This is a genomic window from Streptomyces sp. NPDC051207, from assembly GCF_040682395.1.
Classification (GTDB): domain Bacteria; phylum Actinomycetota; class Actinomycetes; order Streptomycetales; family Streptomycetaceae; genus Streptomyces.
On sequence record NZ_JBFBAX010000008.1, the window covers coordinates 115,344 to 226,381 of the forward strand.

The following is a 111,038-nucleotide window of genomic DNA, read 5'->3' on the forward strand; positions in this document are numbered from 1 at the left end:
TCCTCACCCACATCCCGCCGTGGACCGACCCGGAGGTCAACCTCATGGACGCCCGCGCGGTGTTCGGCGGGCCGGTGGAACTGGCGGCGCCCGGGACGACGTACGAGATCTGAGCCCTGCCGCTGCCGCACCGGCGCGGCGAAGGCCCCCGGAGCCTGACGTCTCCGGGGGCCTCGGCGTGGACGGCAAGGGCTGCCGCGAGGGGCTACTTGCCCTCCGCCTTCTGCAGTTCCGCCAGCTCCTCGTCGGACTCGCGGCCCGGCGTGGGCAGGTTGAACTTCGTGATCGCGAACCGGAACACGGCGTAGTAGAGCGCCGCGAAGCCCAGGCCGACCAGGGCCAGGCCCCACGGGTTGGTGGCGATGCCCAGGTTCAGGAAGAAGTCGACCGCGCCCGCCGAGAAGCCGAAGCCGTCCTTCATGCCGAGCGCCCAGGTCAGCGCCATCGAGGCGCCGGTGAGGACGGCGTGGACGGCGTACAGGACCGGCGCGATGAACATGAACGTGAACTCGATCGGCTCGGTGACGCCCGTGACGAACGAGGTGAGCGCGAGCGACAACATCATGCCGCCGACCACCTTGCGGCGCTCCGGCCGCGCGCAGTGCACGATGGCGAGGCAGGCCGCGGGCAGCGCGAACATCATGATCGGGAAGAAGCCGGTCATGAACTGCCCGGCGCTCGGGTCGCCCGCCAGGAACCGGGCGATGTCACCGCTCTTGCCCTCGTACTCACCGGCCTGGAACCACGGGAACGAGTTCAGCAGGTGGTGCATGCCGACCGGGATCAGCGCGCGGTTGGCGACGCCGAAGATGCCCGCGCCGACGGCGCCCGAACCCACCAGCCACTCGCCGAGATTGTGCAGGCCCGTGCCGAGCACCGGCCAGATGTACCCGAAGACGATGCCGATGACCAGGCCCGCGAACGCCGACAGGATCGGCACCAGGCGCCGGCCGCCGAAGAAGCCCGCCCAGTCGGGCAGCTTGGTGCGGTGGAAGCGCTGGTAGAGCAGGGCGACGACGAGGCCCATCACCACACCGCCGAGGACCTTGGCGTCCACCGGGGCGTCGACCATGACGACCTTGCCGTCGACGGCCTTGGCCACCTGCGGCAGGTTCTCGTCGGTGAACGTGGCCAGCACGTTCTTGAAGACCAGGTAGCCGACCACGGCCGCCAGCGCCGTCGAGCCGTCCGACTTCTTGGCGAAGCCGATGGCGATGCCCACGGCGAACAGCAGCGCCATGTTGTCCAGGATCGCGTTGCCGCCGGCCGCCATGAAGCCCGCGATCTTCGTCAGGACGGCCGGGAACTCCGGGCGGCCCAGCATGTCGGTGTTGCCGAGGCGCACCAGCAGGGCGGCGGCGGGCAGCACGGCCACCGGCAGCATCAGACTGCGCCCGATGCGCTGGAGCACCGCCATCACGCCGGCGCCCTTCTTCTTCTCGGCCGCGGGAGCGGCGTCGGCCGTGGTCACAGGTTCCTCCAGCAGCGTCTGAGGTCTACACCACTTGGTGGTGTAGACCTGTTGTAGCACGATGAAGGCGACATAAGGAACCCGCGATTCCAGTTACCGGTCGGCCGCTCGCGAAGACGGGCCGACTGTGGGTTACTGCGACAAAGCGGTTCGGATCAGGGAGAAGGAACATGGCCAGCAAGGCTGAGAAGATCGTTGCCGGGCTCGGCGGCATCGACAACATCGAAGAGGTCGAGGGCTGCATCACCCGCCTGCGGACCGAGGTCGTGGACCCCGCCAAGGTCGACGAAACCGCCCTCAAGGCCGCCGGAGCCCACGGCGTCGTCAAGATGGGCAGCGCCGTCCAGGTCGTCATCGGCACCGACGCCGACCCGATCGCCGCGGAGATCGAAGACATGATGTGACGCCCGGGCGCCTCCCCGCCCGCCGCTTCACCCCCGAGGGGCCCTTTCCCGGTGCGGGAAGGGCCCCTTCCGCACGTGCGGATAGGCTCGTCCGCATGTCACGCATCGACGGCCGCACCCCCGAACAACTCCGCCCGATCACCATCGAACGCGGCTGGAGCAAGCACGCCGAGGGCTCCGTCCTCGTCTCCTTCGGCGACACCAAGGTCCTGTGCACCGCCTCCGTCACCGAAGGCGTCCCCCGCTGGCGCAAGGGCAGCGGCGAGGGCTGGGTCACCGCGGAGTACGCCATGCTGCCCCGCGCCACCAACACCCGCGGCGACCGCGAATCCGTCCGCGGCAAGATCGGCGGACGCACCCACGAGATCAGCCGCCTCATCGGCCGCTCGCTGCGCGCCGTCGTCGACTACAAGGCACTCGGCGAGAACACCGTCGTCCTCGACTGCGACGTCCTCCAGGCCGACGGCGGCACCCGCACCGCCGCCATCACCGGCGCGTACGTCGCCCTCGCCGACGCCGTCGCCTGGGCCCAGGCCAAGAAGCTGATCCGCGCCGGCCGCCGCCCCATCACCGGCACGGTCAGCGCCGTCTCCGTGGGCATCGTCGCCGGCGTCCCCCTCCTCGACCTCTGCTACGAGGAGGACGTCAAGGCGGACACCGACATGAACGTCGTCTGCACGGGCGACGGCCGCTTCGTCGAGGTCCAGGGCACCGCCGAGGCCGAGCCCTTCGCCCGGGACGAACTGAACGCCCTGCTGGACCTGGCCGTCTCCGGCTGCGCGGAGCTGGCGGCGCTGCAGAGCAAGGCACTTGATACGGTCGCCGGAAAGTAAAGGGCGCCCCAAGGCGCACCGCGGCGGCAGGCAACCGGCCCGCCCGCCGCGGCGTCCTTACCGACACGGGCGTGCGGCTCACCGCCGTACGCCCGGCCAGCGGGCCGCCCGGCCCGGACCCAAGGGGAGGGATCGCATCCATGGCCGCGAGCCGACGCCGCCGTAGCCGTATCACCGTCGCCGCCGCAGCGATGGCCGCCGCCGCGCTGACGGCCGGCCTGACCACCGGCTGCGACGCCGTCGACAAGGCGCTGGGCTGCGTGCAGACCGCCGACGCCATCGCCGACAGCGTCACGGAACTCCAGCAGGCCGTGGAGAACGCCTCCAACGACCCCACCCAGCTCGAGGAATCCCTCGCCTCCATCGAGAAGAACCTCGACAAGATCGGCGACACCACGGACAACGCCGACGTCAACAAGGCCGTCGACGACCTCGGCAAGGCCGTGGCGAACGTCCGCACGTCCGTGGAGAACGGCGACGAGACCCCCGACATCAGCCCCGTCACGGACGCGGCGGGCGAACTGACGAAGGTCTGCACGCCGTAACACCACCGGGCACCGCACGGGTGGCGGGGCAGGGAACAGGGCCGGGGACGGAGCCGGGATACTGAACCCCATGACCCGCTTGATCCTCGCCACCCGCAACGCCGGGAAGATCATCGAACTCCGGGCGATCCTCGCCGACGCCGGCCTCCCGCACGAACTCGTCGGCGCCGACGCCTACCCGGACATCCCGGACGTCAAGGAAACCGGCGTCACCTTCGCCGAGAACGCCCTCCTCAAGGCACACGCCCTGGCCCAGGCCACGGGACTGCCGGCCGTGGCCGACGACTCCGGCCTCTGCGTCGACGTCCTCGGCGGCGCCCCCGGCATCTTCTCCGCCCGCTGGTCGGGCCGCCACGGCGACGACAAGGCCAACCTGGACCTGCTCCTGGCCCAGCTCGCCGACATCGCCGACGAACACCGCGCGGCCCACTTCACCTGCGCGGCGGCCCTGGCCCTGCCCGACGGCACGGAACGCGTGGTCGAGGGCCGGCTGCGCGGCACCCTGCGCCGGGAACCGGAGGGCACGGGCGGCTTCGGCTACGACCCCGTCCTCCAGCCGGAGGGCCACACCCGGACCTGCGCCCAGCTGACCCCCGACGAGAAGAACGCGATCAGCCACCGGGGCAAGGCGTTCAGGGAACTGGTACCGGTGGTGCGGGAGCTGCTCGGATAGAGCATGGTGCGGCCGGAGGGACTCGAACCCTCACGGGAGTTACCCCACTGGGACCTAAACCCAGCGTGACTGCCAGTTCCACCACGGCCGCCTGCTGCTGCCCGGCCATGCTACTGGCCGGGCAGGGCACTCAGAGGCCCAAATCCTTGATGATCTTGGCCACGTGGCCCGTCGCGCGGACGTTGTAGAGGGCCCGTTCCACCTTGCCCTCCTCGTCGACGACGACCGTGGAGCGGATGACGCCCAGGTACGTCCTGCCGTAGTTCTTCTTCTCGCCGAACGCCGCGTACGCCTCGGTGACCTTCTTGTCGGGGTCGGCGAGGAGGGTGATCCTCAGGGACTCCTTGTCGCGGAACTTCGCCAGCTTCTCCGGCGGGTCGGGGGAGATCCCGATCACGTCGTAGCCCGCGCCCCCCAGGACGTCGAGGTTGTCCGTGAAGTCGCACGCCTGCTTCGTGCAGCCCGGCGTCAGCGCGGCCGGGTAGAAGTAGACGATGACCTTGCGGCCCTTGTAGTCGGCCAGCGACACCTCGTTGCCGTCGGCGTCGGGCAGGGTGAAGGCGGGGGCCACGTCCCCGGGCTCCAGGCGCTCGGTCATCGGTCTCGACTCCTCTTGCGTACGTGAAGGGGTGGTGCCGGTCCGAGCCTAACCGGGGCTGCCGACAGCGCGGCCGGGCCCGGAGCTGACAGACTGTCCACAACAGCGTCAGCAGACTTCGGAGGCCGTACGGTGGCGGACACGTCGGACACCAGAACCCCGGCGCAGATCGAGGCGGACATCAGGCGCCGCCGCGAGGTGCTGGCCGAGACCCTCGACGAGCTCGGGGTGCGCGTACACCCCAGGACGATCATGGGCGATGCCAAGGCGAAGGTCGCCGCGAGCGTCGACAACACCCTCGGGCGCGCGTACGTCGGCGTGAACCGCGCCGTCAGCGGCATCACGTCGCGGTTCACGGACGAGGAGGGCGCGCCCCGGCTGGAGCGGGTCGTGCCCGTCGCGCTGCTCGTCGTCGGTGTCGTCGGGCTCGTCGCCGTGGGCTCCCAGCGGCGCGGCCGGAGCGGCCGGCGCCGGCGGCGCTGAGCCGGGGCGCGGCCGACCCACCCGCGCGCGCTCGCGGCGGAGGCAGGTAGGTTCAGTGGCGTGAGCGCCAAGAGAAACGACACCCACGACAAGCTGCCCATCCGGATGCTGCACGACCGCGTGCTCGTGCGGCAGGACAACACCGAGGGCGAGCGGCGTTCCGGGGGCGGCATCCTGATCCCCGCGACCGCGGCGGTCGGCCGTCGGCTGGCCTGGGCCGAGGTCGTCGCGGTGGGGCAGAACGTGCGGACCGTGGAGCCGGGCGACCGGGTGCTGTACGACCCGGAGGACCGGGCCGAGGTCGAGGTGCGCGGCGTCCCGTACGTGCTGATGCGCGAGCGGGACCTGCACGCCGTGGCCGCGGACCGGTTCGAGGGGTCCGAGGATTCCACGGGTCTGTACCTCTGACCCGTACCCGGACCTCCGGTGCGGAGGGCCGGTGACCTCGTCACCGGCCCTTTTCGCATGCCCCGCCGTGTTTGTGGGGGTATCAGCCCGTATCGTTCCCGCCGCCGCCCCCTGAGCCCGGTCCCCCCGTGCCACCCGTTCCGCCCGTCCCCGGGTCTCCGGTCGTGCCGCCGTCGGCCGTACCCCCGGAGCCGGTCGTGGTGCCGCCGTCCGTCGTGCCGCCGTCGGCGGTGCCGCCCGAGCCCGTCGTACCGCCGTCCGTCGTCGTGCCGCCGTCGGTCGTGCCGCCCGAGCCGGTCGTGGTGCCGCCGTCCGTCGTGCCGCCGTCGACCCAGCCCGGGGAGCCCGTCGTGGCGCCGCCGTCGGTGGTGCCGCCGTCCGTCTGGCCCGCGCTCTCGTCCGGCGTCTGCCCGCCGGTGTCCTCGCCGCCCGTCGCCGCGCCGCCGTCGTCGCCCGTGCCCGGGTCGGGGGCCTCGCCGGTGGGGGGCCGGGTCACCCCGGTGCCCTCCTGGAGTTCGAGGTCGAAGTCCCTGACCGGCTCGCCCTCCAGCGCGTCGGCGGTGTACTGCGCCCAGATCTCCGTGGGCGCCCCGCCGCCGTTGATGCGGGGCAGGCCCATCGCGCCGTACAGCGACTTGTGCTTGGCGGTCTCGGGGTCCTGGCCCATCACGGCGACGACGGTGACCAGTTCGGGCGTGTAGCCCGCGAACCAGGCCGCCGTGTCCTCCTCGGCGGTGCCGGTCTTGCCGGCGGCGGGGCGGCCCGCGGCTTGGGCGGCGCTGGCGGTGCCGTTCTGCACGACGCTCCGCAGCACGGCCGTCGTGGTGTCGGCGGCCTCGCGGCTGACGGCCTGCCGGGTCTGCCGCTTCGGCAGGTCCAGGATGTCCCGGCCGTCCTTGGTGACCTTCTCGATCATCGTGTACGTGCCGTGCCTGCCGTGGTTGGCGAGCGTCGCGTAGGCCTGCGTCATGTCGAGGACGCTGGCGGTGGCGACGCCCAGTGCGATGGACGGGGACGGCGTGAGGTCGGGTGTGGTGCCGGGCAGGCCGAGGTCGACGGCGGTCTGGCGGACCTTCTCGGAGCCGACGTCGACGGCCATCTGCGCGTACACGGCGTTGACGGACTTCTCGGTGGCCTCGCGGACGGTGATGTCGCCGTAGTCGACGTGGTCCTCGTTCTCGGGGGCGTAGTGGCCGCCGGACCAGCCCTGCACGGGGCGCCGGTCGGTGCCGTCGTAGATCGTCTCGGGGGTGATGGGGCGGCCGTCCTGGGTGACGGAGCCGTTCTCGACGGCGGAGGTGAACACGAACGGCTTGAAGGTGGAGCCGACCTGGAAGTCCCGGCGGGTCGCGTTGGGCGTGTACTGCTTCACGTAGTCGATGCCGTTGTACATCGCGACGACCTTGCCGGTCTTGGGGTCGATGGAGGCGCCGCCCGCGCGGACGTAGGTGTCGACCTTGTTGTTCTTCTTGTCCAGCTTGGACATCAGCTTGTCGTTCACGGCCTTCACGAAGGCGTCCTGCTTGTCCTTGTGCAGGGTGGTGGTGATGCGGTAGCCGCCCGCGTCCAGCGCCGCCTCCTCGACGATCTTGTTCTGGACGAGGTGGTCGCGGACGATGCGGACGACGTAGCCGCGCTGCCCGGACAGGCCCGCGGAGACGGTGGTCTCCTTCGGCATCGGGAACGTCAGGCCGGCCCGCTCGGTGGCGCTGAGCCAGCCCTCCTTGACCATGCCGTCCAGGACGTAGTTCCAGCGGGCCTCGGCGGCGGCCCGGTTCTCCGGGCGGGCGACCACGTCGTACTCGCTGGGCGCGTTCAGCAGTGCGGCGAGGTAGGCGCCGCGGGCCGCGTCGAGACCGGTGGCGTCCACGCCGTAGTAGGCCTGTGCGGCGGCCTGGATGCCGTAGGCGTTGCGGCCGAAGTAGCTGGTGTTGAGGTAGCCCTCGAGGATCTGGTCCTTGGTCTCGGTGCGGTCCAGCTTGATCGCGATGAAGAACTCCTTCGCCTTGCGGGTCAGGGTCTGCTCCTGCGCGAGGTAGTAGTTCTTCACGTACTGCTGGGTGATCGTCGAGCCGGACTGCTTGCCCTTGCCGGTGGCGGTGTTCCAGGCGGCGCGCAGCATCGCCTTGGGGTCGACGGCGGACTGGGAGTAGAAGTCCCGGTCCTCGGCGGCCAGTACGGCGTGCTTGGCGTCCTTGGAGACCTGGGCGAGGGAGACGTTCTCACGGTTGACCTCGCCGTCGCGGGCGAGCTGGCTGCCGTCGGCGTACAGGTAGACGTTGCTCTGCTTGGTGGCGAGGGCGTTGGCCGGCGGGATCTTCACCAGGGAGTAGCCGAGGAAGAATCCGCCGATGAGCAGCAGCAGGACGACGAGGAAGGTGCCGAGGACCGTCCGCCAGGTCGGCATCAGCCGGCGCCAGCCGGTGCGCCGGGGCCGGACGGGCCCGTCCCCTTCGGGGGTGGCCGCCTGCGGGTCTGGCTCCGCCGGCCGGCCCGGGTTCGGCTGCTGTGGCTGTGGCTCGTCGCTCATCGCGTGCACGGACTCCTGTGCCTCGTTCGTCTTTGTGCGCTACTGGGCGCCCACTGGTGAAGACTCTCGCACCCGGCGTTCCGTTCCCGGCCACCGGTACAGCCGGAAAATTCGTGGCCGGCCCGGTCGGCGGTGACTAGGCTCATCCGCTTGTGTGCCGGTCGGCGAGGAGGGTGGCGGGTGTGGGCTCGGGACGGTTGTATACGGCCGTCGCAGCAGGCGGTTTCCGACGATACGCGACGTATCGGGCGGCCACGGCGGCCGGGGTGTTCACCAACACCGTCTTCGGGCTGATCCTGGTCCACACCTACCTGGCGCTGTGGGACGAGCGGCCGCACCTCGGCGGCTACGACCAGGCCCAGGCGGTCACCTACGTGTGGCTCGGGCAGGCGCTGTTCGCGGCGCTGGCCGTCCAGGGCGGCGGCTTCGAGACGGAGCTGACGGAACGCATCCGCACCGGCGACGTCGCGATCGACCTGTACCGGCCCGCCGATCTCCAGCTGTGGTGGCTGGCGGCCGACGTGGGCCGCTCCCTGTTCCAGCTGCTGGGCCGCGGGGTGGTCCCGTTCCTGGCCGGGACGCTGCTGTTCCCGACCGCGCTGCCGGACGAGCCGGTGACCTGGCTGGCGTTCGCCGTCGCGGTGCTGCTGGGCATGCTGGTCAGCTTCGGCATCCGCTACCTGGCGGCGCTGAGCGCGTTCTGGCTGCTGGACGGCACCGGCGTGATGCAGATGCTGATGGTGATCGGGCTGTTCGGTTCGGGGATGCTGCTGCCGCTGAACGTCTTCCCGGGCGCGCTCGGCGAGATCGTACGGGCGCTGCCCTGGTCGTCGCTGCTCCAGGCGCCCGCCGACGTGCTGCTCGGGGAGGCCGACCCGCTGGGCACGTTCGCCTTCCAGGCCGGGTGGGCCGCCGCGCTGCTGGCGGCGGGGCGGCTGGTGCAGGCCGCGGCGACCCGGCGGGTGGTGGTCCAGGGTGGCTGACGGGCGGGTGACGGCCGGGCTGCGCGCCTACCGGCTGATCGCGGGGATGTGGATCCGCTCCACGATGACCTACCGCGCCTCGTTCGCCATGACCGTGCTGGGCAGCCTGCTGGTGACCGGTCTCGACTTCGTCGGGATCATGCTGATGTTCTCGCAGGTCGACGCGCTCGGCGGTTACACGCTGCCCGAGGTGGCGTTCCTGTACGGCCTGTCGGCGACGTCGTTCGGGATCGCCGATCTGCTGCTGGGCTCGATGGACCGGCTGGGCCGCCGGGTGCGGGACGGCACGCTGGACACGCTGCTGGTGCGGCCGGTGCCGGTGCTCGCGCAGGTCGCCGCCGACCGGTTCGCGCTGCGCCGCGTCGGCCGGATCGCGCAGGGCGCGCTGGTCCTCGGCTACGCGCTGGCGCCCGCCGGCATCGACTGGACGGCGGGCAGGCTGCTGCTGATGCCGGTGACGCTGGCCAGCGGCGCGGGGATCTTCGCGGCGGTGTTCGTGGCGGGCGCGGCGTTCCAGTTCGTGGCGCAGGACGCCTCCGAGGTGCAGAACGCGTTCACGTACGGCGGGACGACGCTGCTGCAGTATCCGCCGACGGTGTTCGGGCAGGAACTGGTGCGTTCGGTGACGTTCGTGCTGCCGCTGGCGTTCGTGAACTGGCTGCCCGCCTCCTACCTGCTGGGGCGGCCGTATCCGCTGGATCTGCCGGACTGGGTGGCCTTCACGCCGCCGCTGGCCGCCGTCGCGTGCTGCGCGCTCGCGGGGCTGGCGTGGCGGGCGGGGCTGCGGTCGTACCGGAGCACGGGGAGCTGAGGGGCATGGACGGTGTCATGGGCGGCGGGGCGGACGGCTTCGTCGACGTCGACGGGGTCGAGAAGGTCTTCGCCGTACGGCGCAGGACGGGCTTTTTCGCCTGGGAGCGGCGGCGGGTGCGGGCGGTCGGCCCGCTGTCCTTCACGGTGGCGCGTGGCGAGATGGTCGGTTGCATCGGCCCGAACGGCGCCGGGAAGTCCACCACGATCAAGATGCTGACGGGCATCCTCACACCGAGCGCGGGCCGGCTGCGTGTCGCCGGTGTCGACCCGTCCCGGGAGCGGACGCGGCTCGCGCACCGGATCGGGGTGGTGTTCGGGCAGCGCACGACGCTGTGGTGGGACCTGCCGCTCATCGACTCCTACCGGCTGGCGCACCGCATGTACCGCATCCCTGACGGGCGTTACCGCGAGAACCTCGACCGGTGCGTCGAACTCCTCGGCCTGGCCGCGCTGCTGGACGTGCCGGTGCGGCAGCTGTCGCTCGGGCAGCGGATGCGCGGCGACATCGCGGCGGCGCTGCTGCACGATCCCGAGGTGCTGTACCTGGACGAGCCGACCATCGGCCTGGACGTCGTCTCCAAGGCGAAGGTCCGGGGCTTCCTTCGGGAGCTGAACGCCGAACGCGGCACGACCGTACTGCTGACCACCCACGACCTCCAGGACGTCGAGCAGTTGTGCTCCCGCGTGGTGGTCATCGACCACGGCCGCCTGATGTACGACGGCCCGCTCGCCGGCCTGCACGAGGCGGGCGGGAGCGAGCGCACCCTGGTCGTCGACCTGGAGCGGGAACTGCCGCCCGTCGAGGCGCCGGCACCGGCCCGCGTCGTCCGCGTGGAGGGCCCGCGGCAGTGGCTGGCGTTCCCGGCATCGCAGTCGGCGGCGCCGCTGGTCGCCGGCATCGCGGCGCGCTACCCGCTGGTCGACCTCTCCGTGCGGGAGCCGGACATCGAGACGGTGATCGCGAAGATGTACGCGGAGCACGCAGAGCACACAGAGCGCGCAGAGCAGGCGGGGCATGCCGACGACGCCGAGCAGGTCGAGCAGGCGGGGCGTGCGGACGGCGTAGTGCCGGGCGCGGGGACCTCGTAGGCTGCTGCCATGAGCGACGATGCCCCGGAGCTGCGCGCCTCCGACGCCGACCGTGAACGTGTCGCCGAGGTCCTGCGGGACGCCCTTGCGGAGGGCCGCCTCGACATGGCGGAGTTCGAGGAACGGCTGGAGGCCACCTACGGGGCGCGCACCTACGGGGAGCTGGCGCCCCTCACGCGCGACCTGCCCGCCCCGGGCGTCGCACCGCCCGCCGTCGCGCCGCACAAGGACGCGGCGGGCGGCGGGAGTTGGGCGGAGCGGATCGTCGGCGGCGACGGGTCGTCCGGTACGGCCGTGGGGGTGCTGTCCGGCTTCCAGCGCAAGGGCCGCTGGACCGTGCCGAAGCGGATGAACTGCTTCGCCTTCTGGGGCGGCGGCGAGCTCGACCTGCGCGAGGCGTACTTCGCGGACCGAGAGGTCGAGATCAACTGCGTCGCCGTGATGGGCGGCGTGCAGGTGACCGTGCCGCCCGGGGTGGAGGTCGCCGTGCGCGGCATCGGCATCATGGGCGGCTTCGACCAGCGTGAGGAGGGCGTGCCGGGCGACCCCGGGGCGCCGCGCGTGATCATCAAGGGCTTGGCCTTCTGGGGCGGCGTCGGCGTGGAGCGCAAGCACACGCGGGCGGAGCGGCAACGGCTGAAGGAGGAGCGGCGGCAGGACCGGCTGGAGCGCAGGCAGGCCCGGCGCGAGCTGCGGGAGCCGGTGCGTGAGGACGCGGCGGACGGCCACCGCCGGATGCTGGACGCGCACGAGGACCTGCTGGGCAGGCACGGTCACGGCCACCGGCGGCGCTCCGAGGAGCGCTAGACCACGGAAAGGGGGGCGCCGCCGAGCGGCACCCCCCTTTGCCCACAGGTGCGTCGGAGCGGCGCCGCCCGGATGCACCATTGCGCCGCAGCCGCGCGGCCCGACTCACAGCTCCGCCGGAGCCGCCCCCTTCAGGTCGTCCAGGTCGAAGTACTCGCCCATCCGCGCGTAGCCCTTGTCGCTCGGGTGGAGGTGGTCGCCCGAGTCGTAGTCGGCGCGCAGCCGCCGCGGGTCGTACGGGTCGCGCAGCGCCCTGTCGAAGTCCACAACCGCGTCGAACACGCGGCCCGCGCGGATCTCGGCGTTGATCTGCTGCCGCACCGCCTCCCGCTCGGGCGTGAAGCCGCGGTGCCCCTTGAACGGCATCAGCGTCGCCCCGACGACCTTGATGCCGCGCGCGTGGGCCTGCCCGACCAGCGTGCGCAGCCCGTCGAGGATCGCGTGCGGGTCGGCGAGCCGCGGGTTGCGCAGGATGTCGTTGACGCCGAGGACGATCACGACGGCCTTGACGTTGGTGCGGCCGAGGACGTCACGGGCGAAGCGGTTCAGCCCGCTGGGGTTGTCGGCGGGGCGGCCGAGCCCGTCCGTGAGGACGCGGTTGCCGCTGATGCCCTGGTTGACGACGCCGTAGCGGGGCACGTCCGCGCCGGACGCGGCGGCCTCGCGCAGCCGGTCGGCGAGGACGTCCGTCCAGCGCGCGTTGGCGTTCGGGGTGGACGTGATCCCGTCGGTGAGGGAGTCGCCGAGGACGACGACCGTCCCGTCGGCCTCGTTGCTCAGCACGTCCAGCGCCGTGAGGTACCGCCAGGACGGCGACTGCTCGGTGTACGCGGCGGCCGTCACGTCCTCGGTGCGGTCGCCCGGGGCGGCGTAGGAGGTCTGCCGCGCGTGCGGGTGGTAGGTGACCGGCCCGGCCGGGGTCGGCGAGTAGGTGGTGACGAGGATGTCGCCGTCGTGCGGAACGGTGAGGCGGACGGCGTCGCTCATCACCTGCCCGCCGGCCGGGACGACGACCGTGGGGGCGCCGCCCGCGAAGGTGAGCCGGCGCATGGTGCCGGCCGCCGCGGCCGGGGTGTTGGGCCCGGCGGCGACGGCGATGGAGGCGTGCGTGATGGTGAGGGGCGCCTGGCCGTAGAGGTTGGACAGGGTGATGCGGGCGCTGGTGCCGCCGACGGTCGTGTGGACGACGTTGCGCACCGAGCGGCCCGCGAGGCCCGTGGTCTCCGTGCCGGGTTCGGCGGCGGCCGGCGAGGCGGACCAGGTGCCGACCCAGGTGCCGGTCGAGGCGGGTTGCGCCGAGCCGCGCGGGGCGCCTCGGCCGACGACGGTGGTGGTGTGGTCGCCGCTCTCGTCGGACGCGACCCCGACGTACAGTGCGGCGGAAAGAGCCACGATCAAAGAGACGATCGCGGCGAGCAGGGCGTATCCGTGACGCCGGGTCATGCTGGTGCTGTTCTCCTCGGGCGATGGGAGCCCGGGGCTCCGATCTGATGTGCCCATGATGCGTCATGGGGCGTGCCGGGAGCTGACGGGCCCCGCCCGATTCCCCCTCCGAACAGACGCTGGGAACTCCTGTTCCGTTCCAGGAGTCGGTCAGGAAGGGACAATGTGTGCGGGATCACCGGATGGGTGGAGCGGATGGATCGGACAAAACGGGAAACAGCGGACGGGGCGGGCAGTCGTGGCGTCCCCGCTTCGGCCGCACGCGCGATGACCGCGTTCAGCCCGGCCGACGAGGAGAAACAGCGCGGCGTGCGCCGCATGAAACTCACCGCGACCGGCCTGCTGCTGCTGGTCGCCGTCGTCTACGTCCTCGCCGAATGGGCCTCGCACGCGGGCGCCGGCCCCTGGGCGGGCTATGCCGCGGCGGCGGCCGAGGCGGGCATGGTCGGCGCGCTCGCCGACTGGTTCGCCGTCACCGCGCTGTTCCGCAGGCCCCTCGGCCTGCCCATCCCGCACACCGCCATCATCCCCACCAAGAAGGACCAGCTCGGCGTCTCCCTCGGCGAGTTCGTCGGCGAGAACTTCCTCTCCCAGGACGTCGTACGGCAGCGGCTGCGCGCCGTCGGCATCGGCAGCCGCCTCGGCGCCTGGCTCGCCCGGCCCGAGCACGCCGACCGCGTCACCGCCGAGCTGTCCACCGCGCTGCGGGGCGCGCTGACCGTGCTGCGCGACGCCGACGTCCAGGCGGTGGTCGGCGAGGCCGTCACGCGCCGCGCGGGCGCCCAGGAGATCGCACCCGGCATCGGCAAGATGCTGGAGAAGATCGTCGCCGACGGCGGCCACAAACGCGCCGTCGACCTGATCGTCTCCCGCGCCCACGACTGGCTCGTCGTGCACAGCGACTCCGTGATGGACGCCGTGCAGGGAGGCGCGCCCGGCTGGACCCCGAGGTTCGTCGACAAGAAGGTCGGCGAGCGCGTCTACAAGGAACTCCTGCGCTTCGTCACCGAGATGCGCGACATGCCCACCCACCCGGCGCGCGGCGCCCTGGACCGCTTCCTCGCGGACTTCGCCGCCGACCTCCAGTCCGACACGGACACCCGCGCGCGTGTCGAACGGCTCAAGGGCGACGTGCTGGGCCGCGGCGAGGTCCAGGACCTCATCGCGTCCGCCTGGACCGCCGTACGCTCCATGATCGTCGCGGCGGCCGAGGACGAGCGCAGCGAACTGCGCCTGCGCGTCCGGGCCTCCCTGCTGTCCCTCGGCGCGCGCATGTCCTCCGACGCCGGGGTACAGGGCAAGGTCGACGGCTGGGTGGAGGGCGCCGCGGTGTACGTGGTGACCACCTACCGCCAGGAGATCACGTCCCTGATCACGGACACGGTGGCCGGCTGGGACGCGGAACACACGACGCGCAAGATCGAGGCCCACATCGGCCGCGACCTGCAGTTCATCAGGATCAACGGCACGGTGGTGGGGTCGCTGGCGGGGCTGGCGATCTACACGGTGGCGCGGATGCTGGGGGCGTAGGACAGCGGACCGCGGGCACGCCTGCCGCCCGGGGCGGCGCGGGCGGCACCCCCCAAGTGCCGGGCCGCGCACCCCCGTTCGGCCACCGCGGCGCCGGGCGACCGGACCGCGCCGGTGCCGGAACGTGCCGGGCGCCGGCAAGGGCATGACACGTCCACCTCAAGGGCACCCGTCCCCCACTTTCGCCCGCTGAGGAGGGAGCCCATGAGCAGTTCGGCCGCAGCCGCCCCCGCAGAACCAGGCCGCACGATCACCACCGCCATCCCCGCCCGCCTCGACCGCCTGCCCTGGTCCCGCTGGCACTGGTCGGTCGTCATCGGCCTGGGCACCGTATGGATCCTGGACGGCCTGGAGGTCACGGTCGTCGGCAACATCGCGGGCCGCCTGTCCGAGCCCGGCAGCGGACTGCCGATCACCTCGGGCCAGGTCACCGGCCTGGCCGCCGCGCTCTATGTGGGCGGCGCCTGCCTGGGCGCCCTGTTCTGGGGCCGGCTGACCGACAAGTTCGGCCGCAAGAACCTGTTCATGATCACGCTGGCGGTGTACCTCGCGGCCACCGCCCTGACCGCCCTGTCCTTCGACACCTGGTGGTTCTTTCTCTGCCGCTTCCTCACCGGCTTCGGCATCGGCGGCGAGTACGCGGCGATCAACTCCGCGATCGACGAGCTGATCCCGGCCGAGTACCGGGGTCGCGTCGACCTGATGATCAACGGCAGCTTCTGGCTGGGCGCGGTCGGCGGTTCGCTGCTGTCGATCGTCGCGCTGAACGAGTCCGTGCTGCCCAAGGACGTGGGCTGGCGGCTGACGTTTGCCCTGGGTGCCGTCCTCGCGCTGGTCATCCTGCTCGTACGGCGGCACGTCCCGGAGAGCCCGCGCTGGCTGCTGATCCACGGCCGCGACGACGAGGCGGAACGGATCGTGTCCACCATCGAACGGCAGGTCGAGGCGGAGCGGGGCGAGCCGCTGCCGCGCCCGCAGGGCGAGATCACGATCCACCAGCGCAAGAGCGTGACGTTCCTGGAGATCGGCCGCACGGTGTTCTCCAAGTACCGCAGGCGCGCGATCCTCGGCTTCGCCCTCTTCATCGGCCAGGCGTTCCTCTACAACGCCATCACCTTCGGCTTCGGCGCGATCCTGACCAAGTTCTTCGACGTGCCGACCGGCAGCACCGGCTACTACTTCGCCGTCATCGCCCTCGGCAACTTCTGCGGCCCGCTGCTGCTGGGCAAGCTGTTCGACACGGTGGGCCGCCGGGTGATGATCTCCTCGACGTACCTGCTGTCCGGGCTGCTGCTGTTCGGCACGGCCTGGCTGTTCGACCGCGGCTCGCTGAGCGCCGCGACCCTGACGGCGTGCTGGTGCGCGGTGCTGTTCTTCGCGTCGGCCGGCGCGTCCAGCGCGTACCTCACGGTCTCCGAGGTGTTCCCGATGGAGACGCGCGCCATGTCGATCGCCTTCTTCTACGCCCTCGGCACCGCGGCGGGCGGCATCAGCGGGCCCCTGCTGTTCGCCGACCTCACCGGTACGGGCAAGGTCGGCGACACGGTGCTCGCGTTCCAGATCGGCGCGGCGCTGATGTGCGCGGCCGGTCTGATGGCGGCGGCGCTGGCGGTGAAGGCGGAACGCCGGTCGCTGGAGGACATCGCCATGCCCCTGACCGCGACGGCGAAGCAGACGGCGTCCACGGGCTCGCGCCACGCGACGGCCTGATCCCCAGGCCGCCCTTCCGGGTGGGGCGGCCGGACCCCTCTCCGGCGGGGCGGCCGGGCCGTACGCCCGTATCGCGCGCGGGAGGCGGTACGCCGGGCGCGTCGGCCGGCGAGACGGAGGCGGTGCCTCGGCTTCACCGACCGGCGTCCCGGGGCGGTGCGCCGGGGACCTCGTCCGGCGAGACGGGGTGGTGCGCCGGGCACGCCGGTCGGCGGACCGGAGGTGCGCGTGTGGCCTGGCCGGCCGGTGGTCCGGAGGCGGGCCTGGGGTCTCGCTGGTCGGCGGTCGGAGGCGGGCGTAGGGCCTCGCTGGTCGGCGGCGGGAGGCGCGCCTGGGGTCCCGCCGGTCGGCGGCCCGGAGGCCGTGCGTCAGTCGCGCCGGTCGGCGCGGCGGGGCGGTGCTTCGGGCGTGACGGTCGGCGTCCCGTAGGGATGTCTCAGCCGTGTCGGCCGACAGGACGGAGGCCGTGCCTCAGCCGCGTGGGCCGGCGAGGCGGAGGCGGGCCTGGGACCTCACCGATTGGGCGGCCCCGAGGCCCCGAGGCCTCGCTTCAGTCGCGCCGGTCGGCGCGGCGGGGCGGTGCTTAGGGCACGCGAGGGCCGGCGTCCCGAAGGGATGCCTCAGCCGTGCCGGTCGGCGACCGCCCACGAGGCGAGTGCCACGGCGCCCGCGACCGAGAAGACGGCGGGCCAGGCGCCGACCTTCTTGGCGAGCGGGTGCGACCCGGCGAACGCGGCGACGTACGCCGCCGACAGCGCACCCGCGGCCGGGCCGCCCGCCCGCTGCCGCCACTGCCGCGCGGCTGCCGTCCCGGCGGCGGCGAGCACGACCCCGCCGAGCTGCCGCTTCCCGGTCCAGCGGGCCACGCCGTACCCGCCGACGAGACCGCCCGCGGCGACCACCGCGCTGGGAACCTTCGCCATGTCTGCCTCCTGGGACTGCTGTTGCGGTGAGGGGAGTCTGCACAAGTCTCTCGAAGTCCTGCCGACCGGGATTGACCGGCCCCCGACTTGAGTCGCCTCTTGTCAATTTTCCTCGCTCCGAGCTATATAAATAAGGCAGAAGCCGAGGGCATCGCACAGGACGCCTCAAGAAGGGAGTGAGACTGTGATGCTCATGCGCACCGACCCCTTCCGCGAACTCGACCGACTCGCGCAGCAGGTCTTCGACTCGGCACGTCCGGCCGCGATGGCCATGGACGCCTACCGTTCCGGGGACGACTTCGTCGTCCACTTCGACCTCCCGGGCGTCGACCCCGAGTCGATCGAGCTGGACGTCGAGCGCAACGTCCTGAACGTCCGTGCCGAGCGCACGTGGCCCGCCCCCGAGGGCGCGGAGACGATCGCCGCCGAGCGGCCCACGGGCACGTTCACCCGCCAGCTGTTCCTCGGCGACACCCTCGACACGGAACGCATCGACGCCTCGTACGACGCGGGCGTACTGACGCTGCGCATCCCCGTGGCCGAGCAGGCCAAGCCGCGCCGCATCCGGATCAGCGGCGGCAGCAGCCCCAAGCAGCTGAGCGGATGAGCAACCGCGGCGCCGAGCGTCCGACTCGCCGAACGCCGAAGTCGCCGAGCGCCGCCCGAGTCGCCGAGCGGTTGAGTGTCCGACTCGTGTGAGTGATGTTCCGCGGGCCAGGTACCCGGTGCCCGGCCCGCGGACGCGAGCCCCCTTCCGGCCCCAGGAGGAACCCGGTCATGAGTGCCACGACGGTGCCGAGCGTGACGGTGCCGACCAGCATGGTGAGCCACAGGACGACGACGGAGACGCTGACGAAACCGGTCACCTCGGCGGGAACGCCCACCACACGCCCCTCACCCCCGCGCACGCCGGCCGAGCACACCGCGACGGCGACCGCGACGGTGAGCCCGACCGCGACGGCCACTCCGATCGCCACGGCGACCGTCACGGCAATGAGAACGCCGGCCCCCCGCCCCGCCTCCGAGGCCAAGACCGAGGCCGAGGCCTTCAGATGGTCGGACCTGATCGCCGAGGTCCAGGAGGCCGGCCAGTACCCGACGGCGGCGGAGGCGGAACGCGTCACCCGTATCGTGCTGTCGGCCCTCGGCGGTCACGTCGTGGGAGACGAACGCGTCGACCTCGCCCGCGCCCTCCCGGAGGAGGCGGCGCGGGTGATCGCGTCCCAGATCCCGGCCACGCGCCGGCTGACGGCGGCGGAGTTCGTGGACTCGGTGGCCGCGCGCATCGAGGGAGCGACCCCGGCCACGGCCCGCTGGGACGTCAGCTCCGTCCTGAGCGTCCTGCCGCCCCTGGTGGGTGACTCCCTCACCACCCGGATCCTCGCCCAGCTCCCGCCGGGCTACGCGCTGCTGTTCGGCAGGGCGGACCTCAGCCCAACGGCGTAACGCGCCGGCACGGGCCGCCGGGCAGGAGACCGGCGAGCCCGCGCACCCACGCTCCCCAAGGACGCTGCGGCCCATCGCCCTGTCGCCCGTACCGCGGCCCCATGGCCCCGGTGCCACGGTGACACGGTGATGGGCCGCCGCCCCGTCGCGGACCGGCGATGAGGCGTACCGTATTTCCCGACAGATCCGGAATGCCGAACACGTCGGGGGTACGGATGCTCAAGGTCAGCGTTGTCGTGCCCGTCTACAACGCGGGCAGCTACCTGGACCGCTGCGCCCCGTCCCTCCTCGACCAGACCCTGGGCCGGGACGCGTACGAGGTGATCTACGTCGACGACGGCTCGACCGACGACTCACCCGAGCGCCTGGCCCGCCTGGCGTCCCGTCACCCGCACGTCCGCGTGATCCGCCAGGAGAACTCCGGCTGGCCGGGCAAGCCCCGCAACGTCGGCATCCGCGCGGCCCGCGGCGAGTACGTCCAGTTCGTGGACCAGGACGACGAGTTGACCCCCGAGGCCCTGCAACGCCTCTACGACCTGGCCGTCCGCAACGACTCGGACGTGGTCCTCGGCAAGGTGACCGGCACGATGCAGGGCCCGAGCAGCGTCTTCAAGCGCACGGTGGACCGCTGCACGGTGGCGGACGCCCCGCTCATGGAATCGCTGACCCCGCACAAGATGTTCCGCCGTGAGTTCCTCCTCTCCCACGGCATCGAGTTCCCCGAGGGCCGGGTGCGCCTGGAGGACCAGCTGTTCATGGCCAGGGCGTACGTACGGGCCAAGTGCGTGTCGATCCTCGGCGACCACCCCTGCTACGTGTGGAACCGCCGCGAGGACGGCGGCAACAGCAGCGCGGGCGCGACCCCGCCGGAGACGTACTACGGCCATCTGCGCGCCGTGGTGGACGCCATCAAGGAGGGCACGGACCCGGGGCCCCTCCAGGACCACCTGCTGCGCCGCTCGTACCGCGTCGAGCTCCTGCGCCCGGTCAGCGAGCCGCGCATCCTCCAGCGCACGGGCGCATCCCTGCTGCGCTACTTCGAGACGGTGCGCCGCATGGCCCTGGAGGCGTACCCGCCGGGCGTGCGGGAGGGCCTCCCGGCGATCACACGGCTGCGGGCCAAGCTCCTGGAGGAGGGCAACCTGGACTCCCTCCTCGAACTGGCCACCAGGGTGCGGCAGATCAAGCCCGAGGTGACGGTCGAGGACGCCCGCTGGCACGAGGGCAGACTCCTGATCACCACCAAGGTCGGCATGCTCCGCCCCGACGGCGGCCCGCTGACCCTCGTGGACCACTACGGCCGCCTGCTCCTCGACCCCGACCTGCTGGCCGGCATCAAGGGCGCCGAGGACTGGGAGGCCCCGCACCCCCTGGCCTACGCCCACGGAGAACTGGTCGCCCACGACACGGCCCGCGACGAGTGGTGGTTCCCGCCCGGCGACCTGACGCCGCGCGTGGAATCCCTGGGCGGGGGCCGCCACCGGGTGTTCGTCACCGGGCGGACGACGCTGGACCCGCAGGCGCTGCGGGGCGGCACCCCCATGCCCCCCGGCACCCACCTGCTGTGGTGCTACGCCCAGCTCCTCGGCGTGGGCCGCAGACCCCGCCTGATGGCCCCGGCCCGCCCGCACATCCCCGCGGCGACACCGGGCACCCCGCCGCGCCTCGTCGTCCCGGCCTGGACGACCCGCGAAGCCCAACTCCGCCTGGCGGTGTCCCCACCGGGCCGAACGACCTTCGCCAGACGAGCCCTCCTGCACGCCACGTCCTCCCCCCGGGTCCGCACGGCAGCACGCGACACCCTGAAGCGTCTCCCACCGGGGGTGCGCCGGCGAGCACGGACGGTGGTGCGGAGGGCGGACCCTTGGTCGGGGAACAGCCCCGACTGACGTGCGGCGATCGACTCAAACTTTGCTCCGGGAAGAATGACGCCCAAGAGGAAGCTGCTCATTGAGCGGGGCAGGGCAGGGGAGATCAGGCTTAGAGCGGTTGGGAGAACACGTCACCACCGCCACTGACAGGTATGCGGGACGTTCAAGATAGAAACCAACGGATACGTCGCCACCCGAATTCAGCCTGTCAAGGGCAGAATCCACGAGGGTCGTCAACTCAGTTGTGCCGCGCCCCCAACTCGAAGCAAACCGAGGTGCGTACTCGGCCAGCTGCGCCCGCAGCCAGGTCGCCGCTTCCCTGGTCTGGTCCCAGGTGTCGCGTACCAGAGACCGTGGCTTGACGAGCCAGTACGCCGTTTCCAGCGGCGGAAGGTCGGCGGTGACGAACGCCGCAGCGACCTCCCGGTAGCGCTGGATCAACTCAGGTTTGCTCCCGGCCGGGGGTGGCTCGGGATGCGGCGGTCGTCGTAGGGCTTCGTCGTCGAAGCGTTCCTTGGGACCGACCCACAGATAGCCGTGGTGGTGCACCGCTTTCGCCTTTGTGTCGCACCTGGAAGGACCAGTCGGCCCCGGCCCAGCACAGGTGGCCGGGACCGACTGAGGGCGGGGAATGTCAGACCGATAGCCCGAACCGCGCTGGTTCGATACCGGCCACCATCAGCTCCTCCGTGGTGAACCGCAGCGGCTCCGCTTCGGGCCGTTTGCTGTCACCGAGCGCCCAGGCGTCCTCGCCGATACGCGCAAGGGTCACGCAACCTTCGGTGCAGGGGCCTCCGCAGGCCTTCACGAATGAGGCCTCGGAGATGTCGAGTCCGTACAGGTTGGATCCATCCAGCATTGCTGCACCCTTCTGTTCAGCTAACGCGGCCATCACTGCGGAAGGATCTGCCCAGCCCGGCATTTATCCTTGCCGCCTTGCTTCCGCACCCATGATCTACCGCTTTGAAGGTGCCGCAGAAGATTATTCCTGTTGATTACTAAAGATCACGATAGAAGCTTGCCCATTCCTGAAGGAGAATCCTTCCCTCACCCTCGAACTGGGCCTTTAGCTCGTACTGCTCGAAAACATCTAGATGCTCAGCGATGTCGCGGGCATCGCTAAAGACTGTGCGCCCGGTGAACGTCTCCACAGTTACTAGCCTTTTATCGTAGACAGTGAAGGTGTTCATGGGGCCGCGGCTTATGGCCGTGCCGATCGGTACGACCCCTATTCGCACGTTGGACAGGTGTGAAAGGGAGACTAGACGGTCAATCTGCACGGCCATCGCTGGCGGAGGGACCACGGCCCATCTAGCGGCCTGTTCCGTGATCAGGAACGTGAATTTCTTCGTCGCGTCGTATAGCACCGCCTGCCGTTCCAGCTTCCGCGTCACTGCCTGCGTTACATCTCCAGGCGAGTATTCAAGGCTTGCGCGGATGTACTCAGGAGTGGCCAACAAGCCTGTGATCATCGCAGGCAGGAAGTACCGCAGCTCGTTGGCCTCGGCCTCTAGACCTGCCAGCTCTGCCTGGCGCTTCTCCAGGCCACGGCGCCATGACGCACGGATGGGCTGCCATTCGGTGTTGGCTGCCCTTGCCAGAGCCGTAACTTCGGCCACCAGTTGCTGAGGAGCATTGAGTGCCCGCAAGATGAGTTCGACATCGACCAGGCTTGGCGTGATCTCCGCAGTTTCGATTTTACTGATTTTCGATTGAGACACATTGCAACGTCCAGCGAGCCGGACTTGGGATAGTCCGGCTCGCTTGCGCAGTGTTCTCAACGTCTCAGCCAGGTCTGCTTTGGAGTGCCCTAGCTGCTGAGGGTCAAAGGTCAAGGCCCTTCACGTACTCCTCGAAGGGCACTGATTCAGCCAAGGCGATACGCTGGTATTTCCGGAACGGTTCGGGATCGCCGGTGTATACCTCCCGGCCGATCTGAGTCCCGTCCGGTTCATAGCGCATGAGCACGATGCGGGAGCGATCGAACATCCAGAAGTCCTCAACGCCCCGAAGGGGATTGGGCCGGTTGGTCACGTCAAGGATTCGGACGGATTCCCCAGCCTCGACGTTGTGGCGGTAGTGCTCGAACTCGAAGCGGAGATAATCCGACAGAGGCTGAGTAACGATGTGCACGCGGCCCACATGTCGCCCGCCAGCCACGTATGCCTTGACTCGGTCAAACCAAGGCTGCGTTGCCTCACGCGTGACCGCCTCCCCAGCCAGGAAACGGGCTATGGCCTCTGACTCCTGAGGCACGCGGTACACAGGCAAGGTCTCCAGACGCCACGCCTCCAGCTGCATAGCATCGAATGCCCTGCGCCAGGCGTCACCAGCCAAGAGCACGAACAGCCTCCCGCAGAGTCGCCTCCGGGATCTCCACGAGCGCTTCTCCGCCGGGCGGGGCGAATGCACTCGACGCGCTCCCTTGGATCACGAATGAACCGGACGGCGTCCGGTAGACGTTGGGGCAGTCATCGCCCCCGCATTCGCCGTTCCCGTTGCCGGTCAACCGGGTCAGCTCCTCACGCGGCATGGTTCCCCCTCCAGGTCGGGCAGACGCCCTGCCTGCCTCGGAGACGACGCTAGAGGGTTGGCCGCAGGGCATCTATGACATCTAAGAGATATTCCGGAAGTGGGGTAGTCGATCTTGCAGGCGCCTCCTGCAGCGGGACCGGACCTGCCACCAGCGCCAGGCCCAGTGCCGCACACGTCGGCAACATCGCCGAGAACGCGAACGGCGTCCCTCGCTGCACTGCCTGTCGGCGAGGGCAGCAGTTTCACGTGGCCACGTGTGCTAGGAGGGCAAGTGGCTAGTGCTTGGGGTGACCAGCCGCACTGCGCCCCAAGCCATCTATCAGCGCCGCCCAGGCCTTGCCTGTGACAGCCAGCGTCGCACCGTCTCTGCACTTTGAGTCGCGGACCCAGACGCCGGTGTCGTGGCGGGCGCACTCCACACACTCAGTCGCGTTGGCGCCGCTGTAAGAGGACTTGAACCAAGCAGGCTCGGACGCTGCCCTGGTCTCTTTGCTGGTCATCTAGAGCTCCTTGCATGCACGGTGGATCACGGCGGATGAAGCCTCCATGTCCAACGCTTGTGCGCGGAGGTACTCGAACGCAAGTCTGTACCGCTCCAGTTCCTCCTCCTTCTCAAGGAAGAGGGAGCCGGTGTGAAAGTCGACGTAGACCACATCCAGGGCCGGCTCCGTGCCGCCGATGATGACGAAGCTTCCGAGAGCGGCGGCGTGTGCTCCCTGGGAGAAGGGCAGAACCTGGAGCGTTACGTGAGGGGACTCGTTTGCTTCAAGGAGCCGGTTGAGCTGTTCCTTCATGATCCGCGGTGAGCCGACGACCCGGCGGATAACGGACTCATCGAGGATCGCCCACAGCCGCAAGGGCTTCGGGCGGTTCAGGATCTCCTGCCGTTTCATGCGGATGTCGACCAGCCGCTCGATCTCCTCCGCTTCCAGCGGCACCTCGTTGGCCTTCTGGAGGGCGGTGCTGTAGGCACGGGTCTGGAGCAGTCCTGGTACGTAGACGCAGGAGAAGTGGCTTTCCCGCACCGCATCGTCTTCGAGCGTGAGGAGCAGGTTCATGCTTTCGGGGATCGAGTCGGCGAAGGAACTCCACCAGCCCTGCTGCTTGGCGTCCTTGGCGAGCCGGACAACGGCCTGGCGTTCAGCCTCGGTTGCTCCGTACTCACGGCACAGGGCGTCCACGACGATCCACTTGACCGGCCCTGACTGTGTCTCGTACCTGCTGACGGTCGCCTTGGACACGCCGACCAGCCGGCCCGCCTCCTCAAGAGTCAACCCTTTGCGAGCGCGCAACTTGCGCATTGTCGCGCCCAGTTGACGGCGGCGGGTGGTGGTGCGCTCGGACATGGGACTCCTTCGCCGTACGCCGGGCGGCAGGTACCCGGCAGACCGTGATCAGGCTAGGCGCCCGCCCAGTCAGCCCTCTATCGGATTCACTCGATGGATTCGCGTGAGAAGTTACACAGTGAGATTTCTCTGTGTCATGCTGCTCTCACGGATGGCTACGCAGCGCAGTCGTATGGACACGGCGGCGCACAACAGAAGCGTGGCCTGGGAGGGAGGAACGGTCTTTGACCGGCTACGACGTCACCGAACCCCGGCTCCGCTGCGTGCTGCCTTTCGAGGCGGTGCCGGCAGAAGTCGGCCTGCTGCGGAGAGCCGCGGCGAAGCAGCTCCGTCGGTGGGGCATGCCCAGGGCAACGGACGAAGCGGAGCTCCTGGTAACCGAGTTGGCCACGAACGTCGTGAAGCACGTGGGCGAAGGAGCGGCAGCAACACTAATCCTCGAACGGCGAGGCCCGCGACTCCGGCTCGAAGTCCACGACAAGAGCCAGGAGACACCATCCATCAAAGTAGTCTGCTGCGACCACGAGTGCGGCCGTGGCCTTCACTTGATCGCCTCGCTGGCCGCGGACTGGGGAACCGTCCTGACTGCGGCAGGCAAGGCTGTGTGGTGCGAAATCGCGATCAGCGAGGGGCGGGCCTGCCGGCGAGTCGAACGGGCTGCCGATGCTCTTGAGGGCTACCAGGCAGCCAATGGCGGTATTGCTTTGCGCGGGCCCGCGGGGGACGCGGGGCTTCGGGAATCAGCCGTGGAACTGATCGCGGACCTGCTGCACTGGTCTGCCGCTCGCGGACACGACCCGGATGCCATGCTCGACCGCGCCCAGATGCACTACGAAGCGGAGGCGAACGCCGCCTAGCGAGAGTAATCGTCAAGACCTGTGGATGGGGCGGGATGTCGTCTCGCGTCGCGCCGTGGTCGCGTCGAGGGGAGCTTCGTCATCACTCGACAGACCCGTGCCGTGGCCGCCTCAGGCGAAGTTTGCTGCGGTGATGCCGTCGGGATGTCCGGAGGGTCGCTCCATCACTCGATCCGGTAACCATCCGGGTCCGTGAGCCATGACGTCTTCGGGCCGTGAGGGTCGCCCGGGTACTGGAGAAGTTCGGTCCCCAGGCCGGCTTCGGTCAGCGTTTCCAGGGTGGTGGCGAGCGTTTCCACCGTCCTGGCCTCCATCTCGCTCCGCGAAACCGGGATCCGGCGTTTCCTGATCCCCCGACGGGGCGGGAATGCCACAAGGAAGACTTCAGCAACCGGCAAACTCATGGGCCCGGCCCGCCGGCCCTGCTGCCGGGCCTCCGAGGGGGTAGGAGTCGTGGCCGCCGATCCGGAACACCGAGCACTTGACCGGGGCGCCGTCGACGACTGGTACGCGGCAGGGCGGCCCGATACCGATTCCGTGCGGGTGCGCGTCAGCGCAAGGGCGCAGACGTACTGGATCGAGAGCGTGCCGGTCCTGCGGTGGCGTCATTCCCCTGTTTGAGAGTGCGCCCCTCAGAAGTATCAGTTCCGAGCGACGCGTCCCTCGTCAGCCGCGAAGGAACGAATGGATCGCCGCGGCGATTGCCTTGCCGAGCGGGATCGGTACGGCATTGCCGATCTGTGTGGCAATTTCGGTCTTCGAACCGCACCAGCGGAAGTCGAGGGGGAATCCCTGGATTCGCGCCGCCTCGAAATGAGTGATAGGGCGGTCCTCGGAGGGGTGGAGGTATCGACCCTTCTCGGGCTTGTAGAACTCGGTCCGAATGGTGACCGACGGCTCACCCGTGCGAAGACGGCCCATGACGTCGCCGGTTCCGGTGTTGTGATTGTCCCAACTCCTGGTCGAAAGATAGACGACCGGCGTTCCCACACCCGCCGGCTTCTCCTCCGAAAAAAGATGAATCACACCGAAGTCGTCCACGGTGAACCACTTGCCGCGCAGGTCCTTCCGGTTTCCGCCCGGCGGGATGGCGCGGTACCGAGCGATCGACAGTGGCTCGGGGTTGCGGCCGAAGTGAAGGTCGTTCGTGGTGAATATGCCCGAGATCACTCTGTTCACCTCGGGGACGAACTCCTTGGTGTCCGGAAGGTCCGTACCGTTTATGGCCCGCTTCGAGGACTCGGCGAAGATGTCATCGACCGCGTTCCAGTACGAGACGTCCGCATCCATTCCTTCCAGTGGTTGGGCAGGCGGCGTATGAACGTTTCTGGGGCGTCGGACGTGGGTTCTCGCCGGATAAGTCATCGTGCGCCCGTTCTCGATGTCGCGCCGAACGCCGATGACGATGGCTCTACGGCGGGCCTGGTTGGCGCCGTAGTCGGCGGAGTTGAGAAGGTAGCGCTTGGCTCTCTCCTCCGGTGTGTCCGTCGGCTGATGACCCGGCGGGTCGACCAGACGGTAGTCCGCAAGCTTTCCCCCCGTTCGCACCTCCTTCAAAAGGTTCTTGAACTCGTCCGACTTGAGGAAGCGATCGACATTCTCGATGACGAAGACCTTGGGGCGAACTTCGGCGACGATCCGAACGTATTCCTCCCACAGGCGGTTTCGCTCGCTGCCCTTCCTGTCACGGTTCAGGGCGGAAAAACCCTGGCACGGTGGACCGCCGACCACCACGTCGGCGTGGAGGGCCTCCGGAGTCGGCCTCCATGCCTCGATGTCACCCACGTGGACACGGGCCGCCGGTACCCGATCGTCGCTGCGGAGATCCCCGAAGTTCACTGCGTACGTGGCAGCCGCCGCCTCGTTGTGTTCCACGGCGGCGATGCTGTGAAAGACAGGCCCGTCGGTGGCGGCGTCGGCGCCCGCCGGGCGGAACTCGTGAAAGCCCTGTGTGAAGCCCCCGCATCCGCTGAAAAGATCTACGACGGTGATGGGATCGGGGGCAACGGGACGGGGCGTACGCATGGAGAGATCTTAGCTGCGCAGAGCGGTTGCGAGTGCCTCCCCGACGGCAGTCGCGAGAGGCGGCGGCATGGCGTGGCCCACCTGGCGATACTTGGAGGTCTTGCCGCCCGCGAACTGCCAGTCGGACGGAAATGCCTGAATCGCAGCCGCCTGTTCCACGGTCAGCTTCGGGTGTTCGTCCACGGGGAAATCGGCGCCGGGGGGCTCGTCCCCCAGGCTGTTGCCGTTCACACAGAGGGAGGCCCAAGCCCGTTTGCTGCCGGTGGGCCCGAGGTCGGCGCCCCCACGCCGGTCCGAGCCGCCAACGAGCGCCGGAGCCACGCGATCGGCGTTGTTGATCCACTGCTCCGCACCCGGCCACCCTCGGGACGCCATCGAGGGACCGAGAACCTCGCCCACGGTCGGTGGTGGATCGCCGTTGGGGGTCGGCCATGTGAACGCCTGGAAATGCGGAGCCCGCAGAGATACCAGAAATCCACTGCTGCGGTTTTGTGGAACGCCGAAGTCGGCAGCGTTCAGAACCTTCCAACTGGTGTGGAATCCGGCTCGGCTCAATGCGGCCTCGATCCACGCCCTGTCCGCTTCGAAGGCCGGGCTCTCGACGAGGTCGGGAACGTTCTCGATGAGCAGTGCCTTCGGCACGACGTCGCAGGCCAGGCCGATCACCGCGCGCAGCACCATGCGCTCGGTGGCGTCCTCGGGTCGGGCGATGGTGGCGAGTGATTTCACGCGTGGCAACCCGGCACTGACGAGGTCGACGCCCACCACGTCCGGACGCATGCCCACCTCGAAATCCTGTACGTCGATGCAAATGACATCCCAGGCGGGGCGGTTCCGATCAATGGTGAAGCAGGCATCCGCCTTGCTGTCGATCAGCAGCACGGGATCGAACCCGGCTCGCTCCAACCCGAGGGCCTGTCCGCCGGCGCCGGCGCACACTTCGAGAGAGGTGAAGCGGCGGGGGGATCCCGACGACTTCGGGGCTGGTCCGGGGGCGGACATGTCGCCCGCGGAGGAGACGGGTCCTGTCGAGGGCGTCGGGACCCGAGCGCCGACAGCGGAGGGCGGCGGCTGCGCGGGGACCTCCCGCTGGGCGTCGACGGACTCCTTCGCCACGGAGCGCAGTTCGTCGTGCAGGGCCTGCTCGTCGATGCCGTCGAACAGGACGAAGGGAGCGAGCCGCAGGAGCCGCTTCAGGAAATCAGTGAGCGTGCGACGCTCGTTCAATCCCCTCAGATCCAGGTCGTTCCAGACGCGCAGAATGGCACGAACCAGGTGAGGGCTGCCGCCGAGCGCCGCCCGTCTTGCGTAGATCTGGTCGAAGGCGCCCTCGCCGAGAATTTCGAGCGCCTGGTACGGGTCCGGCTCACCGGGATCGCGCACGAGTTGCGCACGCCACCACAGCCTGCCGAAGACATGGCGGGTGAGGTCGGTGCCGAGGATTCGATCCTTGGGTGGCCGGGGGTAGCGCCAGAACGCGACGTCCGGCAAAAGGATCAGGGCGAGGAATGCCCACACGTCCCGCGAAGCTGCCTCGGCGGGCACGACGCCCATTTCCGCGTGCAGCATGGCGGCCAGCCGCAGGTCGAATTCGGCGTTGCGGGAACGATCGGAATCGTCCGGGAATCCCGACTGTTTGGCGAGGTCGACGACTGCTTCCCGAAGTTCGCTGAGGCGGGACCGGTCGATTCGGTCGCCGCCGGTGGCGACGTACACCGAGGAGTCATGAGCGAAAGCCACGCGTCGGGTGAGTTCATCGACGCTCAGCGTCCTGTACTCCTCGAAGAGCGGTCGTGCCTGGTCGGCGAGCAGCCGCGGGTAGAGGAAGCTCATGCTGACACCTCGAAGATCTTCACGGCCGCCTGGAGGTCGGATGCGAACAGCACGGGGGACTGGCTGTGCCGCAGACGGACGTCGGTGATCGACTGATCGGGGAAGAGCTGGTCGAACAGGGCGAGCAGCGTGGCGCCCAGGGACCCCTCGGGAAAGTCGGCGTCCTCGGCGAAGTCGTCGTGCGCCAAGGCGTGTTCGATCAGAATGCGGGCGGCGTCGGCGTAGACCGCGGACAGGACGACGCGGTCGGCGGGACGTGGGGCGGCGGCGTTCTGAAAGGCCGTGGCGGTGACGGTGTTGCGCTCGTTGACGAGGAGCAGCAGGGCGCCCATGGTCGCGCTTTCGAGACCCCCGCTGATCTGCAGGTGCCAGGCAGCCCCGTCGGGGAATGATGTCCGAGAGAAGTCGATCACTGCCATGGGGAACTGGGGAGCGTCTCCCTGCAGACGCAGGCTTTCGCGGTCGCTCCACAGCACCGAGCCCGCCCGCCAGGGCGCGGACGGGCGCGCGTCGCTCCTGCGCTCGGCGAGCAGCAGGGCGGTGTCGAGGAGCAGGAGTCCACCGAGATCGGCGCCGGGCAGACGGAAGTCGAACTGTACGGCTGCCTCACCGGCTTCGGTCAGCCTGACACGTTGGGCGGGGCCGCTCAGGTTGGAACCCGTGGCCGTCCACACGGCGGACAGCACGAGTGCCGCACCCGTCGGAAGGCCCGACTCCCGCCGAGCCCGGTCGAGATCGACTCGGACTGCTCTGCGCACGTGCACATCCATGTGGTAGTCCCAGTCCGGAAGCGCCTCGGGAAGAGCGAGTTCGCCGTCCTCGACGACCAAACGCCAGGGCTCCGCGGTGACGACGTCCTCACGCGGAACGCGGTACGGAAGAACGCGCCGAGTCACGAGGTGCTCACCGCCTCGACCTTGATTCCGAGTTCGGTCATGGTGTCGGGCGCCGGCCGGACCAGCGCCCGCCACAGGCTCTCGCCGCCCTCGATCACGTACGGATCACCGTCGTGCACGCGCCCCGCGTCGTCCTCCCAGCCGACCAGTTCGGGCACGGCCGCCCCGATGGGCGGATCCGTCTCCCGTCCGCCTGTGCCGGGCAGGGTGACGGCGAGGTCGATGCAGACCCGCTGGGGGCCGGGTACGGGGAGGCGGAATTCCTGGACGAGCACGGTGGTCTCACCGCGTTCGTCGTAGTACGGGTCCCCGACGTACTGCACCCGAGGGCGTCTGCGCGGGGATGCGGAACCGTCGCTGCCAGAGGAGAAGCCGGTGTCCCCGTCACTCCCGGACCGGTGGTCGTCACCGCGTCGGGCCTGCGTGCGCCCGCCCTTCGGGGTCCGACGGCTGTCCTCCTCGTCGTTCCTGCCGGGGCGCCTGGCGGTGCTGCCGGGCTTGGAGTAGTCGGTCGCCCCACCGATTCCCCAGGCGCCGCCGACGAGTCCGGAGAACATCGAACTGGCCGCTCCCAGAGCGATGTTGCCAGCACCGGTGCGTGCACCACCACCGAGGGACAGAAGACCGTTCAGTGCCTCGTCGATACGACGGAACGTGGTCTGTACGTAGGTGCTCTCGGGCCGGTCCAGCGAATGCGGGTTCCAGGCGTCGTGCGTGGGCGGCTCCGCCTTGGCGTAGACGTCGTCCATTGCCTCGTCGGCCCGGAACACACCGGCGTAACCTTGGTGGACCGTCGGAGGCTTCGGCCCGGGGCGGTAGGTGACGACGAGTTCCGCCGGGCGCATGAGGCACACGTGATGGATCAGGTCCTCGATGTTCAGCATGCGCTGGGCGCGGTTGCTCTCCAAGGGGGGCACGATGCGCTTCACGAGTCCCAGGCGCCCCAGGTGCTTTTTGGGGTTCCGGCACGCCAGGTCCCGTCCGTCGGCGCCCTTCATGGCCTCGTAGGCCGCGACGAACATGTTGAGGGGGTGGCTCGTGCGCGGGTCGGGGACGTCGTGTCGGACGCCGTCGCACGTGACGGTGAAGCGCATGGCGGGAGGAACGCCGTCCGCAGAGATCATCTTCGGCCACAGGTGCCAGGCCACGGTGTCGGCGAGGTAGTCGGCCGCGGCGTGCGGCTCCATCTCGTCGAGATTCGGGTCGACGACGACAACGGTGGTTCCCGTCTCGTCGGGGGCGAAGGGCCGCAGTCCGAGGCGCTGGGCCACCGCTTCGGCCTGCTGCCCGACGAGCGGTTCGACAACGCCATCGCAGAAGTCGCCCCACCAGTGGCGGCCCGTGTAACGGCGTTTCCCTCCCGGCTCGACTGCCATGTAACTGCCCCAGAGGGTGCATCCGATGAGGCGCGTCTCGTGGCCCCCGTCGGGGGTGCGGCAGCGGGAGTGCACCAACACGGTTCCGCACTGGGACAGCAGGTAGAAGATGCCTTTGCCGAATCCGTAGGTGCCACCGCCGAGTGCCGTGTCCCGGGGTTCGCCGATGTTCCGTATGAACGAGACGAAGTCCCGCTCCGGGCCCACGGCCTCGTTGGCGCGTGTCGGACCGCCGAGCCCTCTCGTCCCCCGGTCGGACACCGACAGGACGCGGATGTTCCCTCGCCTGAGCGTTTCGCGGAGTGGGAAGTCGTCAGTCCTGGCCGGGGCACCGCTCTGGAGCAGCGTGCGCCAGACGGCAGAATGCGCGGGGCCGACGGTCCACATGTCGATGCGGTAGTCGACCGGCTCGCAGGAGTCCGGGAGCCGGGCGTCCCAGCTGTTCTGGGCGGACTCCCGGACCAGGATGGTGAGCAGGTCCAGTTCCGGGCGTCCGAGCTGGTTGCGGATGCCCTCGGCCGCGCTCGCGCCTTCCGGGGGATAGGGCTGGGAGTACCAGCGAGGCTCGGTCACGGGGACTCCTGGAGCATGTGGTCGATCGTCCGCGCGATCTCGTCGGAGGTCAGCGCGGCGGGGCTGTCGCCGGACAGATCGACGGTGTACTCGACGTCGAATATCGAGACGGGGAGACCGGCGGACACAAGGGCTTCTCCGGTCAGTCCGGGGAAGCCGGGGCCAACCTCGTACCATCTCTCCTCCGCCACCGCGAAGCGCACGTCGCGGTAGTGTTCGGCTTCGAAACGGCGGTAGCCGCATTCGGCGAGAAGACCGAGCAGGGCGGTCTCGTCGTCGCACATCTCCAAGACCCGCTCGACCTGTTCGACGAAGCCGGTTCCGCCGCTGGTCGCGATGACGCGATGAAGACCGAGCCATACCAGGCAGAGGGTTCCGTCGACCGGGGCCTGGAGCTGGTCCAGGCCGTGTATTCGGGGCCTTCGACCGGTCCGGTCGGTGCCGGCTTTCACCTCGACGGCGGTGGTGCCGTTCGAGAAGTCGTGGCGATGCCCCTTCGGACCGCGCCACAGACGGTGGGCGCTCGGATCCCTGTCCAAAAGTTCGCCCAGGACGACCAGTTCCGCGAACAGGCCGGCGAGCTGCTCGGGTCCCAGTACAGGCCCTTGCGACTGGAACAGCGCCTTCCAACGGTCCAGGACGCGGTACAGGGCCTTGACCGGGTCGCCGGCCGGCTTCCCGACGGTGTCAAGGACGTCCACGCAGAGTGAGGCGAAGACGTCGTTGAGATCCCTGCGCCGACAGGTCAGGTCCGCGTACGTCTGATAGGTGTCCTCGTCCTCCAGGGGCCGCTTGCGCAACTGCAGAGCGGGCCCGTCGAGACCGGTACGAACCTTGCGCCGCGTCTCTATGGGCACCAGGAGATGACGGTGCCCCTCGTGGTCGACGGCGGCGGCCAAGGGGCCCTGCGCGGTCTCCACGGGAAGATGCGACACGCGCAGGCGATGCTCAGCCGTGGTCGGGCGGGCCTCCAACGCCGTCCAGGTCTCCTCGACGACTTTGCGGAACGCCTCGTCGCTCACGCGTCCTCACTTTCGAGAAGACCGCTGATGTCCTCGTCCTCGATGCGCACACCGGACAGATCGGCGGAGATGTACTTCTGCACCGTGCTGTCCCCGTGGCCGGGGTCCGGGAAGACGAGGTAGACGCCGATGACGTGCTCCTCGGCGTCCAAGGGCTTGCGTGCCTTGTGGCCGGGCTCCGGGGCGGAAGTCTTGTCGATCGGATACAGCACCAGCAGCCCTGTGTCGGGAAGTTGTGCACGACGAGCTTCCATGATGGCCTTCTCCCCCAGATTGGCCACGTCTGCGTCCAGATCGACTGCCGCGTCTCGCGTACTGATCAGCCTCTTGATGTCCACTGTGCCGGGGCCCGAGTTGGTGTCCAGCCGGGAACGGACCACGCGGCCGACCGCCACGTTGGGGGCGAAGTAGAAGGGCTCTGCGGCAGGCTTGCCGATGATTGCGACGTTCCACCGGCGCAGTGAGTTCGCCTCGGAGACACGCTTTCGGATGTACGCGGTGATCAGCTCGGGGTCGTTCTCAGGGGAATTCTCGTGGAATCGGTAGGAGCTCAGGAAGTCGGTCACGATGTTGTACGGAACGCCCCTGAAGACGTAACGGCCTTTCGCGGAGCGGTCGTCCACGCCGACGGCGTGGGTGAGGGACGCGGCGACCAGCTTCTTGGCGGCCGTGATGTTTCCGCGCAGCCACTCCGCGTCGGTGTGGAAGTAGTGGGTCTGCACGCTCCTGCCGCCGTACGACGAGGCCGCTGTCACCGCCGAACGCATCTTGGCGGCGGCCGTGACGCGAAGTGCGGGGTGAGTGCGCAGGCGAACGGCGAAGGTGAGCGGCGTCTCGTCCTCGGTCATGTAGACGTCGATGTCGCGGCGCATCTCGGTCTCGACGGTCGCGAGGTGGCGGAACCACTCGGCCAGTTCGTCGGTCATCCAGATCCTCGGCAGGTCCGCGTATCCCTTGCGGAAGCCGAACCAGCGCCCCATCTGCAGCAGCGTGTCGTACGCGGAGACCGCTCGCACGAAGTAGCTGACGGACAGGCCCTCGAGGGTGAGGCCTCGCGAGAGGGTGTTGCCACCCACGGCGATTGCAACCACCGGTCCGTTCTCGTAGTCGAGGCGGTCCTCGCTGCTGGAGTTGTCCATGATGATCCGGCAGTTGCGCAGCACCCCGGGCAGTTCGTCCAACAGTGATTCGAAGGGAACCTTGGTCTCGCCGAAGTCCTCTGCCGGGACGCGGGCAGTCTCCGTGTCCCACAGCGTGCGCAGCCGAGCGAGAACGGCCTGTTCGCCGAGGGACTTGGCGGTTCGCTCCCGCAGACGCTCCAGCGGGCGCCTGAAGCTGTTGTGCACGGACGTGTTCACGCTGGTGTGGATCAGCATGGTGCTGTGGGGGTTGCCTGTCCCGCGAATCCGGCGAGCCGCCGTGACCAGCCAGAAGTACTCGATCGCCTTGCGCAGGGTATCGGTGATGAACGGCTCGAAGCCTTCGACGTCGGCCTTCGTCTCGGGGCGTACGCACGGCACGTCATCAAGCGGAACCGTGCGAATCATGTCGTAGCCGTCATCCACGTCGTCCTCGTGCTCACCGTCCAACGCGTAGCGTCCGAAGAGCACCTCGGTACCGAAGTGTCCCTCCGGCTTGGGCAGGTTGACGATGAAATCCCGCGGATAGAGGTCTTCGGCACTGGGATCGATCAGCAGGTTGGCGAACGGAGACGCCGTGTATCCCACGTAGGCGGACCGAGGCAGGCTGCTCATGATGCTGAGGATCAACGGGTTGATCGACTTGGTGGCGACGGTGGCCTGGTCCGCCTCGTCGTCGATGATGAGCGCGGGACATTCCTTCAAGTAGTCGGAGGCCTGGTCGAGCCAGCGGGAAAGTTTCCTCAGAACGGTCGCGTTCTTCTTCACCACGCACAGGACGTGGGTCCTGTTGCTCTTGCCGAAGTAGGAGGCCGGGTTCTCCTGCGGCGTGAAGTCCTTCTCCAGCCCCGTCAGTTGGGACCACAGGGACGGGTTGGGCTCCACGAGCTGTTGGACCAGACGGGCCTGCGTCTGGCGGCGCAGACCGTTGTGGATGCCGGCCAGCACGATGAAGAGCTTGTAACCCCGATCCGCGGCCTTGGCCATGACCGAGGTGAAGTTGGTGGTCTTGCCGGACTGCACGTATCCGACGACGAGTCCTCGTGAGGAGAACGCCTTTTCCTTCGGGTGGTTCAACAGTGAGACGACTCGAGTGGAGGAGTCGTTCAGATCCCGGATGGCCGGCTCGTCCGGCCAACCGTCCTTGCGGAGCTGACTGACGATCGCGGGCCAACACTTGTCCTTGGGCTGCGGCCCGGTGTACCAAGTGTCGCGGTTGCCCATGATCACCGCGTGCGGCTCTTCCAGTTCCTTGATGCGTATGGTGTGTTGCTCGTGCCGCTCGCGGATCGCCTCGATGACATGCTGCTCGACGCGCAGCAATTCCAACCGCTTGACCGCTTCTGCCGGAGGAAACGTCTCCAGCAGCGCCTGGAAGGTCTCGTACAGTGCGTCGATGTCATCGGTCATGAGGCGACCGCCCCTACTTTCTTCTGTTCAGCCGACTGGTCCGTAGGTGCCCCCGGGGCCGGACGTGCGGACACGTGGGGGAAGGATGCCGGGGTGCGGACCAGCACCCCGGGTTCACAAGTCCTGCACACTATTGCGCGGACGTGTCATGGGCGAGTGAATCGTGATGCCGCGATGAGTTCCGGCCTCGGTGGTTCTTGCCGTGAGTCACCGGATAAAGCAGGTGGTTGTTCAGCAGAATCAGACATAAGGCACTCTGGATTTCCGTTCGCGCACGGTCAAGGCTTCTCGGGCGTCGCTTGCTTCGATGTGACCGTGGTGGAGATTCGGCGGGCGACGGTCTCCACTGATTCGTGTTCCCAGAATCGAAGCACCGTCCAGCCCGCCGAGCGCAAGTGCTCGGTCGTCTCGATGTCGCGGGCCATGTTCTTGTCCAACTTGGTTCGCCACCACTCAGCGTTGGCCTTGGGCCGGGTCGCGTGCTCGGGGCAGCCGTGCCAGAAGCAGCCATCGAGGAATATGGCGATCTTGGTCCTGGGGAAGACTATGTCGATCGTGCGGCGGGGCATGCCGGGCACCGGGACGTTCACGCGGTAGCGCAGGCCGGATGCGTGCAGCAACCGTCGAACCGCCAGTTCCTGAGCCGTGTCGCGTGAGTTCTGGCGGCTCATGCGGGCGGAGACTGCGGCGGAGGACGGGACGGCATCGGGCACGTGTGCATTGTGCCGGCGGGCTCGCGGCAGTGGGTACCGTTTCAGGCGCCCGGCGCCGGCCGGAGAGCACGCCCTTCGCGACAGGAGGCGTCGGCCTCCCGTGCCCGGCGCGCGGGGCCACGTCAGCGCATCGAGACACGCCAGGTCGGGTCAGCCGGCGGTGCGGTCACCCGCGCCGTCACCCCCCATGACACTCCCCATAAGCCCGCCCCGCCCCGCACCAACACCCCGCCCCCCGCTGCGGCGGCCAAGGAACCGCGCGCCCCCGTGCCGCCAGCGTCGTCGCGTACTGCGGGAGCAGGGTCGTGTCCGTCGGGGACGAGCCCTCCGACGCCGCGAAGGCCTCGTAGGACGGGACCGTGCCCGTGACGACGCCCAGGTTGGGGGTGCCGGACGCGGCGAGTTCGCGGAGGGACCGCTCTATCGCGGCGACGTGGTCCTCGTGGGACGGGTACTCCGCCCACAGGGCCGGGTACGCCTCCAGGAGTTCCCTCAGCTCGCTCGCCGGCCAGTGCAGGACCGCCACCGGGAACGGGCGGGACAGCGCCTCGCGGTAGGCGCCCAGTTCCGCGCGCAGGCGGGAGATCTCCGCCGCCAGTTCCGCCGGGTTGTCCGAGCCCAGGGACCACACGCGTTTCGGGTCGTGGAGTTCGTCCAGGGAGACCGGCAACGTGTGCAGGGTGTCCGCGAGGGCGTCCCAGTCGTCGTGGGGCATGCCCAGCATGCGGCGCACCCGGTGGCGGCCGAAGAGGAGGGCGTGGGTCGGCCGCGGGGGTTCCGGCGCGTCCTTCAGGAGCTTTGTCGCGCCCTCCGTGAACGTGTCGTGCGCCGCCTCCAGCTCGTCGTGCGCCTCCAGGGCCTCGGCGACGATCACCCAGGCCGCCGGGTCCCGCGGGGACGCCGTGCGGACGCCCTCGATGATGACTCTGGCCTCGGCCTCGTGGCCGTACTCCCACAGGTTCGACGCCTTCAGGGCCCGGACCAGGCCCGGGTTCTCCAGGGTGTCCGCCGCCGACAGCAGGCGGTCGTAGAGCGTGGTCGCCGCCGGGCGGTCGCCGGCCAGTTCCCGGTGGGCCGCGGCCCGCAGCAGCAGGGCCTCGGCGTCCTCCGGGTACAGGCCGGCGGTTCGCTCCAGGCGGGCCGCTTCGGCGGAGTGGTCGACGTTCTCGGCGGGAGTGTCGGGGCGCATGGGTGACACCGTACTGCCGCCCGGTGACGTGCGTGAGACATCCACGGGCCGGCGCCGGTCCGCCGCCACGCCGCCCTCACGTGGCCCTTACACCGCCGCCTCCACCGGCGTCCCGTCCAGCTGCAGGGTCCGCACCGACCGCGCCGCGAACGGCACCGCCACCGGCCTGCCGCCGAGGTACGTGTCCGAGCGGGGTCGGTACAGGTCGCCGCCGCCCGTCGTCACCGCGTTCCAGCGCGGCCTCAGGCCGGACGCGCCGCCGGTCGCCCTGGCGAAGCGGGACAGGCCGAAGGTCAAGGGCTGCGGGAACGCCGACGCGTTCGCCGCGACGATCACCAGGCGCCGCGCCGCCCGGTCCAGCGCCGCCACCGCGTAGCTCACGCCCGTGTCCAGGATCGTCATGCCGGGCCGGATGTGCCGCGTGAACCGGCCCCACCGGGCCAGGGAGGTGCCCAGCCCTCCCGCGTGCCGTACGCGGCGGACGGGGTGACGCCGATCGTGGCGTCGGCGTGCGCGGTGCCGGTCGCCGGGCCGCTGCCGAGGAAGGTGCCGCCCGCGGCTGCCGGCAGGGTACTGCGTCGGATCATCGCTTCTCCGGGGGTGAGGTGACGGAGGCCTGTCAGTGACCGGGCTTCGGTCAACTGGCAGCAGACGGGCGGCAGTCGGGGATGCCGAGAGGCGCGACCGGAATTCTTGCGGCCGAAGGGGGCCGCTGCGGTAATCTCGCGGCACGAGCATCGCGTGATCGAGGGGAGGGTGGCCGTGCAGCACCGTCGCACGGGCCTGCGTCCCGCCCTCCTGCCGCTCGTCCTGCTGCTCCAGGTGCTCCTGCTCGACACCGTCAGCCTCACCGCCACCGTCGCCCTCGCCGCGACCGCCGCCGCCGGGTCCGCGCTCGCCGTCTGCTCGGTGATCGTCGCCCGCTGCGTGCCCGCCGTGCCGCCCACCCGGGTGCGTACGGCCCTGCGCGACCGCAGCCGCCGTACGGCCTTCCTGCCGCAGCGCGACCCCGACGCCCAGGGGCGCACCCGGCCCCGGGCACCCGGGCTCGCCCTCCGGGCGACCGTCGCGTAGGGCACCAGCCGCTCGAACGGACCGTGACCCCGCGCGGGTCGTCATGCCGCCATCTCCTCTTCCGGCACGACGAGACCCCCGGAGGGCTCACCCATGTCCGTTTTCGCCAGCCTGGTCGGGCACCTGGCCGACCTGCTCCAGCCGCTGTTCGGCACCGGCGCCGCCACTGCCGCCATCGTCCTGTTCACCGCGCTCGTACGGCTCCTCGTGCTGCCGCTGTCCCTCGCCGCGGCCCGCGGGCAGCGGGCCCGCGCCGCGCTCCAGCCGAAGATCACCGAGCTGCGCCGCAGGCACGCCGGAAACCCCGAGAGGCTCCAGCGGGCGGTGCTGGAGCTGCACGCCGAGGAGAAGGTGTCGCCGCTGTCGGGCTGCCTGCCCAGCCTGTGCCAGGCGCCCGCGTTCTTCCTGCTCTACCACCTGTTCTCCAGCACGACGATCGGCGGTCGGGCCAACGAACTGCTCGCCCACGAACTGTTCGCCGCGCCCCTCGGCGGACGCTGGGCGGACGCCCTCGCGGGCGGCGGCGTGTTCGGCGACGCCGGGCTCGTCTACGTCGCCCTGTTCGCCTTCGTCACGGTCGTCGCCGTGTTCGGCTACCGCCACACCAGGCGGACGATGGCCGCCGACCCGGCCGTGGCGGTGGGCGGCGAGCAGGTGCCGGGGCTCGGCGCGGTGCACCGGGTCATGCCGTTCCTGTCGTTCTTCACGCTCATCAGCGTCGCCGTGGTGCCACTGGCCGCCGCGCTGTACGTCGTGACCAGCGCGACGTGGAGCGCCGTCGAGCGGGCCGTGCTCCACCGGTGAGCCGAGGGCTTGAGGGCCGGTGAGGGTGGTCCAGTCCGTGAACCGGGTCTTGCGGGCTGACCCCGGCTCTTGGAGGATCGGCCAAGTCCGCCGAGGACCACGCCCGCCGCACACGGGTCGTACGGGATCGGTGGGCGACCGCGATCGAGGGAGATTGTGATCATGAAGCTGCTGCGAGTCGGTACGGCGGGGCAGGAACGGCCCGCGCTGCTCGACGCCGGGGGCACCCTGCGCGACCTGTCCGGCCTGGTCCCGGACACCGACGGGGCGCTGCTCGCCGACGACGCGGCCCTCGACCGGATCCGCGCCGCCGCCGACGCGGGCGAACTGCCCGCGCTGGACGGCACCGGGCTGCGGATCGGGCCGCCGCTGGCCCGCGTCGGCAAGGTGGTGTGCATCGGGCTGAACTACCACGACCACGCCCGTGAGACCGGCGCCGAGCCGCCCGCCGAGCCGGTCATCTTCCTCAAGGCGCCGGACACGGTGGTCGGCCCGTACGACACCGTGCTCGTGCCGCGCGGCTCCACCAAGACCGACTGGGAGGTCGAACTCGCCGTCGTCATCGGCCGTACGGCCCGCTACCTCGGGTCGGCCGAGGAGGCGCTCGGGCACGTCGCCGGGTACGCGGTCGCGCACGACGTGTCCGAGCGGGAGTTCCAGATCGAGCGCGGCGGCACCTGGGACAAGGGCAAGAACTGCGAGACGTTCAACCCGCTCGGGCCCTGGCTCGTCACCGCCGACGAGGTGCCCGACCCGCAGGACCTCGCCCTGAAGCTGTGGGTCAACGGCGAGCTGAAACAGGACGGCACGACCGCCGACCAGATCTTCCCGGTGGCCGAAGTCGTGCGGTACGTCAGCCGGTTCATGACGCTCTACCCGGGCGACGTCATCAACACCGGTACGCCGGCCGGGGTGGCGATGGGACACCCGGAGCCCAAGCCGTTCCTGCGGGCCGGTGACGTGGTGGAGCTGGAGATTGTGGGGCTGGGGCGGCAGCGGCAGGAGCTGAAGGACGCCTGACGGGCGCGTGAGGGCCCTGCGGGAGGGCTGCGGGTTCGTCGTCGGCCGGCGTCCGCGCAGCCCTCGCGCCACCGGGGCGTCCTGCGGAGGGCCGGTGGCTCACGCCAGCAGGGCCGCCAGGCGGCGCCATTCCGCCCTGGGGAGGGCGTGCCGTTCTTCGCCGGTGACCACCTGGAGGGCCAGGTGGTCCGCGCCCGCCGCCTCGAACGTGGCGAGGCGGTCGCGGACGCGGGACTCGTCGCCCCACGCGAACACCGCGTCCACCAGGCGGTCGCTGCCGCCGTCCGCCAGGTCGTCCTCGGTGAAGCCCAGACGCAGGAAGTTGTTCGTGTAGTTCGGCAGGGCCAGGTACGGGGCCAGGGCACCACGGGCCAGTTCACGGGCGCGGCCCGGGTCCGTCTCCAGCACCACCTTCACCTCCGGGGCCAGCAGCGGGCCCGCGCCCAGGATGCCGCGGGCCCGCGCCGTGTGCTCGGGCGTGACCAGGTAGGGGATCGCGCCCGCCGCGCGGTTTCCGGACAGCTCCAGCGTCTTCGGACCGAGGGCGGCCAGCACCCGGCGGTCCGCGGGCACCCCGGCGGCGTCCAGCGCGTCCAGGTAGGCGACCAGGGACGAGTACGGGCGGCGGTACTGCTCGGCGCGTTCGGCGTGGCTGACGCCGAGGCCCAGCGCGAAACGGCCGGGACGGGCGGCCTCCAGCTCCGCGAAGGCCGCCGCGCTCGCCTCCGCGTCGTGCTGCCAGATGCTCTGGATGCTGGTGCCGACGGTGATCCGCGAGGTCGCGCCGATCAGTGGCCGCGCGTCGGCGGCCGAGCTGTTGCCGCCCAGCCAGAGGGCGCCGAATCCCAGCTCCTCCAACTCGGCGGCGGCCTCGGCGCGTTCACCGCGCCCGTCCGGGTCCTCGGCGCGCAGGGCCGCGCTCCAGACGCCGTACCGTCCGACGGATTCCTTCAGGCTCGCTGCGGTGCCGCTCATCGGTGCCGGTCCCTCCGGTGGGGTGCGGTGATCGTCGGTCGTCGTACACCACGCCCAACCGGAGGGGCGCTCCGGATAATCCCGGTGCCGGGCGCCCGGCCGCCGGTTCACACGTCCAGGAACCGCTCCAGCGCCTCCACCACGAAGCGGTGGTCCTGGAGCTGCGGCAGCCCGGACACCGTCACCGCGCCGATCACGCCCACGTGCTCCACGGTGAGGGGGAACGAACCGCCGTGCGCCGCGTACGTGTCCGGGTCGAGCCGCGAGGACTCCTCGAACGTCGTGCCCTTGGCCCGGAACCGGGCGCCGACCAGGTACGACGCGCTGCCGTAGCGCTCGACGACCCGGCGCTTGCGGGCGATCCACGCGTCGTTGTCCGGGGTGGAGCCCGGCAGCGCCGCGTGGAACAGCTGCTGGCCGGCGCGGTGGATGTCGACGGCCACCGGCGCCTGCCGCTCCCGGGCCATGTCCACCAGCAGCGAGCCGAGCGCCCAGGCGTCGTCGTGGGTGAACCGCCGGAAGACCAAGCGGCGTTCCTGCGCCTCCAGTTCCTCCAGGGTCGGGGTGATCTCCGGGTGGAACTTCGGGGTCAGTTCCGGGTTGCGCGGGTTGGGCTGACTGGGCGTCACAGCGTCACCGTCACATGGTCGCGGGCGGAACGGCGGGCCGCCTCCAGCACGTCGAGCGCGGCGGCTGCCTCCCCGGCGGTCACCGGGTTCGGGCCGCCGTTCCTGAGGGCGTCCGCCACGGCGGCATAGTAGGCCGGGTAGTCGCCGGGCAGGGTCGGTTCGGGGCGTCCGCCGCCGGTCACCGGGGACTCCCCGGCACCGACACGGCCCCACAGCGACTCGGGCTCGGTGCCCCAGTCCGCCGCGTCCGGACCCGGCCGCCTGCCCTCCCGCAGGGCCGCCTCCTGCGGGTCGAGGCCGTACTTGACGTAACCCGCCCGCGAGCCGAGCACCCGGAAGCGCGGGCCGAGCTGGGCGGTCGTCGCCGAGACGTACAGGTGCGAGCGGACGCCGTTCTCGTGCGTCAGCGCGAGGAACGTGTCGTCGTCCGTCCGCGCCCCCGCCCTGCGGATCACCGTCTCCGCGTACACCGAGGTCACCGGGCCGAAGAGGACCAGCGCCTGGTCCACGACGTGACTGCCGAGGTCGTACAGCAGACCGCCGATCTCCGCCGGGTCGCCGGACTCCCGCCAGCCGCCCTTCGGCTGCGGGCGCCACCGCTCGAACCGCGACTCGAACCGCCACACGTCGCCCAGCTCGCCCGCGGCCAGCAGCGCCCGCAGGGTCAGGAAGTCGTTGTCCCAGCGGCGGTTCTGGAACACCGACAGCAGCAGGCCCCGCTCGTCGGCGAGGGCGGCAAGCTCACGCGCCTCGGCCGCCGTGCCCGCCACCGGCTTGTCCACGACGACCGGCAGACCGGCCTTGAGGGCCGCGGTCGCCAGCGGGACGTGCGTCTTGTTCGGGGACGCGACGACGATCAGGTCCAGCTCGCCGGCGCGGTCGAACAGCTCGTCCGCCGACACCGCCACGCGTACGTCCGGGAACTCGGCGCGTGCCTGCCGCTGCCGTTCGGGGTTCGAGGTGACCACCGCGTCCAGGGCCAGGCCCTCGGTCGCGGCGATCAACGGGGCGTGGAAGACGGAGCCCGCGAGGCCGTAGCCGACGAGGCCGACACGCGAGGGGGTGCCGGGGGGAGTACCAGTCATGCGTCCACTTTCGCAACGGTGTTGCTAAAGTGCAAGTGCGGGGGAGAATGGGCGGGTGAACAGCACGAACGGGAGTGCCGGCGGGGCGACTGAGGCGATCGCCGGTGGCGGTGTCGGATCGTGTGCCCCGCGCAGTCGGAACGCCGCGCTGGTGCTCGACCTGCTGCGCACCGCCGGCGCCGGGGGCATCAGCCGGCTGGAACTCGCCGAACGGACCGGGCTCACCCCGCAGGCCGTCAGCAAGATCACGGCACGGCTGCGGGCGGACGGGCTCGTCGCGCAGGCCGGGCAGCGGGCGTCGACGGGCGGCAAGCCGCGGACGGTGCTGCGGCTGGTACCGGAGGCCGGGCACGCGGTCGGGGCGCATCTGGACCGGGACGAGCTGCGGGCGGTGCTGGTGGATCTCGACGGCACGGTCGTGGCGGAGCGGCGGCGAGCGCTGGATCTGGGTGCGGGGGCGGCTGCCGTGGTGGGGGTGGTGGGACGTGAGGTCGAGGCGTTGCTCGCGGTGGCGGCGGGGCGGGCGGAGAGCGTGGGGGAGCGTTGGGCTGGTTCCGGTCGGGGGTTCTCCGTGCTGGGGGCGGGGGTCGCGTTGCCCGGTCCGCTCGATCACGCCCGGGGTGTGCTGCAACGGGTCACCGGGTTTCCCGAGTGGGACGGCTTTCCCCTGCGGGACGCGCTGGCGCGGCGGCTGGGGATGCCGGTCGTCGTGGACAAGGACACGAATGCCGCGGCGCTGGGGCTCGCCGCCAAGGGCGAGGGCGGGGACGGGTCCTCCTTCGCGTACCTGCATCTCGGTACGGGGCTGGGGGCCGGGCTGGTGATCGGCGGGGCCGTGCACCGGGGGGCGCGGACCGGGGCCGGGGAGTTCGGGCACCAGGTCGTCCAGCTGGACGGGCCGCGGTGCGGGTGCGGGGACCGGGGGTGCGTCGAGGCGCTGTGCCTGGCCGCTGTGGCGCGGGGTGACGTGGCGGAGGCGGCGCGGGTGCTGGGGGTGGGCGCCGCGAATCTTGTGGGGCTGCTGGACATCGACCTCGTGCTGCTCGGGGGGCGGACGGTGGAGGGAGCGCCGGGGGAGTTCGTGCGGGGGGTCGCGGGGGTGCTGGAGGCGCGGGCTCGGCGGGAAGGGCGGGTGGGGGGTGGTGGGGGTGGCGTGCCGGTGCGGGTTGCCTCCGGCGGGGAGCGGGGGGTTGCGGTGGGGGCGGCGCAGTTGGTGCTGGCACCGGTGTTCGGGTGGGGGCGGTGAGGTGGTGATCGATCGCTGAGAGCTGTGGGCGGGTGCCTGCGGTGGCCTGCGCGGGTTCGGTGGGGGTGCGGGTGGGGTGCCTGCGGCGGCCTGTTCCGGTTCGGTGGGGGTGTGGGTAGCGCTGTCTCCTCGGTGGGTGGGGCGGGGCCGCGCCGGGGGGTGTCCGTCCTCGGAACGGCGCGGAATCGGTGGGTCGTGAAGTGACCGGTGCGGACGCGCCAACCGCTGCGGGCGGACACCCCCCGACACGGCCCCTCCTCGCCGTCGGCGGCTGCGGGCCGGTGGCCCCTTCCGGCCTCCCGCGTTCCGCCCTTCCGCGCGTCGGCGACTGCGGGCCGGTGGCCCCCGGCAACACGCCGCGCGCTGCGCGTCCAAGGGGTCGCCCCGCCCCTCCGCTGATCGGGCGGACCTCGGACCCCCCGTCGGAGCGGCAGCCGTAGGACCGTGACGGTGTCGGCAGACTCTCGTGTTTATGCGACTGTCGACGTTTCTGCGCCTCTGCCTCGCCGCAGCCGCCCTCGTCCCGGTGTCGGCCGTGGCCCACGCGGCGCCGCGGGAAGCCGGTGCGCCCTGCGCCGCCGGCGGGCGGGCCTTTCCGCTCAGCACCCGGATTCACGGGGGGCCCGGGACGTACGAGGCCGGTGGAGGGTACGGCACCTGGTTCCTGGACCTGAAGAACACCACCGACCGCACCTGCGAGGACGTCCACCCCGTCGTCGTCCTCGTCGACCGGAAGCGTGCCCTGCGCGCGTCGCAGCCGCGGCTGGAGTTCTACGCCGAGGGGCGCCCGCATCCCGTCCGGTTCGAGACGACCGACCGGGACGAACTCGTCGGTGCCTTCGACGCCGGTGTGCCCGGTCTCACCATCGGCCCGCGCCAGACCCGCACCGTGAAGGTGCGGCTGTCCGTCACCTCGGACGCCGTCGCCAACGAGGTCACCGCGACCGCGGCCGTCGTGCAGCGCCGGGACGACGACGGTGACTGGATCGGGCAGTCCAACGCGTACCGGTTCCGCATCCGGGCAGGGCAGGAGGGCGACTCCGCGAGCCCTTCCGACGGGCCCCCGGCCGAGGGTGAGTCAGCCGCTCCGAGTGCCCCCGGTACCGAGCCTCCCGGGCGGCAGCCGTTCGCCGAGGAACTCGCCAGCACCGGCGTGGTGGAGGCCCGTACCGCTCTCGCTCTGGCCGCCCTCCTCGTCGCCGTCGGATGCGCGCTCGTGGCCGTCCGCAGGCGGCGCTGAGGTCCCGGCCGCGTTCCCGTCACGTTCTGCCGCTTCCCCCGCGACGGGTCCGTCCGGGCCGTTGGGGCGTCTCGCTCCGTGGTACTGGGTGATCGGCCCGGGTCCGTCCGGCGCGGTCCTGATTAGGGTGGGGCGTCGGTGCGCCGCGGTTCCGGCGCCCGCCCTGTCCTCACGCACGCCAGGAGTTCGAAGCACATGGCAGAACGCAAGCCCATCGAGTCGTGGCTCACCGACATGGACGGGGTGCTCATCCACGAGGGTGTGCCGATCCCCGGCGCCGACGCCTTCCTCAAGAAGCTGAGGGAGGCGGAGCGGCCGTTCCTGGTCCTCACCAACAACTCCATCTACACGCCCCGCGACCTGCACGCCCGGCTGCGGCGCATGGGCCTGGACGTGCCGATCGAGAACATCTGGACCTCGGCCCTGGCCACCGCCCAGTTCCTGGACGACCAGCGGCCCGGCGGCTCGGCGTACGTCATCGGCGAGGCCGGTCTCACCACGGCGCTGCACGACATCGGCTACATCCTCACCGACCACGAGCCCGACTACGTGGTTCTCGGCGAGACCCGCACCTACTCCTTCGAGGCCATGACCAAGGCCGTCCGGCTCATCAACGCCGGCGCCCGCTTCATCTGCACCAACCCCGACGAGACCGGCCCCTCCACCGAGGGCCCGCTCCCGGCGACCGGCGCGGTGGCCGCCCTCATCACCAAGGCCACCGGACGGCAGCCGTACTTCGCCGGCAAGCCGAACCCGCTGATGATGCGCACCGGACTCAACGCGATCGGCGCGCACTCCGAGACCAGCGCGATGATCGGCGACCGGATGGACACCGACGTACTGGCCGGCATGGAGGCCGGGATGCAGACGTTCCTGGTGCTGACCGGGCTGACCCGGGCGGAGCAGATCGACGCGTTCCCGTACCGGCCCTCGCAGGTCGTGGACTCGATCGCCGATCTCGTCGACCGGATCTGAAACCCGTCACCCCGGGTGCACCACCCGTATGGAGCAGCCCCGGCCCCGCGGAGATGCGGGGCCGGTCCCCCGGGAGGACGCTCCAGGTATCTGGAGGTTCACGATGGGTTCTCTGAGGTTCACGCTCTGTACGGGGCTGCTGGCGGCCGTCGCGCTCTTCCCGGCGGCGTCCCCGGCGTCCGCGGAGGACGACGCGGCCGGTCTCACCGTGACTCCGGCGTCACCGGCCCCCGGCTCCGACGTCCGGCTCCGCGTGGCGGACTGCGCGGAACGCACCGCCATCGCCGTCTCGGCGGTGTTCGTGGCGGACGTCCGGCTCACCGCCTCCGGCGGCACGCTCACCGGCGAGAGCCGCATCCGCTCCACGGTCAGGGCGGGCACCTACGACGTGCGGGTGGCCTGCGGCGACACCGGCCGGGTCGGCACGATCACCGTCGGGCAGCAAGGCCGGCGGCCCGCCGGGCCCGCCCGTCCCGACACCCCCGCCTCACCCGTCGCGCCCGTGGAAGCGGGCGGCGGCGGCGCCGCACGGCTCACCGCCGCCGAGACCCGCGAGACCGGTCCCGGCACCGGCCACGTGGTGACCGGTCTCGTCCTCGCGGGCGCCGCAGCGGGGGCCGTCGTGCTCGGCGGCGTCCGCCGCCGAAGCCGTCGATCGGGCTGACCATGTCCGACGACGAACGTCCCACCGGCGGTGGCCGGCTGCTGACCGGCGTCGCCTGGGCGGTGCTGCTGCTCGGCCTGTGGCTGTGGGGCCGTGGGGAGACCGAGGTCCGGCACGGCGCGTCCGGGACGACCACCGGCGACATGGCCGCGGTCGGCCGCCCCCCGAAGGCCCATCTGCCGCCCGCCGCCCAGCCGTTGGGCGACGCGCTGCCGCAGCGCCTCGACATACCCTTCCTCGGCGTACGGGCCCCGGTGGTGGCCCGCGGCCTCAACAGCCGCGGGGCACCGGACCCGCCGCCCTTCGACCAGCCCGGCGTCGTCGGCTGGTACGCGGCCGGCGTCACCCCCGGCGAGTCGGGCACCGCGCTGCTCGTCGGCCACGTCGACACCGAGACCCGGCCCGCCGTCTTCTACAAGATCAGCGCCCTGACACCGGGCCGGCGCATCCACGTGGTCCGCGACGACGCCCGGGTCGCCGAGTTCACCGTCGACGACGTGCAGGTCCTCACCCGGGACCGGTTCGACGCCCGGCAGGCGTACGGGCCGCGCGAGCGGGGCCGGGCCGAGCTGCGGCTGATCACCTGCGGCGGCAGCTTCGACCGGGCGAGCCGCAGCTACACGGCGAACGTGGTGGTCTCGGCGTACCTCACCGGGCCCGGCCGCTGACCCCGCGCACCGGCCCCGATACGGGCCCCGCGGCCTCGTGACGGTCGTATGCCAGGAGTGAGAACCGGATCAGTGCACCAAGGGGGAGTCGATGTACGGCAGCAAGGGCGGAATCGCGACAGCCGGCGCACGAGCGGCCGCGTTGGTGCTCGGGGCGGCACTGCTGGCCGGAGGGTGTTCCGACTCCGGGGGCGAGGCCGAGAAGGACGAGAAGAAGGACGAGCCCGGCACGGCCGCCATCACCCAGCAGCCCAAGGAGATCAGCCCGTTCTGGGTCAACCCAGACGGTACGGCGGCCCATCAGGTCGCCGACTTCGAGAGGGACGGCAAGAAGGCCGAGGCCGACAGGATCCGGGAGATCGCCGAGCAGCCGGTCGCCGAGTGGATCGGCGCCGACCAGCCCGAGCAGGAGGCACGCGGCTTCACCGAGGCCGCCGACGAGGCCGGCCGCATCGCGGTGCTCGTCCTCTACAACATCCCGCACCGCGACTGCGGTCAGTACTCCCAGGGCGGCGCCGCCGACGGCAGCGCCTACCGGGCCTGGATCGACGCCGTGACCACGGGCATCGGGGACCGCCCCGCCACGGTCGTCCTCGAACCGGACGCGGTCCTGCACCTGGTGGACGGCTGCACACCGGACCAGTACCACCAGGAGCGCTACGACCTCCTCACGTACGCGGTCTCCGAACTGACGGCCCTGAAGAACACGAAGGTCTACCTGGACGCGGGCAACGCCGGCTGGGGCAACCCCGACCAGATCTTCGAGCCGCTGAAGCGGGCGGGCATCGACCGGGCCGACGGCTTCGCGGTCAACGTCTCGAACTTCTACTCCACCGAGCGGTCCATCGCGTACGGCAAGAGGCTGTCCGCGAAGGTCGGGAACAAGCACTTCGTCATCGACACCAGCCGCAACGGCAACGGCCCCTACACCGAGGGCGACCCGGCCGAACGCTGGTGCAACCCCCCGGGCCGGGCCCTCGGCGAAACCCCGACGACAAAGACCGCCGACCCCCTGGTCGACGCCTACCTCTGGATCAAGCGCCCGGGAGAATCGGACGGCGCATGCAAGGGCGGCCCCAAGGCGGGCCAGTGGTGGGCGGCCTACGCCTTGAAACTGGCGGAAGGATGAAGAACCTCAGGGGCGCGGGGCCGGGTCTGACGCAACAGCGGTAGCGCTACGGCACCTTCACCCCCGAGCCTCAGAAAGCACCCCCCGGACCGCCGGAAGTCCAGCGCGACGGGCCGCTGATCCACGTCGGTGGCATGCGTGACCGCTCGGCCGGATCAACCGCACCTTTCTCGCCGGGCTCGCCGAGTCGCCCCCGCACGCGGGTCGCCGCGTGTCCGGTCGCTCCGTACCGTCCGCGCCGGGTCCCCTCGGCCCGTCACAGACGTGACAGTGGCGGGTCGCTGTCACCACGGCTTCCGGTCTCTCTCCTTCGCCTGCCGCACATCGGCGGCTTCGGCGCTCATGGCGGCGCGGGCCGGGTCCGTGGACGTGCCGTGGACAGCCGCCCGCGGATGTTGCCGAAGTGCTCCCTTATGGCCTCCTCCGCCCGCATCGCGTCGCCGGACCGCACCGCGTCCAGGATCTCCCGGTGCTGCCGGCAGGTGATCCGTGGGTCCTGCGGCTCGCCCCCGAGGTCCCTGTGCACCCGGTGGAAGGCGTCCCAGAACGCCTCCAGGACCTCGCTCAGCAGCGCGTTGTCCAGCCCTCGGTAGAGCGTCGCGTGGAAGGCGCGGTCGGTCTCGGCGAGGCCGGCGCCGCCCTGCGCGGCCTGCTGTTCCATACGGGCGACGAGCGCCTGCAGTTCAGCGAGGTCCGCCTCGGGGATGCGTCCAGCGAGCCGGGAGACCAGTCCCGTCTCCACGGCCTCCCGCAGTTCCAGCAGCTGGAGCAGGCTGTCCTCGCCCCGGTAGTGCCCGGCGACCGTGCGGAAAGCGAGACCCTCGATCATCGGGGCCAGCGACATCGGGCCGACGTAGGTGCCGAAACCGTGCCGGATCTCCACGATGCCCATCGCCTGGAGCGCCTTCAGCGCCTCGCGCACGGAGTTCCGGCTCGCGCCGAGGTACTCCATCAGCTCGGGCTCGGTCGGCAGCGGAGCCCCGGACGGCAGCCGACGGTCGACGATGAGCTTCTTGATCCGCTCCTGGAGGTCTCGGGCTGCCATGGCGAGAGGGTATCCGGCCAAACAGCAACGGGCTCCTCGTTCACACGAGGAGCCCGTTCTGTCTGTGCGCCGCCAGGGACTCGAACCCCGGACCCGCTGATTAAGAGTCAGCTGCTCTAACCAACTGAGCTAGCGGCGCCGGTCGACGCGGAGAACTCTACCCGACGCCGGAGGGTGCTCCGCACCACGCGCCCGCGCGCGAGGGCGGGGCGCCGGGCCGCGTACATCATTCGGACCGTCAACATGCGCGCCGGGAAGACAGTTGAGAAGCTGACCACGTGCACCGGCACGGACATTTCCACCTGGAATGTGAGGGGAATCGCATGGAGGCTCCGGTATTCGAGGAAATCGATCCGGCGAACGACTGCGACTGCCCCGGTTGTGTTCTCAGACGGCGCATCCCGCCGCATTCCCCGGACGGCCGCGCCGCCGCTCGCCCGGCGGTCCGGCAGACCGTCGTCGTGGCCGCCGCGTCCGCCACGGCCCTCGGCGCGGGTCACGCGGCACCCGCCCTGGCCGACGCTCCCTCGGCCGCCCCGGCCACCCTGCCCGCGGCCGACGAACCCCGGACACCGCAGGGCACCAAGGCCCCGCTGCACGGCCCCGGCGGGCGCCCGGCCAGGCCCGCCGCCCCGGCGCAGCTGCGCGAGACGACCCGCGCGGAGATCATCAGGCGGGCCAAGACCTGGGTCGCAGCGAAGGTGCCGTACAGCATGACCAGGTACTGGTCGGACGGTTACCGGCAGGACTGCTCCGGCTATGTCTCGATGGCCTGGAGCCTGCCGCGCAACGAATGGACGGGCTCGCTCGCCCAGTACGGCGAGCGCATTTCCAAAGAGGAACTCCAGCTCGGCGACATCCTCCTCTTCCACAATCCGGCCAACCCGCAGAACGGCTCGCACGTCACCATTTTCGGCGGCTGGACGGACCACACGCACAGCTACTACATCGCCTACGAACAGACCCGCCCGCACACCCGCCGGCAGTCCACGCCCTACGCCTACTGGAGCAACTCGGACCGTTATCTCGCCTACCGGTACGAGGGGCTCACCGAGGGCACGCCGGGCGGCGAGCCGGACGCCGGGGACCCCGGCGCACCGGCCGCCGTCCCCTTCCCCGGACGGGTGTATTTCGGCCCCGGCGCGAACAACCCGTACGTCACGCGGCTCGGCGCGCTGCTCACCGAACGCGGCGCCGGCCGCTTCTACCGCTCGGGCCCCGGGCCGCGCTGGACGGACGCCGACCGCAGGGCCACCCGGGCCTTCCAGCTCGCCCAGGGCTGGCGCGGCGCCGACGCCGACGGCCTGCCGGGGCCGCTCACCTGGCAGCTGCTGGTCAGCGGCAGGGGCCAGAACGTCGGCGCCATGGCCGGCGGCCCGGCCGGACCCTCCTCGCCGGGGGTGCCGGCCTACCCGGGACGGGCCCTGTTCCGCCCCGGCGCCACCAACGCGTACGTGACCCTGCTGGGCAGGCAGCTGGTGAGGAAGGGGTTCGGCAGGCACTACACGAGCGGGCCGGGGCCGCGCTGGAGCGAGGCCGACCGGCGCAACGTCGAGGCGTTCCAGCGCGCCCAGGGCTGGCGGGGCGGCGCGGCGGACGGCCACCCGGGCCCGGAGACCTGGCGGCGGCTGTTCTCATGACTCGCACCCGACCCACGGCCATCCCCGTGGCACCCATGGCACCCCTGTTGTGACGCATCTGGCGCGGAGGCTGGAGGCACGCATGAGTACGACCACGTCGAGGACGCCCGAGTCCGGCGGTTCCGCCGAGGGGCCGGCCCGGCCCGCCCGGCTCATCCAGAACGAGTCCACCACCGAGATCCCCGTCCACCTGCTGTTCCGCGACGAACCCGACCCGGCGCCGGTACCGGTCACCACCACGGTCGTGGCACGCCGCAGGGGCACCGGCGAGCAGCCCCGGCTGCGGCCCCCCGGACCGGTGAAGCCGCGCCCGGCGCCCGAGGTCGACCCCGAGCTGACGGAACACCCGGCGCGCGTGCTGCCGGGCGCCGCCGGGGTGTGCGCGGGCACGGGCGGGCTCGCCGGGGCGGCGGCCACCGCGTGGTGGGCGGGAGCGCTGCCGCCGCTCGCGGTCGAGGCGCTGGGGCTGCCGGCGCAGGCGGGCGCCGGCCTCGGCCCCGCGCAGTGGGCGGCGTTCGCGGGCGCCGGGGCGCTCGGCCTGATCGGCTTCGGAGGCCTGGCCCGGGGCTGCACGGGCCGGGCGTGGGTGCTGGGCCTGTTCGGCCGGTACCGCGGGACCGTGCGGCGGACCGGGCTGATGTGGGTCAACCCGCTGCTGCTGCGCCGCCGGGTGGACGTACGGCTGCGGCACTGGCGCGGTGAGCCGCTGCCGGCGGCGGACGGCGACGGGGTCGCGCTGCGGGTGGTGACGCTCGTGGTGTGGCGGGTGCGGGACACCGCGCGGGCCACGCTCGGCGTCGAGGACCACGAGGGGTATCTGCGGGAGTGCGTCGAGGCGGCGCTCGCCCGGGTGCCGGTGGAGCCGCCGGGCGGCGGGCAGGACGCGGCCGGGGAGGAGCTGACGCGGCTGGTGGCGGCGGACGCGGCGCCGGTCGGCCTCGAGGTGTTCTCGGTGCGGCCGGTCCGGGTCGAGTACGCGCCGGAGGTGGCCGCGGCGATGCACCGCCGCCGGATCGCGGAGCTGGACGCGCGGCAGCGGGCCAGTGTGCTGACCTCGGTGGTGGACTCCGTGGAGGACACGGTGACGCGGCTGACCGTGCGCGGGCTCGTCGAACTGGACGACTACGAGCGCAAGGCGCTGGTCAAGGACCTGACGGTGGCGTTCTGCTCGGGGCGCGGGGAAACCGTTCCGTGATTGGTATGGACATGTTCAACTCTCAGCAATAATCTGAACTTGGTCTAGACCTGCACGGCTCACTGCACTTCCCCCACGCTTTCAGGAGCGAGCAGCATGCGCACAAGGACCAAGTTGTACGCAGCCGCGGTGGGACTGGCCACGACCGGAGCGCTCGTGCTCTCCTCCGGTGGTGCCAGCGGCCACGGCTACACCGATCTCCCCGTCAGCCGGCAGAAGATGTGCCAGAACGGCATGGTCACCAACTGCGGCGCCATACAGTGGGAGCCGCAGAGCGTCGAGGGCCCGAAGGGCTTCCCGTCGGGCGGCCCCGCGGACGGCAGGATCTGTTCGGCGGGCAACACGCCGTTCGCGTCGCTGGACAGCCCGCGGACGCCCTCGGGCGGCGCCTGGCCGACCACCCGGGTGACGGGCGGCCAGAGCTACACCTTCCGCTGGCAGTTCACGGCGATGCACGCCACGACCGACTTCAAGTACTACGTCACCAAGCAGGACTGGAACCAGGACCGCGCCCTGACCCGGGCCGACCTCAACCTCACCCCGTTCCTGACCGTGCCCTACGGCGGCCAGCGCCCGCCGCAGACCCTCTCCCACAGCGGCAGGCTGCCGTCCGGGCTGAGCGGGCACCACGTCATCCTCTCGGTGTGGACGGTCCACGACACGGGCAACGCGTTCTACGCCTGCTCGGACGTCACGTTCTGACCCCCGTCCCCTGAGGTCCGCGTGCGCCGCGACGGTCATGCCGCTCGCGGCGCACGCGCACCCCGGCCGCCTCTTCGGGCATACGCCGAGGGGCCCCTCGCTCCCACGAGAGGCCCCTCACCGGTGCGCCGCCAGGGACTCGAACCCCGGACCCGCTGATTAAGAGTCAGCTGCTCTAACCAACTGAGCTAGCGGCGCATGACTCCCGCCGTCCGCTTCCCGCGGCCGGCGACGACGAAAATACTACCCGGTCCCCAGGGGTGCTCCCGACCACCGGCAGGTGAACGCCGGGGGCGCCTCCCGCGTGGTTCGCCGGATCGCCGTGGACCGCCGTGGACCGCCACAAGGCCCGCGGGGACCGGCAGGCGCCGGGTCCCCGCGGGCCTTGTGGCCGGGGTGTCACAGGACCGCGCTGAGGAATTCCCTCGTCCGGTCGTGCCCGGGCTCGCCGAAGATCTTCTCCGGCGGGCCCGACTCGATGACCCGGCCCGAGTCGAACATCAGGACCTGGTCGGAGATGTCCCGGGCGAAGTTCATCTCGTGCGTCACGCAGAGCATCGTGATGTCCGTGGAGCGGGCGATGTCCCGCAGCACGTCCAGCACGCCCGCGACCAGCTCCGGGTCCAGCGCCGACGTCACCTCGTCCAGCAGCAGCACCTGCGGCCGCATGGCCAGCGCCCGCGCGATCGCCACCCGCTGCTGCTGCCCGCCGGACAGCTGCGAGGGGTGCTTGTCGACGTGCTCGGTCAGGCCCACCAGCTCCAGCAGGTCCCGGGCCCGCTCGTCGGCCTCGTCCCTCGACATGCCGAGGACGGTGACCGGGGCCTCGGTGATGTTCCGCAGGACGGTCATGTTCGGGAACAGGTTGAACTGCTGGAACACCATCCCGATCTTCTTGCGGATCTCGCGGACCTGCTTCTCGGGCGCCGGGAACAGCTGCCTGCCGTCCACGGTGATTCGGCCCTCGTCGGGCTTGGTCAGCGTCATCAGCAGCCGCAGGATGGTGGTCTTGCCCGAACCGGACGGCCCGATCAGCGTCACGTGCTTGCCCGCGTCCACGGAGAAGTCGAGCTTGTCCAGGACCGTGTGGTCGCCGAACCGCTTGGTGACCTGCTCCAGACGCACCAGCTCGGTGCCGTCGCGGCGGTCGGCGGGTTCCTTCCCGGGGGTGGTGTGCATCTCAGAGGACTCAGTGGACAAGGCGTCGCTCCAGGGATCGCAGGGCAAGGGAGGCCAGGTAGGAGATCACGATGAAGGCCACGCCGATCACCGTGACGGGCTCGGTGAACCGGAAGGTCTGCTGCGAGAACAGCCGCGCCTCGCCGAGCATCTCGAGGACGGTGATCGTCATCAGCATCGGCGTGTCCTTGAGCATCGAGATCACGTAGTTGCCGAGCGCCGGCACCACGCGGCGGACCGCCTGCGGCAGGATCACCACGGTCCAGGTCCGCCGGCGCGGCAGGTTCAGCGCCGTCGCGGCCTCCCACTGCCCGGCCGGCACGGCCTCGATGCCGGCCCGGTAGACCTGCATCGTGTACGTCGAGTAATGCAGCCCGATCGCGAAGACGCCGGTCGTCAGCGCCGAGAACGTCAGGCCCCACTCGGGCAGCACGTAGAACAGGAAGAACAGCTGCACCAGCAGCGGAGTGTTGCGCACGAACTCCGTGAGGGCGCCCACTGGCCAGCGCACCCAGCGGCTCGGCGCCCGCATCAGCAGCGCCCACACCAGGCCCAGCACGAACGAGATCAGCGAGCCGAGCACCAGCGCCTGAAGGGTGACCAGCAGGCCGTCCCAGAAGTACGGCATGAAGTCGGAGACCGCGCTCCAGTCCCAGTTCACGCGACACCACTTCCCTCGGGGACGCGCACGGCGGCCGTCTTCTTCCTCGGTGCCTTGCCGACCCGCGCCTTCAGGTTCTTCTCCAGCCCGCGCATCACCCGCGTCAGCAGGAAGGCGATCACGAAGTAGATCAGCAGGATGTACGTGTAGATCTCCGCGCTCTCCTGCAGCGCCAGGCGCACCAGGTTGCCGCTGAACGCCAGGTCGCCCATGCCCATGACCGACACCAGCGCGGTGCCCTTGAGCAGCTCCACCAGCAGGTTGGAGAACGGCGGGATCATCTCCGGCACCGCCTGCGGCAGCAGGATCAGCCGCATCCGCTGCCAGGGGGTGAAGCTGAGCGCGATGCCGGCCTCCTTCTGCGCCGGGTCCACCGCGACGAGCGCGCCGCGCACGATCTCGGAGCCGTACGCGCCGTACGTCAGGCCGAGCGCGAGCGTGCCCGCCCACAGCGGGACCAGCTGCCAGCCGAAGGCGATCGGCAGCACGAAGAACACCCAGAAGATCATGACCAGCGCGGACGTGCCGCGGAACACCTCGGTGTAGAAGCCCGCGAGGAAGCGGACGAACCACAGCCGGTGGGTGCGGGCGACGCCGACCACGAAGGACACCGCGGCGGCGAGCAGGCCGCTGAGGACGAGCAGCTGGACGGTGACCCAGACGCCCCTCAGTACGAGTTCCCAGAGTCCTGAGGTCATCCGCCGCACAGCTCCTTCGCGGTGAGGTCCGTCATCTCGGCCTCGGTGAACCCGAAGGGCTTGAGGATGCGCAACAGCTCGCCGCTCTTCTTCATCCTGTGCAGCTCGACGTTGAAGGCGTCGCGCAGTCTCGTCTCGGTCGGCCGGAACGCGAAGGCGCCGCCGTCGACATGCGGCTTGCCGGCGACGATCGGCTTGAACGGTTCGGTGACCTCCGTCGTGGACGACTTCTTCACCACCTCGCGGGTGGTGAGCGCCGTACCGGCGAAGACGTCGACCCGGCCGGCCTCCACGGCGTTCAGTCCCGCGACCTGGTCCGGGACGATCAGGATGTCGCTCTCCTGGTAACCGGCGTCGATCGCGTACTGGATCTCGGCGTAGCCGGTGCCCGTGGCGAACGCGGCCTTCTTCCTCACGACGTCCTGGTAGTTGTGCAGGCCTTTGGGATTGCCCTTCCGCACGATGAAGGCGTCGAGCATCTGGTAGTCCGGGTCGGAGAAGATGACCTGTTCGCAGCGCTCGGGGTTGACGTACATACCGGCGGCCACGACGTCGAACTGCTGGGAGTTCAGACCGGGAATGAGCGAGCCGAACTCCGTCGGCACGGGCTGCACCCGGTCGACCCCGAGCCGCTTGAAGACGACCCTCGCGAGTTCCGGCGCCTCGCCGGTCAGCTCGCCGTTCGTGTCGATGTACCCGAAGGGAATCTCACCGGCGATGCCGAGGCGCACCACGCCCGCCGCCCTGAGCCGGTCCAGCAGGTCGCCGCCGTTCGTGCTCGTCGCGGTGGCCACGCGGCTGCAGCCCGCGGTGCCGAGCGCGCCGAGCGCCGCGACCCCCGCGAGCAGCGACCGGCGTGTCGGTCCCGTGGAACCCGCAGTGTTCGCGCCAATTCTCGGTGCTCTGTTTGGTGGAACCATGGGCGCGCAGCTACCCGAGAGTATGTGTTCTATTCACCACGGGCACGGGGAACCGCAGGGCGGAGCGGCACCCCGCGCCGCAGCCCGCTCACACCCGGACGCGTGGCTCCCGGGTGAAGAGTGTGCCCAGGGACGGGGCGTTCACGCGGCGGTCGGTCAGCCGCAGGGCCTCCCAGGCCGAGACCTGGTTGGCGGTGAGGACCGGCTTGCCGAGTTCCTTCTCCAGGTCCTGCAGGTACGCCACCGTGTGCAGGGCCGTGTCCGGAAGCAGCACCGCGTCCGCGTCCGGGTGGTCGGCCTCGCGGGCCAGCGCGAACAGCTCCGTCTCGCCCCAGGTGCCGGCCTCGGCCGCCGTGACGATCCCCGAGCCGCGCACCCCGCTCACCTCCAGGCCGCCCGCCCGCAGGAACTCCGCGAACAGCCCGGCCACGTCCTGCGGGTACGTCGCGCCCACCGCGACCCGCCGCACGCCCAGCTCCCGCGCCGCGTGCACGAAGCCGAACGACGTGGACGACGCCGGCATCCCGGCCGCCCGGGCCAGCGTCCGCACCTGCTCGTGCGCGCCCTCCCAGCCGTACACGAAGCTCCCGCTGGTGCACGCCCACACCACCGCCTCGGCGCCCGCCAGCCGCAGCTGCTCCACACCCTGCGCGAGGCGCGCGTCCGAACCCATCTCGCGCGCGTCCAGCCGGTGCGCGTCCGTGCCGATGTCGGTGTGCACCAGGTCCACCCGGATGTCGCTCCCCAGCAGCTGCTCGATGCGTGGATAGTCGTCCTCGGCGGAGTGACCGGGGTAGAGGAAACCGAGTGCGGTCATGACCAGCCTTCCTGCTGTCTGTCTTCGGGTACGGTCCCACCGCCCGGGTACCCAACCGGCGCGGCGCAGCCCACCCGGTCACCTGGTTGGCCGCAACCGGCCGTGCGCGCGCCCGTGTTGACGAAGGTGGATTCCGGTGCGAGCGTGGTCGAACCTCGCATGTCAGACGGCTGTCTTCCGCCCAGAAACGGCTCCTCATGACCGCACCGGAACCCGCGCCCGCGACGGCCGCGCCCCCCACCGTGCTCGTCCTGGACGCCGACCCGCCGCCCCGCCTCGGCCGGCTGACCGGCCGGGCCCGGATCGAGTACGCGGACGAGGCGGCCCTCGCCGGGCGGCTGCCGCACGCCGACGTGCTGCTGGTGTGGGACTTCACCTCGCACGCGGTCCGCGAGGCCTGGCCCGGTGAGGGGCCCCGGCCGCGCTGGGTGCACACGGCCAGCGCGGGCGTGGACCACCTGATGTGCCCGGAGCTGGCCGCCTGCGACACGGTCGTGACGAACGCGCGCGGCATCTTCGACGAGCCGGTCGCCGAGTACGTCGCCGCGCTCGTCCTCGCCCTGGCCAAGGACCTGCCCCGCACCTGGGACCTGCAACGGGAGCGGACCTGGCGGCACCGCGAGACGCAGAAGGTGGCCGGCACGCGCGCGTGCGTCGTCGGCGCCGGGCCGATCGGCCGCGCCGTCGCGCGCACCCTCAAGGCGCTCGGCGTGACCACCGCCGTCGTCGGCCGCACGCCCCGCACCGGCATCCACGGCCCGGACGACCTGGACCGGCTGCTGGCCCACGCGGACTGGGTGATCGCCGCGGCGCCGCTCACGGAGCAGACGCGCGGCATGTTCGACGCCCGCCGGTTCGGGACGATGCAGCCGTCCGCGCGGTTCGTCAACGTCGGCCGGGGGCAGCTCGTCGTGCAGGACGCCCTCGTGGACGCGCTGCGCAGGCGCTGGATCGCGGGCGCCGCCCTGGACGTCTTCGAGTGCGAGCCGCTCACCCCGGACAGCCCGCTGTGGGACGTGCCGGGCCTGATCGTCTCTCCGCACATGGGCGGCGACACGGTCGGCTGGCGGGACGAACTCGGCGCGCAGTTCGTGCAGTTGTACGACCTGTGGGCGGCGGGCCGCCCGCTGCCGAACGTGGTCGACAAGAAGCGCGGATACGTACCCGGACACTGACGTCCCCGGGAGGGCGGATGACCGAGCTCACCGAACTGACCGCCGCGGAACTCGCCGAGGGGTACCGCACGGGCGCCTTCAGCCCCGTGGAGGCGACCCGCGCGGCCCTGGAGCGCGCGGAGCGCATCCAGCCGGAGGTGAACGCGTTCGTCACGATCACGGCCGACGACGCGCTGGCCCGGGCCCGCGCCGCGGAGGAACGCCGGCGGCGCGGCGAACCGGCCGGCCCGCTGGACGGCGTGCCGGTCACGGTCAAGGACCTCCTGCTGCTGCGCGGCACACCGACCCTGCGCGGCTCCAGGACCGTGTCCGGGCGGGGCCCCTGGGACGAGGACGCGCCGTCCGTGGCGCGGCTGCGCGAGCAGGGCGCGGTGTTCCTCGGCAAGACGACGACCCCGGAGCACGGCTGGAAGGCCGTCACGGACTCCCCGTTGAGCGGCGTGACCCGCAACCCGCACGACCCGGCCCGCACCGCGGGCGGCTCCAGCGGCGGCGCCGCGGCGGCCGTGGCCCTGGGCGCGGGTCCGCTCGCCCTCGGCACGGACGCCGGCGGCAGCGTGCGCATCCCGGCGTCGTTCTGCGGGATCTTCGCGCTGAAACCGACGTACGGCAGGGTGCCGCTGTACCCGGCGAGTGCCTTCGGCACGCTGGCGCACGTCGGTCCGATGACCCGGGACGCGGCGGACGCGGCGCTGCTGATGGACGTCATCGGCGTCCCGGACGCCCGCGACTGGTCGGCGCTCGGCCCGGCGCCGGGCTCCTTCACGGCGGCCCTGCGGGACGGGGTGCGGGGCCTGCGGGTGGCGTACTCGCCGACGCTGGGCGGCCAGGTGGCCGTGCAGCCGGACGTGGCGAAGGCCGTGCGGCGGGGCGTGGAGCGGCTCGCGGAACTCGGCGCGTACGTCACCGAGACCGACCCCGACCTGTCCGAGCCGGTGGAGGCGTTCCACACCCTGTGGTTCAGCGGCGCGGCCCGCGTCGCCCAGCGCCTCGGGCGCGACCAGCGGCAGCTGCTGGACCCGGGCCTGCGGGAGATCTGCGCCCGGGGCGCCCGGTACTCGGCGCTGGAGTACCTGGCCGCCGTCGACGTCCGCACGGACCTCGGCCGCCGGATGGGCGTCTTCCACGAGACGTACGACCTGCTGGTCACGCCGACCCTGCCGATCACGGCGTTCGAGGCGGGCGTGGAGGTGCCGAGAGGCTCGGGCCACCGCCGCTGGACGGGCTGGACCCCGTTCACGTACCCGTTCAACATGACCCAGCAGCCGGCCGCCACGGTCCCCGTCGGCACGGACCCCGCGGGCCTCCCCGTCGGCCTCCAACTGATCGCGGCCCGCCACCGGGACGACCTGGTACTGCGCGCGTCACACGCCTTGTACGAGGCGGGCGCGACCTTGGCCACGTGATCGACGGCCGGCCGTGCCGCACGCCGAGGCCGCGACCGACCCCCGTACCCCGCGGACAGTCGTGCCGCTGGGCGGCACGGGTGGGCGCGGGCGGCGCCCCGTCAGCGCCGGGCCGGCACCCCCGCCGCCGGCAACAACAGCGCCGGGCCACGGACCCCCGGGCGGCAACAACAGCACCCGCCGGCGCACCCCGCCAGGCACCAACGGCCCCGCACCACAGAGCACCAGGAATAACCGGCACCCCCCTCCCGTTGACCCCCGGCAGGACAGCGCACGGCAGGACACATCCAGGAGGCACCACCCGTGGCCGCAGACGAGATCCGGGGCACGACGCACGGCACCGCACCCGTTCCCCTCTCCGTACTGGACCTCGTCACCGTCGGCGCCGGCCGCACCGCCTCCGACGCCCTGCGCACCAGCGTCGAGCTGTCCCGCCTCGCGGAGTCCCGCGGCTTCCACCGCTACTGGGTCGCCGAGCACCACTCGATGCCGGGCGTCGCCTCCTCCTCCCCGGCCGTGATCCTCGCCCACCTCGCCGCCCACACCACCCGCATCCGCCTCGGCTCGGGCGGCGTCATGCTGCCCAACCACGCCCCGCTGGTCATCGCGGAGCAGTTCGGCACGCTGGAGGCGATGGCCCCGGGCCGCGTCGACCTCGGCCTCGGCCGCGCCCCCGGCACCGACGGAGCCACCGCCGCCGCCCTGCGCCGCAGCGACCGGCTGAACGAATCCGCCGACGACTTCCCGCAGCAACTCGCCGAGCTGACCAGGTTCCTGGACGACGACTTCCCCGACGGCCACCCCTACCGCCGTGTCCACGCCGTGCCCGGCCCCGTGCAGGCCACCTCGCCCGGCGGCGTGCAGTCCCCGCACCGCCCGCCGATCTGGCTGCTCGGCTCCTCCGGCTTCAGCGCCCGCCTTGCCGGCACGCTCGGCCTGCCGTTCGCCTTCGCGCACCACTTCTCCGCGCAGAACACCATCCCGGCCCTGGACCTGTACCGGCAGTCGTTCCGGCCGAGCGAGGTCCTCGACGAGCCGTACGCCCTCATCGGCGTCGCCGCCCTCGCGGCCGACGACGAGAAGGAGGCCCGGCGCCAGGTCCTGGCCGCCGCGCTGAGCATGATCCGGCTGCGCTCCGGCCGCCCCGGTCTCGTGCCCACCCCGGAGGAGGCCGAGGCGTACCCCTTCAGCCCGGTGGAGCGCGACTTCGTGGACAGCTGGAACGCCAACGTCGTCCACGGCACGCCCGACGAGGTGCGCGCCGGCCTGGACGACCTGCACAAGCGCACCGGCGCCGACGAGCTGATGATCACGGGCAACGCCCACGGCGGCGACGTACGCCTGCGCTCCTACGAACTCATCGCGGACGCCTACGGGTTGCCGACGCCCGCCTGAACCCCGGGGCTGCCCAGCAGCTCGGAGATGCGGTCCGGCGGCACCGGCCGCGAGTAGAGCCAGCCCTGGCCGGTGTCGCAGCCGATCCCGCGCAGCCGCGAGGCCTGCGCGGAGGTCTCCACGCACTCCGCGGTGACCGTGAGGCCGAGCCGGTGCGCGAGCTGGATCATCGCCTCGACCACCACCTCGTCGGCGGAGCTCGGCCGGGTGGCGTCCCGGTCCTCGTACTGGAAGCCCCGGACGAAGGAGCCGTCCAGCTTCAGCACGTCCACCGGCAGGCGGCTGAGGTAGGCGAGGTTCGAGTAGCCGGTGCCGAAGTCGTCGATGGCGATGCGCACGCCCATGTCGCTGAGGGCCTGGAGGGCCTGGAGCGGGCGGCCAGCGGAGCCCATCACCGCCGATTCGGTCAGCTCCAGCTGGAGCAGGTGCGGGGCGAGCCCGGTCTCGGCGAGGGTCTCGGCGACGTCCGCCACCAGGTCGGAGTCCCACACCTGGCGGACCGCCACGTTCACGCTGACGAAGATCGGCGGCTCACCGGGATGGTCCAGCTGCCAGCGGCGCGCCTGGCGGCAGGCGGTGCGCAGCACCCAGCGCCCGAGCTGCACGATCGAGCCGTCTTCCTCGGCAAGTCCGATGAACCGATTCGGCGTCAGTGTCCCGAACTGCGGGTGGTTCCAGCGCACCAGTGCCTCGACGCCGGTCAGCCGCCCGTCCGCCATGCCCACCAGCGGCTGGTACTCCAGGGTGAACTCGCCGCGTTCGACGGCCGGGCGGAGGGTGGAGGCGAGGGCCTGCCGGGTCATGCGGTGGGCGTTGCGCTCGGGGTCGAACAGCGTCCAGCGGGCCTTGCCGTCGGCCTTCGCCCAGTACAGCGTCGTGTCGGCGGCCTGCATGAGCGCGGTGGGCGTGGTCCCGGCCGCGTGCCGCTCCACCACGCCGATCGACGCCGACACCGACAGGCGCCGGCCGGTGATGTCGAACGGGGCCTGGAGCGCCGTCAGGACCGACTCGGCGAGGTCGGCCAGCTGCTCTGTGCCGGTGGAGTCCTCGACCAGCAGCGCGAACTCGTCGCCGCCGAGCCGCGCCACCAGCGGTGTGTTGGCACGGGCGTAACCGGCCTCGTCGGCGCAGCGCGTGAGCCGCTCGGCGACGGCGGCCAGCAGCCGGTCGCCGACGCGGTGCCCGAGGGTGTCGTTGACGGCCTTGAAGCCGTCCAGGTCGAGGAAGCACAGGCCGATCCGGCCGGTGCCGCTCTGCTCGTAGGACTCGGCGTCCAGCGCGGCCGTCAGGCGCTCGAAGAACAGGGTGCGGTTGGGCAGCCGGGTCACCGGGTCGTGCATCTGCAAGTGCCGCAGCCTGGCCTGGAGTTCGCGCCGGGCGCTGATGTCGGTGACGGACATCAGGACGCCGCGCTCCTCGCCGGGCAGCGGCGTGACCGTGACCTGCGCCCACACCGAGTGGCCCTCGGGGTGCTTCAGCCGGCGGGTGCAGCGCAGCCGGGCCTGACGGCCGCCGAGCACCTCGCGGTAGGAGTGCCAGGAGCGCGCGTCGGAGGTGAGGTCCACCAGATCGGCGGCGACCGCGCCGGCCAGGTCCTCGGCGGACGTGCCGAGCAGCGCTCCGAAGGTGTCGTTGGCGCTGACGACCAGACCCTCCGGGTCGACGACGGCCATCGCCAGGGGGGCCGCCGTGAACACGGAGCGGTACGGCAGTGGCTCGGCACGGGGGGGCGCGTCGAGGTCACTGTGTGTGATGACCGCCCGGTCGAGGTCTGCCGCGGGCGCCGGCCCTTCGGACGTTCCGCTCACCGCTCGCTCCCGCAGTGCACTCGATCTCTGTCCGTGCAGGAAATGGTCAGGAAAGTGTGCCGATCATAGAGGCTGGCCCCTGGCCCTTCCAGCCACTGTCCAGTCTCCCGGACGGAAGGGCCGTTGTGACAGATCGTTTCTGCCCGTCCCTGGACGGGTTCTTGAGGCCTCCGACCGGTTGTGACGTTCCGTGAGCGACCCGGGGTGTCGGTTCGGCCGAAACGGCGTACCGCTCACCCGTCCGGTGCAGGCGAACAGGGCGTAGTACGACAAATCGGAAGAACCTGGGTGCGGTGTCCCGTGAACCCCTCCCGGAGGTCCCTGTGCCGCGCCAGCTTCCCTTGAGGCGACTCGCGTCCCCCGCCTTCCAGGGGCTCCGCCGCGCGGCCGAGCGGACCCGGCTGCGCAAACCGGCCGCCGTGTTCACCACCATGTCGGCACTCGCCGCCACCTCCCTGGTGACCGCGCCCTCGGCCGCCGAGCCGTTCTCCCCGGCGCCCTGCGCCCTGCAGCGCACCGAGGCCCACCACTCGGAGGGCCTCGACACCTGGAACACCGCCTACCCGCGGCCGACCCGCGCCCTGGACGCCGTGATGGTGTTCCTGTCGTTCCCCGACTCGCACCCGCTGACGACCCCCGGGGACCTCACCGCCGACCACTTCCCGCAGACCACCCGCTTCTTCGAACGCGCCTCCTACGGCCGCTTCACGCTGCGCCCGCACCCGCTGCCCCACTGGATCGCCATGCCGCAGCCCTCCACGGCGTACGCCATACAGCGGGACTGGGACGCCGAGGACCGCGCCGCCTACCTCCGCGACGCGCTCGCCGCGAGCGACGGCCACGTCGACTTCTCCCGCTACGACGTCGTGTACTTCGTCGCCGACCCCGACGCGCCCGGCGTCGACTCGGACGCGACGAAGGTCGTCAACCTCGACACCCCGCTGCGCGCCGACGGCACGGACATCCGCCGCGTCGTCACGGTCTTCGAGAAGCATCCGCCGGACCGGCTGGTGCTGGCCCACGAGACCGGGCACGTCTTCGACCTGCCGGACCTGTACCACCGGCCCGTGGACGGCAAGGGCGACTGGGACACCTACGTCGGCGACTGGGACCTGATGGGCAGCCAGTTCGGGCTGGCACCCGACCTGTTCGGCTGGCACAAGTGGAAGCTGGGCTGGCTGGAACCGCGCCAGGTGGCGTGCGTGCGCGGCTCCGGGCCGACCCGGCTCACCCTGGAGCCGCTGAGCGCCGGCCCCGGCGTGCCGGTGCCGGGCGCCGCGGGGGCGCCGGTCTTCGGGCTCGGGTGGGGCACCAAGCTGGCGGTGGTGCGCACCGGCCCGGACCGCGTCCTCGCCTTCGAGGCGCGCGGGCCGGTGGGCAACGACGTGGACACCTGCCGGTCGGGCGTGCTCGTGTACCGGGTGCGGGGCGGTACGCAGTCCGGGGGCGGACCGGTCGAGGTGGTCGACGCGCATCCGGACACGGAGGCCTGCTGGGAGAACTCGGTCTACCCGCCCCTCGCGGACGCCCCGGTCGGCCTCGGCGAGAGCTTCACGGTGCCGGGGGAGGGCGTACGGGTGGAGGTGACGAGCCGGACGGCGTCGGGGGCGTGGAACGTGACGATCACGGCGCGCGGCGCGTAGGCGGCGTCCGGCGGGAACGCCCCGCACATGCGATCAGCCCCCCGCTGCTGCGAGAGGCTGATCACTGTCGTGCGCCGCCAGGGACTCGAACCCCGGACCCGCTGATTAAGAGTCAGCTGCTCTAACCAACTGAGCTAGCGGCGCCTGCTGACGTCGTAGACCTTAGCATCCTGGTCGGCGGGAGGAAAAATCGATATCCGCACGGCCGTGCGGGCCGCCCGGACGGCCGCCCAGAGCACGATTTCCGGGCCCGGAAGCCAGGGGTGGCGGGTGTCCGGCGCGACGAGCCAGCGGGAGCCGGACGGCTCGGGACGGTCGGCGCCGGCCAGGGCCGGCACGGTCACCGCGTCGCCGGTGCCGTGGCACAGCAGTGGCGGAATCGCGTCCGTCCGGCCGCCCTCCCGGCCGCGGTCGCCCCACTCCTCCCAGTGCAGCAGCGACGGCAGCCGCTGGGCCGTGCCCGGCGCGGAGAACAGCAGCGTCCGGCCCCGGTACTCCGCCACGGGGCCCGAGCCGGGGCCCTCCTCCCACAGCCGGTCCAGCATCCGCCGCCCGAACACGGCCGGCACGCTGACCACGTCGAAGGCGGAGCCGCACGGCAGCACGACCGGGGCGTCCGGCCGCTCCTCCCACTGCGCGAGTGTGCTACGCGGATACGTTCCTGCGGAGGCGAGCCATGCGGCACCGTCGGCGGTGACGCCCGAGACGTCGGAGTACGCGTTCCGTTCGCTGCTCATGTCGGCAATGTCTACCGTGCGTGAGGGTGCGGCTCCCCTGTGTTGCGGAAAACCAGGACACGAACGAGTGAGTAGGAGTATCTTCCGCCCGCAGACCGGCATATGCCGACGGGGGATGCGGGGTGCGGGGGACCGGGAGTCACACGGGGTCGGCGTGACCAGGGCCCTCCCCGCCGCGCATCAGATCCCTGCCGAACTCGATCATCTTCTTGGCGTAGTCCTCGGTCCAGTCCGCCCGCTCGGCGATGTCCGCGTGCGTGAGCCGGTCGAACCGCCGCGGGTCCGCCAGCTGCGCCGCCGCCATCGCCTGGAACTCCACGGCCCGGTCCGCCGCCGCGCGGAACGCCAGCGTCAGCTCCGTCGCACGGGCCAGCAGCGCCCGCGGGTCGTCGATCGACTCCAGGTCGAAGAAGTGCTCGGGATCGGAGGCCGCCTCCGCGGGCTCGAAGAGCAGGGGCGCGGGGCGTAGCCGCGGTTCGTTCCGACGCGGCGTGGGCTCCGCCATGTCTTCTCCTCCTCGTACGTCACGGACGACCCCCTGGGAAGTGGGCCACCGCCCATTGTCCCGCGCCGACGCAAGAGGGCGGCGGGACGCCTCCGGCACGGTGCCGGACTCCGTCCGGTGAAGGGGTGCGCGGGGTGGGTTGCCCGGTCACGTGCGCCACGGCACGCGGTGCTCGGTGAGGTGGGCCAGTACCGCGTGGTTCGCCTCCCAGCCGTCCGGGAACTTCACCACCGTGCCCAGCTGGACCGGTTCCGTCGACGGGTAGTCGTCCAGGAGGGCGTCCACGCCCGCGCGGCAGACCACGATGCACGCGTGCCGGTGGCGGGACGCCAGCACGCACAGGCGGCCCGTCTCCAGGTGGAACGCCGTCGCGTCGGGGCGGCCGGACAGCGGGTGCAGGACCACCGTCACGTCGTACTCCCGGCCCTGGAGCCGGTTCGCCGTGTCGACGGTGACGTCCGCCACGCCCAGCTCGGCCAGCGCCGCCCGCACCGCCGCCGCCTGGTCGCGGTGCGCGGTGCCGACCGCGATCCGGGCCGCGGTGAGCGGAACCGGGTCGGGGGCGCGCTCCGAGGTGGCCGCGCCGCCCCGGTCCAGCAGACGGCGTACGACGGTCGCCACCGCGTGGACCGCCTCCGGGTCGGTGCGCGGCGTGTGGCGCGCGGGCAGCTCCAGCAGGCCCCAGCCCGATGCCGCCGCCTCGTCGATCACCCGGTCCGGACCGGAGCCGTCCGAGGCGACGGCGAAGGCGAGCCGCCGGTCGTCGTGACCGGTGCCGCTGCGGAACGGCGTGTACGGGTAGAACGCGTCCGACACCAGCGGGGCCGCCGACGCCGGCAGCCGCCAGGACACCGGCAGGCGGTGCTGCGGCAGGTCCGGGTTGTGGGACAGCAGCGTCGTCACGGCGGACGCCGACGGGTCGTAGGACAGGCCCGCCCACTGCTCCGCGCCGACGACCGAGAACGGGTCCAGCTGTCCCGGGTCGCCCACGAACAGCGCCCGCTCGAACAGCCCGGCCACCGCGAGCAGCGCGTCCGAGCGCATCTGGTACGCCTCGTCCACGATCGCGTGCTGCCACGGCTCGTCCGTCTTCACGTGCGCCCACTTGGCGGCCGTCGACAGCACCACCGGCAGCCCCGTCAGGTCGGCGGCCTTCGCCGACGTACGGACGTTCGGCAGGTCGTCCAGCGCCTTGTCGTAGGCGTCGGCGTCACTGCTGTGCAGGCGGCCCACCGGCAGCGCGGGGTTCTTCTCGGCGAGCCGCAGCACGAGGTCGTCCACCTGCGCGTTGGTCTGCGCGACCACCATCAGCGAACGCCCCGCGCCGGCCAACTCCAGCGCCGCCCGCACCACCAGCGTCGACTTGCCCGCGCCGGGCGGGGAGTCGACCACGACGCCGCGCCGCGCGCCGTGCAGCGTGTCGCGCAGGATCGCGTCGGTGGCACGCGCCGCGGCGGCACCGGGGTCGAACGCGGCCTCGGCCGTCACAGCACGTCCTCCTCGGTCACCGGATCGGCGGCCTCGGGCACGCCCTCGCCGGGCGGCCCGCCGTGCGTCCACGGCGTCTCCTCCGGGTCGGGCAGCTTCGCCCCGCCCCGCTGCTCGTGCTCGAACAGCGTGAAGCACACCCGCTCGCCCTTCTCGGGCACCGACCCGGCCTCGGGCTGCCTGCCCCGGCCCATCTTGTCCACGATCCGCAGCACGACGAGCGACCCGTCGTCCTCGTACCCCACGAACTCGGCCGCCTGCGGCTTGCCGCCCAGCGACCGGAACACCTTCGCGCGCTCCGCGAGATGCGGCCGGTCGTCCGTGCGGACCGTGACCAGCGGGCGCGGACCGGGCCGCTTGCCCTCGCTGTACGCCATGACGACGTCCGTGACCTCGCCCGCGAACGCCTCGCCGGCCAGCCGCCGGCCCGCCATCACCAGCGGATCGTCCAGCGCCTCCTGTGCCTCCAGGCGGGCCTGCTCCCGCTCGCGCGTGGCCAGCTTGTTCGCCGCCGTCACCGCGTCGTCGCGGCGCGGCTGCGGCGGCTCACCGGCCAGCACGCGGTCGCGGTGGCCGGTGAACGACCAGCGGTCGCGCGTCCACCGCTCCTCGACATGCGCCCCCTCGGGCAGCTCCCGCAGCAGGTCCAGGCCCCGCCACACCGCGTCCCAGGTGGGCCGCGTGACGCTCTCGACCAGCGCGCGGATCTCCCGCTCGGCCGCGGTGAGCGCGGCGAGCCGGTGGTCGGCCTCCAGGCCGTCCTCGGCGGCGGCGAGCGCCGTACGGGCCCGGTCGTAGCGCTCGATGGCCGGGGCGAGCAGCCTGTTGTCGAACGCCGGGTCCGTGGCCGGACCGGCCGGCGGGCACGTCAGCTGCCCCCGCGCGTCCCGCTCCAGCTCGGCCCGCAGCGCCGCCTCGGCGCCCGTGCTGCCCTCGGGCGGGTCGATCCAGGCCAGCAGCGCGCCCAGGTGCTGGTCCTCCAGCGTGGACTGCCCGGTCGCCCAGTGCCGGCCGAGGACGTCCGTCATGGCGAGCAGCAGCGACGAGCCGGGCACCCGGGCCCGCTCCCCGAAGTGCGTCAGCCACCGGCCGAGCAGCGGCACCCTCGGCGGCGCCGGATGGGGCGCCTCCGGCTCCTGCTCCGCCGTACGCCGAAACCGCATGGAGCGGCCCAGCAGCCGTACGAAGTCGATGCCCGGGCGGCTCGGCACGATCAGCTGCGGGGCGTCCTCGCACAGGTCGACCTCGACCTTGACCCGCTTGCCGGTCTCCGGGTCGGTCTCGGTGCGCTCGGCGGCCTCCACGGCGTCGGCGTACGCGTCGATGTACGGCAGGACGACGTCGGCCAGGTCGGCGAGGAACGCGAACCGCAGGTCGCGGTCGCGCGGCTGCGGCACCACCAGCAGGCGCGGGGCGGCACGGTCGGTGCCGACCAGCGCGCCCAGCGGCGCACCGGCCTCACCCGCGGTGGTCAGCGGCACGAACACCAGCGGCCGTGCGGACAGATGCCGGTGCCGGACGGTGGCGGCGGGCCGGGCGCGCCCGGTTCCGGCGGCCTCCAGCCGGGCCAGGGTGGTGATCAGCGACACGCGGGGACCTCCCGGTCCGCCGCGGCACCGAGGGCCTCGGCGCGCAGCCGTGCCGCCCGGCGCAGCGCCGCCACCGCCGGGTCGTCCGGGTCCCCGGCCTCGCCGCGGGCCGCCGCCAGGACGTCCCCGACGGTGCTCAGGCCGCCCAGCTCGGCGCGCACCGGCCGCCCGAGCGACGTCACCGCCCCGGCCTCGCGGGACCGCGCGCGGCAGTGGAAGGCCAGCTCGCACGCGGACAGGCACTCGGGCGCGTACGCCGCCGGGACCGCCTCCACGGCCTCGGTGAGCCGGTCGGCGGGCAGCTCGGGGGAGAAGCAGGTGCCCTCGGGCAGCGTCCGCGCGATGTCCTCGATGCGGGTGAGGCGGGCCAGCTGGCGGCGGGTCACCGCACGCTGCTTGCGCACGTCGACCACGGACGCCGCCGGCAGGTTGGAGAAGTCCTTCGGGCAGACCAGCAGGATGCGGTGCCGCACCTCGGGCGCCGGGTCCAGGCGCGCGGCGACCTCCTCCAGCGCCAGCACGTACACCGCGGCCTGCCGGGCCGCCGCGCCCACCTTCGCCGGGTCCGCTGAGCCGTCCAGCATCGGGAACGACTTGATCTCCACGACCGTCCAGCCGCCGTCCGGGTGCACGACCACCGCGTCCGGCTCCAGGAACGCGGGGGAGCCCGCCACGTCGAGCGCGAGCATGGGGTGGTCCAGCAGCGTCCAGGCGCCCGGCGTGCCGGTGGCCTCGCGCAGCGCCAGCGCCGTGCGCGCCGCGCGGCCCTCGGGGCCGGTCGCGGTCAGGTCGGGCACGCGCGCGCCCGCGGGCGGCTCGGCCGCCCGGTCCAGCTTCTCGTGCACGAGCCGCAGCAGCTCCGTGCCACCGTCCGCCTTGACCTTCGCCTCGAACGCGTTGCCCCGCACGAGGGCGAACTGCGACTGCCCGAACGCCGACGGCGAACCCAGCGCGCTCGCCAGCGCCGCCTTGTCCACCCCGGCGCCGTCGAGGATCGCGCGCCGTCTGCAGCCCGGGTTGGCGGCCAGGGCGGCCAGGGCCCGGGCGTCCAGCGCCTTGGCCGGGACGTCCGGACCGCGCAGCTCAGCGAGCCGGTGCCGGAGCCCCGTCCCCCGCGTCCTGGGGTGAGGCACCGGGCTCGGCCCCGGGCCCGATCGGTGACTCGCGCTGCCGTGGAAATCGCTCACCCGCGGAAGTCTGGCATCCGTCACTGACATTCGGCGCACCCGCGGTGCGGGAGGCCGCCCCGGCCCGGTCCGCGAGGGCCGGCGACGCCGCCGCGGGGACCGTCGCGGCGGAGGCGGCGAAGGCCGGTGCGCGGCCCGGCAGCAGCCGCGCCCGGACCCGGTCGGCGGTGCGCGTCACGACCGGCGTCAGCAGCAGGCCGGCGCCCATGACGGCGGCGCCCGCGACCGCGTCGAGGAAGTAGTGGTTCGCGGTGCCCATCACCACGATCGTCGTCAGCAGCGGGTAGGCGACGGCGAGCACCTTCGTGGTCCGCGTGCCGCCGTACCGCCACAGGATCACGCCGCACCACAGCGACCAGCCCACGTGCAGGCTCGGCATCGCCGCGTACTGGTTCGTCATGCCGCCCAGTCCGCGCGGCGCGCTCGCCTCGCCCGCCCACCAGCCGTACGAGCTGTACTGGGCCATCGTGTCGACGAAGCCGTGCCCGGCGTCCAGCAGCCGGGGCGGGCAGGTCGGCAGCAGCGTGAAGCCGATCAGGCCGATGAACGTCGACGTCATCAGCCAGGTCCGCGCGGCCCGGTAGTGCACCCTGCGGGACCGGAAGACCCACACCAGGAGCGCGGGCGTGACCAGGTAGTGCAGCGACGCATACCAGAAGTCCGCCGGCACGCCCACCCAGGGCTCGCGCGTGAACAGCTCGTTGAGCGGGTGCTCGGCGTTGAGGTAAAGCGCCTTCTCGACGCGCAGGATCGCCAGGCCGTGCTCGACGGCCGTGCCGGCGTCACCCCGGGCGAGCAGCCGGCCCGCCGAATAGCAGGCGTACACCAGGAGGATCAACGGGAGCTCGGACCACCAGCGCAGCCGGGTCGCCCGGGACACCTCGGTGCCCGGTGTCTCGGTGTGCGGCATCCGATCGCCCTCCCCCTTCACTTCTCGCGCGGCGCCCGGCGGGCGCCGTGCCACTTTACGGTGTGGCGCAGGCGCCCTCGCGGGACGTGCCCCGGCCCTGATAGACGCAGAGATCGCCCACCGGGTTGCGCGCGCAACGTGTGAGCGATGATGAAGGGGTAGCGAGAAAGTCCACCTGAAAGGCCGCCCATGGCACCGCGCATCCTGCTGGCCCGGCACGGACAGACGCAATGGTCACTGTCCGGCAAGCACACCGGCAGGACCGATGTGCCGCTGCTCGAGGAGGGACGCCGCGGCGCGAAGCTGCTCGGCGAGCGCCTGCACCGGCCGCCGCTCGGCGGGCTGCCCGGCGTGCAGGTGCGCACCAGCCCGCTGGCACGCGCGCGTGAGACGTGCGACCTCGCCGGGTTCGGCGACCGCGCCGAGACCTGGGACACCCTCATGGAGTGGGACTACGGCGCTTACGAGGGCATGACTACCGCCGACATCCAGGCGGTGCGGCCCGGCTGGCTCATCTGGCGCGACGGCGTTCCCGGGGGCGAGACCCTGGCCGAGGTGACGGCCCGCGCGGACGAGGTCGTCGCCTGGGCCCGCTCGGCCGACCGCGACGTGCTGGTCTTCGCGCACGGCCACATACTGCGCTCGATCGGCGCCCGCTGGCTCGGGCTGCCGATCGACTTCGCGTCCCGCATCCGCCTGAACCCGACGTCGCTGTCCGTCCTGGGCTGGGCCTACGGCGAGCCGGCGATCGAGACGTGGAACGACGTGGGCCACCTGGCGTAGCGCCGCCGCCCGCCCCGCGTCAGGCGGGCCGGGGCAGCTGGGCGTGGCGGTCGAGGAACGCCGAGACCCCGTACGCGCGCCGATGCGGCAGCAGCACCCGGGCCGTCCCGGCCAGCATCGTCCGCACGCGCGAGGACTCCACCTCGTCCAGCAGATCCAGCACGCGCATGCCCGCGACCGCGGCCTCGTCCGGCCGTCCGCCGCGCGCCAGGTCGTCCGCCAGCTCGGCCGTGTAGAGCGCGATGTTCCGCGTGAAGTGCGGGTCCTGCAGCTCCGAGGCACGCCGCGCGTGCCGCGCCGCCCGGGGCCAGTCGCCCAGCGTGGACCAGCACTGCGCCTCCAGGCCCTCCAGCTCGGCCGCTCCGTAGAAGCTCATCCACTCGGGGTCGGCGTCCGAGGGGCCTCGCTCGAAGAGGGCCTTGGCCCGGGTCAGGGCCTGCTCGCAGGCGACGCGGTCGGCCAGTCCCGCCCAGCCGCCCGCCTCGCGCAGCGCGAGCAGCGACATCAGCCGGGCGGAGCCGAGCGGCCGGGCGGCCCGCTGCGCGGCCTGTGCCGCCCGCACCGCCTCACGGGGCCGCCCGGCGTCCCGCGCGAGGAACGACGAGTTGCAGAAGGCGTGCGCCTCCAGTGCCTCGTCGCCGTTCGTCCGGGCGGTCGCCAGGGCTTCCGCGTAGTGCGAGCGGGCGTCGTCGAAGCGTCCCGAGTCGTGGGCCAGCCAGCCCACCGAGATGGCCAGTTCGCCGGCGCCCGCGTACAGCCGGTCCGCCGTCGCCCGCCGCGTCGTCACGGCGTCCAGCAGCCCGTACGCGGCGCGCAGCGGGGCCGCCGCGCGCCGGTACAGGCCGTCGGCGCCGTGCCGGTCGTCGAGCAGCCGGATCCTGCGGACGGCCTCCTCCAGGGCGCCCGCCTCGCTGGTCCCGGCGCGGCGCGCCGGCCGCCGGGCCGCCGAGGCGTCCGGCGCCAGGGCGATGGGGCTCAGGGTGGCGGCGGCCATGGTGGCGCCCGAGCCGGTCATGAATGCGCGACGCAGCACGTCGCTCTCCTCGTAGTCGTCGTAGTCGTCGTAGTCGTACGTCGTGGTCCGGTCCGGCGTCTCGTACGGCTCGTGCGCCCCCGGTGTCTCACTCGTGGCGTCCGCGGGGTGCGTGGCGTGCGAGAGGGGCGCGGTGTCCTCGGCGGCGTGCGCCCGGCGTCCGCGGACGGACGAACGGGGCGCGAAGCCCAGGTCGGTGAGCGTGCGGCCGGGGAACATGTGCAGGAACACCCGTTCGTACGCGTAGTTGGGGCAGCGGATCTCGCCCGCCTCGACCCTGCCGATGTAGCGCGCGTCACAGCTGACCCGCTCGCCGATCTCGCGGGCGGCCCGCCGCACCGCCGCGGCGAACTCGGCCGGCGAGCGCTGTCCGCGCGCCTGCCGGAAGACGAGATTCGGCCGCGGCCGGTCCGGCCGTTCCGGCTCCGGTGGGGTCACCGTTGACGACGCCATGGCCGGGTCCTCCCGTGCGAACCGTCGAACCATGCCGGACTCGAGGCGAGTTGTCCGCAATGTCGCTGCGCAGCGCCCTGTCCCGGCGGGCACGAACGTACCCTCTGTGACGGCCCCGCCACACCAGGTTTCGCTGCAAAACGGATAACCCCTCCGCGATCTGCCATGAAGTGCCACCCTTTGCGGCTGACACGTGCCGTAGCCGTTGACGTTCCGGTGCGTTGAACCTTCCGGACCGGGAGGCCGTGATTCCCGGTAGCACGTCCAAGCAGGGGTTCCGTGGTGGAGGCCGGGATGGAGACGCTCCAGAGCAACGTTCCTCGTACGCCGGCGACGGCAGGACGCGCGCCGGCCGGGGAGGGCGGCGCGGCGCCGCCCGGGGGAGCCGCGTGCGAGGTCGTCACCGTGCCCGCCCGGCAAGGGCTGGAGGCGGTCGACATCCTGCGCCGCGCCGCCGCCGGCGCGGTCGGCCTCGTCCTGCACGACGGCGGCGGCACGCTGGGCTTCCTGGTGCCGCCCGGGACGGCCGCGGCCTGGGACGTGCCGGGCAGCACCTGTACGCAGACCGGCGGCCGGGGCCCGGCCCTCGTCCCCGGACCGCCCACGGCGGCGGACTCCGGTTGGCTGCTGCCGCCCGGCGGCACCGACCCGGCGACGGACCCGGCGGTGCTGCGCGCGGCGCTGGGGGAGGCGGCCCGGCTGATCGCGGCGGCGGACAGCTGCCGCTGAACCGGGCGGGCGGCCCCGGCTCCGGTGATCACCGCGCGGGCGGTCCGTCCTCAGCGGTCGCCGCGTGGGCGGCGCGCGCTCCAGACGTCGCCGCGGGCGGTCATGCGACCGGCGGGCGCCGCGCGAGCGGCCCAACCTCCGGTGGTCGCCGCGTCGGCGGCACGCGCTGCGGCCGTTGCCGCGCGGGCGGTGCCCTCGGTGGGCCCTGATAATGACCCAATGGGAAAGTCCAGGAGTCCCCGGCGCAGGCAGGCCGGTGCCGAAGCCGTCGTGGAGAGCGTCGACGGCGGCTGCGCGCAGCTCATACCCGACCGGGACCGGCCGCGGGCCTGGACGCTCCTGATCGACGGCGCCCCGCAGTCGCACGTCGACCTCGACGACCCGGGCCGTCTCTGCTTCGACTACCAGCGCCGCCTGGGCCACGTCATCGACCTGGCCGCCCCGCCCGGCAAGCCCGTGCACGCCGTGCACCTCGGCGGCGGCGCCCTCACCCTGGCCCGCTACGTCGCCGCCACCCGGCCCCGCTCCACCCAGCAGGTCGTGGAGCGCGACGCGGCCCTCGTCCAACTGGTCCGCCGCGAGCTGCCCCTGGACCCCGGCGCCCGTATCCGCGTGCGGTCGGCCGACGCGCGCGAAGGGCTCGCGAAGGTGCCGGACGGCTGGGCGGACCTCGTCGTCGCGGACGTCTTCAGCGGCGCCCGCACCCCGGCCCATCTGACCTCCGGGGAGTTCCTGGACGAGGTCCGCAGGGCGCTCAGGCCGGGCGGCGTCTTCGCGGCCAACCTCGCCGACGGGCCGCCGCTCGCGCATCTGCGCGGCCAGATCGCCACCGCCGCCGCCCGGTTCACGCAGCTCGCGCTGGTCGCCGACGCGGCGGTGCTGCGCGGCAAGCGGTTCGGCAACGCGATCCTGGCCGCCTCCGACCACCCGCTGCCGCTCGCCGAACTGACCCGCCGCGCCGCCTCCGACCCGCATCCCGGCCGCGTCGCACACGGCACGACACTGAGCGACTTCACGGGCGGCGCCCTGCCCGTGACGGACGCGACGGCGGTGGCGTCACCGGCCCCACCGGCGTCCGTCTTCCGCTGACCGGCCGGGCGACGCGGTCCGGCCGCGCACCCGCGTAACAGGTCGTCATAGGCGCCGGCCCCGGCATACGTGCCGACCTCGACCCGCGGCCAGGGCCCGCGCCTAGTAGGTGCCGACCTCCACCCGCGGCGGCCCGTCGTGCCACGTGCAGAACACCGACACCCGGTCCGCGCCCGCGGCGTACTCCACGCGGATCCACTTCTCCGTCTTCCACACCTGCATCGACCAGCCGGCCCGCGGTGTCGCCGACACGAGCGTCGCGGACGCCGGGCCCAGGTCGAACACCGCGCGCCCGCCGTCCGTGCGGGCTGTCCGACAGCCAGGCGTGGCGGACGGTCGCCGTCACCCCGATGATCGGCGTGAACGACGTCGTCTCCGAGGTCTTCACGGTCGACGACGCCACGCAGCTGGTGAACTTCGCCAAGTCGAAGGGGATCGGCCGGCTTTCGATGTGGTCCGGCACCCGCGACCAGGCCTGCCCCGGCGGCCCGAAGCCGGCCGCCGACGCCACGTGCAGCTCCGTGGACCAGCAGAAGTTCGCCTTCACGAAGGCCTTCGCCGCCTACAACTGACAACGCCTTCGCACCCCGCGTCCGACCTCCGCCCAGCACGCCCCGGCCGGCTCACCCCCCACCCGGCCGGGGCGCACCGCGTCACGGCACGAGGTCGACCTCGGGCAGCGTTCCCGTGCGGGCGGCGCGGGCGTACCAGTGGGCGCTGGACTTCGGCGTGCGGACCTGGGTGGCGTAGTCGACGTAGACGGCGCCGAAGCGCTTGCCGTAGCCGTAGGCCCACTCGAAGTTGTCCATCAGGGACCACAGGTAGTAGCCGCGGACGTCCGCGCCGTCGGTGATGGCGCGGCGCACCTCCGCCAGGTGGGCGTGCAGGTAGGCGATGCGCTCCGGGTCGTGGACGCGGCCGTCGGCGTCGGGCTTGTCGTCGTACGCGGCGCCGTTCTCCGTGATGTACAGGGGCAGGCCCGGCGCCTCCCGGGTGTAGCGCATGATCAGCTCGTGCAGGCCCGTCGCGTCGATGGTCCAGCCCATCTCGGTGCGTTCGCCCGGCGTCTGATGGAACATCACGTCGTCCGCGGCCGGCCACGGCGAGTGGTCGCTCTCCCCGTGCCCGTCGGCCCGCGGGCCGGCCGCGTCCGGGTCGGCCGCCGACACCAGCGTCGGCGTGTAGTAGTTGAGGCCCAGCGCATCCAGCGGCTGGTTGATCGCGGCGAGGTCGCCGTCCTCGACGAACGACCAGTCGGTGAGCGACTCGGTCGCCTCCAGCAGCGTCTTCGGGTAGGCGCCGTGCAGGATCGGGCCGTGGAAGATCCCGCTGGACAGGTCGTCGATCCGGCGGGCCGCCGCGAGGTCCGCCGGGTCCTGCGTCACCGCGCGCACCACCGACGAGTTCAGGCTCAGCGCGACCGAGTTGCGCGACGGCATCACCGACCGCAGGGCGGACGTGCCCAGCCCGTGCGCCAGGTTCAGGTGGTGCGCGGCCCGCAGGGATGCCGCCGGGTCCGTACGGCCCGGGGCGTGCACGCCGGACGCGTAGCCCAGGAAGGCGCTGCACCACGGCTCGTTGAGCGTGATCCACTGCTCCACGCGGTCACCGAGCGCCTCGCCGACGAGCTGCGCGTACTCCGCGAACCGGTACGCCGTGTCGCGCTCCGGCCAGCCGCCCGCGTCCTCCAGCTCCTGCGGCAGGTCCCAGTGGTAGAGGGTGACCGCGGGCTTGATGCCGTGCGCGAGCAGCTCGTCGACCAGCCGGCGGTAGAAGTCCAGGCCGACCTGGACGGCCGGGCCGCGGCCCGTCGGCTGCACCCGCGGCCAGGACACGGAGAACCGGTAGGCGGTCAGCCCCAGGTCCGCCATCATCGCCACGTCGTCGCGGTAGCGGTGGTAGTGGTCGACAGCGATGTCACCGGTCTCGCCGCCGGCCGTCTTTCCCGGCGTATGGCTGAAGGTGTCCCAGATCGACGGGGTGCGGCCGTCCTCCCGTACCGCCCCCTCGATCTGGTACGCGGAGGTCGCTGCGCCCCAGAGGAAGGCGGGAGGGAAGGTCACCGGGGTCACCGGCTGTACGGACTCAAGCATGAAAGCGCTCCCAAAGGAGGTCGTGGAGACCGACGGGTAGGAGGGGGGACAGGAGGAGGGAGGGAGGGGCCGGGACGGTGGTGACCCGGCCCGCTGGGCGCGGCGGCTGTCAGCCCTTCACCGCGCCCTGCATGATGCCGCCCACGATCTGCTTGCCGAAGATCGCGAAGACGATCAGCAGCGGCAGCGTACCGAGCAGCGCACCGGCCATGATCAGGGACTGGTCGGGGGTGTAGCCGCGGCCGAGACCCGCGACCGCGACCTGCACGGTCGGGTTGCCGTTCTGCGTCAGCACCAGGAAGGGCCACAGGAAGTCGTTCCAGGTCTGGACGAACATCAGCATGCCCAGCACGGCCATGGCGGGCCGCGCGGCCGGGAACACCACGTGCCACACCACGCGCCAGCTGCTCGCGCCGTCGACCCGGGCGGCCTCGATGATCTCGTCCGGCAGCGCCTGCAGCAGGTACTGCCGCATGAAGAACACCCCGAAGGCGCTCACCAGCGACGGCAGGATGACCGCCTGGAGCTGGTCGGACCAGTCGAGCTTGGCGACCATCATGTACAGCGGGATCACGCTGAGCTGCGGCGGCACCATCATCGTGCCGATCACGATCAGCATCAGGGCGTTGCGGCCCTTGAACTTCAGCTTGGCGAAGGCGAACCCGGCGATCGTCGACAGGAACACGATCGTCGCCGCCGAGACGCCCGCCACGAACGTGGTGTTCAGGAACGCCTCGCCCAGGTTGGCGTCCGTCCAGGCGATCTCGAGGTTGTCGAACAGGTTGGAGCCGAACCAGAACGGCGGCGGCGTCTCGGCGAGCCGCTGGTTGTCGCGGGAGGCGGCGATCGCCGTCCACACCAGCGGGAACAGCGAGCCGATGGTGAACAGCGCGAGGATCACGTACGCGAACGGGCCCGCGTGCATCTGCCCGCCCGCGCGCGCCGCCTTGGTCCCCAGCATGCGCCGGGACTCCTTCGGGACCGCGTCCCTGGGAGGTTTCGTCATGGTCGTCGTCACGGCCGGTTCTCCTTAACTACTGGCGCGCAGCCGGCGCGAGATGACGTAGTTGACGATCCCGATCACGATGAGGATCAGGAACATCGTCCAGGCGATCGCGGAGGCACGGCCCAGGTGCTGGTTCACCCAGCCCTGCTCGTACAGGTACAGCCCGAGCGTCTGGAACTGGTGCTGCGAGCCGCCGGAGGCGCCCTTGTTCGCGTCGAACAGCAGCGGCTCACCGAACAGCTGCGAGGCGCCGATGGTCGACACCACGACGGTGAACAGGATCGTCGGGCGCAGCGAGGGCAGCGTGACGTGGACGAACTGCCGCCACCGGCTCGCGCCGTCCAGCGCCGCCGACTCGTACAGGTCCTGCGGGATGGCCTGCATCGCCGCGAGGTAGATCAGCGCGTTGTAGCCGGTCCAGCGCCAGATGACGATCGTCGACACGGCGACCTGGGAGGCCCAGGTCTCGTTCTGCCAGTCGATGTTGTCGACGCCGACCAGGCCCAGCGCCCAGTTGATCATCCCGTAGTCGCGGCCGAACAGCAGCACGAAGACCAGGGACGCCGCCGCGATGGACGTCGCGTACGGGGCGAGCATCGCGACCCGGTAGAAGGTCGAGGCGCGCAGCCTGTAGTTGAGGATGTGGGCGATGCCCATGGCCATCAGCAGCTGCGGAACGGTGGAGATGATGCCGATGGTCAGGGTGTTCTGCGCCGCGTTCCAGAAGAAGTCGTCGTCGAAGATGCGGGTGTAGTTCCTCATGCCGACCCACGACATGTCCGTGGGTGCGGTCAGCTCCACCTGGTGCAGCGACGCCCAGCCGGTGTAGATCAGCGGGAACAGGCCGAACGCCAGGAACAGCAGGAAGAACGGCGAGACGAACGCGTACGGGCTCCAGCGCACGTCCCGCTGCCAGCGGCGGGACATCTTCGCCCGCTGCCTGTGCTCCTCCGGAGAGGGCTCCTTCGCCGCCGGGCGGCCCGGGGCCGCGCCCCCCTCGACGGGGGACGCGGCGGTGTCGTGCCTGGTTGCCATTCCGGTCACTGGTCCAGGTTGTTGTCGATGGTCTTGGTGGCCGTCTTCCATGCCTCCTCGGGCGACTTGCCCTGGGCGACGAGGATGACGCCGTTGTCGGTCAGACCCTGCTGGATGATCTGGTCCTTCGGGCCGATCACCTGGACGGGGCTGTCCTTGGCCGCCGCCGCGAAGATCTCACCGATCGGCGCGTCACCGGTCATGTCGTTCTTGGCGCTCTTGACCGCGTCCGACTCGTACGCCGGCGGGGTGCTCGGGAAGCTGCCCTGCTTGGCGAACAGCTTGGCCTGCTGCTCGGGCGCGGTCAGCCAGGCGGCCAGCTTGGCGGCCTCCTCGGTGTTCTTGCCGGCCTTCGGCACGGCCAGGAAGGAACCGCCCCAGTTGCCGGACTTCGGTGCCGCGGCCACGTCCCACTTGCCGGCCGCGTCGGGCTTCGACTTGCCCTTGATGTAGCCGAGCATCCACGGCGGGCAGCTCATCGCCGCGAACTTGCTGTTGGCGATGGTGGTGTCCCAGGCCGGCTGGAACTGCGTCTGGTTGCCGACCAGCTTGTCCTGCGCCGCCTTCGCGGTGAGGTCGAACGCGGCCTTCACGGCCGGGTTGTCCTTGTAGATGACCTTGCCGGAGGAGTCGTAGAAGCGCTCGGTCTCGCTGCTCAGGATGGCGTTGAGCAGACCGCCGGGGGAGTCGAGGAAGGTGGTGCCCGAGGGCGCCTTCTTCTTGTAGTCCTGGCCGACGTCGACGAACTTGTCCCAGCTGCCCGCCCAGAGCTTGCCGACCTCCTCGCGGTCGGTCGGCAGACCGGCCTTCTCGAAGAGGTCCTTGCGGTAGCAGATGGCCATCGGGCCGACGTCCGTGCCCAGGCCGACGGTCTGGCCGTCCTTGGTGGTGGCCTGCGCCCACTTCCACTCGAGGAAGTCGCTCTTCTTGCCGTACTTCGCCAGGTCCAGCAGCTTGTCGGACTGGGTGGCGACGACCTCGGCGATGTTGCCGACCTCGACACCCTGGATGTCCTGAAGGCCGCTGTTGGTGGTGAGGTGGTTGATCAGCGCGGGGTAGTAGTTCTCGTTCCGCTCGACGACCGTCTGCTGGATGTCGATGTCGGGGTGGAGCTTCTCGTACTCCGCGTAGAGACCCGCCTCCTCGAAGCCGAACGTGCCGAAGAGTCCCAGGGTGATCTTGGTTTTGCCACCGCCGCCGTCCCCGGACGACGAACCGGAACCGTCCTTGCCGTCGTCGGCACAGCCGGCCAGCAGCCCGGCGCCCAGTGACGCGACGGCCGCAATGACCAGCGCCTTGCGCGCGGTTCGAGAGGGTGCTGCTCGCATTGCTCCTCCTGTTGCCCTGACGTGCCGACCCCCCGGCCAACGGCATTGTTGGGCCCGTTAATTTCCAGCTGCGGCTCGGGCGGGGAACGTGCGGGATGTGTAAGTGCCAGGTACTGTGGGAGCGCTCCCACATGTGATGTGTTGAAGGTTCGTCGGTCCGAGCTGGGGTGTCAAGGGACCGGACACGAGGAGATGTGTTCAGTTATCGGGCTGTTAACTGGACCGCGATGGTTCCGTTTCGGCCAGTCGCGGCCGACCCCGAAAATCAGGCCTTCGCGCGTCACCCGGGTCTGGAGTGGAAGGGCACGGGAGGTCATCGTGTCCGACAGGACTGTTAAATTCCAGGCCAGCCGCAGAGTGCGGGGTGTCGACGGGAGGCGGGGCCAATGGCAGGCCACGGAGTGCGGGGCCGAAGCGGTGGTCGGCCGACCCTGGAAGAGGTCGCCGCGCGCGCCGGAGTGGGGCGCGGCACCGTTTCACGGGTGATCAACGGCTCGCCCCGGGTCAGCGACGCGACCCGCGCCGCCGTCGAGGCGGCGGTGGCCGAGCTGGGCTACGTCCCCAACACGGCCGCCCGCGCGCTCGCCGCCAACCGCACCGACGCCATCGCCCTCGTCGTGCCCGAGCCCGAGACCCGCTTCTTCGCCGAGCCGTACTTCTCCGACATGCTCAAGGGCGTAGGCGCCGAGCTGGGCGACACGGAGATGCAGCTGCTGCTGATCTTCGCGGGCAACGACCGGGAGCGCCGCCGCCTCGCCCAGTACCTGGCGGCGCACCGCGTGGACGGCGTCCTGCTGGTCTCCGTGCACGCCGACGATCCGCTGCCCGACCTGCTGTCCCAGCTGGAGATCCCGGCCGTGATCAGCGGACCGAGATCCGCCGGGGAGACCCTGCCGTCGGTCGACTCCGACAACTACGGCGGCGCGCGCTCGGCCGTCGAGCACCTGCTGGCCCGCGGCTGCGGGAGGATAGCCCACATCACCGGCCGCCTCGACGTCTACGGCGCGCAGCGGCGCATCGACGGCTACCGGGACGCGCTGCGGGACGCGGGGCACGGGGTGGACGAACTCCTCATCGAGCCCGGTGACTTCTCCGAGGAGGGCGGTCGCCGCGCGATGGCCGCGCTGCTGCAGCGGCGCCCCGATCTGGACGCCGTCTTCGCGGCCTCCGACGTGACCGCGGCGGGCGCCCGGCAGGCCCTGCGCGACGCGGGCCGCCGCATCCCGGACGACGTGGCGCTGGTGGGCTACGACGACTCGGCCATCGCCCGCCACATGGACCCGCCGCTGACCAGCGTCCGCCAGCCCATCGAGGAAATGGGCCGCCGCATGATCGACCTGCTCCTCACGGAGATCGCCGACCGTCGCCCACCGGCGTCGCGGGGTCTGGAGAGGCGGCAGGTGGTACTGGCCACGGAACTGGTGGCACGCAAGTCGGCGTGAGCCTCCGGCGGTCGGGCGGGGTGGGGTGCCGGCGGGCTTTGCGGGTTCGGTGCGCGGTTCGCTGGGTGGGTGCAAGCGACGTCGGGAGTCTGGGGGAGGCAACCCTCGCGGTCACCGAACGCCGGTCAGCGGGCCTACCCGGCCGTCAGTTCTTGCCGAGCCGCGGCGAGCAGGCGCGCGACATGCAGGGGTGAGCACAGCGCGGCCGTCGGCGACATCGGAACCGACCAGTACGAGCCCGGGCCGCCGGAGACGGGGTCCACGGCTTCCACTCGCGGCACGCCGAGATACGTGCCGCGCCCCAGACAGTCCACGTCCATCGACCGCCATTCATCGACGGCCTGGTGCCAGGTGACAGGCATGGTCGCCGGTACGAGCGCGTAGTACCGCCTGCCGCGCCGGTCGTCGCAAATGACGGGTCCGCCGTCGAGGGCCTGATCGAGGAACTCGTCCAGGTCCGCGGGCACCGCGGTGCGCGCCAGGGCCTCGATCAAGTGGCGTGGGATCCGGACAGCGGAGAACAGGTCGCCGAGCGGCAGGAGCGCGGCGCTGTGGTCCCGCCACTGCGTCAGCGCCTGTTTCCGCTCCTCAGTCGAGAGCGTGGACAACAACCAGTGCTCGACGGCCGGCCGCCGATCGGAGCCGCAGTGCACACGCCCTTCTGCGTCGGCGGGCACACCGGGACGTGGGGATGCGGATTCTCTGCGCATGACCACCAGACTGGACTGGTGGACCGGTCCAGTCAAGCGATTCGGGACAGGCGTCACTGCATCGGGTAGCTGTCGGTCTGCTCGAACACGTGGGACGGTGTCACACCCTCCTCGCACACCAGCGGACGGTGTTGCTGGTCGACGGCCACGTGCTGCACCACAGCGACGGCGGCAGGAACGTCGATCTCCAGGAGACGGGCTTCCTCCTCCGTGGCCAGTCGGACGGTGGTCACGTCGACCCCTTCGGCCGGCGATCGGCCGGTCTGGCGGCGGACATAGTGCGTAGTGCCTTCGGCGATGGGCCCCTTGGCCGCCAGTCGTGGTGCGGCGTCCGCCACTGGCAGCGGGAACCACGCGGTGACCAGGCTGTGCGGACTGCCGTCCTCGAGGAGGACCAGCCTGATCCGCCGCAGAGCCTCCTCGCCAGGCCTCAAGCCCAGCGCGCCTGCGATGTGTGCCGGTGGCACGGCACGGTCCGGAGTGCCCAGGCGCCGGAAGGGGCGACCGCCGGTGACACGGGCGGAACCGGCACGACGGCCACCGGCAGGCCGGGCGACGGGCGTCTCGGCCACCGTGAAACCGGCGCCTTGGCGCGCCTCCACCAGGCCGTCGGCCCGCAGCACGTCGTACGCCTTGACGACGGTTGCCCTCGACACGCCCCACTGCTCGGCCAAGTCGCGCCCGGACGGCAGCAGGTCACGCGGCCCGAACTCCCCGGCAGAGATCCGAGTGCGCAGGTCTTCGGCAATCTGCTCATACTTCAACAGCGGCATGTGCGTGCTTTCCCATGGTTGGACTGGTCCACCGATGCAGCGACATACTGCCGCCATGCCGACCCCTGAGCCAGCGCCAGAGATCGTGACCTTCTACGCCGAGACCATCAACGAGGCGGACCGGCTGACCACCACCGCCGACGGCCGCCTCGAGCTGGTGCGTACGCAGGAGCTTCTCCGACGCTACCTGCCACTCCCACCGGCACGGGTCCTGGATGTCGGCGGAGGGCCGGGTGTCCACGCCCGGTGGCTCATGGAGGACGGGTACACGGTGCACCTGGTCGATCCCGTTGCCCGCCACATCGAGCAGGCCGAGCAGACGGGTGCCACCGTGGAGCTCGGTGACGCCCGGGCCCTCACCGCCCAGGACGGGACGTACGACGTCGTCCTGCTACTCGGTCCCCTCTACCACCTTCTCGAGCGCGCCGACCGGGACAGGGCGATGGCCGAGGCGCTCCGTGTCCTGAAGCCGGGCGGGCTGTTCGCGGCAGCGGGTATCAACCGGTTCTCGGCGCTGTTCGAGCACGTGGCCTACCAGCACCTCCACCGCGAAGGGCTCCGGCGGAACATCGCCGACGTCCTGCGCACGCAGGTGCACGACGGGAAGAAGGCCTTCACCAGGGCGTACTTCCACAGCTGGCAGCAGCTCCGCGACGAGGTGACCGACGCCGGGTTCACCGATGCGGAAGTCTTCGGTGTTGAAGGACCGGCCTGGTCACTGCTCGCCACGACCGAACGGCACACCGGGGAACCACTCGCCGATTCCCCGTTGTTCGAGTCCGCCCTGACCGCCGCACGGCTGGCCGAGCCCTATCCCGAACTCATGGCCGCCAGCTCCCACCTGCTCGCCGTCGCCCGCCGTGCCTGAGGGCACCCATGACGCGAAGGGCCGACCCGCGTGAACGGGTCGGCCCTTCGTCATATCAGGGTGAGTGACGGGACTCGAACCCGCGGCATCCTGGACCACAACCAGGTGCTCTACCAGCTGAGCTACACCCACCATGGCCGGTGTGGGAGTCAGTTGCTTCCCCGACCGGCCGAGAAAAAGTGTACAGGGTCCGAAGGGGTGCTCGCGCACGACTTTCGCGGCGCCCCTCCGGGTGGCCCCGGTACCCCTACTGAGCAGGCAAGACGTACTTCGCGGCGATCGTCTTGGCGGTGTCGGAGTCCGGGCCCGGCTGGGGGACGAACACGGCCTCGCGGTAGTAGCGGAGTTCCGCGATGGACTCGCGGATGTCGGCGAGGGCGCGGTGGTTGCCGTTCTTCTCGGGGCTGTTGAAGTAGGCCCGCGGGTACCAGCGCCGGGCCAGCTCCTTGACCGAGGACACGTCCACGATGCGGTAGTGCAGGTAGCTCTCCAGCGTGGGCATGTCCCGCAGCAGGAAGCCGCGGTCGGTGCCGACGGAGTTGCCGCACAGCGGAGCCTTGCCCGGCTCCTTCACGTACTGCTTGATGTACGTGAGGACACGCTCCTCGGCGTCCGCCAGCGTCGTGCCCCGGGGCAGCTCGTCGAGCAGCCCGGACGCGGTGTGCATCTGACGCACCACCTCCGGCATCGTCTCCAGCGCCTCGTCCGGCGGACGGATGACGATGTCCACACCCTCGCCGAGCACGTTCAGCTCGGAGTCGGTGACGAGGGCGGCCACCTCGATGAGCGCGTCGTCGGACAGCGAGAGGCCGGTCATCTCGCAGTCGATCCACACCATGCGATCGTTCATGGGCCAACCCTACGGCCCGCCGCGACGGCGTGGTGATGCCCGTGCGCCGCCGGGTCCCGCCGCGCACGGCAAGGGCCCGCGGGGAGCACACCTCCCCACGGGCCCTGATCGCGCACCGTGTCCGTCACATACCGCTGCGCTGCCCCGGCAGGCTCGCCCGGCTCGGCACGTACGCCTCACGGCCGTGGTCGGCCGAGGCCGAGGCCGGCAGGGACGCCGAGGACCCTATGGCGCTCGCCGCCGCGCGCCGGGACTGCAGCGGGACCGGGTTCTCCGGGTGCCCGCCGGGGTTCCCCGCCGGGCCGACGGCGCCGGACTGGCTGCCCGTACCGGAGTGACCGCCGTTGCCGGGGTGACCGTGCTGGGCCGGCTGGCCGGACAGCCCGGGCGAGTGCGAGCCGGTGTCGGCGTCCGGCTGCCGTTCGCTCTGCGGCCGGCGCGCCCGGTACGCCGCCCGGTAGGCGGCGGGCGAGGACCCGAGCTGGCGGCGGAAGTGCCCGCGCAGCGCGACGGGGGAGCGGAAGCCGCAGCGGCCCGCCACCTCGTCCACCGAGTAGTCCGACGTCTCCAGCAGCCGCTGCGCCTGCAGCACCCGCTGGGTGATCAGCCACTGGAGCGGTGCGCTGCCGGTGAGCGAGCGGAACCGGCGGTCGAACGTACGACGGCTCATGTACGCGCGTGCCGCCAGCGTCTCCACGTCGAACTGCTCGTGGAGGTGCTCCAGCGCCCAGGCGACGACCTCGGCGAGCGGGTCGGCGCCGATCTCCTCCGGTAAAGACCTGTCGAGATAGCGCTCCTGGCCGCCGCTGCGGCGTGGCGGGACCACCAGGCGGCGGGCCAGCGCGCCGGCCGCCTCGTTGCCGTGGTCCGTGCGCACGATGTGCAGGCACAGGTCGATCCCGGCGGCCGTACCGGCCGAGGTGAGCACGTCGCCGTCGTCGACGAACAGCTCACGTGGGTCGACGTGCACCGACGGATAGCGCTTGGCCAGCGTCGGCGCGTACATCCAGTGTGTGGTCGCGGGGCGGCCGTCCAGCAGGCCCGCCGCCGCGAGGACGAAGGCGCCGGTGCACAGTCCGACGATGCGGGCGCCCTCCTCGTGTGCCCGGCGGAGCGCGTCGAGCGCTTCCTCGGGTGGCGGTGAGGTGATCGAACGCCAGGCCGGCACCACGACGGTGCCCGCCCGGGAGATCGCCTCCAGGCCATGCGGTGCGGTGAGTTCCAGGCCTCCTGTGGTCCGCAGCGGGCCGTCCTCTCCCGCGCACACCAGCAGGCGGTAGCGCGGTACGCCGGCGTCCTGGCGGTCGATTCCGAACACCGACAGCGGTATGGAACTCTCGAAGATGGGGCCGCCGCTGAACAGCAGCACCGCGACGATCTCCTTGCGGCGTCGCCCGGACAATTTCCGGGCCGCGGCTTCCGGCGCGGCAGTGGAGTCGTGGCTCATACTGCTAAGCCCCCCTCGGTGGTCGCGGCTCCTCGGTCGTGTCGCTCCTGCACGTTTCCCCTCGGTCCTGCACGAGTCCCCCGCCGTAGACAGTCAAGATCGAATCTACTGTGTCGCCCGGTGACGACGGGACCCAGTTCAGCACCGGGCTCATTGTCGACATGGCAACTTGGCGTGAAGCATTCGATCACGAAGCGTTGCACTCGTGGGGCGTGCAGGGAAGTGGGCCTCGTCGCCGTGGCCAATCCGCATAGGGCGCGCGGGGCCCCTGGGACCCTTTCCGTGCAGGTGGAACGGGGGTTGGGGGGTGCCTGGGGCGGGGGATGCGCGCATTCCAGAAGTTGGCTGAAAAGCAGCGTTCAGTTGAATGGAAACCGGTCAACCGGCCGGTGTACGCCCCTCAGCGTGCCTTCCTCGGCCTCCGGCGGACCGCACGGCCCGCGGTGTCCCGCGGGAGTGCCGGTGCGGAGCCGGCGGGGCGCGCGCGGCGCCTCGGAGGGGTGGCGGGTGCCGGCATGCGCCCTGCCTGGGGCGCGATGCGCGGGGAGTTCAACGCGCGCCCGGCCGGACGGTCACTGTGTGTCCCGCTCTTGGCGCACACGAGTGAATCCTGGGCAAACAGGCTGTACGGGGCAGCAACCATTGCGTGACGGGCGCACCCTCGTGCATGCTCCCTGAAACCCGCCCGGACCGTGCGCGGGGTCTGGGAGAAGGAGGAGTGGCGCCGTACCCTTGGGGGTATGGGGTTGGGAAGATGATTCCCGGACACGGCTCCGTCGCGCAGTGTTCGTCCCATCCATAAAGGATCAAAACGCCGAGACAGCCATGGCCGCTCACGAATTCTTCGAACCCGCGGACCGCAAGCGGCCGGTCGCCGACCCGACGGCGGCCGATCCCCTGGCGGCTGAAGAGGCACGTCACTCGTGTGATCCAGCCTTCAAGCACGGTGTGGTCGTCGGCTTCGACGGCTCCACCTCCAGCGAGCGCGCCCTGGCGTACGCGATCGGCATGGCGCACCGCTCCCGAGCGGGCCTGATCATCGTCCACGTCGCCAACCGGCTGCCCACCACGGTGTGGGCGGGCTGCGAGCCGCCCGTCTTCGTGGACGTGCCGGACCACCGCACCGAGGTGCTGGGCCTGGAACTGGCCTGCGCGGACTATCTGGCCGAGGTTCCCTGGATCCTGGTCGAGCGCGGCGGCGACATCTGCCACGAACTCGAAGAGGTGGGGCGGGAGTACGAGGCGGACGCGATCGTCGTCGGCTCCACGCACGGCATCGTGGGACGCATCTTCGGCTCCGTCGCCGGGCGCCTGGCCAAGCGGGCGAAGCGGCCCGTCGTCGTCATTCCGTAGTACGTGCCTCCCGCTTGCGGCGAGATGGGTCGCCGGAGCGTCAACTCCCTGCGCCGGTACGCCGGAACGAGTGAACCTACTTACGCGTAACGAGTGTTTGTGTCCTTGTGAAGGGCATATACCGGTCACCTGCGACGCACTCGTGGCGTGCCGGCGGCCGGGGTGTGACGGCCCGCGGTCGGCGGCGCCGGCGGGGGGGGGTGCCTTCCCCTGGCCGTGAGAGGACGGGCCCCCGCGTGAGGGTGGCACACGCGGGGGTCCGTTCTTCTGTCGCGCCTGTGGTGGTCCGACGGGGTTGCTCGCGCAGTTCCCCACGCCCCGTCGGGGCGCTCTCGTCAGGGGCGCTGCCTATTCCACCGTGACCGACTTGGCCAGGTTCCTCGGCTTGTCGATGTCCCGGCCCAGGGCCAGGGCCGTGTGGTAGGCGAGGAGTTGGAGGGGGATGCCCATCAGGATCGGGTCCAGCTCGTCCTCGTTCTTCGGGACGACGATCGTGTGGTCGGCCTTCTCCTGGTACTGGTGGGCCACCGCGAGGATCCTGCCGCTGCGGGCCTTGATCTCCTCCATCGCGGCGCGGTTCTTCTCCAGCAGGTCGTCGTCCGGGACGATCGCCACCGTCGGCAGCGCGGGCTCGATCAGGGCGAGCGGGCCGTGCTTCAGCTCGGAGGCCGGGTAGGCCTCGGCGTGGATGTAGGAGACTTCCTTGAGCTTCAGGGAGGCCTCGCGGGCGACCGGGTAGCCCCGGACCCGGCCGATGAAGAGCATCGAGCGGGCCTCGGCGAACTGCAGGGCCAGCTTCTTGATCTCCTCCTCCTGCTCCATGACCTCGGCGATCTGCCCCGGCAGCTTCCGCAGGCCCTCGATGATCCGCCTGCCGTCCCGGACGGACAGGTCACGGGTGCGGCCCAGGTGCAGGGCGAGCAGGGCGAAGGCCACCGTGGTGTTGGTGAAGCACTTGGTGGAGACGACGCAGACCTCCGGGCCCGCGTGCACGTAGATGCCGCCGTCCGCCTCGCGGGCGATCGCGGAACCGACCACGTTGACCACGCCGAGCACCCGGGCGCCCTTGCGCTTCAGCTCCTGCACGGCCGCCAGCACGTCGTACGTCTCACCGGACTGGGAGACCGCGATGTACAGGGTGTCGGGGTCCACGACCGCGTTGCGGTAGCGGAACTCCGAGGCCGGCTCGGCGTCGGCGGGGATGCGGGCCAGCTCCTCGATCATCTGGGCGCCGATCATGCCCGCGTGGTACGAGGTGCCGCAGCCGAGGATCTTCACACGGCGGATCTGGCGCGCCTCGCGGGCGTCCAGGTTCAGGCCGCCCAGGTGCACGGTGGAGAAGCGGTCGTCGATGCGGCCCCGCAGCACGCGGTCCACGGCCTCGGCCTGCTCGTGGATCTCCTTGTGCATGTAGGTGTCGTGGCCGCCCATGTCGTAGGAGGCCGCCTCCCACTCCACGGTGGTCGGCTCGGCGGTGGTGCGGGTGCCCTCGGTGGTGTACGTGCGGAAGTCGTCGGCCTTGAGGGTGGCCATCTCGCCGTCGTCCAGGGTGACGACCTGGCGGGTGTGGGCGACCAGCGCGGCGATGTCCGAGGCGACGAACATCTCCTTCTCGCCGATGCCGAGGACGACCGGCGAGCCGTTGCGGGCGACGACGATGCGGTCCGGGAAGTCGGCGTGCAGCACGGCGATGCCGTAGGTGCCCTCGATGAGCCGGAGGGTCTCGCGGACCTTGTCCTCCAGCTTCTGTGCCTGCGAGCGGGCGATGAGGTGGACGAGGACCTCGGTGTCGGTCTCGGAGAGGAACTCGACGCCGTCCGCCTCCAGCTTGCGGCGCAGGTCGGAGGCGTTGTCGATGATGCCGTTGTGGACGACGGCGACCTTGTTCCCGGCGTCCAGGTGCGGGTGGGCGTTCACGTCGGACGGGGCGCCGTGCGTGGCCCAGCGGGTGTGGGCGATGCCGGTGGTGCCCTTGAAGCGCGCCGGGACCCTGGCCTCCAGGTCGCGGACCCGGCCCTTGGCCTTCACCATCTTCAGGCCGGCCGCCTTCGGGGACGTCACGACGATGCCCGCCGAGTCGTAGCCCCGGTACTCCAGCCGCTGCAGGCCCTCCAGCAGCAGGGGAGCGACGTCACGCTTGCCGATGTATCCGACGATTCCGCACATGTATGGGTGTTCCTCAGCCGTAGACAATGCGCCGCAGCTGCCTGAGCGAGAGCTCGGGCGGGGCCACCGCGCGGTAGGGGAGATCCGCCGCGATCCGTTCGAAGATCTCCGCGTTCACCAGGCCCTGGGCCTGGAGTTCGCGGTGGCGGCGACGGACGTACTCCTCGGTCGTCTCGTCGAAGTAGGCGAGCACGTCCTGGACCACCCGCAGAGCCTCGCCCCGGTTCAGGGGAGTGGACCGCGTCAGGTGATCAACAAGTTCGTCGTGCACCCGGTAGATCCTGGGGTACACGCGGCTCTTTCGCAAGAAATCTGCCCGATTCCGGGCAGCGGAGTTGTTGCGTCCGGGGCATCGACGCCCGCGGTGTTCTACGGGAGAGTGGTCTCTACCAATTTTCCGAAGGGAGCGCATGTGACACGGCACCACAGATCGACTCCCCGCATGACCCGGCTGCTCGGTTCGCTGCTGCTGGTCGCGGCGGCCGGCGCCTTCTCCGTCGGGGCCGCACCGGCCCCGGAGGCCACCCCCACCCCGCTGGACCGGGTGGTCCCGGCCCCCGCCGCCACCGAGCCCGGCGGGGCCCCGTACCGCATCACCCGCGGAACGCACATCCGCGCCGACTCCGGGGCCGCCGAGGTGGGCGAGTACCTCGCGGACATCCTGCGCCCGTCGACCGGCTACCCCCTGCCGGTCACCGGGCGGGGCAGCGGCGGCATCCGGCTGCGGCTGTCCGAGGGGCCGTTCGGCGAGGAGGGCTACCGCCTCGACAGTGGCCGGTCCGGCATCACCATCACCGCGGGCGAACCCGCCGGCCTCTTCCACGGCGTCCAGACCCTGCGCCAGCTCCTCCCGGCCGCCGTCGAGAAGGACTCCGTGCAGCCCGGGCCCTGGCTGGTCGCCGGCGGCACGATCCAGGACACCCCGCGCTACGGCTGGCGCGGCGCCATGCTCGACGTCTCCCGGCACTTCTTCGACGTCGACGAGGTCAAGCGGTACATCGACCAGCTGGCGCTCTACAAGATCAACAAACTGCATCTGCACCTCAGCGACGACCAGGGCTGGCGCATCGCCATCGACTCCTGGCCGCGCCTGGCGACGTACGGCGGCTCCACCGAGGTCGGCGGCGGCCCCGGCGGCTACTACACCAAGGAGCAGTACAAGGAGATCGTCCGGTACGCCACCTCCCGGTTCCTGGAGGTCGTCCCGGAGATCGACATGCCGGGGCACACCAACGCGGCGCTCGCCTCCTACGCCGAGCTGAACTGCGACGGCGTGGCGCCCCCGCTCTACACCGGCATCCGGGTCGGCTTCAGCTCGCTGTGCGTCGGCAAGGACGTCACGTACGACTTCGTGGACGACGTGGTGCGCGAGATCGCCGAGCTCACGCCCGGCACGTACTTCCACATCGGCGGCGACGAGGCGCACTCCACGCCGCACGCCGACTACGTGGCGTTCATGGACCGGGTGCAGCCGGTCGTCGCCAAGTACGGCAAGACGGTCATCGGCTGGCACCAGCTGACCAGCGCGAAACCGGCCGAGGGCGCCCTCGCCCAGTACTGGGGCGTGGACGCCAGCAGCGCCGCCGAGAAGGCACGGGTCGCCGCCGCCGCGCGCAACGGCACCGGGCTGATCCTGTCCCCGGCCGACCGGGTCTACCTCGACATGAAGTACGACCGGAACACCCCACTCGGGCTGTCCTGGGCGGGCTACGTCGAGGTGCAGCGCTCCTATGACTGGGACCCGGCCGCCTATCTGCCGGACGTGCCGGCCTCGGCGATCCGCGGTGTGGAGGCGCCGCTGTGGACGGAGACCGTCGAGAACTCCGCCCACATCGACTACATGGCCTTCCCGCGGCTGCCCGGCGTCGCCGAGCTGGGCTGGTCCCCGGCCGCCACGCACGACTGGGCGGACTACCGGGAGCGGCTCGCCGCGCAGGGGCCCCGGTGGGAGGCGCTGGGGATCGGCTTCCACCGGTCGCCGCAGGTGCCCTGGCCCACGGGCTGACACCACGGACGCGCGGGCGGGCGCCCCGGAGGACCGTCTCCGGGGCGCCCGCCCGTCCCCCGGGGGCCGGGTTACAGCCCCGCGATGGGGTTCCTCAGCGTGCCGACGAGCTGGAGCGCGCCGGACGGGTCCGCGAGGTCCACCATCTGCTTGTTGTCCCGCAGCTGGAGCCGGTTGAGGCAGGACAGCGCGAACTCCCCGGCGAACACGTCGTACCGCGCGAACTTCTCGGCCAGTTCCGGCACCGACGCCTGGTACTCGCGGGTGACCTCCGCGACCGTGCGCCAGAAGCCGTCCTCCTCCAGGATTCCCTCGGAGGCGAGGTGCGCGGCGAGGAAGCGGAAGAAGCAGTCGAAGACGTCCGTGAAGATCGACAGGAGCTTGGTGTCGTCCGGGACCTCCACGCGGATGCGGGCGACCTCCGGCGGCAGCGCCGCGTCCGGGTCCATGACCACGATCTCCTCGGCGATGTCCTTGTAGATCGCGCGCCGCACCACGCCGTCCTCCAGCACGAGGATGACGTTCTCGCCGTGCGGCATGTAGACGAGGTCGTAGGCGTAGAAGCTGTGCAGCAGCGGGGTGAAGTAGGCCCGCAGGTAGTGCCGCAGCCACTCCTTCGGGGCGAGGCCCGACCGCTCGATCAGGGCGCCCGCGAAGGACGCGCCGGTGTGGTCGACGTGCAGCAGGGACGCCATGGTGGCGAGGGTCTCGCCGTCCCGGAGGGACGGCACCGGGCTCTCCCGCCACAGCGCGGCGAGCATCTTGCGGTAGGGCGAGTAGCGGTCGGTGGCCTGCTCGTACTCCAGGTGCCGGTAGCCGACGGCCGCCCGCTCGCGGATGATCGTCAGGCCCGTCGACTTCAGCACCGGGTCGTTCTCGACGAGCTGCGCGAGCCAGTCGTTGATCGCCGGGGTGGCCTCCATGTAGGCGGCCGAGAGCCCGCGCATGAAGCCCATGTTGAGCACGGACAGGGCCGTCTTCACGTAGTGCTTCTCGGGGTGCGAGGTGTTGAAGAAGGTCCGGATGGACTGCTGGGCCAGGTACTCGTCCTCGCCCTCGCCCAGGCACACCAGGTGCCCGCGGGCGACCTCGGCGGCGAAGGTGACGGTCAGCTTGTTCCACCACTGCCAGGGGTGGACCGGGATGAACAGGTAGTCGGCCGGGTCCAGGCCCCTGCCGCGCAGCACGCCGTGGAAGCGGTCCACGGTCGCCTCGCCCAGCTCCTGCCGCACGAACGACTCGTACTCGATGCCGGCGCCCGCCGTGAACGCCGCCCGCGAGCGGTGCGCGGCCAGCCACACCAGCCGGACCGGGCTCGCGGTCTCGGGCGCGTACGACAGGTACTCGTGGACGCCGAAACCGAGCCGCCCGTTGTTGGCGACGAAGCAGGGGTGGCCCTCGGTCATGCCGGTCTCGATGTCCTGGAAGCCGGCGCGGGCCAGCTCGGCGGACGTGACCTGCGGTTTGGTGAGCTTGTAGCAGGTGCCGGAGAGGGTGGAGGAGATCTCCTCCAGGTAGACGGGCAGGATCTCGTCGCTCAGGCCGAGGGAGTCCTTCAGCTCGATGAAGAAGTCCAGCGCGGCGAGGGGGAGTTCGTCGCCGCCGCGGTGGCGGGTGATCGATTCGGTGTCGATCTGCCAGTGGTCGAGGGCGCGGCGCACGGCGGTGAACCGGTACGCGGTCGTGCCGTCGTCGGAGTGCACGACGTAACCGCCGTCGCCGGTCTCCTCGGGCGTGATGAGCCGCTCGTGCGCGAACTCGGCGAGGGCCTTGCGGAGCAGCAGGCGGTTGGCCCGCTCCCAGCGCTCGGGGGAGAGGTGGGCGACGGCGTCGGAGAGGCTCATGCGGCCACCCCCGTCGCGGCGAGGAACTGCTCCCGGGTGCAGAAGCTCAGCAGCGCCCGCTTCTCCGGCTTCTGGATCTCGCGCTCGGGGACGAAGCCGACGGCCTCGTTCAGGGCGTGCACGGCCTTGTTGGCGACGTCCGGCTCGACGACGACGCGGGTCGTGGCCGGGTCCTCGAAGAGGCGGGCCATGACGGCGGTGATGACGGACCGGGTGAACCCGTGCACGGGCCGGTCCGTCGGCGGGGTCAGGAAGTGCATGCCGACGTCTCCGGGCAGCGGCTCGTACAGGCCGACGAGTTCGCGGTGGGCGGGGTCGTACCGCTCCATGAGGAAGGCCGGTTCGCCGTCGAGCAGGCCCAGTTCGGCGTGGTGGTGCTCGTCGGCGGCGATCTCCCGGTAGGCGCGTTCGACGTCCTCCCGTGCCGCGTCCTGCATCATCCAGAACGCGGCCTTCGGATGGGTGACCCAGCCGTGCAGCAGCTCGGCGTCCTGCGCGGGGTCGACGGGGCGGAACGTGAAGGTCATACGGAGAACTCCTGGAACGCGATCGTCTTCTCCACCGGGTAGTACTCGGTGCCGAGCATCTCCCGGATGATGTAGCTGTTCCGGTAGGCGCCCATGCCCAGGTCGGGGCTGGTCACGCTGTGCGTGTGGACGCCGGCGTTCTGGAGGAAGACGCCCTTGCCGGTGACGTCGACGGCGTAGTTGCGCCCGACGTCGAAGTTGCCGTGCGCGTCGTAGACCAGCCGGTCTCTGACGGGCTTGAGGAACTCGGGCTCGACGTACCGGTAGCCGGTGGCGAGGATCAGCCCGTCGGAGGTCAGCCCGAACTCCTTCTCCTGCTCCTCCTGCCGGAAGGTCAGCTCGTAGCTGCCGTCCCGGTAACGGGCGTCGACGAGCGCCGAGTTGGTGAGCAGGCGGGTGGGGACCGGGCCGCCGAGGTTCTTCTGGTAGAGCAGGTCGAAGATGTCGTTGATCAGGTCGCCGTCGATGCCCTTGAACAGGCCCTTCTGCTGGGCCGTGAGCCGGTAGCGGGTCTGCTCCGGCAGGGCGCGGTAGTAGTCGATGTACTCCGGGGAGGTCATCTCCAGCGTGAGCTTGGTGTACTCCAGCGGGAAGAACCGCGGGGAGCGGGTGACCCAGTTCAGCCGGTAGCCGTGGACGTCGATCTCGCTGAGCAGGTCGTAGTAGATCTCGGCGGCGGACTGCCCGCTGCCCACCAGCGTGATCGACTCCTTCTTCTGCAGCTCCGCCTTGTGCTGGACGTACCGGGAGTTGTGGATGAAGTCGCCGGCCAGGCCCCGGCAGGCCTCCGGGATGTACGGCGGGGTGCCGGTGCCGAGGACCAGGCGGCGGGCGCGGTACGTCTCGTCGTCCCGGGTGCGGACCAGGTACAGCCCGTCCGCCTCGTCGTAGGTGACCTCGGTGACCGTGGTGCCGAAGCGGACGCTGGTCAGCTTGCCCGCGGCCCAGCGGCAGTAGTCGTCGTACTCGACGCGCAGCGGGTAGAAGTTCTCCCGGATGTAGAACGAGTACAGCCGGCCCTTCTCCTTCAGGTAGTTCAGGAAGGAGTACGGCGAGGTCGGGTCGGCGAGGGTGACCAGGTCCGACATGAACGGCGTCTGGAGGTGGGCGCCGTCCAGGAACATGCCCGCGTGCCACTCGAAGCCGGGCTTCGACTCCAGGAAGACGCCGTCGAGTTCGGCGATGGGCTCGGTCAGGCAGGCGAGGCCGAGGTTGAAGGGGCCGAGCCCGATCCCCACGAAGTCGTACGTGCGGGCGGATTCAGGAAGCGCGGTCAAGGGACTCTCCCAGGTACTGCTCGGCGTGGCCGGCGATCAGGTCGAGGACGGCGGAGATGTCGGACGCCGTCGTCTCGGGGTTGAGCAGGGTGAACTTCAGGTAGTGCCGGTCGGCCACCTTGGTGCCCGCGACCACGGCGTCGCCGGACGCGAACAGCGCCTTGCGGGCGTACAGGTTGGCGCGGTCGATCTGCGCCGGGTCGGTGACCGCGGCGGGGATGTAGCGGAAGACCAGGGTGGACAGCGACGGCTCCACCACCACGTCGAAGCGCGGGTCGGCGGCGAGCAGCCGCCAGCCCTCCCGGGCCAGGTCGACGACCTCGTCGAACAGCTGCCCGATGCCGTCGGCGCCCATCACGCGCAGTGTCATCCACAGCTTGAGCGCGTCGAAGCGGCGGGTGGTCTGGAGGGACTTGTCGACCTGGTTGGGTATGCGCTCCTCCACCATGCGCCGCGGGTTGAGGTACTCCGCGTGGTAGGTGGCGTGCCGCAGGGTGGCGGCGTCGCGGACCAGCACGGCCGAGGAACTGACCGGCTGGAAGAAGGACTTGTGGTAGTCGACGGTGACGGAGTCGGCGCGCTCGATGCCGGTCAGGCGGTCCCGGTACTTCAGGGAGGCGAGCAGCCCGCAGCCGTAGGCGGCGTCGACGTGCAGCCAGGTGCCGAACCGCTCGCACAGCTCCGCGACCTCGGGCAGTGGGTCGATGGAGCCGAAGTCGGTGGTTCCGGCGGTGGCGACGACCGCCATGGGCACGAGTCCGCCTCGCACGCAGCGCTCCAGCTCGTGGGCGAGCGCGACCGTCCGCATCCGCTTGTCCTGGTCGGCGGGGACGACGACCACGGCGTCGGGGCCGAGGCCGAGCAGTTTCGCCGACTTCTTCACGCTGAAGTGGCTGACCTCGGAGGCGAAGACGCGCAGTTTCGCCAGGTCGCGGGACTTGGCCTCCTCGCGGGCCAGCAGCAGCGCCTGGAGGTTGGACTGGGTGCCGCCGGAGGTGAACACGCCGTCGGCGGCGGGGCCGAGCCCGATGCGCCGCGTCGTCCAGTCGATCAGCTTGCGCTCGATGAGGGTGCCGCCGGCCGACTGGTCCCAGGTGTCGAGGGAGGAGTTGACGGCGGACAGGACGGCCTCGCCGAGGACGGCGGGGATGACGACCGGGCAGTTGAGGTGGGCCAGGTAGCGGGGGTGGTGGAAGTAGACCGCGTCCCGCAGGTAGACCTCCTCCAGCTCGTCGAGCACCGCGGTGGTGTCGTGCAGCGGCCGGTCGAGGTCGATCGCGTCGATGCGGGGGGCGAGGGCGTCGACCGTGACGCCGGTGAACGGGCGGTCGGTGGTGGCGAGTTTGGCGGCCACCCGCTCGACTCCTTCGGTCACGGAGCGGCGGTAGTGCTCCGCGGTGGTGTCGTTGAGCAGGTGCGAGCGCATGGGGGAGTCCTCCGGTGGGGACGGTCCGTGAGAGACGGAAGAGTCAGAACCGCGGGCTTTACTTAGGTTAGCCTAACCTAATTAAATCTTGCCAGGGCGAGCGTCGGCGGGGCGGGCGGGGGTCAGGCCTCCTGCTCGCGCAGTTGCTCCTCGGTGAGGCCCTGACGCCAGTAGCCCACGAACACAACCCGGCCGCGGTCGAAGCCCCGCTCGCGCACGAAGTGCCGGCGCAGCTCCTTCACGCAGCCGGACTCGCCGGCGAGCCACACGTACGGCCGCTCGGCGGGCGGCAAGGCGGTGCCGCGCAGCGCGGACAGTGCCATGGGGGAGCCCTGCCCGGACGCCTCGTCGCGCACCAGCCAGGTGATCTCCGCGTCCGCCCGGGTGGTGACGTCCTGGATGTCCCCGGCGTGCGGCACCTCCAGCCACACCCGGGCGCGGGTGCCGGTCGGCAGCGACTCGACACCGGCCAGGGCGGCCGGTACCGCGGTCTCGTCGCCCCACATCACCACCAGGTCGGTGTCCCGCGGAGGACGGAACCGGATCGCCCGGTTGTCCGCGACGGCCGGGCCGAGCACCAGCACCCGGTCACCGGCGGCGGCGCGCGCGGCCCAGCGGGCGGCCGGACCGGCCTGCGCCGCAGCGTCCGGCTCGACGCCGTGCAGCACGAAGTCGATGTCGATCTCGGTGGTGTGCCCGCCGGCGTCCGCGCGCAGCGCCCGGAGCGTGTACGAGCGCATCACCGCCCGTACGTCGTCGGGGAGTTCACGCCAGCCCCGCCACCAGTCCTCGCCCAGCTCGACCGGCACCACCGGCGCGCTCTGGCCGGGGTGCGGCAGGAACAGCGACAGCGACTGGTCACGTCCGTCGGAGCGGAACGCGCGCAGATCGGGCCCGGCGAAACCGACCCGGACCATGGACGGCCCGAGCCGCTGCGTCCGCACGACCTGAAGGGAGAAGAAACGGAACGGGGAGGCGGCCACGGCGGTCGACATGAACACTCCTGGGTTCTCTGTCAGAGGGGCAGGCCGGCGTCAGGGGCGCGGGGACCGCGCGCCGCCACAACGCGACCGCAGTCCCCCACACAGAGCACCCCGACGGCGCTCCCCGCCCCGTCGGCGAAGCGCTACGCCACCTTCTTCGCGTCCTCGATCGCCTTGGCGAGATTCTCCAGCAGCGGCACGCACTTGTCGTAGGACAGGATCGGCTCGGGGGAGCGCGCGATGACCTGGCCGGCCTTGACGGCGGGCAGCTGCTTCCAGGTGCCCTCGGTGATGTCGGCGGGCTGGATGGTCGAGGAGCGGTCGTCCATCATGATGACGTCGGCCGGGTACTTGTCGACGTTCTCCCAGCTGAGGCTCTCGAACCAGCCGCCGCCCTGGGCCTTGGCCTTCTCGGGCGGCTCCACGAAGTTCACGCCGAGGGACTTGAAGTACTCCAGGTCCAGGGAGAGGTTGGTGCCGGAGACGTAGAACAGCTGGTCGCTCGCGGAGCCGGCCAGCACCTTGATCTCCGGGCGGGCCTTGGCGGCGGCGCGCAGCCGGGCCGCCGCGGCGTCGAACCGCTTCTTCGCCTCGGTGACACCGCTCGCCTTCACGTCCGCGCCGAGGGACTCGGCCAGCTCCAGCATGCGGCCGAGGGCCACGTCGAGCTTGCGGTCGTAGGCGGAGATGGCGACGCTCGGGGCGAGCTTGGCGATTTTGTCCTTGGACTCCTCCGGGACGTACCAGAGGGTGCCCGCGGCGTCGAACGTGGTGGAGATCAGGAGGTCCGGCGCGAGGGCGGCGTACTTCTCGACGTTGAACGAACCCCAGACGTTGCCGAGGACCGTGACCTTGCTGACGTCCATGTCGCCGGCCTGCACGTCCGGCTTGCCGTCCTTGGTCCTGGTCGGGCCGAAGACGCCCTTGACCCGGATGCCGTAGTCGTGCAGGGCGGCGCCGACGCCGGTGAAGGCGACGATGCTGGAGGGAACCTTGTCGAGTGCGACGGTCTTGCCGCGGTCGTCCTTGAACGACCAGGGACCGGACTTGGCGGCCGCCGTCTCGTCGCCGGAGCCACCGCTTTTCGCGTCGTCGTCGCCGCAGGCCGCGAGCACGGCCCCGAGACCGAGGGCGCCGCCCGCGGCCAGGATGCCGCGGCGAGTGGGGTGAGGGGCTCTGGCATTGGACATGGTGTGGCTGCTTTCGAACGGGGCGGAACGCCCGCCGGACAAGTCGAAGGTAGGTTAGCCTAACCTCATGTGGTGTCCAGTCGTGGGGTCCGTCACAGCGCACCTGCCCCTGACCTCGCCCCTCGATGCGCCGACCGGGCGCGAGCTGCGTCACGGCGAGGGCCGGACGAGGGTCGGTGGGGCTCAAAGGGTGTCAACTTCCGGCCAGCGCCGGTTCGTTCGGATACGCCGGACGGCCGGCCCGCGCCACGGTGGCGCGGGCCGGCCGTCCGGTCGCGGGTGCGGTCGCCGGGTGTCAGGTCGTCAGGCCCAGCTCGCGGGCGATCAGCAGCCGCTGGACCTCGCTCGTGCCCTCGCCTATCTCCAGGATCTTCGAGTCGCGCCACATGCGGGCCACCGGGTACTCGTTCATGAAGCCGTAGCCACCGTGGATCTGGGTCGCGTCACGGGCGTTGTCGACGGCGATCGTGGAGGAGTAGAGCTTCGCCAGGGCCGCCTCCTTCTTGAAGGGCTCTCCGGCGACCAGCCGGCTCGCCGCGTCCCGCCAGGCGAGGCGGGACGTGTGGGCCTTCATCTCCATGTCGGCGATCTTGAACTGGATCGCCTGGTTGGCGCCGATCGGACGGCCGAAGGCGTGACGTTCCTTCGCGTACTTGACCGACTCGTCCACGCAGCCCTGCGCCAGACCCGTGGCCAGCGCCGCGATGGCGATGCGGCCCTCGTCCAGGATGCGCAGGAACTGCGCGTAGCCCCGGCCCTCCTCGCCCAGCAGGTTGGCCGCCGGGACGCGGACGTCGGAGAAGGACAGCTCACGCGTGTCCGAGGCGTTCCACCCCACCTTCGAGTACGGCGCGGCCACCGTGAAGCCCGGCGTGCCCGACGGGACGATGACGGCCGAGATCTGCGGCCTGCCGTCCGGCTTGCGGCCGGTGACCGCCGTGACCGTGACCAGGCCGGTGATGTCGGTGCCCGAGTTGGTGATGAAGCACTTCGTGCCGTTGATGACCCACTCGTTCGTCGTCTCGTCCAGGCGCGCCGTCGTGCGCGTCGCGCCCGCGTCCGAGCCGCCGTCCGGCTCCGTCAGACCGAAGGCGCCCAGGATCTCGCCCGCGCACAGCCGGGGAAGCCACTGCCGCTTCTGCTCCTCCGTGCCGAACAGGTGGATCGGCATCGCGCCCAGCGAGACACCCGCCTCCAGGGTGATGGCGACCGACGAGTCCACCCGGGCCAGCTCCTCCAGGGCCACGCCCAGCGCGAAGTAGTCGCCGCCCATGCCGCCGTACTCCTCCGGGAACGGCAGGCCGAACAGGCCCATGCGGCCCATCTCCCGCACGATCTCGTACGGGAACTCGTGCCGCTCGTAGAAGTCGCCGATCTTCGGTGCGACGACGTCGTGTGCGAACTCCTCGACCGTGCGGCGGAGTTCTTCCAGTTCGGGGGAGAGCTTGTGGTCCATCGGTCTTCACTGCTCCTGGTGGGAGAGGGCACGGACGGTGCGGGACGGGCTGGGCCGGCCCAGCCGGCCGGCCATCCACGCGCTCGTGGCGACGAGACGGCCGAGGTCGACTCCTGTGTCGATGCCGAGGCCCCGCAGCATCCACACGAGGTCTTCGGTGGCGAGGTTGCCGGTCGCCGACCGTGCGTACGGGCAGCCGCCCAGGCCGCCCGCCGAGGCGTCGACGGTCGTGACACCGTGCTGGAGCGCCGCGAGGGTGTTGGCGAGCGCCTGGCCGTAGGTGTCGTGGAAGTGCACGCCGAGGACGTCGGTGGGCACCTGCGCCTCGGTCAGCGCGGAGAGGAGCGCCGCGACGTGGCCCGGGGTGGCCACGCCGATCGTGTCGCCGAGGCTCAGCTCGTCGCAGCCCATGGCGAGCAGCGTCCGGCACACCCGCACGACCTGCGGGACCGGCACCGGGCCCTCCCAGGGGTCGCCGAAGCACATCGACAGATAGCCGCGGACGTGGACGCCCTCCGCCTTCGCGCGGGCGACCACCGGCTCGAACATGGCGATCGCCTCGTCCACCGTGCGGTTCAGGTTGGCCCGCGCGAAGGACTCCGTGGCGCTGGCGAACACGGCGACCCGGCGGGCGCCGAGGGCCAGGGCGCGCTCCAGGCCGCGTTCGTTCGGCACCAGCACCGGCAGGGCCACCGGCAGGTCGGCGACGAGCGGGTACAGCTGCTCCGCGTCCGCCAGCTGGGGCACCCACTTGGGGTGCACGAAGCTGGTCGCCTCGACCGTCGTCAGGCCCGCGTCGGCGAGGCGGCGGACGAACTCCGCCTTGACCGGCGTGGGGACGGACTCCTTCTCGTTCTGCAGGCCGTCGCGCGGGCCCACCTCGTGGATCCGGACCCGGGCGGGCAGGCCGTCCGCCCGGACGGTCATCGGCAGGCCCAGCTCGGGGGTGCTCACGGCGCTTCCTCCCGCGCCGCCGAGGCGTCCGCGGGCGCGATCACCGCGAGCACCTGGTCCATGGCGACCGTGGTGCCCGGCGTGACGTCCAGCTCGGCGACCGTGCCGGCGTGCGGGGCGGAGATGACGTGCTCCATCTTCATCGCCTCGACGACCAGCAGGCTCTGACCGGCCGTCACCTCGTCGCCGACGGCCACCTTCACGACCGTGACCGTGCCCGGCATGGGTGCCGTGAGGGAGTCGGCACCGCCGTGGGCGGCGCGGGTCAGGGACGCGGCGACCGGGTCGTGGTCGCGCACGTGCCAGGCGTCGCCGTCGCGGCCGAGCCAGTCGCCCGCGCGGTGGAAGGCGTGCCGGACGCCGTCCAGCGTGACGGTCACCCGGTCCTCGGTGACGGTGTGCGTGCCGCGCGGGGTGTGCGTGACGGGGTCGCCCTGGGCCCGCAGCGGGAAGGACAGGGGCTTCGGCTGTCCGCCCAGCCGCCAGCCGGTCGGCACCGAGAACGGGTCCGTCCAGCCGTCGCCGCGCGGGCGCAGCGCGTCGAGCCGGACGGCCGCCGCGGCCTCGTAGACCTCCTCCGGGACGTCACCGCCGACGAGCCCGTCGACCTCCCGCTCCACCAGGCCCGTGTCCAGGTCGCCCGCCACGACCGCCGGGTGGGCCAGCAGCCGCCGCAGGAACCCGGCGTTGGTCTGCACGCCCAGCGTGACCGTCTCCGCGAGGGCCGCGCGCAGCCGGCGCAGCGCGGTCGCCCGGTCGGGACCGTACGCGATGACCTTCGACAGCATCGGGTCGTACAGGCTGCCGACCTCCGTGCCCTCGGTGAGGCCGGAGTCGGTGCGGACGCCGTCGCCCTGCGGTTCGCGCAGCCGCAGCACCGTGCCGCCCGACGGCAGGAAGCCGCGCGCCGGGTCCTCGGCGCAGATGCGGGCCTCCACCGCGTGCCCGGTGAGGCGGACGTCGTCCTGCCCGAACGCCAGCGGCTCGCCCGCCGCGACCCGCAGCTGCCACTCCACCAGGTCCAGGCCGGTGACCAGCTCGGTGACCGGGTGCTCGACCTGGAGGCGGGTGTTCATCTCCATGAAGTAGTACGACGACGGGTCGCCGCCGGGCACGATGAACTCCACCGTGCCCGCGCCGCGGTAGCCGCAGGAGCGGGCCGCCTGGACCGCCGCCTCGCCCATCGCCGCGCGCGTGGCCCCGTCGAGGAGCACGCTGGGCGCCTCCTCGATGATCTTCTGGTGGCGGCGCTGGAGGGAGCACTCGCGCTCGCCCAGGTGCACCACGTTGCCGTGGCCGTCGGCCAGGACCTGGATCTCGATGTGCCGGGGCCGGTCGATCCACCGCTCCACCAGGAGCGTGTCGTCGCCGAAGGAGGCGCGGGCCTCGCGGCGGGCGGCGGCGATCTCCTCCGCCAGCAGCGCCTCGTCCCGCACCAGGCGCATGCCCTTGCCGCCGCCGCCCGCCGACGGCTTCAGCAGCACCGGCATGCCGATCCCGCGGGCGGCCTCGGCCAGTTGGCCGTCGTCCAGCCCGCTGCCGCTCGACCCGGGCACCACCGGCACCCCGGCCGCCTGCACGGTCTCCTTGGCGCGGATCTTGTCGCCCATGAGGGCGATGGCGTCGGCGGGCGGCCCGATGAACACCAGGCCCGCCTCGGCGCAGGCGCGCGCGAAGCCGGCGTTCTCCGCGAGGAAGCCGTACCCGGGGTGCACCGCCTGGGCGCCCGTGCGGGCCGCCGCCTCCAGCAGGCGCTCGACGGACAGATAGCTCTCGGCGGCGGGCGCGGGCCCGATCCGTACCGCCGTGTCGGCCTCCCGCACGTGCCGGGCGTCGGCGTCCGCGTCGGAGTACACCGCCACCGAGCGCACGCCCAGGGCGCGCAGCGTACGGATGACCCGGACGGCGATCTCGCCGCGGTTGGCCACCAGGACTGTCTCGAACATGTTCGTCAGCTCCCCCTCACATCCGGAAGACGCCGAACTGGGGGTCACCCAGCGGCGCGTTCCCACAGGCCGTCAGCGCCAGGCCCAGGACCTGACGGGTCTCCAGCGGGTCGATCACGCCGTCGTCCCAGAGGCGGGCCGTCGCGTAGTAGGCGCTGCCCTGCCGCTCGTACTGGGCGCGGACCGGGGCCTTGAAGGCCTCTTCCTCCTCGGCCGGCCAGTCCTCGCCGCGGGCCTCCAGCTGGTCCCGCTTGACGGTCGCCAGGACCGAGGCGGCCTGCTCGCCGCCCATCACCGAGATCTTGGCGTTGGGCCACATCCACAGGAAGCGCGGGGAGTAGGCCCGGCCGCACATCGAGTAGTTCCCCGCGCCGTACGACCCGCCGACCACCACCGTCAGCTTCGGCACGCGCGTGCACGCCACCGCCGTGACCATCTTGGCGCCGTGCTTGGCGATGCCGCCCGCCTCGTAGTCCTTGCCGACCATGAAGCCGGAGATGTTCTGCAGGAACACCAGCGGGATGCCGCGCTGGTCGCACAGCTCGACGAAGTGGGCGCCCTTCTGGGCGGACTCGGAGAACAGGATGCCGTTGTTGGCGACGATCCCCACGGGGTGCCCGTGAATGCGGGCGAAGCCGGTGACGAGGGTCTGCCCGAACTCCGACTTGAACTCGGCGAACCGCGAGCCGTCCACCACGCGCGCGATGATCTCCCGCACGTCGTAGGGGGTGCGGGAGTCCACCGGCACCGCCCCGTACAGCCCGTACGGGTCGACCTTCGGCTCGACCGCGGGGCGCACCTCCCAGGGCAGCTCCCCGCGCGCGGGGAGCGTGGACACGATGGTGCGCACGATCCGCAGCGCGTGCTCGTCGTCCTCAGCGAGGTGGTCCGTCACGCCCGACACCCGCGCGTGCACCTCGCCGCCGCCGAGCTCCTCGGCGGTGACGACCTCGCCGGTGGCCGCCTTCACCAGCGGCGGGCCGCCCAGGAAGATCGTGCCCTGGTTGCGGACGATGACCGCCTCGTCGCTCATGGCGGGCACGTACGCGCCGCCGGCCGTGCAGGAGCCGAGCACGGCCGCGATCTGGGGGATCCCGGCGCCGGACATGCGGGCCTGGTTGTAGAAGATCCGCCCGAAGTGGTCGCGGTCGGGGAACACCTCGTCCTGCATCGGCAGGAACGCGCCCCCGGAGTCCACCAGGTACAGGCAGGGCAGGCGGTTCTCCAGCGCCACCTCCTGCGCGCGCAGGTGCTTCTTGACCGTCATCGGGTAGTACGTGCCGCCCTTGACGGTCGCGTCGTTCGCCACGATCACGCACTCGCGTCCCGCGACCCGGCCGATGCCGGCGATCACCCCGGCGGCCGGGGCCTGCCCGTCGTACAGCCCGTCGGCGGCCAGTGGTGCCAGTTCGAGGAAGGGCGAGCCGGGGTCGAGCAATGTGTCCACCCGGTCGCGCGGCAGCAGCTTGCCGCGCGCGGTGTGCCGGGCGCGCGCCTTCTCGCCGCCGCCGAGCCGCGCCGCGGCCAGCTTGGCGCGCAGCTCCTCGACGAGGGCGCGGTGCGCCTCCTCGTTGGCCCGAAAGGCCTCCGACGCGGGGTCGGCCGCGCTGTGAAGCTCCGGTGCCTCGTGCATCCTGCGGGTCCCCTCACCTTGTTAATGAGCGTTAACGCATTTCGTACAGGTTAACGACCGCTAACCTCCCTGTCTAGAATTGTGGGCATGGCCATGAGAACCGACGCCCCCACCCGTCGCGAGCAGATCCTCAAGGAGGCCGCCCGGCTGTTCGCCGAGCGCGGCTTCCACGGCGTCGGAGTCGACGAGATAGGCGCCGCCGTGGGCATCAGCGGCCCCGGTCTCTACCGGCACTTCGCGGGCAAGGACGCGATGCTCGCCGAGCTGCTGGTCGGCATCAGCGGATCGCTGCTGACCGGCGGCAGACGGCGGGTGGCCGAGTCGGCGGGCGACCCGGAGGCGGTCCTCGACTCGCTGATCGAGGGGCACATCGACTTCGCGCTCGACGACCGCCCGCTCATCACCCTGCACGACCGCGAGCTGGACCGCCTCCGGGACACCGACCGCAAGCTGGTCAGGCAGCTCCAGAGGCAGTACGTCGAGCTGTGGGTGGAGGTCGTCCGGAAGGTGTATCCGGCGCTGGCCGAACCGGCGGCGCGCTCGGCGGTCCACTCGGTGTTCGGCCTGCTCAACTCCACCCCCCACCTGGGCCGCGCGGGCACCCTCCCGGGCCGGGGCGCGACGGCGGAGCTGCTGCACCGGATGGCCCGGGGCGCCTTCGCGGCCGCGGGGGCCTGATGCCGTCGAGGTGAGTGACGAGGGTTACGCCTCTCCCGGTCTGGACGACGGCTCCTACTCGCCGGTACCTTGAGAAGTGAGCAAGCGCTTAGCCATGGGTGCGCGGCCGTCGGCCGGGGACCCTCGGCGGCGGTCGACCAGGTACGCGAGAGCGGCGCCGGTTCAGGCGCGAAGGAGGGCGGCGGCGTGCGCCGTACGGTGTTCAACGAGGATCACGAGGCGTTCCGGGAGACCCTTCGCGCCTTCATCGAGGCCGAGGTCGTCCCCGTCTACGACGAGTGGTTCGCGGCCGGCCAGGCGCCGCGCGAGTTCTACTACAAGCTCGGCGAGCTGGGCGTCTTCGGGATCAACGTCCCCGAGGAGTTCGGCGGCGCGGGCATGGACAGCCACAAGTTCGAGGCCGTCCTGTACGAGGAGACCGCCCGCGCGGGCGTCCAGTTCGGCGGCTCCGGCGTGCACGTGCTGCTCGCCCTGCCCTACATCAAGATGCTGGCCACCGACGAGCAGAAGAAGCGCTACCTGCCGAAGTTCGTCACCGGCGAGGAGATGTGGGCCATCGCGATGACCGAGCCGGGCACCGGCTCCGACCTCGCGGGCATGAAGACCACCGCCAGGCTCAGCGAGGACGGCACGCACTACGTCCTCAACGGCGCCAAGACCTTCATCACCGGCGGCGTCCACGCCGACAAGGTCATCGTCTGCGCCCGCACCTCCCCGCCCACCGCCGAGGACCGCCGCTTCGGCATCTCCCTGTTCGCGGTGGACACCAAGTCCGAGGGCTACTCCGTCGGCCGCAAGCTGGACAAGCTGGGCCTGCGCACCTCCGACACCGCGGAGCTGGCCTTCGTCGACGTCAAGGTGCCCGTCGAGGACCTGCTCGGCGAGGAGAACAAGGGCTTCTCCTACCTCGGCCACAACCTCGCCTCCGAGCGCTGGGGCATCGCCTTCGGCGCCTACGCGCAGGCCAAGGCCGCCATCCGGTTCACCAAGCAGTACGTGCAGGAGCGCACCGTCTTCGGCAAGCCCGTCGCCCACTTCCAGAACACCAAGTTCGAGCTGGCCGCCTGCCAGGCCGAGGTGGACGCCGCCGAGGCCGTCGCCGACCGGGCGACCGAGGCCCTCGACGCCGGTGAGCTGACCCCGGCCGAGGCCGCCAGCGCCAAGCTGTTCTGCACCGAGGTCGCGCACCGCGTCATCGACCGGTGCCTCCAGCTGCACGGCGGCTACGGCTACATGAACGAGTACCCGATCGCCCGCCTGTACGCGGACAACCGGGTCAACCGCATCTACGGCGGCACCAGCGAGATCATGAAGACGATCATCGCCAAGGCCATGGGCCTGTAGGGCCCGCGACGGCCCGGCACCGATCCCCATGAGTGAGGCACTGCAGGACCTGCTCGATCTGCTCGACCTGGAGCGGATCGAGCAGGACATCTTCCGGGGCCGCTCCCGGTCCGCCGTCGTCCCGCGCGTCTTCGGCGGCCAGGTCGCGGCCCAGGCCCTGGTCGCCGCGGGCCGCACGGTCCCCGGCGACCGGCTCGCGCACTCCCTGCACGCGTACTTCCTGCGGCCGGGCGACCCGGACGCGCCCATCGTCTACAACGTCGACCGCCTCCGCGACGGCCGGTCCTTCACCACCCGCCGCGTGGTCGCCGTCCAGCACGGCAAGCCGATCTTCGGCCTGTCGGCGTCCTTCCAGACGTACGAGGAGGGCCTCGACCACCAGGCGCCGATGCCGCCCGCGCCCGACCCGGCGACGCTGCCCACCTCCGAGGAGCGGCTGCGCGGCTACCGGCACCTCGACCCGGAGACCGTGGAGCGGTTCGTGGAGGCGCGCGCGGCGGTCGACCTGCGGTACGTCGACGACCCGCCGTTCGGCCGGTTCGGCGAGACGCGCGAGCCGCACTCGCAGGTGTGGTTCCGCACCAACGGCAAACTCGCGGACGACCCCCTGCTGCACGTCGTGCTCGCCACCTACGTCTCCGACATGACGCTGCTGGACTCGGTGCTGCTCGCGCACGGCCGCGGCGGCTGGGCCGTCGGCGACGTGGTCGGCGCCTCCCTGGACCACGCCATGTGGTTCCACCGCCCGTTCCGCGCCGACGAATGGCTGCTGTACGACCAGCAGTCGCCGTCCGCGCACGGCGGGCGGGGCCTGGGCCAGGCCCGCATCTACACGCAGGACGGCAGGCTCGCCATCTCGGTCATCCAGGAAGGCCTGGTGCGCGTCCCCCGGGAGCACTGAGGGACCGGGACCGCTGAGAAGAGGTCCCAGCCGCCGAACCCGGTCGCCGGTGCGCAGCCGCGGGGCCTCAGCCGGTGAGGCCGGCCTCCGACAGCAGGTACGCCGTCATCGGGTCGTAGTGGCGCGGGCTCACCACGTGGTCGTCCAGGGGGACCGCCACCTGCACGGTCCCCTCCGCCTCGGCGAGGAACAGCGCCGGGTCGTTGCAGTCGGCGTAGCCCACGGAGTCGACGCCGTGCTGCCCCGCGCAGCCCGCCCAGCCGTGGTCGGCGACCACCAGGTCCGGCAGCGGGCGGCCCTCGCGCTCCAGGCCGGTCAGGACGGCCTTCATCGGCTCACCGGAGTGCGTGTGCCACAGCGTGGCGCCGTGCTCCAGCACCGCCACGTCCGCGAACTGCATGACGTACCCCTCGTCGGTGCGCAGCCCGTCCGGGATCACCACGATGTCGCAGCCCGCGGCGCGCAGCGCGGCGGCCGTGGCGCGGTGCACGTCCAGCAGCCCGCCGGGGTGGCCGGTCGCGAACAGCACCCGCTGCCCGCCGTCCGCCGCCTTGCGCAGCCGGGCCGCCAGGCGCTCCAGCCCGGCCACGGTCAGCTCGGGGTCGATGGTGTCCTGCCCGTACCGGTGTCCGGGGTCGTCGCTGACGCCGACCCGCTCGGCCATCACCGCGAGCACGTCCTGCTCGTCGGTCCAGCGGTCGCCGAGTTCCAGGCCGAGCCAGAAGTGGCGGTCGCCGTTGGCCAGCTTCCGGTAGTGCGAGAGGTTGTTCTCGCGCGGCGTGGCGACTTCGCCCGCGATACGGGTCCTGACGAGGTGTTCGACGAGTTCGGCGCGGCTGGGCGTCCCGGGTATCGGCATGCCTCCCATTGTGAGGCAGGCACCTGCGGCACACCCCGGTGTCCCGCCCGCTGGGACGCGGGTCACGCGGCCCGGCCGGTCACACCTGCCGCAGGGCGAACCACAGCTCCATCCGTACGTCCGGATCGTCCAGGTCCGCCTCCAGCAGCGCCGCGCAGCGGGCGATCCGCTGCCGGACGGTGTTGCGGTGCACGGACAGCGCGACCGCGGTACGGTCCCAGCTGCCGTGCAGGGAGAGCCAGGTGCGCAGCGTCTCGGTGAGGGCGGGCGTGGCGGCGACCGGCGCGAGCAGGGCGCGGGCGTGCGCCTCGGCCTCGTCCGGCGGGACCAGCGCGGCCAGGCCCGCGCGGTCGCCGTGCCGGGCCAGCGCCGTCCGGGTGGCGCGGGCCCGGCCCAGGGCGCGGGCGGCCTGCGCGTCGGCGGCGGACAGGTCGCGCGGGCCGACGGCGGCGCTCACGCCGAGCGTCCAGCCGGGCTGCGGCACCGGTTCCGGGCCGGACGCCAGGACGACCCGTACGGCGTCGCGGCCCAGGTCGACCAGCGGGGAGCCGAGGGCGGCGCCGAGCGCGGAGGCGGCGACGGCGTCGGGGGCGGTGCCCGAGGCGGGCCGGGCGTGCACGACGCGCCAGCCTCTGCCGCCCGCGCCGCCCGCGTCACCGGCGTCACCCGCGCCGGTGCCCCGGAGCAGGGGTGCCACGTCCTCGGGCCGGGCGCCCAGCAGCAGCCGTACCAGCGCGGCGGACCGGGCCGCCCCCGTGCCGCTCTGGTGCTCGCCCGTCAGCAGTGACAGCAGGACGGCGGCGACGGAGGCGATGGTGTGGTCCCCGGCCTCCCGCCGCGGCGCGGCCACCCCCAGCACGAAGCCCTGCCCGGCGCCGAGGGCGTAGGCGGCGAGACGGCTGCCCGGGACGGTGTCGGTGGCCGAGGCGGGGACGGGGCCGGTGGCCGGGGCGTGGCTCGGGGACGGCTCCGGGGGCCGGACGACCCGTGCCAGCTGCGCCAGCGCCCGCCGCGTCCGCTCGTCCACCGGGCGCCCCGCCGCCGCGATCTCCGCGCCGTCCGGGCCGTACAGCACCGCCCGGCCGCCCAGCCGGCGGGCCACTTGGCGCAGGACCGACGGCACCGGGTCCGGGCGGGACGCCGCTGCCGCCAGGCTCTGCTGCGCCTCGGTGAC

The 111,038-nt window shown here is 71.6% G+C and carries 103 protein-coding genes, 5 tRNA genes and 4 pseudogenes (2 of these 112 cut by a window edge); 44 read left to right on the forward strand and 68 right to left on the reverse strand.

Features of this window, described 5'->3' with window-relative positions:
* A protein-coding gene (locus AB0M97_RS10890; protein WP_365960455.1) for an MBL fold metallo-hydrolase crosses the window boundary here: on the forward strand, window positions 1-113 show its 3' portion. It extends 640 nt beyond the left edge of the window; 113 of the gene's 753 nt are visible here — the last part of the coding sequence; its start codon lies off the left edge, out of view; its stop codon occupies window positions 111-113.
* A 92-nt stretch (window positions 114-205) separates the two neighbouring features.
* Here AB0M97_RS10890 and AB0M97_RS10895 read toward each other — a convergent pair whose 3' ends face one another.
* Window positions 206-1,471, reverse strand: coding sequence for a PTS transporter subunit EIIC (locus AB0M97_RS10895; protein WP_365960456.1), 1,266 nt, complete (start codon window positions 1,469-1,471; stop codon window positions 206-208).
* A gap of 170 nt (window positions 1,472-1,641) precedes the next feature.
* Here AB0M97_RS10895 and AB0M97_RS10900 point away from each other — a divergent pair, with 170 nt between their 5' ends.
* From AB0M97_RS10900 to rdgB, 4 genes are all read left to right on the forward strand, one after another.
* A complete protein-coding gene (locus AB0M97_RS10900; protein WP_365960457.1) occupies window positions 1,642-1,875 on the forward strand; it encodes a PTS glucose/sucrose transporter subunit IIB in 234 nt (77 codons plus the stop codon).
* A gap of 95 nt (window positions 1,876-1,970) precedes the next feature.
* The gene (rph, locus tag AB0M97_RS10905) at window positions 1,971-2,708 is read left to right on the forward strand and encodes a ribonuclease PH (RefSeq protein ID WP_365960458.1); all 738 of its coding nucleotides are present in this window, start codon (window positions 1,971-1,973) and stop codon (window positions 2,706-2,708) included.
* A 140-nt stretch (window positions 2,709-2,848) separates the two neighbouring features.
* Window positions 2,849-3,253: a hypothetical protein gene (locus AB0M97_RS10910; RefSeq protein WP_365960459.1), complete on the forward strand. Its 405-nt coding sequence runs from the start codon at window positions 2,849-2,851 to the stop codon at window positions 3,251-3,253.
* Window positions 3,254-3,323: 70 nt separating this feature from the next.
* Window positions 3,324-3,926: an RdgB/HAM1 family non-canonical purine NTP pyrophosphatase gene (gene rdgB / locus AB0M97_RS10915; RefSeq protein WP_365960460.1), complete on the forward strand. Its 603-nt coding sequence runs from the start codon at window positions 3,324-3,326 to the stop codon at window positions 3,924-3,926.
* Window positions 3,927-3,930: 4 nt separating this feature from the next.
* Here rdgB and AB0M97_RS10920 read toward each other — a convergent pair.
* Both AB0M97_RS10920 and bcp read right to left on the reverse strand, forming a co-directional pair.
* Window positions 3,931-4,017: transfer RNA gene (locus AB0M97_RS10920), tRNA-Leu, on the reverse strand.
* Between the two features lie 39 nt (window positions 4,018-4,056).
* Window positions 4,057-4,524, reverse strand: coding sequence for a thioredoxin-dependent thiol peroxidase (gene bcp / locus AB0M97_RS10925; RefSeq protein ID WP_365960461.1), 468 nt, complete (start codon window positions 4,522-4,524; stop codon window positions 4,057-4,059).
* 132 nt (window positions 4,525-4,656) lie between these two features.
* Here bcp and AB0M97_RS10930 point away from each other — a divergent pair, with 132 nt between their 5' ends.
* Both AB0M97_RS10930 and AB0M97_RS10935 read left to right on the forward strand, forming a co-directional pair.
* Complete coding sequence (locus AB0M97_RS10930) at window positions 4,657-5,007, forward strand: DUF3618 domain-containing protein (RefSeq protein ID WP_365960462.1); 351 nt, start codon at window positions 4,657-4,659, stop codon at window positions 5,005-5,007.
* A 60-nt stretch (window positions 5,008-5,067) separates the two neighbouring features.
* Window positions 5,068-5,415, forward strand: a complete 348-nt coding sequence (locus tag AB0M97_RS10935; protein WP_365960464.1) for a co-chaperone GroES — start codon at window positions 5,068-5,070, stop codon at window positions 5,413-5,415.
* A gap of 82 nt (window positions 5,416-5,497) precedes the next feature.
* Here AB0M97_RS10935 and AB0M97_RS10940 read toward each other — a convergent pair whose 3' ends face one another.
* Window positions 5,498-7,945: a transglycosylase domain-containing protein gene (locus AB0M97_RS10940; RefSeq protein WP_365960465.1), complete on the reverse strand. Its 2,448-nt coding sequence runs from the start codon at window positions 7,943-7,945 to the stop codon at window positions 5,498-5,500.
* 182 nt (window positions 7,946-8,127) lie between these two features.
* On the opposite strand from AB0M97_RS10940, the gene AB0M97_RS10945 reads away from it, so the two are divergent.
* The 4 genes from AB0M97_RS10945 to AB0M97_RS10960 are packed head-to-tail and all read left to right on the forward strand — an operon-like array spanning window position 8,128 to window position 11,637.
* On the forward strand, window positions 8,128-8,928 hold the full coding sequence (locus tag AB0M97_RS10945; protein WP_365960466.1) for an ABC-2 family transporter protein: 801 nt from the start codon (window positions 8,128-8,130) through the stop codon (window positions 8,926-8,928).
* A gap of 46 nt (window positions 8,929-8,974) precedes the next feature.
* Entirely contained in the window at window positions 8,975-9,739 is a 765-nt protein-coding gene (locus AB0M97_RS10950) for an ABC transporter permease (RefSeq protein ID WP_365960572.1), read from the forward strand.
* Window positions 9,740-9,744: 5 nt separating this feature from the next.
* On the forward strand, window positions 9,745-10,830 hold the full coding sequence (locus AB0M97_RS10955; protein ID WP_365960467.1) for an ATP-binding cassette domain-containing protein: 1,086 nt from the start codon (window positions 9,745-9,747) through the stop codon (window positions 10,828-10,830).
* A gap of 9 nt (window positions 10,831-10,839) precedes the next feature.
* Entirely contained in the window at window positions 10,840-11,637 is a 798-nt protein-coding gene (locus AB0M97_RS10960) for a DUF1707 domain-containing protein (protein ID WP_365960468.1), read from the forward strand.
* A gap of 105 nt (window positions 11,638-11,742) precedes the next feature.
* Here AB0M97_RS10960 and AB0M97_RS10965 read toward each other — a convergent pair whose 3' ends face one another.
* The gene (locus tag AB0M97_RS10965) at window positions 11,743-13,080 is read right to left on the reverse strand and encodes an SGNH/GDSL hydrolase family protein (RefSeq protein WP_365960469.1); all 1,338 of its coding nucleotides are present in this window, start codon (window positions 13,078-13,080) and stop codon (window positions 11,743-11,745) included.
* 165 nt (window positions 13,081-13,245) lie between these two features.
* Between AB0M97_RS10965 and AB0M97_RS10970 the strand changes: the two genes are divergently transcribed.
* Window positions 13,246-14,610 carry a DUF445 domain-containing protein gene (locus tag AB0M97_RS10970; RefSeq protein ID WP_365960470.1) on the forward strand — a complete coding sequence of 455 codons (1,365 nt, stop codon included), beginning with the start codon at window positions 13,246-13,248 and terminating at the stop codon, window positions 14,608-14,610.
* Window positions 14,611-14,814: 204 nt separating this feature from the next.
* Window positions 14,815-16,320, forward strand: a complete 1,506-nt coding sequence (locus AB0M97_RS10975) for an MFS transporter (RefSeq protein WP_365960471.1) — start codon at window positions 14,815-14,817, stop codon at window positions 16,318-16,320.
* Between the two features lie 620 nt (window positions 16,321-16,940).
* Here AB0M97_RS10975 and AB0M97_RS10980 read toward each other — a convergent pair.
* Window positions 16,941-17,243, reverse strand: a complete 303-nt coding sequence (locus tag AB0M97_RS10980; protein ID WP_365960472.1) for a hypothetical protein — start codon at window positions 17,241-17,243, stop codon at window positions 16,941-16,943.
* Between the two features lie 187 nt (window positions 17,244-17,430).
* Here AB0M97_RS10980 and AB0M97_RS10985 point away from each other — a divergent pair, with 187 nt between their 5' ends.
* The 3 genes from AB0M97_RS10985 (at window position 17,431) to AB0M97_RS10995 (ending at window position 20,578) form a co-directional block, all read left to right on the forward strand.
* Window positions 17,431-17,850, forward strand: coding sequence for an Hsp20/alpha crystallin family protein (locus AB0M97_RS10985; protein ID WP_365960473.1), 420 nt, complete (start codon window positions 17,431-17,433; stop codon window positions 17,848-17,850).
* A 386-nt stretch (window positions 17,851-18,236) separates the two neighbouring features.
* Window positions 18,237-18,689, forward strand: coding sequence for a DUF2267 domain-containing protein (locus AB0M97_RS10990; protein ID WP_365960573.1), 453 nt, complete (start codon window positions 18,237-18,239; stop codon window positions 18,687-18,689).
* Window positions 18,690-18,880: 191 nt separating this feature from the next.
* On the forward strand, window positions 18,881-20,578 hold the full coding sequence (locus tag AB0M97_RS10995; RefSeq protein ID WP_365960474.1) for a glycosyltransferase: 1,698 nt from the start codon (window positions 18,881-18,883) through the stop codon (window positions 20,576-20,578).
* Window positions 20,579-20,593: 15 nt separating this feature from the next.
* Here AB0M97_RS10995 and AB0M97_RS11000 read toward each other — a convergent pair whose 3' ends face one another.
* The 7 genes from AB0M97_RS11000 to AB0M97_RS11030 all read right to left on the reverse strand — a co-directional run bounded on the left by AB0M97_RS11000 (window position 20,594) and on the right by AB0M97_RS11030 (window position 24,441).
* Entirely contained in the window at window positions 20,594-21,109 is a 516-nt protein-coding gene (locus AB0M97_RS11000) for a hypothetical protein (RefSeq protein WP_365960475.1), read from the reverse strand.
* A gap of 85 nt (window positions 21,110-21,194) precedes the next feature.
* Window positions 21,195-21,419 (reverse strand): DUF397 domain-containing protein, encoded by a 225-nt coding sequence (locus AB0M97_RS11005; RefSeq protein ID WP_365960476.1) that lies wholly within the window; start codon window positions 21,417-21,419, stop codon window positions 21,195-21,197.
* A gap of 139 nt (window positions 21,420-21,558) precedes the next feature.
* Window positions 21,559-22,395, reverse strand: a complete 837-nt coding sequence (locus AB0M97_RS11010) for a helix-turn-helix transcriptional regulator (protein WP_365960477.1) — start codon at window positions 22,393-22,395, stop codon at window positions 21,559-21,561.
* On the reverse strand, window positions 22,385-22,903 hold the full coding sequence (locus AB0M97_RS11015) for a DUF6879 family protein (RefSeq protein ID WP_365960478.1): 519 nt from the start codon (window positions 22,901-22,903) through the stop codon (window positions 22,385-22,387). The genes AB0M97_RS11010 and AB0M97_RS11015 overlap by 11 nt, the downstream gene beginning before the upstream one ends.
* Window positions 22,887-23,093, reverse strand: coding sequence for a hypothetical protein (locus AB0M97_RS11020; protein ID WP_365960479.1), 207 nt, complete (start codon window positions 23,091-23,093; stop codon window positions 22,887-22,889). Before AB0M97_RS11020 ends, AB0M97_RS11015 begins: the two co-directional genes overlap by 17 nt.
* 277 nt (window positions 23,094-23,370) lie before the next feature.
* Complete coding sequence (locus AB0M97_RS11025; protein ID WP_365960480.1) at window positions 23,371-23,595, reverse strand: DUF397 domain-containing protein; 225 nt, start codon at window positions 23,593-23,595, stop codon at window positions 23,371-23,373.
* Window positions 23,596-24,441, reverse strand: a complete 846-nt coding sequence (locus AB0M97_RS11030; protein ID WP_365960481.1) for a helix-turn-helix transcriptional regulator — start codon at window positions 24,439-24,441, stop codon at window positions 23,596-23,598.
* Window positions 24,442-24,665: 224 nt separating this feature from the next.
* Between AB0M97_RS11030 and AB0M97_RS11035 the strand changes: the two genes are divergently transcribed.
* On the forward strand, window positions 24,666-25,298 hold the full coding sequence (locus AB0M97_RS11035) for an ATP-binding protein (RefSeq protein WP_365960482.1): 633 nt from the start codon (window positions 24,666-24,668) through the stop codon (window positions 25,296-25,298).
* Window positions 25,299-25,409: 111 nt separating this feature from the next.
* Here AB0M97_RS11035 and AB0M97_RS11040 read toward each other — a convergent pair.
* From AB0M97_RS11040 to AB0M97_RS11090, 11 genes and pseudogenes are all read right to left on the reverse strand, one after another.
* Window positions 25,410-25,597, reverse strand: a pseudogene (locus tag AB0M97_RS11040) (VOC family protein); the annotation flags it as partial.
* Window positions 25,598-25,964: 367 nt separating this feature from the next.
* Window positions 25,965-27,323, reverse strand: coding sequence for a DNA cytosine methyltransferase (locus AB0M97_RS11045; RefSeq protein ID WP_365960483.1), 1,359 nt, complete (start codon window positions 27,321-27,323; stop codon window positions 25,965-25,967).
* Between the two features lie 9 nt (window positions 27,324-27,332).
* Window positions 27,333-29,156, reverse strand: coding sequence for a DUF6339 family protein (locus AB0M97_RS11050; protein ID WP_365960484.1), 1,824 nt, complete (start codon window positions 29,154-29,156; stop codon window positions 27,333-27,335).
* Window positions 29,153-30,052, reverse strand: coding sequence for a hypothetical protein (locus tag AB0M97_RS11055; RefSeq protein WP_365960485.1), 900 nt, complete (start codon window positions 30,050-30,052; stop codon window positions 29,153-29,155). The genes AB0M97_RS11050 and AB0M97_RS11055 overlap by 4 nt, the downstream gene beginning before the upstream one ends.
* On the reverse strand, window positions 30,049-32,001 hold the full coding sequence (locus tag AB0M97_RS11060) for a hypothetical protein (protein ID WP_365960486.1): 1,953 nt from the start codon (window positions 31,999-32,001) through the stop codon (window positions 30,049-30,051). Before AB0M97_RS11060 ends, AB0M97_RS11055 begins: the two co-directional genes overlap by 4 nt.
* A complete protein-coding gene (locus tag AB0M97_RS11065; protein WP_365960487.1) occupies window positions 31,998-33,023 on the reverse strand; it encodes a PD-(D/E)XK motif protein in 1,026 nt (341 codons plus the stop codon). Before AB0M97_RS11065 ends, AB0M97_RS11060 begins: the two co-directional genes overlap by 4 nt.
* Window positions 33,020-35,572: a Z1 domain-containing protein gene (locus AB0M97_RS11070; protein ID WP_365960488.1), complete on the reverse strand. Its 2,553-nt coding sequence runs from the start codon at window positions 35,570-35,572 to the stop codon at window positions 33,020-33,022. The genes AB0M97_RS11065 and AB0M97_RS11070 overlap by 4 nt, the downstream gene beginning before the upstream one ends.
* A gap of 278 nt (window positions 35,573-35,850) precedes the next feature.
* Window positions 35,851-36,285: a very short patch repair endonuclease gene (locus tag AB0M97_RS11075; protein WP_365960489.1), complete on the reverse strand. Its 435-nt coding sequence runs from the start codon at window positions 36,283-36,285 to the stop codon at window positions 35,851-35,853.
* 178 nt (window positions 36,286-36,463) lie between these two features.
* Window positions 36,464-37,474, reverse strand: a complete 1,011-nt coding sequence (locus tag AB0M97_RS11080) for an SEC-C domain-containing protein (RefSeq protein WP_365960490.1) — start codon at window positions 37,472-37,474, stop codon at window positions 36,464-36,466.
* A gap of 87 nt (window positions 37,475-37,561) precedes the next feature.
* Window positions 37,562-37,903 (reverse strand): annotated as a pseudogene (locus tag AB0M97_RS11085) (beta-1,6-galactanase); the annotation flags it as partial.
* A complete protein-coding gene (locus tag AB0M97_RS11090; protein ID WP_365960578.1) occupies window positions 37,873-38,061 on the reverse strand; it encodes a hypothetical protein in 189 nt (62 codons plus the stop codon). The pseudogene AB0M97_RS11085 and the gene AB0M97_RS11090, both read right to left, overlap by 31 nt.
* Before the next feature lie 175 nt (window positions 38,062-38,236).
* Between AB0M97_RS11090 and AB0M97_RS11095 the strand changes: the two genes are divergently transcribed.
* From AB0M97_RS11095 to AB0M97_RS11105, 3 genes are all read left to right on the forward strand, one after another.
* Complete coding sequence (locus AB0M97_RS11095; RefSeq protein WP_365960491.1) at window positions 38,237-38,548, forward strand: DUF6412 domain-containing protein; 312 nt, start codon at window positions 38,237-38,239, stop codon at window positions 38,546-38,548.
* A 93-nt stretch (window positions 38,549-38,641) separates the two neighbouring features.
* A complete protein-coding gene (yidC, locus tag AB0M97_RS11100) occupies window positions 38,642-39,352 on the forward strand; it encodes a membrane protein insertase YidC (protein WP_365960492.1) in 711 nt (236 codons plus the stop codon).
* A 162-nt stretch (window positions 39,353-39,514) separates the two neighbouring features.
* Complete coding sequence (locus tag AB0M97_RS11105; RefSeq protein ID WP_365960494.1) at window positions 39,515-40,372, forward strand: fumarylacetoacetate hydrolase family protein; 858 nt, start codon at window positions 39,515-39,517, stop codon at window positions 40,370-40,372.
* A 99-nt stretch (window positions 40,373-40,471) separates the two neighbouring features.
* Here AB0M97_RS11105 and AB0M97_RS11110 read toward each other — a convergent pair whose 3' ends face one another.
* The 3 genes from AB0M97_RS11110 to AB0M97_RS11120 form a co-directional block, all read right to left on the reverse strand.
* Complete coding sequence (locus tag AB0M97_RS11110; RefSeq protein ID WP_365960495.1) at window positions 40,472-41,347, reverse strand: LLM class F420-dependent oxidoreductase; 876 nt, start codon at window positions 41,345-41,347, stop codon at window positions 40,472-40,474.
* 107 nt (window positions 41,348-41,454) lie between these two features.
* Window positions 41,455-41,976, reverse strand: a complete 522-nt coding sequence (locus AB0M97_RS11115; protein WP_365960497.1) for a heme-degrading domain-containing protein — start codon at window positions 41,974-41,976, stop codon at window positions 41,455-41,457.
* Entirely contained in the window at window positions 41,973-43,061 is a 1,089-nt protein-coding gene (locus tag AB0M97_RS11120) for a Gfo/Idh/MocA family oxidoreductase (protein ID WP_365960499.1), read from the reverse strand. The genes AB0M97_RS11115 and AB0M97_RS11120 overlap by 4 nt, the downstream gene beginning before the upstream one ends.
* A 97-nt stretch (window positions 43,062-43,158) precedes the next feature.
* Here AB0M97_RS11120 and AB0M97_RS11125 point away from each other — a divergent pair, with 97 nt between their 5' ends.
* From AB0M97_RS11125 to AB0M97_RS11150, 6 genes are all read left to right on the forward strand, one after another.
* Complete coding sequence (locus tag AB0M97_RS11125) at window positions 43,159-44,307, forward strand: ROK family transcriptional regulator (RefSeq protein ID WP_365960574.1); 1,149 nt, start codon at window positions 43,159-43,161, stop codon at window positions 44,305-44,307.
* A 472-nt stretch (window positions 44,308-44,779) separates the two neighbouring features.
* Window positions 44,780-45,547 carry a hypothetical protein gene (locus AB0M97_RS11130; protein ID WP_365960500.1) on the forward strand — a complete coding sequence of 256 codons (768 nt, stop codon included), beginning with the start codon at window positions 44,780-44,782 and terminating at the stop codon, window positions 45,545-45,547.
* A gap of 195 nt (window positions 45,548-45,742) precedes the next feature.
* Window positions 45,743-46,522 (forward strand): HAD-IIA family hydrolase, encoded by a 780-nt coding sequence (locus tag AB0M97_RS11135; protein WP_365960502.1) that lies wholly within the window; start codon window positions 45,743-45,745, stop codon window positions 46,520-46,522.
* Between the two features lie 103 nt (window positions 46,523-46,625).
* Complete coding sequence (locus tag AB0M97_RS11140; protein WP_365960503.1) at window positions 46,626-47,186, forward strand: hypothetical protein; 561 nt, start codon at window positions 46,626-46,628, stop codon at window positions 47,184-47,186.
* 2 nt (window positions 47,187-47,188) lie between these two features.
* Window positions 47,189-47,854, forward strand: coding sequence for a class F sortase (locus AB0M97_RS11145; RefSeq protein ID WP_365960504.1), 666 nt, complete (start codon window positions 47,189-47,191; stop codon window positions 47,852-47,854).
* Window positions 47,855-47,945: 91 nt separating this feature from the next.
* Window positions 47,946-48,983, forward strand: a complete 1,038-nt coding sequence (locus AB0M97_RS11150; RefSeq protein ID WP_365960505.1) for a glycoside hydrolase family 6 protein — start codon at window positions 47,946-47,948, stop codon at window positions 48,981-48,983.
* 340 nt (window positions 48,984-49,323) lie between these two features.
* Here AB0M97_RS11150 and AB0M97_RS11155 read toward each other — a convergent pair whose 3' ends face one another.
* Complete coding sequence (locus tag AB0M97_RS11155; RefSeq protein ID WP_365960506.1) at window positions 49,324-50,028, reverse strand: FadR/GntR family transcriptional regulator; 705 nt, start codon at window positions 50,026-50,028, stop codon at window positions 49,324-49,326.
* Between the two features lie 65 nt (window positions 50,029-50,093).
* Window positions 50,094-50,167: transfer RNA gene (locus tag AB0M97_RS11160), tRNA-Lys, on the reverse strand.
* Between the two features lie 184 nt (window positions 50,168-50,351).
* On the opposite strand from AB0M97_RS11160, the gene AB0M97_RS11165 reads away from it, so the two are divergent.
* The 3 genes from AB0M97_RS11165 to AB0M97_RS11175 all read left to right on the forward strand — a co-directional run bounded on the left by AB0M97_RS11165 (window position 50,352) and on the right by AB0M97_RS11175 (window position 53,565).
* Entirely contained in the window at window positions 50,352-51,668 is a 1,317-nt protein-coding gene (locus AB0M97_RS11165; protein WP_365960507.1) for a peptidoglycan-binding protein, read from the forward strand.
* 82 nt (window positions 51,669-51,750) lie between these two features.
* Complete coding sequence (locus AB0M97_RS11170) at window positions 51,751-52,863, forward strand: SPFH domain-containing protein (protein WP_365960510.1); 1,113 nt, start codon at window positions 51,751-51,753, stop codon at window positions 52,861-52,863.
* 96 nt (window positions 52,864-52,959) lie between these two features.
* Entirely contained in the window at window positions 52,960-53,565 is a 606-nt protein-coding gene (locus AB0M97_RS11175; RefSeq protein ID WP_365960511.1) for a lytic polysaccharide monooxygenase, read from the forward strand.
* 124 nt (window positions 53,566-53,689) lie between these two features.
* Here the strand turns inward: AB0M97_RS11175 and AB0M97_RS11180 are convergent.
* The 6 genes from AB0M97_RS11180 to AB0M97_RS11205 all read right to left on the reverse strand — a co-directional run bounded on the left by AB0M97_RS11180 (window position 53,690) and on the right by AB0M97_RS11205 (window position 57,840).
* Window positions 53,690-53,763 (reverse strand) — tRNA-Lys (locus AB0M97_RS11180).
* A gap of 201 nt (window positions 53,764-53,964) precedes the next feature.
* On the reverse strand, window positions 53,965-54,744 hold the full coding sequence (gene ehuA / locus AB0M97_RS11185; protein ID WP_365960512.1) for an ectoine/hydroxyectoine ABC transporter ATP-binding protein EhuA: 780 nt from the start codon (window positions 54,742-54,744) through the stop codon (window positions 53,965-53,967).
* Between the two features lie 10 nt (window positions 54,745-54,754).
* Window positions 54,755-55,405, reverse strand: coding sequence for an ectoine/hydroxyectoine ABC transporter permease subunit EhuD (ehuD, locus tag AB0M97_RS11190; RefSeq protein WP_365960513.1), 651 nt, complete (start codon window positions 55,403-55,405; stop codon window positions 54,755-54,757).
* Window positions 55,402-56,103: an ectoine/hydroxyectoine ABC transporter permease subunit EhuC gene (gene ehuC / locus AB0M97_RS11195; RefSeq protein WP_365960514.1), complete on the reverse strand. Its 702-nt coding sequence runs from the start codon at window positions 56,101-56,103 to the stop codon at window positions 55,402-55,404. The genes ehuD and ehuC overlap by 4 nt, the downstream gene beginning before the upstream one ends.
* A complete protein-coding gene (gene ehuB, locus AB0M97_RS11200; RefSeq protein ID WP_365960516.1) occupies window positions 56,100-57,023 on the reverse strand; it encodes an ectoine/hydroxyectoine ABC transporter substrate-binding protein EhuB in 924 nt (307 codons plus the stop codon). Before ehuB ends, ehuC begins: the two co-directional genes overlap by 4 nt.
* 88 nt (window positions 57,024-57,111) lie before the next feature.
* The gene (locus AB0M97_RS11205) at window positions 57,112-57,840 is read right to left on the reverse strand and encodes an aspartate/glutamate racemase family protein (RefSeq protein ID WP_365960517.1); all 729 of its coding nucleotides are present in this window, start codon (window positions 57,838-57,840) and stop codon (window positions 57,112-57,114) included.
* A gap of 197 nt (window positions 57,841-58,037) precedes the next feature.
* On the opposite strand from AB0M97_RS11205, the gene AB0M97_RS11210 reads away from it, so the two are divergent.
* The 3 genes from AB0M97_RS11210 to AB0M97_RS11220 all read left to right on the forward strand — a co-directional run bounded on the left by AB0M97_RS11210 (window position 58,038) and on the right by AB0M97_RS11220 (window position 61,816).
* The gene (locus AB0M97_RS11210) at window positions 58,038-59,015 is read left to right on the forward strand and encodes a D-2-hydroxyacid dehydrogenase (RefSeq protein WP_365960519.1); all 978 of its coding nucleotides are present in this window, start codon (window positions 58,038-58,040) and stop codon (window positions 59,013-59,015) included.
* Between the two features lie 17 nt (window positions 59,016-59,032).
* The gene (locus tag AB0M97_RS11215; RefSeq protein WP_365960520.1) at window positions 59,033-60,421 is read left to right on the forward strand and encodes an amidase; all 1,389 of its coding nucleotides are present in this window, start codon (window positions 59,033-59,035) and stop codon (window positions 60,419-60,421) included.
* Between the two features lie 303 nt (window positions 60,422-60,724).
* Window positions 60,725-61,816 carry an LLM class flavin-dependent oxidoreductase gene (locus tag AB0M97_RS11220; RefSeq protein WP_365960521.1) on the forward strand — a complete coding sequence of 364 codons (1,092 nt, stop codon included), beginning with the start codon at window positions 60,725-60,727 and terminating at the stop codon, window positions 61,814-61,816.
* Here the strand turns inward: AB0M97_RS11220 and AB0M97_RS11225 are convergent.
* A complete protein-coding gene (locus tag AB0M97_RS11225; protein ID WP_365960522.1) occupies window positions 61,792-63,624 on the reverse strand; it encodes an EAL domain-containing protein in 1,833 nt (610 codons plus the stop codon). The two genes, AB0M97_RS11220 and AB0M97_RS11225, sit on opposite strands and share 25 nt — an antisense overlap.
* Window positions 63,625-63,917: 293 nt before the next feature.
* On the opposite strand from AB0M97_RS11225, the gene AB0M97_RS11230 reads away from it, so the two are divergent.
* Window positions 63,918-65,267: a M6 family metalloprotease domain-containing protein gene (locus tag AB0M97_RS11230; RefSeq protein ID WP_365960523.1), complete on the forward strand. Its 1,350-nt coding sequence runs from the start codon at window positions 63,918-63,920 to the stop codon at window positions 65,265-65,267.
* Between the two features lie 70 nt (window positions 65,268-65,337).
* Here the strand turns inward: AB0M97_RS11230 and AB0M97_RS11235 are convergent.
* The 7 genes from AB0M97_RS11235 to AB0M97_RS11265 all read right to left on the reverse strand — a co-directional run bounded on the left by AB0M97_RS11235 (window position 65,338) and on the right by AB0M97_RS11265 (window position 71,683).
* Window positions 65,338-65,411 (reverse strand) — tRNA-Lys (locus AB0M97_RS11235).
* Entirely contained in the window at window positions 65,402-66,004 is a 603-nt protein-coding gene (locus tag AB0M97_RS11240) for a bifunctional DNA primase/polymerase (RefSeq protein WP_365960524.1), read from the reverse strand. The genes AB0M97_RS11235 and AB0M97_RS11240 overlap by 10 nt, the downstream gene beginning before the upstream one ends.
* Before the next feature lie 139 nt (window positions 66,005-66,143).
* Window positions 66,144-66,509: a hypothetical protein gene (locus tag AB0M97_RS11245; protein ID WP_365960525.1), complete on the reverse strand. Its 366-nt coding sequence runs from the start codon at window positions 66,507-66,509 to the stop codon at window positions 66,144-66,146.
* A 147-nt stretch (window positions 66,510-66,656) separates the two neighbouring features.
* Entirely contained in the window at window positions 66,657-67,997 is a 1,341-nt protein-coding gene (locus AB0M97_RS11250) for an AAA domain-containing protein (protein ID WP_365960526.1), read from the reverse strand.
* Window positions 67,994-69,586 carry a hypothetical protein gene (locus AB0M97_RS11255; RefSeq protein WP_365960527.1) on the reverse strand — a complete coding sequence of 531 codons (1,593 nt, stop codon included), beginning with the start codon at window positions 69,584-69,586 and terminating at the stop codon, window positions 67,994-67,996. The genes AB0M97_RS11250 and AB0M97_RS11255 overlap by 4 nt, the downstream gene beginning before the upstream one ends.
* Entirely contained in the window at window positions 69,577-70,719 is a 1,143-nt protein-coding gene (locus AB0M97_RS11260; RefSeq protein WP_365960528.1) for a hypothetical protein, read from the reverse strand. Before AB0M97_RS11260 ends, AB0M97_RS11255 begins: the two co-directional genes overlap by 10 nt.
* Window positions 70,670-71,683 (reverse strand): phosphatase PAP2 family protein, encoded by a 1,014-nt coding sequence (locus AB0M97_RS11265; protein ID WP_365960529.1) that lies wholly within the window; start codon window positions 71,681-71,683, stop codon window positions 70,670-70,672. Before AB0M97_RS11265 ends, AB0M97_RS11260 begins: the two co-directional genes overlap by 50 nt.
* A gap of 189 nt (window positions 71,684-71,872) precedes the next feature.
* Between AB0M97_RS11265 and AB0M97_RS11270 the strand changes: the two genes are divergently transcribed.
* Complete coding sequence (locus AB0M97_RS11270; RefSeq protein WP_365960530.1) at window positions 71,873-72,466, forward strand: histidine phosphatase family protein; 594 nt, start codon at window positions 71,873-71,875, stop codon at window positions 72,464-72,466.
* Window positions 72,467-72,485: 19 nt separating this feature from the next.
* On the opposite strand, the gene AB0M97_RS11275 is transcribed toward AB0M97_RS11270, so the two are convergent.
* The gene (locus AB0M97_RS11275; RefSeq protein WP_365960531.1) at window positions 72,486-73,952 is read right to left on the reverse strand and encodes a hypothetical protein; all 1,467 of its coding nucleotides are present in this window, start codon (window positions 73,950-73,952) and stop codon (window positions 72,486-72,488) included.
* A gap of 294 nt (window positions 73,953-74,246) precedes the next feature.
* On the opposite strand from AB0M97_RS11275, the gene AB0M97_RS11280 reads away from it, so the two are divergent.
* Both AB0M97_RS11280 and AB0M97_RS11285 read left to right on the forward strand, forming a co-directional pair.
* Window positions 74,247-74,681, forward strand: a complete 435-nt coding sequence (locus AB0M97_RS11280; protein ID WP_365960532.1) for a hypothetical protein — start codon at window positions 74,247-74,249, stop codon at window positions 74,679-74,681.
* A 219-nt stretch (window positions 74,682-74,900) separates the two neighbouring features.
* Window positions 74,901-75,770, forward strand: a complete 870-nt coding sequence (locus AB0M97_RS11285) for a fused MFS/spermidine synthase (RefSeq protein ID WP_365960533.1) — start codon at window positions 74,901-74,903, stop codon at window positions 75,768-75,770.
* A 102-nt stretch (window positions 75,771-75,872) separates the two neighbouring features.
* Here AB0M97_RS11285 and AB0M97_RS11290 read toward each other — a convergent pair.
* Window positions 75,873-76,073, reverse strand: a pseudogene (locus tag AB0M97_RS11290) (hypothetical protein); the annotation flags it as partial.
* 2 nt (window positions 76,074-76,075) lie between these two features.
* Between AB0M97_RS11290 and AB0M97_RS11295 the strand changes: the two are divergent.
* A pseudogene (locus tag AB0M97_RS11295) lies at window positions 76,076-76,342 on the forward strand (sugar hydrolase); the annotation flags it as partial.
* Between the two features lie 81 nt (window positions 76,343-76,423).
* On the opposite strand, the gene AB0M97_RS11300 reads toward AB0M97_RS11295, so the two are convergent.
* The 4 genes from AB0M97_RS11300 to AB0M97_RS11315 all read right to left on the reverse strand — a co-directional run bounded on the left by AB0M97_RS11300 (window position 76,424) and on the right by AB0M97_RS11315 (window position 81,232).
* Window positions 76,424-77,863, reverse strand: coding sequence for a GH1 family beta-glucosidase (locus AB0M97_RS11300; protein ID WP_365960534.1), 1,440 nt, complete (start codon window positions 77,861-77,863; stop codon window positions 76,424-76,426).
* Window positions 77,864-77,972: 109 nt separating this feature from the next.
* Window positions 77,973-78,881, reverse strand: a complete 909-nt coding sequence (locus tag AB0M97_RS11305) for a carbohydrate ABC transporter permease (protein WP_365960535.1) — start codon at window positions 78,879-78,881, stop codon at window positions 77,973-77,975.
* Window positions 78,882-78,893: 12 nt separating this feature from the next.
* Window positions 78,894-79,904, reverse strand: a complete 1,011-nt coding sequence (locus tag AB0M97_RS11310; protein WP_365960575.1) for a sugar ABC transporter permease — start codon at window positions 79,902-79,904, stop codon at window positions 78,894-78,896.
* 5 nt (window positions 79,905-79,909) lie between these two features.
* On the reverse strand, window positions 79,910-81,232 hold the full coding sequence (locus tag AB0M97_RS11315; RefSeq protein WP_365960536.1) for an extracellular solute-binding protein: 1,323 nt from the start codon (window positions 81,230-81,232) through the stop codon (window positions 79,910-79,912).
* Window positions 81,233-81,618: 386 nt separating this feature from the next.
* Between AB0M97_RS11315 and AB0M97_RS11320 the strand changes: the two genes are divergently transcribed.
* Window positions 81,619-82,674 carry a LacI family DNA-binding transcriptional regulator gene (locus tag AB0M97_RS11320; RefSeq protein ID WP_365960537.1) on the forward strand — a complete coding sequence of 352 codons (1,056 nt, stop codon included), beginning with the start codon at window positions 81,619-81,621 and terminating at the stop codon, window positions 82,672-82,674.
* Between the two features lie 134 nt (window positions 82,675-82,808).
* On the opposite strand, the gene AB0M97_RS11325 is transcribed toward AB0M97_RS11320, so the two are convergent.
* Together AB0M97_RS11325 and AB0M97_RS11330 are read right to left on the reverse strand one after the other, a co-directional pair.
* On the reverse strand, window positions 82,809-83,351 hold the full coding sequence (locus AB0M97_RS11325; protein ID WP_365960538.1) for a hypothetical protein: 543 nt from the start codon (window positions 83,349-83,351) through the stop codon (window positions 82,809-82,811).
* 86 nt (window positions 83,352-83,437) lie between these two features.
* Window positions 83,438-84,157, reverse strand: a complete 720-nt coding sequence (locus tag AB0M97_RS11330) for a GntR family transcriptional regulator (RefSeq protein ID WP_365960539.1) — start codon at window positions 84,155-84,157, stop codon at window positions 83,438-83,440.
* Between the two features lie 55 nt (window positions 84,158-84,212).
* Between AB0M97_RS11330 and AB0M97_RS11335 the strand changes: the two genes are divergently transcribed.
* Complete coding sequence (locus AB0M97_RS11335) at window positions 84,213-85,025, forward strand: methyltransferase domain-containing protein (protein WP_365960540.1); 813 nt, start codon at window positions 84,213-84,215, stop codon at window positions 85,023-85,025.
* A 59-nt stretch (window positions 85,026-85,084) separates the two neighbouring features.
* Here the strand turns inward: AB0M97_RS11335 and AB0M97_RS11340 are convergent.
* From AB0M97_RS11340 to AB0M97_RS11350, 3 genes are all read right to left on the reverse strand, one after another.
* A tRNA-His gene (locus tag AB0M97_RS11340) sits at window positions 85,085-85,157 on the reverse strand.
* A 115-nt stretch (window positions 85,158-85,272) separates the two neighbouring features.
* The gene (gene orn / locus AB0M97_RS11345) at window positions 85,273-85,875 is read right to left on the reverse strand and encodes an oligoribonuclease (protein ID WP_365960541.1); all 603 of its coding nucleotides are present in this window, start codon (window positions 85,873-85,875) and stop codon (window positions 85,273-85,275) included.
* A 124-nt stretch (window positions 85,876-85,999) separates the two neighbouring features.
* Window positions 86,000-87,322, reverse strand: coding sequence for a helix-turn-helix domain-containing protein (locus AB0M97_RS11350; RefSeq protein ID WP_365960542.1), 1,323 nt, complete (start codon window positions 87,320-87,322; stop codon window positions 86,000-86,002).
* An 825-nt stretch (window positions 87,323-88,147) separates the two neighbouring features.
* Here AB0M97_RS11350 and AB0M97_RS11355 point away from each other — a divergent pair.
* The gene (locus AB0M97_RS11355; RefSeq protein ID WP_365960543.1) at window positions 88,148-88,675 is read left to right on the forward strand and encodes a universal stress protein; all 528 of its coding nucleotides are present in this window, start codon (window positions 88,148-88,150) and stop codon (window positions 88,673-88,675) included.
* A 348-nt stretch (window positions 88,676-89,023) separates the two neighbouring features.
* On the opposite strand, the gene glmS is transcribed toward AB0M97_RS11355, so the two are convergent.
* On the reverse strand, window positions 89,024-90,841 hold the full coding sequence (gene glmS, locus AB0M97_RS11360) for a glutamine--fructose-6-phosphate transaminase (isomerizing) (RefSeq protein ID WP_365960544.1): 1,818 nt from the start codon (window positions 90,839-90,841) through the stop codon (window positions 89,024-89,026).
* A gap of 13 nt (window positions 90,842-90,854) precedes the next feature.
* Window positions 90,855-91,112, reverse strand: a complete 258-nt coding sequence (locus AB0M97_RS11365) for a hypothetical protein (RefSeq protein WP_365960576.1) — start codon at window positions 91,110-91,112, stop codon at window positions 90,855-90,857.
* A 171-nt stretch (window positions 91,113-91,283) separates the two neighbouring features.
* Here AB0M97_RS11365 and AB0M97_RS11370 point away from each other — a divergent pair, with 171 nt between their 5' ends.
* Complete coding sequence (locus tag AB0M97_RS11370) at window positions 91,284-92,846, forward strand: beta-N-acetylhexosaminidase (protein WP_365960545.1); 1,563 nt, start codon at window positions 91,284-91,286, stop codon at window positions 92,844-92,846.
* Between the two features lie 71 nt (window positions 92,847-92,917).
* Here the strand turns inward: AB0M97_RS11370 and AB0M97_RS11375 are convergent, their stop codons facing one another.
* From AB0M97_RS11375 to AB0M97_RS11420, 10 genes are all read right to left on the reverse strand, one after another.
* Entirely contained in the window at window positions 92,918-94,690 is a 1,773-nt protein-coding gene (locus tag AB0M97_RS11375; protein ID WP_365960546.1) for an IucA/IucC family siderophore biosynthesis protein, read from the reverse strand.
* A complete protein-coding gene (locus tag AB0M97_RS11380) occupies window positions 94,687-95,217 on the reverse strand; it encodes a GNAT family N-acetyltransferase (protein ID WP_365960547.1) in 531 nt (176 codons plus the stop codon). The genes AB0M97_RS11375 and AB0M97_RS11380 overlap by 4 nt, the downstream gene beginning before the upstream one ends.
* Window positions 95,214-96,494: a lysine N(6)-hydroxylase/L-ornithine N(5)-oxygenase family protein gene (locus tag AB0M97_RS11385; RefSeq protein WP_365960548.1), complete on the reverse strand. Its 1,281-nt coding sequence runs from the start codon at window positions 96,492-96,494 to the stop codon at window positions 95,214-95,216. The genes AB0M97_RS11380 and AB0M97_RS11385 overlap by 4 nt, the downstream gene beginning before the upstream one ends.
* Window positions 96,478-97,920 (reverse strand): lysine decarboxylase DesA, encoded by a 1,443-nt coding sequence (gene desA / locus AB0M97_RS11390; protein WP_365960549.1) that lies wholly within the window; start codon window positions 97,918-97,920, stop codon window positions 96,478-96,480. Before desA ends, AB0M97_RS11385 begins: the two co-directional genes overlap by 17 nt.
* Window positions 97,921-98,042: 122 nt before the next feature.
* The gene (locus tag AB0M97_RS11395; protein ID WP_365960550.1) at window positions 98,043-98,915 is read right to left on the reverse strand and encodes a siderophore-interacting protein; all 873 of its coding nucleotides are present in this window, start codon (window positions 98,913-98,915) and stop codon (window positions 98,043-98,045) included.
* 131 nt (window positions 98,916-99,046) lie between these two features.
* On the reverse strand, window positions 99,047-100,093 hold the full coding sequence (locus AB0M97_RS11400; protein WP_365960551.1) for an ABC transporter substrate-binding protein: 1,047 nt from the start codon (window positions 100,091-100,093) through the stop codon (window positions 99,047-99,049).
* A 295-nt stretch (window positions 100,094-100,388) separates the two neighbouring features.
* Window positions 100,389-101,549, reverse strand: a complete 1,161-nt coding sequence (locus AB0M97_RS11405; protein WP_365960552.1) for an acyl-CoA dehydrogenase family protein — start codon at window positions 101,547-101,549, stop codon at window positions 100,389-100,391.
* A gap of 6 nt (window positions 101,550-101,555) precedes the next feature.
* Window positions 101,556-102,503, reverse strand: coding sequence for a hydroxymethylglutaryl-CoA lyase (locus tag AB0M97_RS11410; RefSeq protein WP_365960553.1), 948 nt, complete (start codon window positions 102,501-102,503; stop codon window positions 101,556-101,558).
* Window positions 102,500-104,449: an acetyl-CoA carboxylase biotin carboxylase subunit gene (locus AB0M97_RS11415; protein WP_365960554.1), complete on the reverse strand. Its 1,950-nt coding sequence runs from the start codon at window positions 104,447-104,449 to the stop codon at window positions 102,500-102,502. The genes AB0M97_RS11410 and AB0M97_RS11415 overlap by 4 nt, the downstream gene beginning before the upstream one ends.
* A gap of 16 nt (window positions 104,450-104,465) precedes the next feature.
* Window positions 104,466-106,082, reverse strand: a complete 1,617-nt coding sequence (locus AB0M97_RS11420; protein WP_365960555.1) for a carboxyl transferase domain-containing protein — start codon at window positions 106,080-106,082, stop codon at window positions 104,466-104,468.
* An 87-nt stretch (window positions 106,083-106,169) separates the two neighbouring features.
* Here AB0M97_RS11420 and AB0M97_RS11425 point away from each other — a divergent pair, with 87 nt between their 5' ends.
* From AB0M97_RS11425 to AB0M97_RS11435, 3 genes are all read left to right on the forward strand, one after another.
* Window positions 106,170-106,760: a TetR/AcrR family transcriptional regulator gene (locus AB0M97_RS11425; protein WP_365960556.1), complete on the forward strand. Its 591-nt coding sequence runs from the start codon at window positions 106,170-106,172 to the stop codon at window positions 106,758-106,760.
* 186 nt (window positions 106,761-106,946) lie between these two features.
* Window positions 106,947-108,104, forward strand: a complete 1,158-nt coding sequence (locus AB0M97_RS11430) for an acyl-CoA dehydrogenase family protein (RefSeq protein WP_365960557.1) — start codon at window positions 106,947-106,949, stop codon at window positions 108,102-108,104.
* A gap of 28 nt (window positions 108,105-108,132) precedes the next feature.
* On the forward strand, window positions 108,133-109,005 hold the full coding sequence (locus AB0M97_RS11435) for an acyl-CoA thioesterase II (RefSeq protein ID WP_365960558.1): 873 nt from the start codon (window positions 108,133-108,135) through the stop codon (window positions 109,003-109,005).
* 67 nt (window positions 109,006-109,072) lie between these two features.
* On the opposite strand, the gene AB0M97_RS11440 is transcribed toward AB0M97_RS11435, so the two are convergent.
* Window positions 109,073-109,864 (reverse strand): phosphatase, encoded by a 792-nt coding sequence (locus tag AB0M97_RS11440; protein ID WP_365960559.1) that lies wholly within the window; start codon window positions 109,862-109,864, stop codon window positions 109,073-109,075.
* A gap of 79 nt (window positions 109,865-109,943) precedes the next feature.
* Window positions 109,944-111,038, reverse strand: partial view of a PucR family transcriptional regulator ligand-binding domain-containing protein gene (locus AB0M97_RS11445; RefSeq protein ID WP_365960561.1) — the 3' portion only. It continues 450 nt past the right edge of the window; 1,095 of the gene's 1,545 nt are visible here — the last part of the coding sequence; its start codon lies off the right edge, out of view; it ends in the stop codon at window positions 109,944-109,946.

Excerpts from the sequence above, each read along its gene's own strand:
- AB0M97_RS11245 (WP_365960525.1), bottom strand. The coding sequence starts at position 66,509 with ATGGCGGAGCCCACGCCGCGTCGGAACGAACCGCGGCTACGCCCCGCG.
- AB0M97_RS11070 (WP_365960488.1), bottom strand. The coding sequence starts at position 35,572 with ATGACCGATGACATCGACGCACTGTACGAGACCTTCCAGGCGCTGCTG.
- AB0M97_RS10955 (WP_365960467.1), top strand. The coding sequence starts at position 9,745 with ATGGACGGTGTCATGGGCGGCGGGGCGGACGGCTTCGTCGACGTCGAC.
- AB0M97_RS10985 (WP_365960473.1), top strand. The coding sequence starts at position 17,431 with ATGCTCATGCGCACCGACCCCTTCCGCGAACTCGACCGACTCGCGCAG.
- AB0M97_RS11435 (WP_365960558.1), top strand. The coding sequence starts at position 108,133 with ATGAGTGAGGCACTGCAGGACCTGCTCGATCTGCTCGACCTGGAGCGG.
- AB0M97_RS11150 (WP_365960505.1), top strand. The coding sequence starts at position 47,946 with ATGTACGGCAGCAAGGGCGGAATCGCGACAGCCGGCGCACGAGCGGCC.
- AB0M97_RS11355 (WP_365960543.1), top strand. The coding sequence starts at position 88,148 with ATGGCCGCTCACGAATTCTTCGAACCCGCGGACCGCAAGCGGCCGGTC.
- AB0M97_RS11285 (WP_365960533.1), top strand. The coding sequence starts at position 74,901 with ATGGGAAAGTCCAGGAGTCCCCGGCGCAGGCAGGCCGGTGCCGAAGCC.
- AB0M97_RS11335 (WP_365960540.1), top strand. The coding sequence starts at position 84,213 with ATGCCGACCCCTGAGCCAGCGCCAGAGATCGTGACCTTCTACGCCGAG.
- AB0M97_RS11140 (WP_365960503.1), top strand. The coding sequence starts at position 46,626 with ATGGGTTCTCTGAGGTTCACGCTCTGTACGGGGCTGCTGGCGGCCGTC.
- rph (WP_365960458.1), top strand. The coding sequence starts at position 1,971 with ATGTCACGCATCGACGGCCGCACCCCCGAACAACTCCGCCCGATCACC.
- AB0M97_RS11320 (WP_365960537.1), top strand. The coding sequence starts at position 81,619 with ATGGCAGGCCACGGAGTGCGGGGCCGAAGCGGTGGTCGGCCGACCCTG.
- AB0M97_RS11120 (WP_365960499.1), bottom strand. The coding sequence starts at position 43,061 with ATGACTGGTACTCCCCCCGGCACCCCCTCGCGTGTCGGCCTCGTCGGC.
- AB0M97_RS10995 (WP_365960474.1), top strand. The coding sequence starts at position 18,881 with ATGCCGAACACGTCGGGGGTACGGATGCTCAAGGTCAGCGTTGTCGTG.
- AB0M97_RS11145 (WP_365960504.1), top strand. The coding sequence starts at position 47,189 with ATGTCCGACGACGAACGTCCCACCGGCGGTGGCCGGCTGCTGACCGGC.
- AB0M97_RS11315 (WP_365960536.1), bottom strand. The coding sequence starts at position 81,232 with ATGCGAGCAGCACCCTCTCGAACCGCGCGCAAGGCGCTGGTCATTGCG.
- AB0M97_RS11025 (WP_365960480.1), bottom strand. The coding sequence starts at position 23,595 with ATGACCAGCAAAGAGACCAGGGCAGCGTCCGAGCCTGCTTGGTTCAAG.
- AB0M97_RS11265 (WP_365960529.1), bottom strand. The coding sequence starts at position 71,683 with ATGCCGCACACCGAGACACCGGGCACCGAGGTGTCCCGGGCGACCCGG.
- ehuB (WP_365960516.1), bottom strand. The coding sequence starts at position 57,023 with ATGGTTCCACCAAACAGAGCACCGAGAATTGGCGCGAACACTGCGGGT.
- desA (WP_365960549.1), bottom strand. The coding sequence starts at position 97,920 with ATGCGCTCGCACCTGCTCAACGACACCACCGCGGAGCACTACCGCCGC.
- AB0M97_RS10960 (WP_365960468.1), top strand. The coding sequence starts at position 10,840 with ATGAGCGACGATGCCCCGGAGCTGCGCGCCTCCGACGCCGACCGTGAA.
- AB0M97_RS11380 (WP_365960547.1), bottom strand. The coding sequence starts at position 95,217 with ATGACCTTCACGTTCCGCCCCGTCGACCCCGCGCAGGACGCCGAGCTG.
- AB0M97_RS11045 (WP_365960483.1), bottom strand. The coding sequence starts at position 27,323 with ATGCGTACGCCCCGTCCCGTTGCCCCCGATCCCATCACCGTCGTAGAT.
- bcp (WP_365960461.1), bottom strand. The coding sequence starts at position 4,524 with ATGACCGAGCGCCTGGAGCCCGGGGACGTGGCCCCCGCCTTCACCCTG.
- AB0M97_RS11170 (WP_365960510.1), top strand. The coding sequence starts at position 51,751 with ATGAGTACGACCACGTCGAGGACGCCCGAGTCCGGCGGTTCCGCCGAG.
- AB0M97_RS11110 (WP_365960495.1), bottom strand. The coding sequence starts at position 41,347 with ATGAGCGGCACCGCAGCGAGCCTGAAGGAATCCGTCGGACGGTACGGC.
- AB0M97_RS11280 (WP_365960532.1), top strand. The coding sequence starts at position 74,247 with ATGGAGACGCTCCAGAGCAACGTTCCTCGTACGCCGGCGACGGCAGGA.
- AB0M97_RS11050 (WP_365960484.1), bottom strand. The coding sequence starts at position 29,156 with ATGAGCTTCCTCTACCCGCGGCTGCTCGCCGACCAGGCACGACCGCTC.
- AB0M97_RS11210 (WP_365960519.1), top strand. The coding sequence starts at position 58,038 with ATGACCGCACCGGAACCCGCGCCCGCGACGGCCGCGCCCCCCACCGTG.
- AB0M97_RS11105 (WP_365960494.1), top strand. The coding sequence starts at position 39,515 with ATGAAGCTGCTGCGAGTCGGTACGGCGGGGCAGGAACGGCCCGCGCTG.
- AB0M97_RS11425 (WP_365960556.1), top strand. The coding sequence starts at position 106,170 with ATGGCCATGAGAACCGACGCCCCCACCCGTCGCGAGCAGATCCTCAAG.
- AB0M97_RS10940 (WP_365960465.1), bottom strand. The coding sequence starts at position 7,945 with ATGAGCGACGAGCCACAGCCACAGCAGCCGAACCCGGGCCGGCCGGCG.
- AB0M97_RS11215 (WP_365960520.1), top strand. The coding sequence starts at position 59,033 with ATGACCGAGCTCACCGAACTGACCGCCGCGGAACTCGCCGAGGGGTAC.
- AB0M97_RS11440 (WP_365960559.1), bottom strand. The coding sequence starts at position 109,864 with ATGCCGATACCCGGGACGCCCAGCCGCGCCGAACTCGTCGAACACCTC.
- AB0M97_RS11030 (WP_365960481.1), bottom strand. The coding sequence starts at position 24,441 with ATGTCCGAGCGCACCACCACCCGCCGCCGTCAACTGGGCGCGACAATG.
- AB0M97_RS11375 (WP_365960546.1), bottom strand. The coding sequence starts at position 94,690 with ATGAGCCTCTCCGACGCCGTCGCCCACCTCTCCCCCGAGCGCTGGGAG.
- glmS (WP_365960544.1), bottom strand. The coding sequence starts at position 90,841 with ATGTGCGGAATCGTCGGATACATCGGCAAGCGTGACGTCGCTCCCCTG.
- ehuC (WP_365960514.1), bottom strand. The coding sequence starts at position 56,103 with ATGACCTCAGGACTCTGGGAACTCGTACTGAGGGGCGTCTGGGTCACC.
- AB0M97_RS11165 (WP_365960507.1), top strand. The coding sequence starts at position 50,352 with ATGGAGGCTCCGGTATTCGAGGAAATCGATCCGGCGAACGACTGCGAC.
- AB0M97_RS10990 (WP_365960573.1), top strand. The coding sequence starts at position 18,237 with ATGAGAACGCCGGCCCCCCGCCCCGCCTCCGAGGCCAAGACCGAGGCC.
- orn (WP_365960541.1), bottom strand. The coding sequence starts at position 85,875 with ATGAACGATCGCATGGTGTGGATCGACTGCGAGATGACCGGCCTCTCG.
- AB0M97_RS10975 (WP_365960471.1), top strand. The coding sequence starts at position 14,815 with ATGAGCAGTTCGGCCGCAGCCGCCCCCGCAGAACCAGGCCGCACGATC.
- AB0M97_RS10910 (WP_365960459.1), top strand. The coding sequence starts at position 2,849 with ATGGCCGCGAGCCGACGCCGCCGTAGCCGTATCACCGTCGCCGCCGCA.
- AB0M97_RS11415 (WP_365960554.1), bottom strand. The coding sequence starts at position 104,449 with ATGTTCGAGACAGTCCTGGTGGCCAACCGCGGCGAGATCGCCGTCCGG.
- AB0M97_RS11020 (WP_365960479.1), bottom strand. The coding sequence starts at position 23,093 with ATGCCGCGTGAGGAGCTGACCCGGTTGACCGGCAACGGGAACGGCGAA.
- AB0M97_RS11420 (WP_365960555.1), bottom strand. The coding sequence starts at position 106,082 with ATGCACGAGGCACCGGAGCTTCACAGCGCGGCCGACCCCGCGTCGGAG.
- AB0M97_RS11175 (WP_365960511.1), top strand. The coding sequence starts at position 52,960 with ATGCGCACAAGGACCAAGTTGTACGCAGCCGCGGTGGGACTGGCCACG.
- AB0M97_RS11405 (WP_365960552.1), bottom strand. The coding sequence starts at position 101,549 with ATGGACCACAAGCTCTCCCCCGAACTGGAAGAACTCCGCCGCACGGTC.
- AB0M97_RS11005 (WP_365960476.1), bottom strand. The coding sequence starts at position 21,419 with ATGCTGGATGGATCCAACCTGTACGGACTCGACATCTCCGAGGCCTCA.
- AB0M97_RS11130 (WP_365960500.1), top strand. The coding sequence starts at position 44,780 with ATGCGACTGTCGACGTTTCTGCGCCTCTGCCTCGCCGCAGCCGCCCTC.
- rdgB (WP_365960460.1), top strand. The coding sequence starts at position 3,324 with ATGACCCGCTTGATCCTCGCCACCCGCAACGCCGGGAAGATCATCGAA.
- AB0M97_RS10980 (WP_365960472.1), bottom strand. The coding sequence starts at position 17,243 with ATGGCGAAGGTTCCCAGCGCGGTGGTCGCCGCGGGCGGTCTCGTCGGC.
- AB0M97_RS10950 (WP_365960572.1), top strand. The coding sequence starts at position 8,975 with ATGTGGATCCGCTCCACGATGACCTACCGCGCCTCGTTCGCCATGACC.
- AB0M97_RS11370 (WP_365960545.1), top strand. The coding sequence starts at position 91,284 with ATGACCCGGCTGCTCGGTTCGCTGCTGCTGGTCGCGGCGGCCGGCGCC.
- AB0M97_RS11135 (WP_365960502.1), top strand. The coding sequence starts at position 45,743 with ATGGCAGAACGCAAGCCCATCGAGTCGTGGCTCACCGACATGGACGGG.
- AB0M97_RS11155 (WP_365960506.1), bottom strand. The coding sequence starts at position 50,028 with ATGGCAGCCCGAGACCTCCAGGAGCGGATCAAGAAGCTCATCGTCGAC.
- AB0M97_RS11270 (WP_365960530.1), top strand. The coding sequence starts at position 71,873 with ATGGCACCGCGCATCCTGCTGGCCCGGCACGGACAGACGCAATGGTCA.
- ehuA (WP_365960512.1), bottom strand. The coding sequence starts at position 54,744 with ATGCACACCACCCCCGGGAAGGAACCCGCCGACCGCCGCGACGGCACC.
- AB0M97_RS11350 (WP_365960542.1), bottom strand. The coding sequence starts at position 87,322 with ATGAGCCACGACTCCACTGCCGCGCCGGAAGCCGCGGCCCGGAAATTG.
- AB0M97_RS11395 (WP_365960550.1), bottom strand. The coding sequence starts at position 98,915 with ATGTCGACCGCCGTGGCCGCCTCCCCGTTCCGTTTCTTCTCCCTTCAG.
- AB0M97_RS11240 (WP_365960524.1), bottom strand. The coding sequence starts at position 66,004 with ATGAGCAGCGAACGGAACGCGTACTCCGACGTCTCGGGCGTCACCGCC.
- AB0M97_RS10965 (WP_365960469.1), bottom strand. The coding sequence starts at position 13,080 with ATGACCCGGCGTCACGGATACGCCCTGCTCGCCGCGATCGTCTCTTTG.
- AB0M97_RS11090 (WP_365960578.1), bottom strand. The coding sequence starts at position 38,061 with ATGATCCGACGCAGTACCCTGCCGGCAGCCGCGGGCGGCACCTTCCTC.
- AB0M97_RS11080 (WP_365960490.1), bottom strand. The coding sequence starts at position 37,474 with ATGCGCCCCGACACTCCCGCCGAGAACGTCGACCACTCCGCCGAAGCG.
- AB0M97_RS11400 (WP_365960551.1), bottom strand. The coding sequence starts at position 100,093 with ATGTCCAATGCCAGAGCCCCTCACCCCACTCGCCGCGGCATCCTGGCC.
- AB0M97_RS11310 (WP_365960575.1), bottom strand. The coding sequence starts at position 79,904 with ATGGCAACCAGGCACGACACCGCCGCGTCCCCCGTCGAGGGGGGCGCG.
- AB0M97_RS11275 (WP_365960531.1), bottom strand. The coding sequence starts at position 73,952 with ATGGCGTCGTCAACGGTGACCCCACCGGAGCCGGAACGGCCGGACCGG.
- yidC (WP_365960492.1), top strand. The coding sequence starts at position 38,642 with ATGTCCGTTTTCGCCAGCCTGGTCGGGCACCTGGCCGACCTGCTCCAG.
- AB0M97_RS11205 (WP_365960517.1), bottom strand. The coding sequence starts at position 57,840 with ATGACCGCACTCGGTTTCCTCTACCCCGGTCACTCCGCCGAGGACGAC.
- AB0M97_RS11300 (WP_365960534.1), bottom strand. The coding sequence starts at position 77,863 with ATGCTTGAGTCCGTACAGCCGGTGACCCCGGTGACCTTCCCTCCCGCC.
- AB0M97_RS11330 (WP_365960539.1), bottom strand. The coding sequence starts at position 84,157 with ATGCCGCTGTTGAAGTATGAGCAGATTGCCGAAGACCTGCGCACTCGG.
- AB0M97_RS10900 (WP_365960457.1), top strand. The coding sequence starts at position 1,642 with ATGGCCAGCAAGGCTGAGAAGATCGTTGCCGGGCTCGGCGGCATCGAC.